The following is a 113,007-nucleotide window of genomic DNA, read 5'->3' as shown; positions in this document are numbered from 1 at the left end:
CTTTTTCATCCCTGATTTCTTCAGCTGTCGCATCTCCATTGTTAATCACGCCTTGGGCTTCTGAACTAATTCGCTCTGCTTCTGCTTTTTTCGCTCTATAATTATCTGATGTTACTTGTGTCATTCCTGGCGTTGGATCTTGTTCTGCCGTTGCTTCATCAAGTTGACGTTTTGCTTCAACTAAAGCACTATTATCTGCTTTATTTTGTAGTAATGAAATTGCATGTTGAATTTTCAATGAGACATCATTAATATTATTTGTCACATTTGCAACATCAGTATTTGTTGCTCTATCATTTGATAACACTTCATTAGCTCTTCTTCGAACTGCTTCAATTTCATCATGTAAATGCTGCATTTCATTATTATATGCACTCACACTTGATGGTGTTTTACCATTAGTGTCTCCTTGTGCGTCAAGTTTAGGTAAAGTATTTCTAATACTCGATTTATCTGCATGGGTTCTAATTGGTACATTTACAATTTCTATACTTCCATCTCTATAAGTAATACGTGTTGGTACTGCTTGCGTTGTATCACTCTGTAAATTTGTAGGTAAACTTACTCCTTCGTTTACATTAGCATGATCTTTATTATCTACACTAATTGCATTATTAAGTTCCTCATTACTAACTCTTTCCCCAGGTTCTTTGACTATCTCATGAATGATAACATCATGATGATCAGGTCCCACAACTCCAACAGTATTATGGCTAAAATTATCATCATTTCCAGCAATAGATTCTGTATTAATCAGTACATGTGGTTTTAAAGAATTAGCTTTAAATGTCACTTTACCTGTTATAGAATCAAATATCACATAATCTGGCTGATTATTCATCGACCATCGATTTTGATTATTTTTAGTTACAATTAATTCTCTAGATTGTTCTGCACTATTACCCATTTTTTCAACATAGCTAATTTTAACTTTATCTGTAGGATTTTTTGTTGTTGATGTATTAGCATTGTTTGGAATAACTTCGAACTCACCATTTTGTTTAAATGCAAATGTTGTGTTAGATGGTGTTGCTGGCTTAACTTTATAAGTTGCACTTGTAGCAGCTTCACTTGTCAATTCTCCATTACCTGTCGTTGATTCGGTGTTAATCAATGTATCATTTGGAACTGACATTTTGTCATAAATAATTTCATTACCATCTGGAGAAACTGATAAACCAGGTGTGTTTATAGAATCACTCGCTTTTGCCCATTTGCCTGTATTATTTTTGACAAATGTACCAATAACTTGATTTCCTTTTTTAACAGTAATTCTATCTGGATTTACAATTATATTTCCAGCATTAACGCCTAAGTTTTTACCTACCCCTGGTGAAATGACTACATCACCAACATCATTTTGTGTAACAGTTGCTGGATTTGGAACTGCATTTGTCACTTTAAATATTGCTGGATCAGAAGTAAAGAATACGTGGTTTTGGTTATCTAATACTTCAAATCTCGCTTCTTTTTTAAAAGCTTGATTTGGATGTGCTAAATTTGACCATTGGTCGCTATGAGAAGCTGTGGTGTTTTGAGTCCAAACAAAATGGAAACCATCTGTAGGTAAACCATTCGCATTTTCTAATGCTACATAATTATTAATATTTCCATTTCCTTCAAAACTTGTTCCTACAATCGTACTATACTCTGATTTTTTAAATTTATATTTATATTCATATACTTTTACTGGGACATTATATACGTGATTAATACCGTTATACCTTACTTCAGCAGTTAAGCTTTGAACGCCAGCAATATTATTACTTGGAGCATTATTATTTTTCCAAGTCACTGTAGCCCCATTCATATAATTATTTTCAAATGTCACATAATTTGTTGCGTCATCGCCATAAGTTAACGCGTGACCGACCACATCACGTTGTGGTGCTTTAGCAGTGGCTGGTGCATAAATGGTTACTGGAATAGAAACTGTTCTCGTTTCTCCATTACTCAATGTGACAATGGCGCGTTTAGTTGTAGTACCAATTGTGTTTTTCCATTGATTAGCATTCTGTTCCCATTCTACTCGTATGATATCTGAATTAGAGTTAATGTAAGTTCTAGGATTATTTAAATCAATGTTGTCCCCTTTAACAAATTTTAATCCGCCGTCTACCGCTTCAAGTTGTTTTGTTACAGGTGAAGATGCACTTAAATCTGATTCTATTGATTCTGAACGTGTTGAGTTCACAACAGAACCACTATTATTTTGTTCAGTAATCGTTACATGATCAACCGTGATAATTGATTTAGCTTTAATATTACCAAGTGGTAATACTCCTGGAATTGTAATAGACACTGAACCATCACGATTTCTAGTCATAGTTGTATTACTCATTTCTCTACCATCTTCAGTATATAGTTTAACCTGTGCATTATTTGGAACATTATTTACTTTAATAGATTGTCCAAATAAATCAGCTTTATATTTTGTACTTAAAGTGTCGATTGAAGGCGTAGTTGGTTTCACTTTAAACAATACATTAACTGGGTCTACTTGACCGTTAGGATATATCACGTTAATTGTTTCTGTAAAAATACCTGGACTATTTGATAAAGGTTGTCCAGAACCAGGTGCCCAATCGAAGTTCGTACCCGATGGTAAATAATTTGCAATACCTTCTACAAACGATCCTACATTAGATGACAAACCTTCATTTGAAGATAAGAAATTACCATTTATTGTTGTTTGATATACTCTTTTTGGTTTCGCTTTAACTGCTCTATAGTGTGCTTCTTTTTCAATGGGTGTTGTTTCACCATCAAATAAGATGTTTGCTCTTAAAATTTGTGGGACACCTACTGTTGTAGAGTTAATATCTGGTCCATTACCAATCCAAGTCACAGTAGCATCTGTCAAAGGTTGATCATTGTTTATAACGAAGAAGTCATTATTATTTGTTCCTTTACCACTTGGGAATGGCTGACCTTGTACTGTAAATAATTCTATTCCTCTGATATTAGGAATGACATGTTTTACTGGTACAGTAATGGATGTTCTTGAATTATCTGCATAAGTGATAGTCACTTCAACATTTGCATTATTACCTGAACGATGAACATTACTAATTTCCCTACTTCTTATTTCATTACTGCCATCTGTAACGTAATTTCTATTGGTAATTGATTTCGAAATATCTAAACTGTTAAAAATAGCTTGTCTATCTGTCTCAGATAAACTTGCATTGTTACTAATATTTGCTATACGTATTGGATGTGACTCATCAGCAGTTGTCATGACACTATATTTATCTTTTAATGGTTTGATTAATACATTAAATACAGCCGTTGTTTCGTTATCACTACCATCTGTTACTTTAACCTTTACTTGTTTAGACATTGGAGTAGATACATTAGGGGCAACACCACTTAATGTTGAATGGTTTAATACATTCATAGGTATTTGACTGTCATTAGGTACAGTAACATTTTTAATACCAAAGTTATCAGTTAATGTAAGTGTATTTCTGAAAGTTTCTCCTGAAAATACAACATGATCATTATAATCATCTAATACAATATTTGGCGTTACTTTATCAGTTGGTACAAATACGATATTAATCACATTGTCTGTTGATGACATTGATTGTCCAAGGCGTTCAATATAGCTTTTTGCACCATAAGGCGTTAAATACAATTGTTGTTTATCTATCGCACCCATAATTCCATTATCAGTACCATTTTGTTTAAGTATTTTATCTAAATGAAAACCAGCAGCACCATTCATGGCTGGAATATCACCACTGATCACTGTCGAATTGCTACTTGTATGTCTGTAGTCACTGCGTGCAACGGCAGAGTTGCTATATCCAGTATTGCTGTCAACGATGTCTAATACTTGAATAGGTTGACCATCATATGTAAATGGATGTTCTTCATCCGAATATATACTATTCCCTTTAGAATATCCTACAGGTTTAAATCCACGAGCTGAGCCTGATTCTGTTAACATTTTTTCTTGACCTTCTATATGGTTTCTTAACCCTGCATGTTTAGGCGTTGCTCTTAAAAGTGATAATACGTCATTGCCTGTTATTCTTCTTCCAGTCGTTGCATCATATCGATAAATTATTGTTTTACCATCTGGAGACCACTCAAATCCACCATCTGTGCCTCTTCCATTAAGTTTTTGACTTGTCCAAGTCACAGTATAATCATTACGTAAATTTATCCATTTTAAGAAATCCATATGATCAAATGTTGAAATGAATTGTTTTGTTAATTCACCTTTAGTAATCGTTACTCTTACACGACTTGGATGATTACTTAAAGGTTCATCGTTTTCAATTCTGATATCACTATCATTTAAATTTAATTGCGGATTAGCATCTTTAAAGGCATTTCTAACTTGTGTAATTTCATCATTACTTAAATTTTTAGTTGTTGAACGATAAACACGTTGATTTTCTGCTAATGTATTGACATCAACTACGTTAACTTTAATTGTCAAACGTTCTGAACTATGGTTGTAAGCATTTAATGCATCTACGTTATAAGTATAAATACCAGCATTTAGACGACTTATTGCTTGAGGTGATGGTATTGAACTACCATTAATAGTTGTAAACGCATTATTAGGAATATCTTGTCCATTACTTAATAAGAAATATTTTCTTAAATCAGGTCCAATTGTATACTCTTGACCTTTAGCAATTGTGATAAATGCTTCTTTTGTATTTGAACTACCTGGTTCAGTATATATTGATTTACGTTGAGGTCTATATGTAATCACTTGAGCCGGATCAATTATACGAGTCGAACCATCTTTAAAAGTCAAGACTACTCTACCATCATTATCAACCATGTACGGATTAAATGTACTTAAAAATGATGCCAAACTACTATTTTTAGCTTTAAGCGAGTTAATGATATCATTTCTTTCACTTTGCGAAATACTATTAGGATTAACCACTGTTTTCAATTCTTGCTGACTAAACAACTGAACTGGTTTATCATCAGATAACTTTCCAATATGAAGATGATATGGGCTTACATTGGTAGTATTGCCTGCTCTATCATGAGCAACGGGTTGAACAAGTATGTCACTATTCCACGTTACATCATTCGAAATTGTTCCTGTAATCACTAAAGTACCTGCGTCTCCAGAAGCATCTCTATTGAATACCGCTTGTAAACCACTATTTCCAGTGATAGATGCATCTTCCACACCTGAGCCATATGCATTATCAGAAACAGGAATTGAAATATTAACGTTATCTCCACGATAGTATTTATCTTGAAGACCTCTTACGTTGCTAAATGTTGGCGGTGTAGTATCTAATCCTACATTAATCGAATTACTAAAGTTGGATTGTACTGAATCTTCATAGTATGTAATTGCTCTAATAACCCCATTATTAGGTAAAGGATTAGTATAATCACTTTCTTCAAATGTCACCGTGCCATCTAAGTTTGCCATCTTTTCCGCGAGTACAGTATAGCCTGAAGGTGCTGTGCCAGGACCTGCACCGTCTATACCACCTGAAACTAAACGTACTTTTGCTCTCTCATCTTGTGGCACATGTGTCACTGTAATAGTTGGTTTCTTACCTCCTTTTTGTCCTAATTGCGCTGCAAGTGTTGAAATAACTGGTGGATTGGGTTTGGCAATGACTTCAAAAATTTTAGTTTCATTACCGATTCTCGCTGTCATCACATGGCGTCCTGGCGGTAATTGACCAACTAATACTTTATTTTTCTCAAGTTCTGTATTGGGTCTATCTACTGCATCTTCAATTTGTAGAGATGGTGGATATCCAGAGATTTCCCATACATTTGCAGACTCGTTACTTTTAAATTGAATTCGAATATTTTGATGATAATCCTTATTATTACCATTAGTCACTGTATTAAGCATTTGACCTTCTTGTTGTAAAAAGACAGCATGATGTGCAGCTTGTGATTCAGGTGAATTTTCTTTATTATCGGTTGCATTATCTGAATAGAATCCAATGGATTGTTCTAACTTTGGTTTGACGAATAAATTTACTTTTTTGATTGTTTCACCATTATGATATGCATCACTTACATTAAACCCAACAAAAATTTCAATTGGTCTTCCCGTTCTCGCAGCCTCTTTTAATTTTTCTTCAGAAAACATTTCATGAATTTCATAAGAGTTAAGCGGATTTACACCAAAATTACCTCTATAACGATCAGTAGGTACTCTAGGAAATAAACCCATTACATGATCACTAGGGTTACTTAGATAACTTGAAACATCTTCAGCATATTCGTGTGTAGCGAAATCGCCATCTAAGTAATGTTTTTTCATTATTCTACGCTCTGGCACATCATAAGCTGATTCAACATGGTCAATATGCAGTACGCGATCTATAACATCTACAATTTTAGTTTTACGATCATTATACTGTTCTAGCGGCTCTAAATATAATTGGTTATAGTTGTTGATTTCATTAAATTCAATCCCTCTACCACCTGCTGCATAATATAATCTATCTTGTGAGCTACCAGACGTTTTAAATTGAATGGTATAACTATCTGTTCCTCTAGCTTGAAATGCATAGATATGATCAATACCTTGATTATGATCTACTTGCCCAGTTAAATAACGATAAATATCGTCTCCAGCTACTTTAATTTTATTTGGAACACCTTCTCTTTCAAAGAATGTAAATGGTTGATTTTCATTACCACGTGCAAAATCCCCTAAATTATAAATATGATTAACTGAATCGTTATAGAACTCACTTCTATTCAAAGGATTTCCTTGTCTGAAATTATATGCACTAGAAGTAATACCACCAGCAGAATCCCACATTCTTGATAATGCTTGATCTCTACCGTCTCCAGTACCAGATGATGATGTTTCATGACCATTTACATCTGTGGTAGTAAAACGTACTGGTCCCGTTGGCGTTTGACCTTTAGGTAAACCAAACCAAAATACCATGCCATTACGTTTAATATGATACTTATTAAAATTAATCGTCCATAAATATCCATCATTTTGTCTAATTGATGAAATTTCTGCAATACCTCTAACACTAGATGGACTCATATTTCGATAATGAGAACGTGTAGCGTAATATGGTGCACTTTTATTCGTTGCATGTAAAAACGTTCCTGACCAATAACCGGAACCATCATTTTCATTTTCTACATACCATTCTTTTTTAGCATTATTATACAAATCTGAATTCTTTTTTACTTTTGAGCCAGGTTTTGGTCTAGAGTTATGAACTACTGGTGGTGTATAAGTGTTAGCAGTATTGCTAGGGGGTCTCGTCCCACCTTGTCCACGTACAGGACGTCTACTTGATCTTACGGAACGTGCTTCTCTATTTGCTCTTGTACTAATAGTTCTTACTTGTCGTTGTGGCAGTGATTCAATTAATGCATTAGCTTGCTCTAGTTCCTTATACAATTCATTAATTAATATTTGATTTGAATTATTATTTTCACTAAAGAAATGATTCACTTTATTGAACGTCGCTTTAATTTGAGCAACTTTTGTAGTGTCAGCTTGTTCTCTATCAATTTTTCGATATTCCTCGTAAGAATGGTCATACGCTACTTGAAGTTTATCACCATCAATTGTTGTTGAAGTCGAAGATACTAGGGTATCATCTGATGCTTCTCTATCTTCGTAACGAGTACGGTTGTCACGAGGACTATGTCCTTCATTCACTTCGCCTAGACTATTATCATCTAATTTATTTTTTTGAGGTTGAACTTCATTGTTTTCTTTTAAATCTGTTGTTGTGTGAGATGTATCTTTGTTTTCGTTTTGAGATGAAAATGATGTTAAATCATTTGTTAATGTATCAGTAGTCTGAACTTTATTTAAAGTTTCATTGTTTCCTTTTTGACTCTCAGATACAGGTGAAGCTTTAGGTTCTGTGTTAGATTGAACTTGCTTGTTACTTGTCTCATTTGAAGTTTGTTCTTGGTCTCTAGCTTTTGCTTGAATCACTTGTCCATCTTTTTGTAGTTGTTCACTGGCGTGTGCTTGAGGTGAACCTAAGAAAATTAATGTCGCAATAACAGTTGAAAAAGCACCGACTGTATATTTGCGGATACTAAACTTCTGTAATTTTTCTCGATAATTCACAGTGATTATTCACTCCTATTCTTGATGTTTATTCTTAGCTGTATAGGTGTAAATGATGAAACATTTTTATTTAAAAACTATATTATAACTCAATGTTTCACAATCATTTACTATATTGTACTGAACAATAGGTGTATTTGTTCATTTATATATTATCATCATTCATTTTATATGTGTATATTATTTTATGAATATTTTATTAAATAATATATTTAACTTATATACTAGATGCACTTCAAATAATTGTTTCAGAATTTATTTAGCTTATTAAAAATTAAAAATTCACTTATATTTTTTAATCTAGAAGCCATCACCTAAAGATTTTTATTTAGAATATCTACGTAAAGCGTAATCTAGACATAAAATAACAAACTTAAAAGAAATTTAATTTAATCTCATCTCTTTTCTTTAATATTTTTTAAACATTCCACCAGATTTTGGTTCGGTAGATTGAAATCCAAACTTCTTATATAATTGATCAGCTGGATAATCTGCAATCAGACTGACATATGTCCCTTTTTCTGCATGATTTTCAATAAATGACATCACTTGTTTTAAGATTTCTTTCCCAAAACCTTGTCCTTGATAATATGGATGGACAGCAATATCTATAATCTGAAATGCAGTTCCTCCATCTCCAATCACTCTACCCATCCCAATCAATGTTGATTCTTCATAAATAGTAATATTAAAGCATGCATGGGGTAATCCTTTTTTTGCTGCTGTTTCTGATTTAGGACTCATACCTGCTTTTGCTCTTAATTCACAATAATCTTTAACATTTGGTGGATGATTTGAATAATGAATCATTAAAACGTCCTCCTCTTTTAGTCTCTTTATTCTTAATTATAAAAAAAGACACAATAGGTTTGAATCTATTGTGTCTCAAATTATTATTTTAATCTCTCGGTTCTTTTAAAATGGCTTGTCTTAGTAAAAAGAAAAGTAATAATAAGCCAGCAAGCATTCCTGTATGACCGATACCTGCAAATCCAGCAAATGCTTCTGGTGAAAAACTTTTTCCAGTGACTTGGTAAGTGCCTTTTGTTAGCATCATTCCTACAGTAATAATGACACCAACATTGTATACAATGAAGAACCAATTAAATAAATAAAAACTACTTAACTTAAATACTTTTTCAAGCGGAAGTAAAAGTAAAAACATAAACATACCTAATATTAATGTATGTGTGTGAACAAGCGCTAGTTGCGTATCGCCCGTAAAATCATGTGCTTTCGTTAACTCTCTGTAGTAAAATCCACTTACAAGTCCAATAATCATATAGACTAAAAAAGCATATAATAATCTGCGCATAAAAAATCCTCCCTTACTTCAATTATTATAATCGATTATCTTCGTCTTTAAAGTGACAAAATTTTGTAATCAAATCATGTTATGAAAAATGACCTCTAGCAAGCACTAGAAGTCACTTTATTATATGTCTTATTTATTTCTTGCATGTTTAAATAATGCAACTAAAGATAAAATAATGGCAACAAGTGAAATAATCCACAATGCGATAGAACCACCTGAAGATGATTGACTTCTTTCATCTTTTTTAGCGTTGTCTTCTTTAACAGTTACAGCATTTGCATTTTTTTCCACTTCCAATGTTGGAGCAGGATGTTCACTATTCGCTTTACCCGTCCATTTTACCTTATCTTTATTATCGTATGTCTGCACAGCTTTAAATGAATATGTGCCTTCTTCTTTAGGACTTTCTACAAGAAGTGGGAATTCGATAAATTCATTAGGACCAATGCCTTTATCTTTCGCTTTCCAGGTAATTTTTGTGATATTACCTTTTTTGTCTTTATCTAAACTATATTTATACCCTTCTACGGGTTGAATATTTGACACTTGTACTTCTTTTGGAATATCTAATTCGACTTTTTCAGTATGATCTTTTTGTTCAACAGGTACTCGAACATCCACTTTTTCATAAGATCCAGGTTCAACTGCTTTTGGATTTATCGTTACATGTGCATCAGCATATTTAAATAAACCTAGTGAAAAGAAGAACACTAAACCTGAAGCTAATAATTTTTTAAACATATTTTACAATCTCCTTTTATGGAATATTAATTTGACTCATAATAACACCAACAAGTATTAAAATGATACCAATAGAAACTTCTACGATTAAAGAGACTTTATTAATTCTATAACGTTTGTTTAAGGCGCGCGTTGTTTGCATAAAGCCTAAAGCCATCATCATTAATGTTCCTACGATTTTAATTATTAATAATATTGTCCACGTTTGCATATTAGACCATATTGATAAAATTTTAGTTTCATCAATCGACATTAATATACCAGTAATAATGATAACTGCAACAGCAGCTCCATTCACTTTAAATAAGATTTCTCGCAATAAATCAACTGCATCTCGTTTTTTAGTAAATACTGAAGAAAACAAATAAATTAATGCGCCTAGCCATAAACTGATACCAGCTAAGTGTAATGTTCTAAGTATAATTGACCAAACAGGTGCACTTTGAGACCAAGCATGTCCTGACATACTTAAAGCTAAAATCATAATTATCGAAATAGCCCAATACCATGTTCGTTCCATATTTCTTAATACAAATAATCCACTTAAAATAATTAAAGCAACAGCGCTCAGTATATATGGGAATTGAATTAAGACACTTGGATTAAATGTTAAAACTGAATCCAAAATATCAGATGATAGAGTCATCAGATAAAGTACAAGTGACATAATATATGCCATCATCATGATCAATGATACAGCGACATGTCTAGGGAAAATATCAAATGTTGATAAATTATTTCTACGTGCAATACCGTTTAACCAATATAAACCAACTAAAATAATTGTTGCGCCTTCAGCGATATATCTAAACACACCAAACCAAAATGCAGGCGTTTCATATGCAACAGGAGTAGTATCTACACCATTGGCTGTTTTTTTACCAACTGAAAATTCAAATTGATCACTAATTTCATGACCATCAGCAGATACAGTATGCCATTTAATTTGTTGTGTACCTTCTTTTAATTGCTTGCCTGAGAAAGATAAAGTATCTGAATGTCCTATTGTACTCGGTTTAACATCAGCAACTTTCTTTCCTTTATCATTATATATCGTTATCCCTGAATATTCGGCATTTACTGGCTCATTAAATGTTAATTCGATTGTATCTGGTTGTTTTGATACGATACCGTTTTGTGCTGGGGTTATTTTTTCTAAAGTAGCGTGCGCAGAAGCTATTTTTGTCATACTCGGCACGAATAAAAATAGGAACATCATCAATAACGCTATAGCTACTTTAGAACTTCGCTTTAAAATGACCATTGACGTCCTCCTATAAAAAATACTCATTTAACAATAATAAAGTAATATAACTTATTTAACAATAATTATTATCATATGTCATCGTTTATATAAATTTAAAGCGGGCTAAATAAGAGATCTCCTCCCTTATAGCTCGCTTTAATATCAAATTATTTTATTCTTCTACTAACGCTTGTGTGTCCAAGGTTAACTCATTCCTTAAAACACATGCAATAAACATTGCTAATAGTGAACAAATTGTTTTAGCGATTAATAATGACCATACAGCCCCTGTTAAACCAAACAACGCATTTAATATAAATAGTATCAGAATAGTGTTTCATTTTATATGCTAACACACTAACTCAATATTAATAATTATATTCTATTTGTGCCTATCTTATTTAGTTAGATATCTAAATAATATAATACACCTTTTTTCAAATAATCAACTGCGTTTTACTCATTGCATTTTTTGAAAAATTTTTATTAAAAATAGCTGCGCCGTAATATTCATGATCATTAAGCCCTTTTTTAATATCTGATTCTTTATCTACTTTAATCCATTTAACAATATCAGAATCACTATCCATTAATTTATCTTCAATTGTTTTACCAATATTCACTTTATTACCTTGAATATCTATACCTTTGTCATTATTTACCACTGCAATCTGTATTTGTTTTGGTTTTGGATTGAATGCAGGATAAAACACTAAAGAGAATATCACTAATAATAAAATAGCTGCAATTGGTGCTAACCATAGTAATTTACTTTTAAAAAATATTCATTTTTACTTACCTCCCTATATTTATTGAACAATGTGTTGAATATTTAATACGTTGTAAATTATAATGAGGTTATCACTTCAATACAATAATCAATAATGATCATATCGTTAATTAATGAACATTATGCCTAATATTGTTAATTAATTATAAAGGATTGATGCAGAATGAAAGAAGATCGGAGAGTTCGTAAGACGAGGTCAGCAATTAAGTCTTCATTTATCGAATTATTAAATGAAAAGGAATTAGAAAAAATTACAATTCAAGATATTGCAGATCGTGCAGATATTAATAGAGGTACCTTTTATTTACATTATGAAGATAAATATTTATTATTATCAGATATGGAAGATGAATTTATTTCTCAAATGACATTCTTAAATCATCTTCATAATATTATGGGAAAAGATCCAGAAGATACTGCTAAAAATTTTATTAATATTATTTTAAAAAATATGCTTCAACATATTTCGGATAATATTACTTTTTATCAAACGATCTTACAATTAAATAGGAAGTCAAAACTTGAAGAAAAAATTTATTCCTTAATCGGGGAAAATATGCAAAAATATATTAGTACAAATCATGAGATTGAAGGTATACCAGAAAAATATTTTCATAGTTATGTTGCTGGTGCAACAATATCTACTGTTAAATTTTGGGTGAATGATCCCCACCGTCTTTCAGTTGAAGATTTAACCAATCATATTTTTAAAATTATTTATCATGGACCTTTAAGAATCATGGTTCAGCATCAATATAAAGCTTTAAATATTGACACAGCGAAATAAAGACTAAGAAAGGAACTATCGATTATGTTGACTGCATATAAACACTCAACTACTAATGAAATAGTTGAAACAAATATAAACCAATCTGCATCATGGATAAATGTTGTCGAACCTGATAGAGAAGAAATTGAGCAATTAATTGAACAGTACAATCTGCCAGAAGATTTTATTCGTGATCCTCTTGATGCAGATGAAAGTGCACGTATTGAATATGATGAAGATACTGGCTATTCTCTTATTATTGTCGACTTGCCTATTGTAAGTTCTACGAATCGTCATGTTCTCTCATTTGTTACCATTCCTCTAGGTATTGTGATTGGAAATGGTGTGATTTTTACAATTTGTGATGCTGAAAATGAATTTCTTGAAAATTATTCAAGACAAGATAACGTAAATTTAAAATTTCATAGTCGCTTTGCTTTAGATATTTTACTTACTATTTCAAATCACTATAACAGAAACTTGCGTCTTTTAAATAAATCAAGAATCCGTATTGAAAGAGATTTGAAAAATAGTATTACGAATAAACAACTTTACCGTTTAATGGAAGTAGAAAAAAGTTTGGTTTACTTTTTAGCAGCTTTAAAAGGGAATGATACGATTATTAAAAAATTATTCCGTTTACCTGCAATTAAACGTTTTGAAGAAGATGAGGATTTATTAGAAGACTTAGTCATTGAAAATAATCAAGCGATTGAAACAACTGAATTATACACAGGTATTTTAGAAAGTATCACGTCATCGTATTCTTCATTACTTTCAAATGAAATGAACAATATTATGAAGACATTAACGCTTTTTACGGTATTACTAACACTACCTACACTTGTCTTTAGTTTCTTTGGTATGAACGTTCCATTACCTATTGATGATAAGAGTTACGTTTCGTGGCTGGTTATTGTAGGAATCTCTTTGATATTAGTCACTATTGTAAGTATTTTCTTATGGCGTAAGCAAAAACTTTAATAAAAAAGTAACCCTTGCAATGTATCGCAAGGGTTACTTTTTTATTCTGCTGCAGCTTTGTAAGCTTTTCTTCGTGATAAAACTAAAGTGACAATCACTGCAATTATAAACGCAATAAACATACCTATGAAATAATGAAGCCAACCAGCATGAGCTGGGTTAATTGAAATAAATCCAGGTAATCCTGCAGTACCTAAAGCAATGGCTTTAACTTTGAAAAACGAAATGTAGGCTGAGCCTATAGCTGAACCTGTTATTGCACCAATAAATGGATATCTTAATTTTAAGTTAACTCCAAATAAAGCGGGTTCAGTAATACCTAAAAGAGCTGAGATACCAGCTGCTGAAGCCACACCTTTAAGTTTCTTATTATTTTTAATAATTAAGAAAGCAGCAAGCGCTGCCCCACCTTGTGCTACATTTGACATTGTAGCGATTGGGAAAATAAATGATCCACCTGTTTTTGCTTGATCTGCAATTAAAGTTGTTTCTACTGCAATAAAACTATGGTGCATACCAGTAATCACAATTGGAGCATAAAATAATCCAAAGATAAATCCACCAATTGCACCTCCAAATTCATATAACCATGTTAAACCATCTGATAACCAATAACCAAGCTGTCTAGTGATAGGTCCTACAAATAAGAAAGTTAAGAATGCTGTACTCAATATTGCAAGTAAAGGCGTTAATAAATTATCCAATACAGTAGGAATGATTTTACGTAATCCTTTTTCAATAGTTGCTAAGATATAGGCTGCCACAAGCATAGGTAACACTTGTCCTTGATATCCAACTTGATTAATATGTAATCCAAATAAATCCCAATGTGGAATAGCCTTACCCGCTTCAACTGCTTTAGGAAAATCATATGCACTCATTAATGAAGGATGTACTAAAATCATTCCTAACGCTGCACCTAAAAATGGATTGCCGCCGAATCGTTTCGATGCACTAAAGCCAATTAAAATAGGTAATAGTGTAAACGGTGCATTAGCAAAAACATTAATCATATCTGCTAATCCAGCGAATTGACTATGAACATCTATAAATGATTTATGATGATAGAATAAATCTGGCGCTGTAAGTAGATTATTAATACCCATTAATAATCCACCGGCAACGATGGCTGGTATAATTGGTACGAATATATCTGACAACATCTTAACAAAACGTTGTAAAGGATTCATATGCTTCGACGATTTGTCTTTTACATCAGCAGTTGTTGATGGCTCTTTTCCTGTTATTTTTTCTAACTCTGCAAATACTTTATTGACTGTTCCTGAGCCGATAATAATTTGATATTGTCCTCCTGTAGAAAAGGTTCCTTTAACTACATCCATTTCAGATAACTTTTTTTCATCTATAATACTTTCATCTTTTAATACAAGTCTTAATCTTGTGGCACAATGGGCCATAGCATCTAAGTTATCTTCTCCGCCTATCGCTTCTAATATATCTTCAGCCGATTTCTTATAGCTCATTCTACTAACCTCCTATATATGAAACTCATTTTAATATTCATTATATAATTGTAATCGGTTCCAAAAAACAAAGCAATATCTTATAAATATTTTATATAATTAATTTTAATTTATATTTTAATTTAATGAAAAGGTGAAAGTAAAATAAAATTCAATGTCTCACTTCTACAATTTAACCTCACTTTGTGTTGGATATTAGTTTCTTTATGAACATCTTTGTACTAGAGCGCCTCTACTAGAGTTTAAAACTTGATCTACTGTATTTTCAATTTAATTACTACTTGCTAATACATCAAAAAACCTGGGACAACGCATGTTGTCCCAGGTTTTTTTAATACTAATTCTGACATTCTTAACTTTGAATATGTTTCGTGATGTTTAATTAAGTAAAAGTATATTTAGATGTTATGATGTAAAATTGTTACACATTAAATAGAAATTTTTGGGGAGTTATAATGATTCTAAATATAATAGTTAGCTACTGTTAATACCTTTTATATTTGCATGCATCTTTTATTCTAAGTTGCTTACTCTACGGAGTGATGTCATTTTCTCTATTTAAAATACCGTAATCGTTCGTTTCATTAAACTATTGTATATCGGTTGCTAATGCTCTAAGATGTTGTGTCTTGATATACATTTAAATAGTGATTTTAAATATATGGGGCTCATATCAAATATATAAGTAAATTCATTCTTGATGCTATATATTCAAATGATGTTGTATCGTGATGTATGTACAGAATTAGTCATTTTTAATTTCAAGTGAATCATTGTTTAATAGCTTATATCTCTTCACTCAAAATCTATATTTATTATGCATTTAAATTCGTTTCATTGACCTACTAAAAATTTTCAATAGTCTCATGCGACATTCTAAAAAAAATAATAATATTGTGCATCTATAAAATTGTTAACGTTTTCACTTAAAAATAAACGAAATTTTTTTATTTTTAACTATTAATATCTCTTTTATTTTCATATATAATAACTCTTATTATTCAAACAGACCTAAATCCCCGCTTACAAATACTATACTAGATGAGGAGACTTATTTATGAGCAGTACTCTTTTTTTACATGAAAATATTACTTCTATGCCTAGGAGAAACATCAACCATGTGCTTATATTATTTTCTTTAACTAATGAATTAGAAATGACAATCAATGGAAAGTATCACCCATTATCAAATCATATTGCAATCATTAATCAAGGTGATTTATATCAAATTAATAAAGGAAGAAATCTGATTGAGCTCAAAATACCAATGGCTTACTTTTATCTTGAAGACTCTGCTTTTTTTAATTGCCACTTTGATGCACATCTCTTACAATCAAGTCATTTTATCAAATCAATCATTTTAAATAATATAGAACATATGTACAACACATCTCATCATGATGACAAAGTTATTCCAAAGATCATACAAACTTTTTATAAAGAAGCAGTTATTAGACATCCTCATATATATATTCCAAAGATTCCTGTTGAACAGCACATCTTAATTAATATACTTATATTCATTCATGATCACATCACTTCCAATATTTCTCTACAAGATATTGCAGCACATGTACTTATTTCTGAGTCATATTGTTCAAATTTATTTGTACGTATATTGAATATTAATTTTAAAGATTATTATACAAGTTTGAAAATTAATCATGCTATTAGATTACTCATTTGTACAAATGACTCTATTACAAGTATTTCTGAACAATCCGGTTTTAGTAGTCATACCAATTTTACTAATCAATTTAAAAATTATCTTAATTTAAGTCCAAAACAATTTCGTTCTCAACTGAATCATTCTGATCCTATATCTGCGATACGACTGAAGAGTGACATTGAACCTAAGCATTTTGAATTAATCTCTCAGTTTGAAACAACTGAACAATTATCAACCGAAACAACTATCATTGATCTTGAGCAATTAGAAGCCTTTCAACATACTCAATCTTCAAAGGCATTTATTCATTTTAAAAATATTAATGAATTATTCCAGTTTGTTTTTAATGATCATTATGATATCGATTTATCTTATTTACCTAAACCAGCCATTTTGATTAATGATATGAGTGATATGAATCAACATTCAATTAACGGAAACTTACTCAATCGCTGCTTCGAAAAATTATTTGAAAAAAATATCAGTTTAGCTGTCATTATCAAAAATAAATCTGAGTTCACTACTTTTTACGATTTAATTATGACGTTTCTAGAAAATAATCAAGATTATAAATGGAATAAAAAAAGTGTACGATTTATGCTCGTATTTGATACCAAGTCAATGACTATCCAAGATATTCATCTATCATATTTAAAACTTAGAAACAAAAATCGTTCGATTAAATATGGTGTTTTAGTGGAAGGATTATTACATCAGTACGAAAAGTTACAAGAAGTCTATGATACAATGAAGCGTCTTAATTTTGATTACTATTTTGTTGACATTGAAAATATTGATACGAAAAATATATTAATTGAATACCAACGCGGATTTACTCATGCAAATACTCATTTCGAAAACTACGTTCATTTTATAAAGAATTCTAATATACCTTCGACCCAATTTGTCTATAGTAGCTTATCATTACGTTGCTTTAAGTATACAAATGACGGTAGGCATCCACTTCAACTAGCAGATTTAGTTTGTCATTTAACGGCGCTATTAAAATATGGAGGTGGTATTTGCTATCACCTTTTTGAAGATAATCCGATGTTTATTGCATTATTTAATCGACATGGGAGTTTACTTCCAATTATGCATCTTTATCAATTTATTGCAGCATTTATCGATGTGCCTATCCATATTTCAAATAATTACTTAATGAGTCAAAAAGATGGAAATTATCATTTTATCTTATTTAATAAAATTAATGATCGCTATTTGTCTGACAGTAAACAGCATTATCAAATACTAAATAAATTAAACGAAAACAGCTTAATCATCGCAAATACATTAAATAAAGAACATGGGACGATCCATCAATTAATGTCTCAAGATAATTTACCTGTATACATTGAAAAAAGTATTATTCATCAGTTAGATAGATGCAATCAACCTAAAACAGAACTATTTATACAAGAAGAAACCAATCATCCATTTAACATAACGTTGCATCATGATGAAGTGAAATATATTTATATCAAATCTGTTTAAATTTAATTTTAAAAGGATATAAATACAATAAGGAGATGATTAGTTTGGACAAACAAAAAGTGACTCAAGCGATTGAGAAAGTTTTAAATACTTCTAAAATTGGCGTATTATCAACTGCATATAATAATAAACCGAATAGCAGATATATGGTGTTCTATAACGATGGTCTTAATTTATATACAAAAACAAGCAATGAAAGTTCTAAAGTAAAAGAAATTCAAAGTAATCCAGAAGCATATATTTTACTAGGATATAATGAAACAACAAATAATAGTTTTGTTGAAATAGAAGCAAGTATTGACATTGTAGAAGATCAGAAAGTCATTGATTGGTTGTGGGAAACACAAGACAAAACATTCTTCGATTCTAAAGAGGATTCTAATTTATGTGTGTTAAAAATAAATCCAAAAACGATTACTTTAATGAATGATGATGATATTGATACACCAATCACAATTGATCTTTAATTTGATTGTTAATAAGAGTAGATAGAATGTATCATGAATTCTATCTACTTTTTTTTGCTTATTTATAATGCTTCATTTATATTAGTTGAAGTACAATTGAATTTTTGTGAAACTTTTATTGCAATTTAATTCTATTTTTTGTATAAATAAATTAATATATTTAAGGAGAGTCTTAATGAAGAACAAAAAAGGTTTAGGGTTAGGAATTTTTTTAATTGCAATTATGTTAATTGTTAGCATTATTTTAGTCATTGTAATGCTAAATGGTCAGCAAAAAGAATCCTACTATGGCTATATGAAAGATAGTCACACTATTGATAAAATGGTAAATGAACAAACTGAAAAAGTAGAGAAAAATGTTAAATTACCTTCTAACACTAATGTAAAAGTAAAAAAAGGCGATTTTGTCTTTTTAGTAAAAGAAAAAGGTTCTGATTCATTTTCTAGAGTATCAAAAGTAAATCATGATGAAGTGCCACATGGTCTCATGATGAAAATTCATGAAATGCATGATATGAAAGGCATGTAACTTTTGATATATTAGGCAGTATAAAGAGCGAGATAACATTCATTTAAAATCAGTTATCTCGCTTTTTCTTTTTGAATAAAAAAGCATCGCTTATCCAAGCGACGCTAAAAATGTCAGATTTCTTTTTTTAAATTGATTCTAGATATTTCTTACCTTTTTCTTTATCATAAACATGTTCCCATTTAGAGATAACTACTGTAGATAATGCATTACCAATAACGTTCACACATGTACGAACCATGTCTAACAAACGATCTACACCGATAATTAACGCAAGACCTTGAGCTGGTAAGCCCATTGCCCCCAATGTTGTTAATAACACTACGATAGATACTCCTGGCACACCTGCCATACCTTTAGATGCAACCATTAATGTCACCATTAAAATGATTTGTTCAGATAATGATAAGTGAATACCATACATTTGAGCAACAAATAAAGCGGCGATAGATTGATATAAGGCTGATCCGTCTAAATTAAACGAATATCCAATTGGTATAACAAAAGACGTCACTTCTTTTGGTGAACCAAATTTCTCCATTTTATTCATCATTACTGGTAACACTGCTTCAGAACTTGAAGTAGAGAATGCAAGTAATAATTCATCTTTAAGTATTTTAATGATTGAGAAAATACTAATTCCACAAATTCTTGCTACAATACCCAAAACAACAATAATGAAGAAAATCATCGCAAACACAACTACTAAAACAAGTTTAGCTAATGGAATTAAAGCTGAAGCACCGAATGTCATAACAGTTGTACAAATAAATGCAAATACACCAATTGGTGCTAATTTTAAGATTTTATTAATCATCCAAAATACGGCTTCTAATGTACCGTTTAAGAAACCTTTAACTGGTTCAGCCTTTTCTCCAATTGCAGCTAATCCCAAACCAAAGAATACTGCGAAGAAAATAATTGGCAATAACTCACCCTTAGTTAAAGCTTCAAAAATATTAGTTGGTATAATATTTACGATTGTATCAATAAAGTGGTTACCGTATGTAGATTGTTCTGCGGCAGACGCAGTTGATTGATATTTAGTAATATCGCCTTTAGGTAACTTATCAGGATCTAATCCAATTCCTGGTTTAAAAACATTACCAATAATTAAACCTAAACCGATGGCGATGGTTGTAATAATTTCGAAATAAAGAATTGATTTCCATCCATAACTTCCTATTTTCTTCGAATCCCCTAAATTCGAAATAGATAAAGCAAGTGAACAGAATACAATTGGGATGATGATCATTTTGATTAAGTTTAAGAAAACGTCACCGAAAGGTTTAATATAATTTGCAACACCTGTTTGTCCAAATAATAATAAACCAATTACTACACCTAGCACTAATGCAATTAATACTTGCATAGGTAGGCTAACTTTTCTCTTGAACAGAGTCACGTTGAAACCCCCTTCTTCTGACATCGCTTAATTATATCAAATTATTCAAAATTCGGATATAACAAATTAAAAACTATTAAATAATATACATATTTAATTTGGCAAAAATAATTAATTAAAAACAGAAAAATGAGAATATTTTTAGAATATAGATGTTGGAATTCAATCACTATCTTTAACCTTCTCAATGTAAGAGCGGTTGATAAATGAATGACATTACTCTAAAACCTTTTTTAACTAACTCGTTTACCTTTACCATTTAACAAAAATTTCATTAAAAAAAACAATATCTATTTTTCCATAGACATTGTTTTTTTGAGTAGTAATCACCATTAATATCTCTAGTTCTACATATTAATTATATATCATGGCTTATAATTTTGGTTGAAATAGTTATGTTTTGCACTTTTAATGCTTTTCTTGGTTTCCGTATCAAAGCCTTCAACTAAAATACCTTTACGTGTACCAATTGGCTGAATGATATATGTTAAATTAGGCTCGTCTTTAAACACCACTTGTTTATAATAAACGCCTCTTTTAGCGCTATATAATGTCTTTTCTGATTTAATTTTATCTTTCAAATGTTTTTGTTCTATATAATTGTCTACAAGTTGCACATTTTTATGCCCTTGATACGCTTTCGTTCCAAAGAAGAACGCAATAGCTAATACAAGAGAAATAGCTAATATAATAATAATTCTAATAATCTTTTGCTTCTTACTCATCAGAGCACTCCTTCATCATATTACTCAATAAAATAGCTTCTTTTATCATTTAAATAATTATGAATGAAATAGTAACTTTTTTAAAGTGATACATCTTTTTTGTAACAAAATATACTAATAATTTAATTTAGAATTTGAAATAAATCAACAATCTAAAATTATATGTAGATTTATTTAAATTTATTTTTAAATTTATTAAAAAACTTATATATTACTCTAACAATAGTCTTGACAATAGCTATTGTTCATACTATCTTTAAGTAAGTTGAGGGGGAAAGAATATGTATGTAAAGGACAGTTATTTAAGTAAACAATTATGTTTTTTACTTTATGTGACTTCAAAAGAGGTAATTAAAAAATATACTCACTATCTAAAAGAGTATGATTTAACATACACAAGTTTTATGGTTCTTATGGCTATTGAAAACGACGAAAAAATAAACATTAAGTCCCTTGGTCAACGTGTCTTCTTAGATTCTGGAACTTTAACGCCTCTCTTAAAAAAATTAGAGAAAAAAGGTTACGTACAACGCATGCGAGAAAAAGAAGATGAACGTAATTTACAAATTTCATTAACTCAAAATGGTAGAGACATTAAACCAGTATTAGAGCAAATTTCTAATCAAGTGTTTAATGATTTTGATATTTCTGACGATGAAGCGGATGGCCTTGCTAGTAGCTTAAGACATATTATTTCAGAGAACTTCGGCTCTAATGCTGAATAGTTAATACACATGACAAAAGCTAAGTAATTATTGTTCATTCTTTCTTTTATTTTCTAACTAATACATAATATCGACGTCTTTTGTCATGTTTCTTTATTCCACATCTTTCACTTTTTAATTCTTCAAACTTTCAAATTGCTTTTACTTTACGTGTAGTATCTCTATTTATATAATGATATTGTAAAATTTCAATATATTTTATGACATATTACTCTGAAAAGGAGATTTCATATATGAATAATAGAGAATTTTTTGATCAAGCTATTTTTAAAAATAATCCAAGAGATGTATTTCGTGATCTAGGTGAACAAGTATTTAACCAATTTTCAACTAAAAGCTTCCCAACAAATGTTTACAGTCAAAAAAATCAATATGTTCTAGAAGCCGAATTACCTGGCGTAAAGAAACAAGACATTCATCTTAAATATGAACATGCTACTTTAACGATTAAAGTCATTAAACAAGTATCTGAGCAAACAGGTAGTGTTCAATTAAGTGAACGCTCAAGCGGAGAATTGGTAAGACGCTTTGAATTCGAAGATATTAATAAAAATCAAATCAAAGCAAGTTATGAAGATGGTGTTTTAGTGGTGATTTTACCTAAGAATGTCACTGAAGAAGACGAAGGTACTACAATTACAGTAGAATAAATAAAAGAAGTTGAGATATAACTTTCAGAAAAATAGCCAGTAAATGAATGATTAGACATTCATTTACTGGCTTATTTATAATTCTTCGTATTATTGTCTTACTCTCTTAGAGGGTAGTTTCAGCTTGTGCTATTATTTCAACCTCTCATCAAAGTACGTTGTATTCATCTTTCATTTTACATTAGATTATTGAAAAAATAGGTGCTTAGCATAAGCTAATAAACAAACGTAGTGCTAGTGCACTACGTTGTATATTTATTTTGTGTATTCTTTTTTGTAAAGATGACCCATTGTAATAAAAGCAAGTATTCCAAATACAGCTAGTAAAATAAATGCTAAATGACTTGAACCTGTCAATGAAGTAACATACGTGATAACAAGTGGTGGGAAGAAACCACCTAACCCTCCCATCATAGAAACAATTCCGTTTGCAGTACCAGATTCTTTAGCAAAATAAGATGGCACAAGTTTAAAGATGAGTCCATTTCCTAATCCAGCACAAATACTAATTGTTAAACAACCTATAGTAAATAAGGCAATATGACTTGAAACACCTAAAATAACTGCACCGATAATCATCACAACAAAATCTATCATCAAGACTTTAACCGCGTTGAATTTATCTCCTAAAATCCCACCCACAGGTCTTAAGAATGTTGCTAATGCGATAAATACTCCTGATCGAATACCTGCATCTACTTTATCTATTCCGAAATTATTAACTAAATAGTTAGGTAAGAATAAACCAAATGCTACAAAAGCACCAAATGTAATAAAGTACCATAAACTCAAATAATATAGTTTGTAGTTTGAAGATAAATCTTTAACTTGAGCGCCTAAAGGTACTTTAACTTTAGGTTCTTTAGCATCTCCAAGGAAAAACATTAATATTGCAAAAATAGCGATAATAATAAGATAACTTCTTACTGTTGTTTGCCATCCTACAATACCCGCAATAGGAGGTGCTAAGAATGATGAAATTGCTGTACCAATATTTCCCATTCCATAAATACCATTTGCTAATCCTACTTTGTCTTTTGAAAAATATTTAGGAACTGAAGTGACACCTACAGAGAAGATGGCTCCTCCTACTCCTAAAAAAAAACCAGACGCCATTAACATACCAGGCGATTGGGCTTGTCCTAAGAAGAAAATAGGAAATAATAATATAATGAAACTACAAAAGAATACCCATTTAGCGCCAATAATATTTGTTAAATAACCAAATGGTACACGAAGAATCGATCCTAGGATAACTGGTATCGCTAAAATAATTGATAACTGTCCTGGATTAATTTTAATATCTTGTGAAATAAATGGCATCAATGGAGAAATAATGCTCCAAGCCATGAATCCAACTACAAGACTTAAAGTTTGTAACGTAAGTTGAAAACCACCTTTAGTTTTATTCATTTTTTCACCTTCATCAATTTTCTATTATCTCTAATTAAATCACATATCAATATAGTTAATTTGTGTGATTAATTATTGATTACATTTAAATTTTAATCACTTTGTGAAAATATGAACATAAGGAGTTTCCCTTATACTCTCTAATAATCCCCCTATATTTAAATAATGAGACAAAGAAAAACCAACACATGAATATCATGTGCTGGTGAAATATAATATGAGTGTCATTATTTAAGTCTTTCAATATATTTAAAAATCTAAAAGTTTTTTCTTAAGCGCATATTCTACAAGCTCTGGTTTAGATTTTAAATTTAATTTAGTCATAATATGCGTTTTATGTGCCTCAACTGTTTTAACGGATACAAACAATTTTTCAGCAATTTCTTTATTTCCATATCCCTTTGCAATTAATGGTAATATTTCTAATTCTCTTTTAGAAAGTATTTTGAAAGGGTCATTAGTTGCTTTTTCATCTTGATTAGAAACATTTACAAATTCATTTACTAATGATGTCGTTAGTTTCATATCAATGTACGTTTCACCTTTATACACTGTTCGTACTGCTAAAATGAGTTGTTCATCTGGTGAATTTTTTAAAATATATCCTTTAGCACCATTTCTTAAAACATGAAACAAATATTCTTCATCATCATACATTGTCAAAATTAATATTTTTGTTTCAGGAAAACTTTCAGAAATTTTGCTAGTAGCAATTAAGCCAGACTCACCAGGTGGCATACTTAAATCCATAATTAATACATCCGGCTTGTATTCCATCACTTTCTGATACGCTTCTACTCCATCAGCTGCCGTAGCTACAACTTCCATATCTTCTTGAAAGTTTAATATCATAGAAAAACCTGTTCTTACTACTGCATGATCATCTGCAATTACTATTTTCAATTATAAGTCAGTCCCTTTACGCTCTCTAGAGTGGCACTTCTAAAGTGATAATAGTTCCTTTTCCTAAATGTGTTTCTACATTTACTTTTCCGTTTACAAGCTCTGCTCTTTCATTCATACCATACAACCCTATTCCTGTACCTTGTGGTTGAGAATTCGGATCAAAACCTTGTCCATGATCAATCACTTCAGCCATTAATAAACGTCCAACCTCCTGAACAAAGACATCTACCGAACTTACGCCTGCGTATTTTAATGCATTAAATACCGCTTCCTGTACCACACGGTAAACCACCGTTTCTACTTCACTATCATATCTTTTATCTTTAATGTTAGACTGATATACAATTTGCATACCATAATTATTTTCAAATTGTTTAAAATATGATTTAAAAGCCGCTTCCAACCCTAAATCATCTAGAGATGAGGGTCTTAATTCAACTGATAGATGTCTTATATCATCAATCAATTTAGACATTAATCCCTCAATACGTTGTGATTGTTGGACAAGTTCTGAGGATTCTTTTTGATATTTCAGCAATCTGAGTTCAACATCAATATTTAGCATTTCTTGTACAACACTATCGTGTAGTTCTCTAGAAATACGTTTTCTTTCATTTTCTTGCGCGGAAATTGTTTTTCTCATCATCTGACGTTGATACATTTTTTCTTGTCTTTCAATTTGCGGCGAAATATCTTGAAGTGTAAATGCATATATCTCATTATCTTCATCAATCGCTTGATAAGAAGCTGTAAATGGTCGAACTTTATGATCTACTGTTTTCATAAACACTTGAAAATTGATATCGTTTGGTTTAGATGTGTCTAAATAACAATTTTTGCAACTTTGAAGTTCAAATTCATTTGAATACCCTTCACAACGGTCACAAATCGCATTTGTCATCGCACTATAATTATTATCTTTTGAAATAATTTCTTCAGCGGCATCATTCATTGCAATGATTTTTCCTTCTTTGTTTACAAAAACAATTTTTTCATTTGTAGTTTCATAATATTTTTTTAGTAAGTCTTCCATTTGCAGATTATACAACTCTAACACATATATCACCTAGATTTCTTCATTAAATTCCCACAAACGGCCTTTAATATTTAATTGATTAATCACTTTAGGCAATGTTTTACTACCTCTTTGTCCTAATAATAACACGCCTGCAACATGCTGTTCATGCCATAATGGTATAGCAACGAGTGCGTTTAAGTTTTCACTCATCAAAATAGGATACTTAATTTTTTCTTCTGGCGTTATTGTTTTGGAAACATTTTCTATAACCATTCGCTTTCCTGTTTTCATGACTGTTCCAGCTAAGCCTCTGCCTTTTCTCAAAACAATCAATTTATAACGATTGTTTAGATTACCTGAAACATATTGCCATTTAATAGGTCCAGAAGGTTCATGGTTTTCATATAGTGCAACACCAGCAAAATCACAGTTTTCTTTTTTTCTAAGTGTGTCAAGCTCTTGCTGAAAATGTACCGGTTCAAACAAAGGTTCCGGACTCATATATCGTACTCCTTTTATATTTAATGTGCACGAGGTGCTTTATGTTTTCTATATACAATATAACGTCTATTTGTATATGCTAAAGGAATACTCCATACATGTACAAGACGTGTAAATGGCCAACAAGCTAATATTGTAAATCCTAATAAGATATGAATTTTAAATGATAATGGAACGCCTGTCATTAGTGCTGCATTAGGTGAAAATGTAAATAAGTGTCTAAACCATATAGAAATCGTTTGACGGTAATCAAAGTCAGTTATCACTGCATTAGTAACTAGTGTTGAGAAACATCCCATAAATATAATCAATATTAATAAGAAATTTACGAAAATATCAGAAGCTGAACTTAACTTTCTCACATTACTAATAGTTAAACGTCTTGCTGTTAAAAGTAACATTCCAATTAGAGTCATTATACCAAAAATACTACCGATATAAACAGCTCCAAAGTGATATGTACTTTCGCTTATACCAAGTCCATCTATCCATTCTGCTGGAATAGCTAACCCCACCACATGGCCAAAAAATACTGGAATAATTCCTAAATGAAATAACAGGCTACCCCATTTAAGTTGTTTCTTTTCTAAAAACTCACTTGATTTTGCAGTCCATGAAAATTGATCATATTTATATCGAGCAATATGACCGACGATAAAAATTGCCACACATAAATATGGGTAAATAATCCAAAGAAATTGATTAAGCATGATGTGTCACCTCTTTTGGAATGTCTAAACAAGCTTTTAATGTTTCTCGTAATGCACGAATCACATAAGCGTAAGGATTATTCTCCTTAGCTAATTGATTTGCCATTTCATATGTACCATCTTCAATAATCATAATCACTAACTCAATATTGCCTTCTGCACGAGGATCATTATGCCAACTTGCTACGTGTAAAAACTGCAACATCAATGGTAGATAATCAGATAATTCATTATCTACCATTTTTAATCCAAACATTTCATAAAGTACTTTAAGTTTTGCGAGCATTTGACCTCTTTCTTTTTGAGTATCAAATTTATTGTAAGTCATATAAAGTGGTGATATTTTATTGAAATCAAATGTATCCGTATAAATTGCTTTAATTTCAGATAAAGTAAATTGATACATAATTTCACGATATTTCATTAAATCTGCATATCCTGGATGTGAAGGATGAATCGTTTCTTCAAATGTATTAGGATGAAAGGTTAATTTTTCTGGAAAATTAAGTTGTTGTGCAAGATATCCAAAACTTTCTTGATAGTATTTAAATTGCGTTAGATTAATCACGGAAAATACCTCCATAGAAATTCTCATTATAAATCTCTTGACCAGATTTTCCTGACGTTGAACCTACTGGAACACCGCAACCTTCACAATTGTCTCCGAAATATTCACCGCCATATCCTTGACTACCTTGAGCGTGATACGTATCTAAATAGGTTTCTTTATGTGAAGATGGTACAACAAATCGGTCTTCATATTTAGCTAAACCTAATAGACGATACATTTCTTTTGTTTGAATTTCTGATAAACCTAAACGTTCTAACCTAGAAGTATCAAATGGTTTGTTTGTGACTTGAGCACGCATATAACTTCTCATCATTGCCATTTTTTGTAACGCTTCTTTCACTGGCTCTACTTTACCTGCTGTAAATAAGTTTGCTAAATATTCAATAGGTAAACGCATCTCTTCGATGGCTGGAAAAATCATATCAGGATTTTGACCTGAATTTTTACCTTCAAAATAACTCATAATTGGACTTAAAGGCGGGCAGTACCATACCATTGGCATTGTTCTAAATTCAGGATGTAATGGAAATGCCAATTTATATTCAATCGCTAATTTATAAACAGGTGAATTTTGAGCAGCTTGAATCCATTCATAACTAATACCATCTTTTTCTGCTTGTTCAATCACTTCTTCATCAAATGGGTTTAAGAAGATATCAAGTTGTTTTTCATATAAGTCTTGTTCATTTTCAGCTGAAGCCGCTTCATGTACACGATCAGCGTCATATAATAAAACGCCTAAATATCTCATTCTTCCTGTACACGTTTCTGAACATACAGTTGGCATTCCTGCTTCAATTCTTGGGAAGCAGAATGTACATTTTTCAGCTTTATTTGTTTTCCAGTTGAAATATACTTTTTTGTAAGGACAACCTGTCATACAGTAGCGCCACCCACGACATGCATCCTGATCGACTAAAACAATACCATCTTCATCTCTTTTATACATAGCCCCTGAAGGACATGAAGCGACACAACTAGGATTTAAGCAATGCTCACATAGACGAGGTAAATACATCATAAATGTTTCATCAAATTGGAATTTGATATCTTCTTCAATTCTTTGAATATTTGGATCTTCTGGTCCTGTTACATGTCCACCAGCTAAATCATCTTCCCAGTTTGGTCCCCATTCAAGATTTAGTCTATCTCCTGAAATCAATGAATGTGCTTTTGCAACTGGTGAATGTTTACCTTCTTTAGCTGTTGTTAAATGTTCATAATTATAAGTCCATGGTTCATAATAATCTTTGATTAACGGCATATCTGGATTATAGAAGATTTTACCTAAGGCAATTTTAGACCACTTACTACCTGATTTAAGCTCAAGTTTACCTTTTTTATTTAATACCCAACCACCTTTATAGTGCTCTTGATCTTCCCAACGTTTTGGATAACCTACACCTGGTTTGGTTTCTACATTATTAAACCACATGTATTCTGCACCCGGTCTATTTGTCCAAGTATTTTTACATGTCACACTACATGTATGACACCCAATACATTTATCTAAATTCAATACCATTGCAACTTGCGCTTTAATCTTCAAGCCAATTTACCTCCTTCATTTTTCTAACTGCGACGTACACATCACGTTGGTTTCCAATTGGTCCATAGTAATTGAAGTGATAACTAATTTGTGCATATCCTCCAACTAATTGCGTAGGTTTTAGGTGAATTCTTGTAGGTGCATTATGTGATCCCCCACGAGTATCAGTAATCTCAGAACCTGGTGTTTCAATGTGCTTATCTTGAGCATGATACATAAACATTGTACCTTTAGGCATGCGGTGTGACGTTACCGCTCTTGCAGTTACAACACCATTTCTGTTATAAACTTCAAGCCAATCATTATCATTGATACCATGTTGCTCAGCATCTTCATTAGATAGCCAAACAACTGGACCTCCTCTGAATAGAGTCAACATACGTTCATTATCTTGATATGTTGAATGAATATTCCATTTTCCATGAGGTGTTAAATAACGTAGAACAAGTGCATCTTGTCCACCTTTTACCTTTTTATCTCTTGCGCCAAATACCATTGGTGGAAGTGTTGGTTTATATACTGGTAAGCTTTCACCAAATTGCTGGAATACTTCGTGATCGATATAGTAACTTTGTCTTCCAGTTAGCGTTCTAAAAGGTACGAGTCTCTCAATATTTGTTGTAAATGGAGAATAACGACGATTATTTTTATTAGAGCCTGGGAATACTGCTGTTGGGATAACTTCTCTTGGTTGAGCTGTAATATTTAAGAACGAAATTTTTTCAGATGCACGTTCTTTTGAAATATCCTTCAATTCCATTCCAGTTTGATTTTCTAAATCTTTATATGATTTTTGAGATAATTTACCATTCGTTGCCGAAGAGATATTTAAAATTGCATCAGCTACTTTACGTGCAGTATCAATGCGTGGTCTATCATTTCTAACAGAATGTTCATCGTCATCATTCCATGTACCAATCATGCTTTTTAGCTCTTCGTATTCTTCTTTAACACTAAAACTAACGCCGTGTGCCCCTACTTTACCTTTCTCAAGTAAAGGTCCTAATGTAACGTATTTATCATAAATTTTAGTATAGTCACGTTCTACAATAGAGAAGTTAGGCATAGTTTTGCCTGGAATACCTTCTACTTCACCTTTAGACCAATCTTTAATGATACCGTATTCAGAACCTAGTTCTTGTTTAGAATCATGAGCAAGTGGTGTAGTTACCACATCTTTAAATGTGCCTGGTAAATAATCTTTAGCCATTTCTGAAATTGCTTTACTCAATGTTTTGTAAATGTCCCAGTCAGAACGTGATTCCCATAATGGATCAATTGCTGGATTAAATGGATGAATAAATGGATGCATATCGGTTGAAGATAAGTCATGTTTTTCATACCAAGTTGCTGCTGGCAGCACAATGTCAGAATATAACGGCGTTGCAGTCATTCTAAAATCTAATGATACAAGTAAGTCTAATTTACCTACTGTATCTTCTCTCCATTTAATTTCCTCTGGTTTATCATCTTCATTTGGTTCAGCCATTAATCCTGAACGTGTACCAAGTAAATGTTTCATAAAGTACTCTTGACCTTTAGCTGAACTTGAAATTAAGTTAGATCTCCAAACAAATAATGTTTTAGGGTGATTTTTTCTTAAGTCTGGGTCTTCAATAGCAAATTCTGTTTCTTTATTTTTCACTGATTCAATCGCCCGTTTTAAAATAGCTTCATTTGAATCATCGCCCGCATCTCTTGCTTCTTCACCAAATAACAAACTGTTTTTATTAAATTGTGGATATGAAGGCAACCAACCTAAACGTGCTGCTGTCACATTATAATCTGCTGGATGCTGATGTTTGATGTTGTTAGCAAGTGGTGATTTCAATTTATCTACATTAGATTCTTCATATTTCCATTGATCAGTTGCAAAATAGAACCAACTTGTACCATTTTGTAAACGCGGTGAACCTTGCCAATCTTTAGCGAAAGCTACAGTATTCCATCCTTCGATTGGACGACATTTTTCTTGCCCAACATAGTGAGCCCAACCTCCACCATTAACACCTTGGCATCCACATAATAGAACTAAATTCAATACAGCACGGTAAATGGTGTCAGAATTGAACCAGTGGTTAATCCCCGCACCCATAATTATCATCGAACGTCCTTTAGTATCAATAGCATTTTGTGCAAATTCTCTTGCGACTTGTGTCACTAATTCTTGTTTAATACCTGTAACGTTTTCTTGCCATGCAGGTGTATATTTAGACTCACTATCTTCATAAGATTTAGCTTCTAACTCATGACCAAATCGTTTAATACCATATTGACTAGCCATTAAATCATATACTGTAGCAATACGTACTTCTTTACCATCTGCCAATTTAACTTTTTTAGTTGGGATAGGTCGTTCGAAAATACCATCTCCTTGACTATCAAAGTAAGGAAATTGAATGGTTTGTAACTCATAATCTTCTTCTGCAACAGATAAAGCTGGATCAATTTTACTTCCATCTTCTGTTTCGAGTTTTAAATTCCATTGTTTGCCTTCTTCCCAACGTTGACCCATTGTACCGTTTGGAACGACAAGTCGATGGCTAATCGCATCGTGAATCACTGGTTTCCACTCACCATTTTTACTTTTTATGCCTAAATCGCTTGCACGTAAAAATCGTCCTGCCTTATAACCATTCTCATCTTCATCCAACATCAATACAAATGGCATATCTGTATATTGCTTGGCATAATTAACAAACATATCACTTGGTTCATCTTCATAAAATTCTTGTAAGATGACATGTGTCATAGCTTGAGCAACTGCAGCATCTGTTCCTGGATGAGGTGCTAACCAATTATCAGCAAATTTAACATTTTCTGCATAATCTGGTGCTACAGACACCACTTTTGCACCTTTATAACGTACTTCAGTCATAAAATGGGCATCAGGCGTACGAGTAAGTGGAACGTTAGATCCCCACATAATGATGTAAGAGGCATTGTACCAATCACTTGATTCAGGTACATCAGTTTGTTCACCCCAAATTTGAGGGGATGCAGGTGGTAAATCAGCATACCAATCATAAAAACTCAACATTTCTCCGCCTAATAAATTAATAAAACGCGCACCAGATGCATAACTAATCATCGACATTGCTGGAATAGGTGTAAAACCAGCGATTCTATCCGGACCATCTTTTTTAATGGTATAAAGAATTTGTGCTGCGATAATATCTGTTACATCTTTCCAACTTGCACGTACATGTCCACCTTTACCACGTGCTTCTTTATATAATTTAGCTTTCTTTTCATCTTCAACGATAGATGCCCATGCAGCTATACGATTTCCATTATTGTCTTCAAGTGCTTCTGTCCATAGATCTAATAGTTTACCTCTAATGTAAGGATATTTCACACGAAGTGGGCTGTATTCATACCATGAAAATGACGCGCCACGTGGACATCCACGAGGTTCAAATTCAGGCATATCTGGACCGCAACTTGGATAGTCAATTTGTTGATTTTCCCACGTAATCACACCATTTTTAACGAAAACTTTCCACGAACACGATCCTGTACAGTTTACGCCATGTGTAGTTCTTACTACTTTATCGTGACTCCATCTTTCACGATACATTTTTTCCCATTCTCTACTTTTACTTTCTAAGACTGACCAATTTCCATTAAACGTTTCAGTTGGTTTGAAAAAGTTTAATCCGAATTTTCCCATTTATATAAATCCTCCTACCTGCAAAGGTCATACGTTACTTATGTTCAATGTTATTTAAAGAAATTTCATTTAAATTGTACATTTTTTCACATGGCTTTTATATTAGGGAATTACCTATTTCATATAAAAGAATCCCTAAAAAAAGTGAGATAACACACGTTTTAAATATCGTGTTATCTCACTTATGACATTCGAAGCGTAAAGAACTATACTTCAATATATTTAATATTTTGGTGCTGCGTTATAATCGATTCATATAAATACTTTTGAGAAGAATGATAGGTTTCATCATATTGAATTAAGCATTTCAAATACTGTTGAGATAAGTCTTCTGCTTTGGAAAGTGCTAATTCTTTATTCCCTTTAATAACGTACAACGTTTCATCTATTGTTTGTTTTGAGTGTATAATCTTTTCGTCATCCATATAGTTAATGATATGGCCTAATATACAAATTCCTGGATCATGTTTAATATTAAGCTTAGATAATTGATATTCAATAGTGCTTAGTTTACCAACTACTATTGTTTCGTTATAACACGTAGCATTAAAAATGATAGCAATATCATAATCTTCTTTAGTATATCTTCTAATTTGATTAATAATATAATTTAATCGTTTAATTCCCATATAAATTGCCAAAGTCCCACCATTAGCTAAATTACGTATATCCATGTCTTGATCAATATCATCTTTAAAATGACCTGTAGAAAATGTAACACTTGGTGCTACTGAACGCATCGTTAAACCTAAGTCTAATGAAGCTACCGCTGCACTCGCAGAAGTTACCCCAGGTACAATATCGTAGGCAATCTGATGTTCTTTTAAAATGTCTATTTCTTCAGTTACTCGGCCAAATACTGCTGGGTCTCCACCTTTTAAACGTACAACAACTTTATACTTTTTCGCTGTTGCTACTATTTTTAAATTAATATCTTCTTGTTGAATATGTTTAGTATAAGGTTTTTTTCCAACATCTATGATTTCAGTAGTTGGTTTTGCATATTGTAATATCAGTGGATTGACAAGACGATCATATAAAATAACATCTGCTTGACGAATTAATCGTTCTGCTTGTTTAGTTAGCAAATTAGGATTGCCAGGGCCAGCCCCAATTAAATATACTTTTCCAAATTCACTATTAGTGACTAGACACATATAAATACGTCTCCATCTTGAATTTCAACTTGATATGTTTCAACACAACCTGTATCAGGTTCTTGCACTTTACCCGTATTCAAATCAATTTTTTGATCGTGGAGTGGACAATAAATGTATTCTCCACTTACAGTACCTTCAGATAGTGGTCCCTCTTTATGTGGACACACATTATTAATAGCATGCACTTGTCCATTTTCTGTTAAAAATATACCGATTTGTTTATCTTTAACGATAACCTTTTTACCAATTAATGGTGTTAATTCATCCATAGTTGTTACTTTAACTTTTTCCATTACACTCATCCGCACACTTTCTCGACATCAAATATTTTTTGTGCTTCTTTATTTTCAACAATAGCTTCCCAAGGTTCTTCTTCAAGTGCTTGTTTTGCATCCATAATTCTATCAAAAAGTTCTTTTTGACGTTGTTCATCTAAAAGCACTTCTTTAACATGATCAAATCCTAGTCGTTTAAGCCATGGTGCTGTTCGTTCAGCATATATTCCAGTCTCTCTGTAATATTGCATAAGCGCACCACACAGTTGTACCACTTGATCTTCAGTTTCAACAGTAGTGAGTAATTGACCTACAGTGACCTCTGTGCCACCGTTACCACCAATATAAATTTGATAGCCATTTTCTACTGAAATGACACCAAAGTCTTTAACACCTGATTCTACACAGCTTCTTGGACAACCAGAGACACCCATTTTAAATTTATGAGGTGTGTCGATATATTCAAATGTTTTTTCTAATCGAATACCTAAACGTGTCGTATATTGTGTACCAAATCGACAGAATTCCTTACCAACACAACTTTTCACAGAACGCGTTTTCTTACCATATGCAGAGGCAGAACGCATACCTAAATCTTTCCAAACCTTTGGTAACTCATCTTTTTTAAGACCATATAATCCTACACGCTGAGACCCTGTTACTTTAACAAGAGGCACGTTATATTTTTTCGCTACTTCACCTAAACGAATTAATTGGTCAGCATCTGTGACACCACCACGCATTTGTGGAATCACTGAGAAAGTACCATCATTTTGAATATTTGCATGATAACGTTCGTTCGCAAATCTTGATGCTTTTTCATCTTGGTGTTCATGAGGATATACCATATTTAGATAATAGTTAATAGCTGGGCGACATTTTGGACAACCATTCTTATCTTTAAAATCAAGTACGTGACGAACTTCTTTTGACGTTTTTAAACCTTTAGCTCTAATTTGTGTAACAATTTCATCACGAGTCAAATCAGTACATGCACAAATACCTGTTGGTTTAGCAGCTACAAATTCATCACCTAATGTACATTTTAGTATTTCTCCAATTTGTCCTTTACATTTACCACAAGAATTTCCTGCTTTGGTTGTTTTTGTAACCTCATCTACAGTAGTCAACCCATTTGTTGTAATTGCATTGACAATCGTACCTTTATCTACACCATTACAACCACAAATTGTTTCATCATCAGGCATATCTGCTATTGAAGTTCCACTTTCTTCTCCGCCTTTATGTAGAAGTGACACTAGTGTATAGTCCTCTAATGATTCATGTTTTTTCATCATACTATAAAATCTTGAACCATCATCTGTATCGCCATATAAAACGGCACCTACTACTCGACCATCACTTAGATAGACTTTTTTGTAAATATTATCTACACTGTTAAAGATTTCGATGCCATGTACAGTGTCATCTTCAACGATTTGTCCTGCACTATATAAATCACAACCTGATACTTTTAAAGACGTAAATGTCGTAGAACCTTTATATCCTTCAGTCTCATTACCTGTTAAATAATCAGCAAGCACTTTACCTTGTTCATAAAGAGGTGCAACTAAACCATATACTTTACCATTGTGTTCTGCGCATTCACCCACGGCATAGATATGTTCATCAGATGTTTGCAAGTAATCATTAACGACGATACCTCGATTCACTTCTAATCCCGCTTCACGAGCTACTTCGGTAAATGGACGTATACCAACAGCCATAACGACTAAATCTGTTTCTATTACTCTACCATCAGCTAGCTTAATAGCTTCTACATCATCTGTTCCTATAATTTCTTTAGAATTTGCTTGTAGTTCAATATGCATGCCTTGACGCTCTAAATCAGCTTTTAACATATCTCCAGCTTTACGGTCTAATTGCATTTCCATCAGCCATTCTGCTAAGTGAAGAACTGTTACATCCATACCTTGATCCATTAATCCTCTTGCACATTCTAATCCAAGAAGACCTCCACCAATAACAATGGCACGTCGTTTTGTTTTAGCAATTTCAATCATACGCTCAGTATCTTCAATTGTGCGCCAACCGATGACACTTGGTAATTCTGATCCAGGTATAGGTAAAACAAATGCCTTTGAACCAGTCGCAAAGATACAGATATCATAAGCTACAGTGATACCTTTAGACGTAGTGACCGTTTTGGATTGTCTATCTACTTTTTCAACTGGATCATCTACAATTAGTTCAATATGATGTTCTTTATACCAGTCATAAGTGTTCATAATCGTTTCTTCGACTGTCATTTTCTTTTGTAAAATGTTGGATAACATGATTCGATTATAATTAGGATAAGGTTCTTTACCAATAATTGTAATGTCAAATTGAGAATCTGAACGTTCTAAAATTTCTTCAATTGTTCTTAAACCAGCCATACCATTACCAATCATTACGAGTTTTTGTTTAGCCATATCAATGCCCCTTTTATTACATTTAATTATTATTAACTTCAAATAGTTTTGAACTCACTATTCTTTACAAGGCTATTTTATACCATATTCTTTTAAATTTGTGATTATTTTCACATTTAAATGTAAAATCGGGGATTTCCCTAATAAAAAAAACCTTCCATTACATGAGTGAAGATTTAGCACTCATATAATGAAAGATGTATGTATTTACTATACTGTTAATTCTTTTAATCGTTCTCGAATAATCGATTTTAAAATAGGGTCGAAATTAATAGACGGAGTCATGTGCAATTCATTAGCAATATCCATCTCTGATATAAGACCTTTTACTTTATTAACTAAACGTCCATCATATAAAAACATTGGAACCACAATAAGATGATGATATTGTCTTGAAAGTTGATCTAAATCATTTTTAAACGTAATATCTCCATATAACGTACGGCAATATATAGGTTTGTCTTGCTTAAACTTAGTACTAAATTCTTTTAGTTCATCATGTGCTTTAGTATAAGAAAAGCTACCATGTGCAATCAATACAACTGCCACATCTGACTCTTCTTTTATATCCACATCATTAATACGTTGTTCTACTAAATCTACCATATATGGATGCGTACCAAGAGGTGCACTAATTTCATAGGTTATATTTGGATGTGCTTGTTTAATGTTTCTTAACATCTCTGGAATGTCTACAATATAATGCATAGCTGAAAATATAAGTAAAGGTACAACTTTAAATTGCGTTTCTCCTTTTTCTATTAAATTAATAATAGTATTTTCAACACTTTTTTCTTCACTTTCAATAAAAGCAAGCTCATAAGCGTAAGTTTCATCTTGTAATAAACTATCTATAAATTCACCGAGTGCTTTATTTTGATCTCCTTTTCTCATGCCATGAGCTACTAGAATATTCGCAACCAAATGGTTTCCCCCTTATTATTTTAATGTTGATTAAAATAATAAGATTTTCTGAATATTAAGTCAATATGTTGGGGATTAAAAGAGCGGAAATGTCTCTCGATATTTCCGCTCTTTGATCGTCTTACTATGCTTTTATACTGTCTCTTTTTCCGTTTAAATAGGCATAAACAAGTCCTACAAAAATACCTCCACCAATATAGTTACCTACAAAAGCAAATACGATATTTTTTAGCACATCTATCCATGATAATGCATCACTATTATAAAAAATCATTCCTGCATATAATCCAGCATTAAATACAACGTGTTCATATCCCATAAATACAAATACTATAACACCAACAGCAATGAAAAATGCGCGAGCTAAACCTGCTTTAAAAAGCATTGAAACATAAATACCAATATTAATAAAGAAGTTACAGAATATCCCTTTGATAAGAATATTTAACCAAGTTGATTCTACCGTTTTTAAATGTACTGTTTTACTTAGACTTGCAACCATTTCAGGTGTCATCACATGTGTACCCTTCATTAATAAGAATAAAATAAACCCACCTATAATATTTCCAATAAAACAAAATAAGAATATGTATAACATTTTTTTAACTGTAATAACTTTGTAGTACCATCCGATAGTTAAATACATAAAATTACTAGTCAGTAATTCTGAATTAGTTAGAACAATGAGAACTAAAGCTAAACTAAATGAAATCGCTCCTAATAAATTAACAAGGCCATCATTTGTTCCTGCAAACTGTGTTTTGATTGCTAACATAAATACTGTAACAATAGCTAGTAAAAATCCTGACATCATTGACTTTAGTAAATATCGTCCAGGTGTCTGAGTTGCCATAACTTCTTTCATTTGTACCTGTCCTACAGCCGCTTTAATAATATCTTTTGTAGCATATGTATCTTTAATCATTGTATGGTTGCTTGTCATATTCCCTCTCCTTAATTCATTTATAATTTTATATTATATATAGTGAAATGCATTTTGAATAGAGGAGATTAAAAAAGAGCAAAATACGGAGATTTTTTCCATATCTTGCTCTTGTCATGATATTAATGTGCTTTTTTTAATTTTGAAAAATAACGTAATCCTGAAGCAAAAATACCATAGCCTAATGCCGTTCTTAAAATATACTTTATGACGCCATTATTTAGACATTTTGAATTAATTAATAATGTTGGAATTAAAGTACTGATTGAAAATAAGCCCAGCACTTTTAAATATCTTTCTTTCATACTATATCATCCTCTTTTCAACATTATTATAACTTAAAAGTTCAATTTAAATTTGACATTCTCATGACGATTTATTCATTAAGTAAGACTTCTAGTTGATCTAATGTTGAATTCATACCTGCTTCTATCCCCATATCTACCGCTTGTTGAGCTGCTTCTTTAGTTGGAAACACTGACGTAGACGTAATAGTAGTCATTTGTTTATTATCTGAATTAAAATTGATTGAAATATGCATACCAGGTAAACGCGTATCTTTTTCTCCCTCAGGTGTAGCAAAGTAATCAAAGTATTCAAGATACTTCGGACGATCCACTTTTCGATATTCAGTTAATGTATAGCTTGTCTGTTCTGAGGTTTCTATAGCAAAGAAGGATTCCCCGCCTTCTTCAGTATTAAAACGATATACTTTTGTCTTAGCGCCTTGAGGATGAAACCATCGCTCAAATAACGATGGATTTGTATAGGCATCAAATACATCATTGATAGGAGCTTTAAATGTTCTTTTAAAAATAATTTTATTTTCTTTTACTTCAATTGACATCGTTATCTCTCCTGATTTTTAAAATGATAATTCCTATAGTTTAGCAACTATTATATTTTAAGACAATAAAAAAACAGGCAAAGTTAGAACCTTGCCTGTTTTTTAACTTTATTATTCTTCAATAGGAAATTCTAAATCGAATTCCACATTTAATATTTTACCTAATAAAAAACCGCCAGTTTCTAATGGTTGGTTAAATGTAACACCATATTTTTCACGATCAAGTTCACCAGTAATAACTAAACCTGCTGTATTCTTATTATTAAGTGGGTTTAAGCTAATACCTTTATAATCTAAATCAAATGTTTCTTTTTGTGTTTGATCTTTAATTGTTACATTACCAGTAACTGAATGATCATCAACACTAATAATTTCAAATTTAATTTCAGGATATTGTTCAACGTTTAAGAAATCTTCACTTTTAAGATGATTATCACGATCTTCTACTTTAGTATCAATAGAATTAGCTTGAACAGTAAAAGTTCCTTTTAAAGAACTTAAATCATGAAAGTCACCTGTAATATCTGCATCAAAATCGTTAAAACGTCCTTTTACATTACTAATTACAAGGTGTTGTATTGAGAAATTCACACCTGAATGAACTGGATCTAAATTAAAGTTAGCCATTTATTTTCCCTCCAATAGTGAAATGATAAAATAATATTATTCAATTTATTTATCTTTTACTTTGATATAATTATTATACTTAGTATATTAAATAAATCTAACAAAAATTACAAACTAAGCGACTTAATTAAAATATATTAATTGTGCTGATTTTGTTTCTTTTATTTGTATTCCCTTTTTTTATAAAAATAATGATTTTGAATGTAAAATTTTTAAATATGTCTTAAACGATATAAAAACATAATTAAAAGACCTAATTTAATATTTAAACAACATTAAGTTAGATCTTTTGTATTATGCTATAAATATTTTTTCCATTCTTTGATTTTATAAGGATCTTTTACTTTTTTACCATTGATAAAAACTGTTGGAACGGATTGAATATGATTTTCTTTTGTTAACTTTTTCTGTTTTTCTGCTTCCTTCCAAGCATCGCTGTTTTTAGTTTTATACTCTTTTTTAATGCGATCTTTTTGTTTTTGAGAAATATCTAATTGATCAATTTCTTTGTCAAGTAATGTTTCAGTAATCCAATGTTTTTTTTCATCTTGTTGATGAGCATATATATTTTTTTGGAATGTAAGATATTCTTTGGGTGCAATAGCTTGAATAGCATTCCCTGCTCTAGAGCCCATTAATGAATCTTTTCCAAGAAAACTTGCATTAATAAATTGATATTCCACTTTATTTGTATCAATATAATCTTTTTTTATGATAGGCATGACGTTATCTTCAATTTTTTTGCAATAAGGACATTTATAGTCTCCATATTCTACAATTAAAATTTTCCCATTTCTCGTATGAGCTGGGGTTGTTTCTTTTTTCTTTTGAGAGCAAGCGACAACGATAATGATTAAACATATGATCGCAGCTCCAATAAAAATCAATTTTTTCATATATACTCCTTAAGATTGTTTCAGTTAATTAAGATTTTCTTCCTTATAATCCGAATCATGTGTACTAATATATTGTTTCGTATCAAAGTGCTCTAAGTAGGTTGCCTTCTTATCTTTAAATTGATATGTATAATAATGCATTTCATCGTTATTGTTTAACGGTCTATATGCTAATACAACATACTTACCTTTTTCATACACATATATATTAGCGTCTTTTTTATCAAAGTGTTTTACTACATCGCCTTGTTCATTCTTAGCAAGTCGTTCTTGTTTTTTATCTTGTAGTTTTACAGCTTTATCTATTTTATTAGCATATTCATCATTACCGCAACCCGCTAGCAATATGACACATACAGTTAATGATACAATCAATCTTTTCAAATATGTTCACTCCTACTTTTTCTAATCTAACCTAATATAACTCTTACTATTATACTATGCATATACTGATTATCATACAGTGGTTTTGCAATATAAACTAGACTATTAAAAAATATTATATTTTAAATTTTATAGTTATATATTTTAAAAAATAATTATTATCTAATACTAAAGCATGAGCAAATTAATTTACTAAATGTGTGTAATAATAGAACTAATTTGATAAAATAGTTTAGAATTCTTAAAAACACAGAGGAGTAGATAATCATGAAATTCGTAAGTTTAACACCTGAAGAATTTGAAAAATTCACATCCGAACATTTTTCTCACTATACACAATCTCGAATACACTTTGATAATAGAAATGAGATGAAACATGATGTACATGTTGTAGGTGTTAAAGATGATAGTGGAGATGTCATTGCAGCAACATTAATGACTGAAGCACGCGCATTAAAATTTTATAAATATTTTTACACACATCGTGGTCCAGTAATGGATTATAGCAATATCAAACTGGTTCACTTCTTTTTCAAATCACTAACAGAATATTTAAAAAAACAAAATTGTCTCTTTGTTTTAGTAGATCCATATATTTTAGAAAACCTACGTAATGCAGATGGAGAAATTTTAAAAAGCTACGATAATCGTGCAGTGATTAAAACACTTGAAGACTTAGGATATAAACATCAAGGTTGGTCTGTAGGTTATAGTACAATGAGTCAAATTCGTTGGTTGTCTGTACTTGATCTTAAAGATAAAACTGAAGACCAATTATTAAAAGAAATGGACTATCAAACACGTCGTAATATTAAAAAGACGTATGAAATGGGCGTAAAAGTTAAAACATTACCTATGGAAGACACACATACTTTCTTCGAACTGTTCCAAATGGCTGAAGAAAAACATGGCTTTAAATTTAGAGATGAGCCTTATTTCTATGAAATGCAAAAAACATATAAAGATCATGCCATGCTAAAATTAGCTTATATCGATTTAAAAGATTATTTGTCTACTCTACAACATAAACATGAGGATTTAACAAAACAACTTACTGAAATTGAAGAAGCTTTAAAAGAAAGCCCTAACTCTAAAAAGAACAAAAATAAACGCAATCAACTTCAACAACAATTTGATAGCAATGAACGTAAAATAAACCAAACAAAAGATAAAATTGCAGCAGAAGGTGAAGTATTAAATCTAGCAGCTGCATTATATATCTACAATGAACATGAAGTATATTATTTATCTAGTGGTTCTAACCCAAAATATAATGAATATATGGGGGCCTATCGTTTACAGTGGGAAATGATTAAATTTGCTAAAGAGCATAACATTGACCGTTACAACTTCTATGGTATTACTGGAGACTTTAGTGAAAATGCTGAAGATTATGGTGTCCAACAGTTCAAAAAAGGCTTTAATGCTGGTGTTTATGAATATATTGGTGACTTCATTAAACCAATTAAACCTGTTCTTTATCATACTCAACAATGGATCAAAAACAGAAGATAATCATTGCATTATAAGTATACTTTAAGGTAGGCATATAACTATGAAATACAGTATGTTTTCTATAGGAGATACATTCATTAGTAAACATTACAAAATAACTGAGAAAGAAATATTAGAGTTTGCTCATCAATTTGACCCTCAATATATGCATCTAGATAAGAAAAAAGCAGGTCAAGGAATGTATAAAGGGATTATAGCATCAGGTATGCATACCCTTTCTCTTTCCTTTAAACTTTGGATTGAAGAAAACAAATATGAAGAAGACATTATAGCAGGGACTCATTTAAATAATGTAACCTTTATTAAACCTGTCTATCCAAATGACAACTTATATGTAAAAGTTAAAGTTTTAGATAAAAAATTGAAAAAACAATTTGGTAGTTTAACCGTTGAAATTATGACATTTAATCAATATGAGAATAAAGTACTTCAATTTGAGCTTACTGTTTTACTATCAGTTTAAAATATAAATATTTCTAAAATCTATTTATCTGAAGAAAGAAAGCATTATTCAATAAAAAGAATCGTCGTTCAAGATGAAATATCTCAAACGACGATTCTTTTTTAATTTTCATTAATCACATTTAAAAAACGTCTTAATTCATCAGTTTTAGGGTGATCAAATAATTCTTTAGGAGAACCTTCTTCACCAATTTCACCGTCATGAATAAATACAACTTTATTAGATACTTCTTTTGCAAAACGCATTGCATGAGTAACTATCACCATCGTCATGCCTTCATTTGCTAATTCTTTAATAACTTTCAACACATCATTTACAAGTTCAGGGTCAAGTGCAGATGTAGGTTCATCAAATAACATCACTTTAGGATTCATCGCTAAAGCTCTCGCAATCGCCACACGTTGTTGTTGACCACCAGAGAGTGCATGAGGGCGCTGATCTTTAACATGTGTCAAACCTACTTTTTCAAGTAAGTCTAATGCTCTATTTTCAGCCTCTGATTTACTCATTTTCTTTACAGTTACTAAACCTTCCATCACATTTTCTAAAGCCGTTTTATGTGGAAAAAGATTATAACTTTGGAATACCATCCCTGATTGTTTACGTACTTCAATTTGAGATTTCTTATCTTTAGCAGTATACGTTTTATCATTCACAGTAACGTTGCCTTCAGTCGGAATCTCTAACGCATTAATCATACGCAATAATGTAGTCTTACCCGAACCGGAACGACCAATTAATGTGACAACTTCACCTTTTTTTACATTCAAATCAATACCTTTAATCACTTCTTTATCATTAAAAGATTTATGAATATTGGATAACTCAATCATGCCTTATACCCTCTTTCAATATATGATTCATAGAAGCCTTGGATGACTGAAATAATAAAACAAACAATCCAATACATCACGGCTACGAGAATATAAATTGTAAAGTACTCGTATGTTGTAGAAGCAACTTCTTGCGCTTTACGGAACATTTCAGCTACTAAGATAAATCCTAGTAATGATGTGTCTTTAATTAATCCTAAGAATGTGTTACCTAAAGCTGGGACTGAGACACGAATCGCTTGAGGTAAAATAATACGTTGAATCGTTTGACGATAATTCATTCCAATAGAGTATGCCGCTTCTGTCTGGCCTTTTGGAATAGAAATAATACCACCACGGATAATTTCAGATGCATATGCACCTACATTTAAAGACAATCCAATAATCGCTGAAACAACAGAAGACAATGTCCATTGTTCGTCCGCATTTCCAGTAATTAGACGTCCAAGTTCTGGAATACCATAAAAGATAATAAAGAGTTGTACAATCATTGGTGTGCCACGAATAATAGATACATATACACGTGCAATTCCTCTTAATACTTTACTAGATGAAATACGCATTAACGCCGTAAACAAAGCGATAATCAAACCTAAAATAAATGTCACAATTGTAATTGGAATAGAGTATTTTACTAAACCTTCCAACATGGGTCCAAATGCTTGAGTTGCTGCATCTAATGCGTGTTGTTGTTGACTATTTAGGCTCAGAAACATTTTCACCGAACCATTTTTTACCAATTTTTGCTAGTTCACCATTCTCTTTAAGTTTTTTCAGACCATCATTGAAATCAGAAACAACTTTATCATCGACACTTTTAGAGAATGCAAATGCTGATTTATTTTGTTCTGCATCACCTTTGATTGCTTTAATTTTAGCATTAGGTTTTTGTTTTTTATAATCTAAATAAGATAAGCTATCATTAAAAGTACCATCCACACGTTTAGATAATAATAAATCGATAGACTGGTTGAAACCATCTACTTTAGTGATGTTAGCACCTTTATCTTTAGCAAGTTTTCCGTAGTTAGAAGTAAATGTTTGCGCTAATTTTTTACCTTTCACATCATCAAATGATTTAATATTCTTCTCATCATCACGAACAACTAAGACACCACTTGAATAAGTGTAAGGGTTAGAGAATTTATATTTTTCTTTTCTTTCTTTATTGATACCCACTTGGTTTGCAATGACATCAAAACGTTTTGCATCTAAACCAGCAAACATTGAATCCCAAGATGTTTCATTAAATTTAAGTTTATATCCTTCTTCTTTCGCAACAGCTTTAATTACATCAATATCATAACCAGTTAACTGATCTTTTTTGTTGTGGAAAGTAAAAGGTGCATAAGTCCCTTCAGTTCCTACACGTAATGTTTTTTTATCACTATTACTGCTACTTGATTTTGAATCACTATTTTTGTCAGATGAACCACTATTACCACATGCGGCTAATACAAAAATAAGTGTCAAAGCTACAAATAAAAGTCTTTTCATTAATAACTCCTCCATATTCCTATTAAATTAGTCAGAATAAATTAATTCTAATCTCATCACTATGAATAGTCAATAACTATTTAAACTATTAAATAAAATAGAATGCTTAGATATGAGGTTAATGACTTTCTTCATTTAAATCCTTTTGTCGTTTAAGTAAAAAAGTTAATAATAAACTAACGACTGTGATAATGACTGCAAATAAAAAGCCAGAATGATAACCATGTATCATTGCGTCTGTTTGAATGTGTTTCATCATCTCTGTTTTAGCCATTCCTTGATAATCACTAAATGTCGGTTTAAAATGCTGACTTGCTACACTTAAAATTGTTACTAAACCAGCTGTACCAATAGAACCCGCTACTTGTTGAATTGTATTTGTCATTGAAGATCCATGGGCATTTAATTCTGGAGTGAGTTGGTTCATTGTATGCGTCATTACAGGCATTAACCCTAAAGCAATACCAATCATACGAATCGCATAAATAGTTGCTAAAACAATTGTTGACGTATGCTCATCCATGACTACAAAGTAGGACGTCGTAATTGTTACAATAAGCATACCTATCATTGAAAGTACTCGTGCGCCAAACGTTTCGTATAAACGCCCAGATATGATTGACATGATTGCCATTACAATTGCTCCGGGTAACAATATCAAACCAGAATCAACAGGCGTACGTTGCAACACATTTTGTACAAACATAGGTAATACCGTTTCAGATCCAATCATCGAAATCATCGTTACAGCCATAATAGCAATACCTACTGTGAATTGACTATTTTTAAATACTTTAAAACTTAATAGAGGGGTTTCAAGTCGTTCTTGTCTCCAAATAAATAAAACTACAAAAATAATGCCTAAAATAATAGTGCTCAGAACGACTGGGTCATTCCAACCTTTCTGAGAAATAGAACTTACCCCGTATAACATACCACCAAATCCGATAATAGATAAAATAATGGAGAGCATATCAATGGGTGCTTTTACTTTTACTCCAACGTTTTTAATAAAAATTAAAGCAAGTATGAAGGTCACTGCTGAAATTGGAGCTACAACATAAAACAATGCTCTCCAATTAATGTATTCAACCAAATATCCAGATAATGTAGGTCCAATCGCTGGTGCTAAACCAATCACTAATCCAAACATCCCCATATATTTTCCACGTTCGTGCGGTTCAAATATATCTAATATAGTCGTCATCATTAGTGGCATCATAATACCAGAACCTAATGCTTGGATAATTCTTGCAATTAATAAAGTAATGAAATTAGGGCTAAATCCTCCTAGTAAAGTGCCTAGAAAGAATATAATAATTCCAGTTAAGAAGACCTGTCTTGTTGTATAACGTTGAATAATAAATGCAGATAATGGAATAACTACTCCATTTGTTAGTAAGAAGGCTGTTGTGAGCCATTGTACTTGAGAATATTCAATATGAAAATCTTTCATTATTCTCGGTAATGCTGTGGTCAACAAGGTTTCATTTAATAAACCAAAAAAACCACCTAATAGCATAGTGAAAATCATAATTAACTTTTTACTATGCGACATGGTATCATCTCCTTATTTTTATTTTTAAATCGTAATAATTACTATTTACATAAGCCATCTTTTCCTTTATTCTTTATAAAAAGGAGGAATATTTATGAAACCAGATTTACAAACTGCACGTCGCAACTTAAAAAGTTCTAATATTAAAACACGTAAACGTGCATTAAAGATGATTAAGCAATATCGACGTTAGTTAAAACCGTTTAACTATTTTTATAAGCAATCTTACTCCACTACATTAATAAAAGACTAAAGCACTTCTTTAATGCTTTAGCCTTTTATTCTATCTACTATATTACAATAAATAAAAATTCTTGCTCACACTTTTATAAATAATAATGATTAGTTACTTTTAAATCGTCATCTAATTCATAAATTAACGGTGCACCTGTTTTAATTTCATAGCCTATAATGTCTTCATCTGATACGTCTTCTAAATATTTAATTAATGCTCGAATAGAGTTACCATGTGCTGCTACAAGTACAGTATCCCCATCTAATAAATGTTGTGAAATATGATCAGTCCAAATTGGAATTACACGCTCTAATGTTGTTTTTAAACTTTCAGAGTAAGGCATCATACGATGATCTAAATGACGATAGCGACGATCATTTAAATAAGATTGACGTTGTTCTTCAGTTTGTGCTGGCGGTAATACATCATAAGAACGTCTCCATTGATGAACTTGTTCTTCACCAAATTCCTTACGGGCATCATCTTTATTTAATCCTTGTAATTTTCCATAGTGTCGTTCGTTCAGACGCCAACTTTTATGAACAGGAATCCATTCTTGATCAGATTCAGCTAATAAATATTGAGTTGTTTCTAATGCTCTTGTTAATAAAGAAGTATAGGCAACATCAATTTCAATTTTGTTTTCTTTTAATTTTTTACCTGAAGTGATGGCTTCATTTCTCCCTTGTTCTGACAGTTGAACATCTTCCCAACCGGTAAATAAATTTTTCGCATTCCATTCACTTTGTCCATGTCGACATAAAATTAATTTTGGCATAATATAACACTCCTTAGATTAATAGAAAGTTAATGAGTATGATGATTGAATTATAAATACTTTCCTCATTATTTAATTTAATATCTATTTATCTTTACAACATTATTATAGAACGATTTCAATTTTTTTCATAATAGGACTACTTATCATTTAATTCGGAATATATGATAAACGTTGAGATATTTGTTACGTCGTGTTCATATTTGATAATTATTCTTGATATGACAGTAACCTATGTCATTAAATGAACTGTTATAGTGAACATACCGTAGTCAACATCTAGATTTATTGGGATGCAATGTTTTAATTCGAACATTAATATCCAAATCACAAAGGAGTTTTTTATTATGAAAAAATCAATCTTTGCATTAATGACAATGCTCTCATTAGGTGCCGCTGGAGTAGAAAGTGGCCAGGCACACGCAGAAGAGGTATCAACCTCCCCTTCTCAACAACATCAATACCAATATCATCAAAGTCATACATCTAATTTAAATACATCAAGTTCAAACACGACAACTTTTAGTACAAGTAGCACACAATCAGTATATCAACGTTTCTTAGCTGCTGGAGGCACAGAAGAAATGTGGGAGAAAATTGTACTTCCCGAATCTGGCGGTAACCCTAATGCATCAAATGGTCAATACCATGGATTAGGCCAAACTAACCAATCATGGGGGTATGGATCAGTGGAAACCCAAACGAAAGGCATGATTCAATATGCAAAAGAACGTTATGGATCAATTGGAGCAGCGATACGTTTTAGAGAATCAAATGGTTGGTGGTAAATTGAATAAAAAAAGAGCAGGAGTATACTCCCGCTCTTTTTTATTTTTCATTTAATGTATTTGGTTCTGGATGAACATATACAGACGATATACCATTATTTTCTAAATGTGTTTCTACTCTATCGCAAATATCATGCGCTTCTTGTAATGATAAACTTGCATCAACTACAATCGTTACATCTAAAAAAATGCTACTGCCGTGATAACGTCCTTTTACATTCTTTACTTCTCTTACATCTGTAACTTCTTGAACAAGATTTCGATATTCTTCTAAATCTTGTTCTTTAAATCCATCACTCAATGTAAAAATTGAATCTTTAAATATTCCAAACCCAGTATAAATAATTAAACACCCTAATACAGTGGCAAGTATTACATCAATGATAGGTAGACCAAATTGTGTAAATAATAATCCAATAGCAGTACCAATACTGACTAAACCGTCAGATAAATTATCTTTTGAAGCCGAGTCTAATGAGCTACTTTTAGTTTGTTTTGCAAGCCTATGATTAATAGCATAAACACCAATCATAATGACACCACTCATCATACTAATAATAATCGTAATAAAATTTGGAATATGTTGTTCATTTGTCAACATTCGAGGTGCATTTTCAATCACTACTTGTATACCTACAAACATAATAATAAATGATACGAGAAGCGTTGAAATATTTTCAGATTTCAAATGACCATAAGGGTGATTTTTATCAGCTGGCTTAATTGAAATCTTTAATCCCACAATAACAGCGATAGAGACAACAATATCAGTCATGTTGTTCAATGCATCTGCTCTTACAGCTGCTGAATCGTACACATACCCAGTAATATATTTTGCAACAGATAAAACGATATAAACAACTAAACTTAAATAAGCGCCTCTTTGCGCCAATTTAAGATTTTCGCTTTGGGTCATATCTAGTTAACCACCTTAAACACTTAGTATTAATAGTATGTACTATCGAAATTTGAATTACAATATTTTTTTATTTCTATTATTTTTATAAAAATAAACTAATTAATTTTTTAGTCAAGCCTAATTTACTATTTATAAAAAAAGAGCTAGAAATACATATTTCTAGCTCTTTCTTAAATTTTAGTCTTTTAAAATCCATTTAGATAATATAAAAGTAATTGGAATTGTAACGATAAGTCCTACAAAGGGTGCAATTTCAGAAGGGAAATGAAACCATCTTACAAATATATATAAAAACAAAGATTGCATTCCCATATTTACTACTTGTGTTAATGGAAAACTTAAAAATTTCTTAAGGGTTGGTTTAACTCTATAAACGAAATAACAATTTAAATAATAAGAAATAATAAAACTTACTATAAATCCAATAATATGACTCACCATATAGTGAACGTGTAATAATTTTAATAAAATGAGATACACTAAATAATAATCAAGTGTATTAATCCCACCCACGATGACGAATTTGATTATTTCATAGTGCGTTTGTTTTAACTTCATAGTTAATCTCCTCTGTCTTCTATTACATTAATATCAAACGGCAGTATTTTAAGTTGTTTATTATTTGAAATTTGATAGTACTCTTTGAAATTTTCCTTTGCGGTTTCTTCAGTTGGAGTCATTTCATAGAAATATGTCTCAAATGGCAAATGTTTTACAATAATTTCATTTCTATGTTGTTGAATTTGAGTTTGAATATTATTTAATCTAGCTTCATATTTAAAATGCACAATCGTAAAAATAGCAATAAATACGAATAATAAACATCCTACACAAATTTTTAAAATATTATCATAGCTTTGTTTTAAAGTATGTAATTCAGTAACTAAAGTAATCAATATCACACACCACATTATATAGACGATAAAGAACTGTTGAGACGTTACCTCTGAAATGAAAAAGATAGGTATCGCACTTAAAATAATGGAAATAAAAGCAGCGATTAAAATGATACGATAGTAGCTATCTGTAACTATAATAAAACTAGCCATACTTATACTGACGAAAAAGCTAAAGCATAGTAAGAAATTAATTAGACCATAACTTGTAATCAACGTTGTTTGATTAAAATTAAAGGGTTCAAAAATAAATATCTTGTATATAGGCAATGCAAGTATGCCAATCATTAATAGAATTTGTCTAATTTTAGAAAACGTTTGAAAGCGAGTATTTTTTATAAGTAACCCAATTATAACAATCGCAATCATAGACACTATGACAATATGATTAAAAAACATATAATGTGGAAGGTCATTTAATATTGTAACTCTTAATTTATGAACATAACCTAAGCCATCAATGTGTGCTCTCATTGCTTGAATGTCACTCAGATAATTAATGTACGTCTGGTTAATCAACATTATTAATGTACCACATAATGATAATAGAAACCCTATTAATAGATTAAAATTAATTTTACGTTTTAACATAAAATAAGCCATTAATGTCGTGAATAAAGCTAAATTAACAAAAAAAGTTAATGATTCAGCAAATAATTGCCCACTGAAACAACTTATCCAAAACAAAATGATATTGTACATTTTTAGTTCATCTTTTGTAAATAAAATTTTACTTATAAAACAAAAATGATAGAGAACACATATCATTCCAAAAGCATAACTAAAAAAATAACCAAAGCTTCCATAACTCTCTGAAAAAACTGAATTAGGTATAATAAGTAATAAAATAGTTGCAAGCATGAGATGACGAATTGAAAATGTTTGGCGTATCAATTTGAGTATTAATAAAATAATACTTACTGATATTATTGAATACATAATCATACGTAATATTACCGAACGTACTGCTACAAGCTCAATTAAATTACTAATATAACGTCCATTCAAATTATCAAAATGTTGGTAAAAGGCACTTATGCCTTGAGGACTTCCAAAAAACCAATCGATTCCATGTAAAGGAATGATTAAACCTAAGTAACCGTAAAATAATAATAACCCTATGACCCAGATGTAAAATTCGTGTTGTTTAAAGTTAGACATTTACACTACTCCTCCACTACAATAATGTTAAATTATAGTGTTTAATCGATTCTATTTAATTAAATACCATTATATACTTTTTTTATATTTTAAACATTAAATCATTTTAATTTAGATTTTTATTTATAATTTTAATCGGAAGTGATCTCGTTGAACATAAAAAAAATTGTTATTGCGCCAGATTCATTTAAAGAGAGTATGACTGCTAAACAAGCTGGATTAGCTATAGAACGGGGTTTTAAAAATATATTCGGTGATTCGCTTAAAACAGAGGTTATCCCTATGGCAGATGGTGGCGAAGGTACAACCGAGGCTTTAATAGAAGCATTAGATGCGTCAATTCATAGCATTAAAGTACATGATCCACTATTTAGAGAAGTGACTGCATCTTATGCTCGTTCTAGAGATAATCGTGTAGCTATTATTGAAATGGCAGCAGCTTCAGGATTAGATTTAATTCGTACAGATGAACGTAATCCTTTAATTACTACAACATTTGGTGTTGGCGAATTAATTAAAGACGCTCTAAACCATCATGTGACTAAAATTATATTAGGCATAGGAGGAAGTGCAACAAATGATGGTGGTAGTGGTATGCTGACCGCTCTTGGCGTAAAGTTTCTAAACTCTGATAATGAAGAAATTGAACTTGGTGGTGGTGCTCTTGCTCATTTGACCCATATAGATGCGTCAAATTTAGATTATAGATTAAACGACGTTACCTTTGAAGTGGCATGTGATGTTACAAATCCTTTATTAGGCCCTAATGGTGCCACATATATTTATGGACCACAAAAAGGAGCAACTGAAAAGATGATACCAAAGTTGGATTCCGCACTCGCAAATTATCATGATATGATAGAGAAAGCATATCATATCAGTGTTAAAGATATACCCGGTGCTGGAGCTGCCGGTGGATTAGGCGCCGGTATTCTCACTTTCTTCAATGCGTCATTATCTAATGGCATCGATATTGTCTTAAAAGAAACGCAGTTTCTTGAAAGAATTAAAGATGCCGATTTAGTTATTACAGGAGAAGGAAAAATAGATGTACAAACAATTTATGGTAAAACACCTATTGGAGTGGCAAAAGCATCCAAACAATTCGACTTACCTGTGATTGCGATATGCGGTAGTTTAGGAAAAAATTATCAAGCCGTATATCAACATGGAATTGATACTGTGTTTAGCATTATAGAAACGCCATCAGAACTCCCCTATTTATTAGAAAATGGAGAACGATTCTTAACACAAACTGCTGAAAATATTGCTCGATTAATTAAGTTAAATGATTAAAAAGAGGTGAAATCTATGAAACGTACTGAAAAATACAAAGATTCATATCAATACGATGATCAATATCAACAACGTAATCAAAAAAGTCGCGAGTATCAACAACGTCAACAGAGACGTCAAAGTGAAGAAAATTACAGAAGAAATGAACCTCGTCAAGAGTATCATCATCAAAATCAGGGCGATTATGATGAAAATGCTAACCGTTACTATAACGATCGTGACTTTAGACGTGAACAATTACTAGAAGAAGAGAATGAAAAAAATAAAAAATCAAAACGTTGGTTAATCGCTATTATTGCAATTCTTCTTTTAATTATTGGCATTTTTGCGACTAAATCTTATATTGATCATAAAAAGGAATCGGACAATAAACAACATACGTATAATGCAACAAATGATGTATCTAAAAATTATCAACAAGAAGTTCAAAATCAAAGCGATAATATCAAGAAACAAGTTGAAGATGCAAAAAATGATATTAAAGATAAAATAGACACTGAATCACGTCTTAGACAAATACAATCTCAAATTGATAAATTAAAAAATAATGAGATTACTAAAGAAGACTCTAAATTAACTCAATTTTATCAAGACCAAGTTAATAAGTTAAAAGAAGCAAATAATGCACAACAAAACAACGCAAATGAAAACAAAGTGAATGCGCTATTAGATGATGTCAATAATAAAGTAGATGATATCAAGAAAAAACTAAACAGTATTCTTGGTAATAATAATTAATATTCTTATGTATTGTGACAAATTTCAGCTCAGCTCTAAAAAGATTGATTAAATCAATCTTTTTAGAGCTTTTTATATTTGAAATTACATATTTTCTCAAAAACCTATATAATGTACATTGCAAATCTTTTCAAGGAGTACAATTATGCATAACTCAACACATACTAAATTGCCGATGCTATTACTCATTGTTCTAGGAACAATGACAGCATTTGGTCCAATGATTATAGATATGTATTTACCCGCTTTACCAGCAGTTCAGCAACAATTTAATACATCAACGTCAAGCATACAACTTACCCTATCCTTTGCAATGATTGGCCTAGCACTTGGACAGTTTATATTCGGACCTTTATCAGATGTATTCGGTCGAAAAAAAATTGCACTAATAATTCTTAGTGTATTCGTTTTAGCTTCATGTGGTGCGATATTTATTACAACATTTCCACTATTTTTATTGATACGTTTGGTACAAGGATTAACTGCCGGAGGTATTATTGTTATCGCTAAAGCTTTCGCAGGAGATTATTACCAAGGAAATACTCTAGCTAAATTTCTTGCTTCTCTTATGGTTGTAAATGGTATAGTAACTATTTTAATGCCATTACTTGGAGGTTTATCGCTTTCTCTTGGCTCATGGAGAATTATCTTTGTTATTTTAACAGCTATTAGCATAATCATGTTATGTGGCGTTACTTTCAATATGCCGACCACACATCATTCTGAGCATGTTACTGCCAATTTCAAACATATATTTTCTGACTTTGGACGTTTGCTTAAACGACCAAGATTTATTATTCCAATGTTTTTACAAGGATTAACTTATGTTATGTTATTTAGTTTTTCATCTGCTTCTCCGTTTATCACTCAGAAAATATACCATATGACGCCTCAACAATTTAGCGTAATGATTGCAATCAATGGCATTGGTTTAATTGTTGTGAGTCAAATCGTTGCTTTGCTTGTTGAACGTATACATCGTTTTAAAATCTTAATTTATTTGACTTTCATTCAACTTATTGGTGTACTTCTCGTTGTATTTACTTTGATATTACAAGGTCCATTGTGGCTCTTATTAGTCGCTTTCTTTTTAAATGTTTGTCCTGTCACTTCAATCGGCCCCTTAGGATTTTCAATGGCTATGGAAGAACGTACTGGTGGAAGTGGAAATGCTTCTAGTTTACTAGGTTTATTCCAATTTATCCTTGGTGGTCTAGTGTCTCCTTTAGTTGGTCTTAAAGGACAGTATAATGTAATGCCTTATCTCACAGTAATTGTTATCACAGCAATTCTCATAGTTTTACTTCAATTTTTATATTTTAAAAAATATCAACGTATCTAATATATTCTTATATTAATAAACGTAATCTAGCATCCATTTTTAATATAATCATCGACTGCCAATATGTTAAGACAATTGTTGATATGCTCCCTTCAAAGTAGATATTAAAACTTTGAAGGGCGTTTTTTATGTCTAGTAAATATAAAATGAAAGCCAATATATTACGATACGTTTTCCAAGAATATGAAAAAGGGATTTCTTTTCAATATATAATCGAATTATTACAGTTAGATATTAATACGCTTTGACCACAAACTAAAAATGAATATATACTTAAAACGATATCCATATTTTAGTAATAATGTTTCTTAGTAAATAATATTCAAATAAAGAATTCAAATGATTATACGCTACTCTAATCAAGGTATATAATAAATTTACTTTAAAACAATGTTTTATTGTCATAAAGGAGAACGTTAATGAATAAAAAATTATTATCTGTTACGCCTAAAAGTCAACTTTTTCCAATCCCTATGATTATGGGTTGTGAAGGCGTTTCTGCAGCTATGTTATTACAATATAATCATCATAATATTAAAGCTACTGATATTATGAAACATTGGCCCACTCATCCAAATAATCCCTATAAAGGCTATGTTGGTCATCATTTACTTGTTAAGTTTGGTCATCACCAAACGATTTTCCCTTCTGCTTATGTTCCATATTTACAAACTTTTGATTCACGTATCGTAGATGGCACTGGTACGAATTTAGAGGAACTAGAAACTGTGATTGATCAAGGACAACCGGTTCTTATGTATCATACAAGTTTAGGTCAAAAACCTTCACGTAAAACGTTTAAATTTGATAACCATACGCGTCAGCTTGTGTCTAACATTCACGTTACATTACTTATTGGATATGACGACACACATTACTATTATATTGATCCTTTATGGAGTCACTTTTTAAGAAAAGTAATTGTGCCTGCATTAGTACCTAATCGCTTCCAGATTATAAAAATTAAAAAAGAATTCATGGAGCGTAGCTTTAACGCCCCTGGTAAAAAATGTATCTATGTAAAACCATAAATTAAAAGAGCAAGAAGCGACTTCCTTCTAAACGTCGTTTCTTGCTCTTTTTTTATTCTATTACAAAGTCCATTAATGCATGATTCATTTCTGAATATATATCTGCTGTTCGCCATTCTCTTTTATAACCTAAACAAGGACATAAAAAGGTTATATTATTTTCAACTAAAGATTTACGAAAATGAACATGTCCCATAATACTGTATTTAATCGGAAACTGCTGATATAATTGATCGAAATCTGATGTACCTATAAATGCATTGAAAAAATCAAAAATACGATGAGGGGTAGGTACTACAAATTTAGAATGTGTTACAATATGTGTCATTAAAATAATTTGTTTATCTTGAAGTTGCTCCAATGCTTGTTTAACATGCTTAGCCGCCTTTTTGGATAAAATCGTATCATCTTCATCCCAATCGATTTTCACTTTATCTTGCCAAGTGGCCCCATAATATTTCCCTTTTTTTAATCGAGTTTCTTCAAACTTTTTATCAGCGTAACTGTAATCATACCAAGCAGTATGGCCTACAATAGCCCAATTATCATTAATTACATATGGATGATCCAACAAACACTCTGGCTTTGTTCTATAAAAATCATAAATATCTTGAGATGTCGTTTCATCCTCTACTTTCCAATAATCATGATTTCCTGGAACAAATAGTACGGGAATATGTAAAGCAGTTTTTAAATCTTTAATAAATTGATAGCTATCTCTAAAATAGTTCGAAATATCTCCTGCAATTAATAGTAAGTCAACCTCTCTATGTTGTACTACTTTAATCAATGTTTCTAGATATACATTTGATTTTAATTTAGGATGTCTATCTATATGTAGATCAGAAATCGCTCCGATTCTCATTCCTCTACTCCTCTAATACATTTTTAAATTTTATCTATTATGCCATAGATTATTATAAATATAAATTATTCTGTTTTTCATAGTTGTATACACATATTTGTTTTTTTGAAAATTAAGAGTATAATAAAATTAACTTTTAACAAAGTTACATATTTAACAAAATTTAAAAAAGGTAAACTTTTAAAAATCTGAATATTCTAATTAATTACAAATTGATCTTTACTCTTTTCTACTTTGTTAAAAAAGTTTTCAAAATTCGAAGAAAGCGCTTACTCGATTATCATATTGCTTTCTTAGGGGGAAGTCTATGGCAAGACAGTTAGAAAGAGAATTAAGTAATAGACACATTCAATTAATTGCAATTGGTGGCGCTATTGGCACAGGATTATTTTTAGGTTCTGGACAAACGATTTCGTTAACAGGACCATCACTACTCATCACCTATCTAATTATTGGTATCGTGTTATTTGCTTTTATGAGAGCACTTGGAGAATTGTTACTTAGTAATACACGTTTCAATTCATTTGTAGACATTGCCAACGAATATTTAGGGCCGTTCGGTGGTTTTGTCATTGGTTGGACATATTGGTTATCTTGGATTGTTTCAAGTATGTCTGATTTAACAGCAATGGGACAATATTTTAGTTTTTGGTTTCCAAACGTTCCTCACTGGCTAACTGTATTATTTATCGTACTCTTACTTATTTCATTCAATATGCTTGGTGCAAAATTATTTGGAGAGTTAGAATTTTGGTTCTCTATTATAAAAATTATTACTATTATTGCTATGATTATCGTTGGCTTAGTTATGATTTTCTTTTCATTTAAAACATCGTATGGTCATGCGTCTTTTAGTAATCTTGTAAATCATGGCGGTATTTTTCCAAATGGACCAGCTGGATTTTTAATGTCATTCCAAATTGCTGTCTACTCATTTATTGGTATTGAACTAATAGGTGTTACAGCCGGAGAAACTAAAGATCCTCGCACAGTTATTCCAAAAGCAATTAATAATGTACCTGTTAGAATTTTATTATTCTATGTGGGAGGCTTACTTGTGATCATGTCAGTGATTCCTTGGAATAAGATCAACCCTGATGCAAGTCCATTTGTGATGTTATTTAGTATGATTGGCTTACCTTTTGCAGCAGGACTTGTTAACTTTGTCGTATTAACAGCAGCCGCTTCTGCAACGAATAGTGGTATTTATTCTAATAGTCGTATTTTATTTGGTTTATCTAAACAAGGATTAGGACCTAAAATGTTAAGTAAGACAAATCATCATAGTGTGCCTTACTTATCAATGCTGGTATCTTCTGGAACATTACTTTTAGCTGCATTATTAAACTTTATCTTCCCAGATGCAATTCAATTATTTATTTATGTCACTACACTCTCAACTGTATTATTTATAGTCGTTTGGGCAATGATCATTATTTCTTACATTATATATGTACGGAAAAATCCTGAAGAACATAAACATAATAAATTTAAACTTCTAGGCGGTAAAGCAATGGCTTATGTTATTCTTGCATTTTTCTTATTTGTATTTGTATTATTATTCTTTAGTGCTGATACGAGAGTAGCCATATGTATTTCACCAGTTTGGTTTATATTCTTATTCTTGTTCTATAAAAAGTATAAAAAAAATGCTGAATATTTAGCTGAAAAAACACGTCAGCAACCTCGAGAATCAATCAATCATTAGATATTTTATTTAAGCGGAACTGAATTCAGTTCCGCTTTTCTATGTCTTAATAATGAAATATACTAAAATATCTCATTATCTTTTTAATCATGATAAAATATTAATTATTTAAAAAAAGGAGTCACAATACATATGGAATTGTTAGAAGCTTTTTTATTATTTATACTTGCTGTTATCATTAGTTCTATTATTTATCATCGCTTCCCCAACATTCCAACAGCTTTCATTCAAATTGCCTTAGGTGTCGCTTTATTCATCTTACCCATTCCACTACATTTTAAATTTGAACCAGAAGTCTTTATGATGGCTGTCATTGCCCCACTCTTATTTGTGGAAGGGACACATGTTTCTCGAGAAAAACTTCTAGAATATCGAAAACCTGTCGTTCTTATGGCCATGGGATTAGTATTTACAACTGTGATTGGAGTCGGCTTTTTCATCCATTGGATTTGGCCTAATTTACCGATGCCAGCTGCTTTTGCTATTGCAGCTATTTTATGTCCGACAGATGCAGTTGCTGTATCAGCCATTACTAAAGGTAAAGTATTACCCAAAGGGTCTATGGCAATTTTAGAAGGAGAGTCTCTATTAAATGATGCTGCAGGTATTATTTCTTTTAAAATTGCAGTCACTGCTCTGGTGACAGGTAGTTTTTCAGCTATAAATGCAATTGGTCAGTTTCTACTCTCAACATTTCTTGGTATTTTAGTAGGCGCAATAATTGGCGCTTTAGTCGTCAGTTTACGTGTTTACCTCACTTCTAATAAAGGTTTAAAAGATAGTAATACATTGACTTTCATCCAATTACTTACTCCTTTTGTCATTTATTTTATTGCTGAAGAAGTTCATGCTTCTGGGATTATTGCAGTTGTGGTAGCTGGGTTGATTCATGGTTTAGAACGAGATCGTCTCATTCGCGCCCAAACTGAATTACAAATGAACTACAATCAAATTTGGAATACATTAAGTTATGCATTAAATGGCTTTGTCTTCGTCGTTTTAGGATATATTGTGCCAGAAGTTATTTTAGAAATTGTACGAAATGAACCACAAAATTTAGTTTTTCTAATTGTGGTAGCATTCCTTATAGCATTTGCCATCTATATCTTTAGATTTATTTGGGTCTATGTTTTGTTCAAAGATTTTTACTATCCGAAAAATGTTGAAGCATATCTCGATGACGAAGAAGAAACACAACCACCAAAACGGAGTCGTTATGCATTTATTATGACTTTGTGTGGCATTCATGGAACGATTTCATTGTCAATGGCATTAACATTACCATTCATTATTAACGGCAATCAGAACTTTGATCATAGAAACGATTTACTATTTATTGCTTCAATGATGGTACTCATAAGTTTAATTTTTGCACAAATGATTCTTCCGTTCATTACGCCATCCAAACAACAATCACACTTCAAAGGTATGAGTTATCAATCCGCTAAAATTTTCATGATTCAACATGTTATTCACACATTAAAAGAAAAAGCAGCTACGCACAAAGATATCGATTATCGACCTATTCTGAATCAATATTTTAATGAATTATCATTTTTAATCGACATGGAAAGCGATGATAAAAATACGAAAGAATTACATCGATTAAGAGACATTGCAGAAGAAGTTGAAACTGAGACGCTTCAACAGTTAATTAAACAGGAGCGTATTACTAAAAAAGATTTAAGTGATTATCGCAAAGTAATGGAATTTACACAATCATTTAGAGAAATGTCTTTTATTGAGAAATTAAATCGTTTTAGTAAGTTAATCATACTTAGATTTAAAGCGCGAAAAGATTCACATCATAGTGTGAATCAATCCTCATTTGAACAACAGCGCTATACTGACAGAAAAGAATTAAGAAATAACTTTAAAAAAGTACAACACATTATACGTATTGTTAACCGTCAGGTGACTTTGAGACTTCAAGAAGAACAAAATAGCACAAATGTCCTCGAAGTCAGTTTAATTATCAACCAATATTACGCACTATCACGTACGTTAAGACAACATCATAATCGAAAACATCAACGTGAAGAAAATAAATTTATGCATGAATTAAACACTCAACAACAATATGATGCTAAATTAGATGCATTGTATACTCAGCGTCAAATTTTAGACGAATTGATTTCTAAAAATAAAGTTACCAATGAAATTGCCACGCAATTACGTGAAAATATTAACTATAATGAAATTGTACTTGCCAATGAATTAAATCATTAATATATAGAAAGAACTCAAGAGACCTGTATCTCTCGAGTTCTTTTTATTTTCTTCTACTTTTGTAATTTATAAGGAACCGTCGCTAAAATAACATTTTTTTGATAGAATAAATGCATTTTTAATCGCAAACTCGTTTGATTGTGTAAAAAGTTATGCCATGGTTTTTTAGGAATAAATTCAGTGACAACCACTGTGATGACATAGTTTTGAGCATTCGCTTTTTTATTAATTTTATCGATAAATCGAGAAATCGGACGAATGACACTGCGATATTCTGAGTGTAACGTCACTAGTCTAATATCTGGATATTGTTTGTTCCATTTTTCAATAAATAAATTATCAGTTTGGTCTCCGAAAGATACATGTACAGCAATCACATCATCTGCAATCATATGTGCATAATAAATAGATTTATTTAATGCTGTAGTGATCGTATTAACGGGTACAATCGCTAGATTTTTATCAACTACTGGCATATCTTGAACAATTTTAGTTGTGCTAAGTTGCTCAGCAATATCCTTGTAGTGTCTATTAATACGCGTAAATATATATACAACAATCGGTAAAAAGATTAAGATTGGCCATACTTGGCTAAATTTCGTAATTAAGAAAATCATAAATACGATAAAAGTAATAGTCCCCCCTATAGCATTTGCAATAAGTTTAGTAGACCATCCTTTTTCACGACCACGAACCCATTTTAAAACCATTCCATATTGAGCTAGTGTAAATGGAATAAACACACCTACTGCATATAAAGGAATAAGATTTTCAGTTTTACCATGGAAAAAGATAATAAGCAACATTGCACAAATGCCTAATGTAATAATTGAATTTGAATAACCTAAACGGTCTCCTCTTACGTTAAACATACGGGGCATATATTTATCTTTTGACATACTTGCAGCTAACATTGGAAAAGCTGTGAATCCAGTATTAGCAGCAAGGACAAGAATCATAACAGTCGTTACTTGTACAAAATAATATCCTACATTATGCCCTAAAATATTCATTGCAAGTTGAGATAATACAGTTGTTTCAGTCTGTGGCATAATACCATACCAATATGCTAATCCCACAATACCTACAAGTAAGAAAGCTAATATCATTCCCATAGTAATTAACGTTTTAACTGCATTTTTAGAACCAGGATCTTTAAAGTTTGTTACTGCATTCGAAATGGCTTCTACACCTGTTAGAGATGATGCACCTGAAGAAAATGCTTTAAGTAATAAAAATAATGTGACACCTGGCACTGCGGTTCCTACTGTCGCATGCATATGAGGTTCAGTTTGTCCTGTTGCCACTTTCCATGTTCCAATAACAATCATGACTATTAATCCAAGTATAAATAAATAAACTGGATAAGAGAGCACAGTTGCTGACTCTGTTAAACCACGTAAATTCATTATTAGAATAAATAGTACTAATAAACATGCAATGAATACTTTATGGTGATATAATCCTGGAAACGCTGCGACAAAAGCATCCGCACCTGATGAAATACTTACTGCGACGGTTAAAATATAGTCTACTAATAAAGAGCCACCTGCAAGCAATCCCCATTTTTCTCCTAAATTTGTTTTAGAAACCATATACGCTCCTCCGCCTTTAGGATAAGCATATATAATTTGACGATATGATAGAATCAATGCTGCAAGTAGCACTAAAACAGCGGCCGCAATGGGCAATGTATACCAAGATGCAATAGCTCCAACCACAGATAAAGTAATTAAAATCTGTTCTGGACCATATGCTACTGAAGATAATGCGTCAGAAGATAAAATTGCTAAAGCCTTAAAGTTACTTATTTTTTCATTTTTTAAGTCTCTATTTTTTTTGGGCTTACCAATAATAAGTCTTTTAAATTGAGTGAACATAATCCATCCTTACCTCTTTTTATATTCATTTTTAATGGATAAAATATACTCCCATTTAGTGAAAAAGTATACATTTCCACGGAAATAATATAGTATAAATTACATTTTAAGTAACTTTTTACAATTATATTTTTGAAATATTTTCTTTTTACCAGTTTTAAAGAGGTATCAACAGTATTTAATATTTGTATAGAGCTGTTTAAGTTTAAACTTGCTATACTATTTTTAGAGGTTTAATTTTAAGAAGTATTAAGTAAGGAAGTAAGGGAAAATGAGAAAAAAATTGATCATGATTGGGATGATTTTATTAGTAGGAATCATTATTCTTTCCATAGCTATTAAATTAAAATCTAGTTATTTAATGTTTAGTCCATCGTCACAAAGTGATATCGATAACATGATTGTTAATAAAATGAAAGACGATCATATTCCAGGAATGTCCGTTCTTATTGTAAAAAATAATAAGACGATTCTTAATAAAGGCTATGGTTTTTCAAATATTAAAAAGAAATCCAAAGTCACACCAAATACGCGTTTTGAAATTGCTTCAAATACCAAAGCATTTACTGGTTATGCAATGATGCAACTTGTTGAGGCACATAAAATCAATCTCAATGATAAAGTCAGTCAGTATATTCCAGGTTTCTATATGAAATATAATCATAAAAAAGTAGATATCACAGTAGATCAATTGATTGCTCAAACAAGTGGTATTTCAGGAGACATCACAAATGATGACAACATCACAAAAGACACAAACAGTCTAGAAGGCCTTGTTCATAGTATCAAAGGACGGAACTTAGATGCTAAACCAGGCAAGCAATTTGAGTATTCCAACATGAATTATGATATTTTAGGTTTGATTGTTCAAAAGGCTTCTCATCAATCATATGCGAATTATTTAAGCACACATCTTTTCACTCCATTACATATGACGCAATCAACAGTAAAAGAAAGTAATATGAAAAAGAACAATGACGCTCAAGGGTATGTAATAAAAAAAGGAAAAGCTTATGCTGATAGTCCTGAATTTAATTTAGGAGATAATCCAGCTGCTTATATGATGACTAACACGAAAGATTTAGCCTCTTGGTTGAAGTTTCAACTTAATCCGCCAAAAAAAGTAGCATCATTAGTTCAACTAACGCATCAGCCTAAAGTTAAAGCAATAGATAATTCTCAAGACGTTCACTATGCAGCAGGTTGGTTTATTGATGATAATCATTCAGAAACAATTGTATATCATCCTGGTACACTTGAAAACTATTCTTCATATATTATTTTAAATCCCAAAAAAGACTATGGCATTGTAGTTCTTGCTAATAGCTATTCAAAAAATGTAGCCGAACTTGCACAGCATCTCAATACACAAATGAGTAATGGTCAACATATTAAAACGTTACAATATCTTATTAATCAGTGGAATATCGTATTTATCATCATCACTATTATTTTACTGATAGCTGTAGCAAGTGTTTTTCTAATAATCTATCGCTTAATTTTTAAATTTAAGTCTATTTATTTTAAAACGATGTCTGGTGGATTACTCATCAAAATAAGTATGATAATGTTAACTTTCATACTTATTTTAGCGATACTTCACTTACTTCCAATACTCTTATTATCAAATTCTGATTGGCGTTTTATGATGTCATGGTTACCATTACAAGCGAAAATAACATTATTTAGCTTCGTCTTATTACTGACAAGTCTATGGAGTTATTTTATCCTTAAAATCACAACGCTATCCAAACGACCAATATAGTCTATTAAAACATGTATGTCTTCTTTTCTTCATTATTATGTTAAGCTTATATCACTAAGACTAAGATTATTAAAGACCAGTGTATAGGAGTTTAAATATGAAAAAGAAATGGTTCTTATTACCGATGTCCTTAATAATGCTTGCAGGTTGTGACTATTCTCATAAAGAAGCACAACACGGCCTGTTTTATACTGTATTTGTAAAACCGATGGATGATTTACTCCATGTCTTAGGACATGCATTCAACGAAAACTATGGTTTAGCTATTATCGTCATTGTATTTATATTGCGTTTAATACTGATGCCACTCATGTGTATTCAAGTAAAAAATATTCATGTTATTCGTGGCAAAACAGATGTCGTAAAACCAGAAATTAATAAAATCCAAGAAAAAATTAAAGAAGCTCAATCGCCTGAAGAACGACGTGCAGCAAATAAATTATTAATGAAAAAATATAATGAGTATGGAATCAATCCTTTTAAAAATTTAATTGGCACATTTCCAATTTTAATTCAAATTCCAATTCTTCTCGGATTATATACGTCAATTAAATATCCAACAAGTGGTGGTATTACTCAGCATCCTCATTTTTTATGGTTTAATTTAATGCATACTGATATCATCATGACCATCATTGCAGCTGTGATGTATTTTATACAACCTCTTGTCAACTCAATCCATTATCCTAAAAATGAACGTCGATCTTATTATGTCATGATGGTCTTATCTCCTTTATTTATTACTTATGCATCATTACATTCAGCATCAGCGTTAAGTTTATATTGGGCTATAAGTGCAACGTTTTTAATTATTCAAATGCATTTTGCTCATAGTCATTATGCGAAAGTCGGTAAAATTGAGGGAGAAAAATTAAGACAACGCATAGAAATAAAGCGTCAAACTACTTCAGAAACATCCTCAGACACTTCTAACCATTGATAAGATTAATTATATAAAAAGGAAGAGCGAGACTCTCACGCTCTTCCTTTTTTATTTATCGATGACTATTTCGTATTAAATCAATCGTATTCATCCAAACAATATGACCTAATAATTCTGAAATGCGTTCTTCTTTAGGTAAATCTTTAACTTGTGGTGTTAGATTTAATTTAGGTAGTATATATTCATGAAAAGCAATATGAATCAAAATACCGAAGAATGTGCCTCTTAATGTCGTCACTTTTGGACACTTTTCAGCAAGTAATCCATATACGATAGCATTTGCAATTGAAAAGCCATAATGAATGCCCATGACAGTTATAGGTATATCGTTCTCGTTATAACGGTACGTAGCATGTTTAACATTGTCAGGTAAATTCAATTTATGCAGTAATGTCATTGGTGGTGGTTCTTCTTCACGTTGTGGTGTTCTAGGAGGGATGAGTGCTTCCCATCCCATTTTAACTGCACCGCTTAATAATCCGCCAATAACGCCCGTCATGATAACTCTTTTCGTTGATTGTTTCATTAATTTCACAACTCCTTATCTCACTATATATTATATTTACCCTTAATGATTACAAATTAAAAAGTGAGTTAATCACTTTTAACTCACTTTTGCACTCTATTTACTTAGCTTGACGTTGCTCTTCTTTGGCATGTACCATGTTCGCTACAAATTGATTAATTGGCGCATCGATATGATGTTCTGAACCTAAGCGAGCCACTGCTCCGTTAATGTAATCAATTTCAGTACGTCGATTATTATTAATCAAATCTTGATACATTGATGGGAAATGTGGACCTACTTTATCATTTAAATCGATAAGATAGTGATAGACTTCATCTGCATTTAAATGTACATCATCAACAGTAGCAACTTCTACTATCTCTTTAGTAATGTCATATACAAGTTTTCTTGCGTATTCACTTTCATTTAATGTTGATAAACGACATTCTAAAATGGTACATAGCGCATTTGCTGTACCATTTACACAAATCTTCTTCCAAATAGATTGTTGCAAGTCTTCACTTTTATGTGGATTAAGTTTTGCTTGTTCTAATAGATTATATATCACTTCAACATTATTCTGTCCCTCTGGCACAAGAGAACCTATCTCTACTGGACCACTACCCATTAAATGAGTATGTCCAGGTGATTCTAATCCGGCCGTCCATGTAGTTACACCACGAACAATACGTGATTTATCTACATAATTTACAATACGGTCTTCATGTTTTAAACCATTCATTGTACACACCATAATTGTTGTATCATGAATATGTGGCTGGATATGTGTTAACATGCTCTCAAGTTGCATAGCTTTTGTAAATAAAAATACAATATCAAATTGAAGATCACTTGGTATTTCTGTATCTTGATACATAGGAATGTTTAAATGATAGTCTTCTCCATTTATATCAATATGTAAACCTTCATGTTTTACAGCTGTTGCTTGTGGCTCCCAACCATCAATGAGTGTAACATCATTACCTTGGCGATATAACATTGCACCGAAACCACTTCCCAACGCTCCTGAACCAGCAATTGCTATTTTCATAACATTCGACTCCTTCTTTTAATATTATTTTTAAAATACTACTTTAATAAAGTATCGTCAATAATATAAACAGAATATTCTAAATAATTTGATAAAATTAGAACTATTTTTATTTTTCAATAATTGATGTAGAAGTCATTATCACTCTGTATAAGGACTCATTATTATGTTTACATTTATTCTTTTATCAATAAAAAAATCTGAGGCACTCTAGCGCACCTCAGATTTAAATGGTATGAATATCCAGTTTTAATTAAGCACGTTTAGTTTTACTTGGAATTAAGAAGAAAATGACAAAGAAAGCAGTTAAAACGATGATGGCATTAAAGAGTACGCCCGCCAAACCTCCAAGTTCTAAATTCATTTTCGCTGCACAAACACCATAAATCGTACTTGATAAAGCTACACCAAATGCATTTCCTAATGATGAAGCCATTTTATACAATCCAGAGGCAACCCCCACTTTATCATCTGGCGCTTGATCAACTGCTGTATCTGTAGATGGTGTTGCATACATACCGAGCCCAATACCAAATAATAGATAACCAATAATACTTGAAATAATATAAAACAAATTAGGTAAGAAGGTTAGTGATAAAAGTAGTAACCCTAAAAATGTAAATCCACTACCTATGAGCAATGGCTTTTTAGCACCTAATTTTTGTAATAGTTTTTCACCTACACGAATCATTACAAGAACTGCTACTAAATAAGTGATAGAGATTAATCCTGCTTGTAATGAAGTGAAACCTAAATGACTTTGGTAGTATGTATTTACTACGATGAGCGTACCACCTGCTACTCCATTTAACATGAAGTTTGAAAGTGTAGCACCACTATATCCTTTATTCTTAAATAAACTAAAATCAACAAGTGGGTTCTCAGTTTTAAATTCACGAAGGACAAAGAATATACCAGCAATTAAAAATATTCCAAATAATGATAGAATGACAGGTGATAATAATCCACGATCAGATGCTTGTGTTACCATCACATTGACACTTAATAATGTAATAACTAATAAAATCAAACCTATAACATCAAATTTTGAACCGCTATTGTCTGTATCAGTATCTGGTTCATTTTTTGTTTCTGGCGTGTGTTTAATTAAGAAAAATGAAAGTATCGACAAAGCAATAGAAATAATAAAAATCCATTGCCATCCTATTGTTGAAGCGATAAATCCACCGAACAATGAACATATTCCACTTCCGCCCCATGAACCAATAGACCAAAAACTTAATGCACGTTGTCTTTCTTTTCCTATGTAATATTCATTAATTATCGCAAGAGTTGATGGCATAATGAATGCACCTGATAAACCTTGCAAAGCACGTCCAATCAGTAATAACCATGGAACTGGTGTAATAATCAATAATAATGAACCAATGATATTTAAGCCTAGTCCCAAATAAGTCATTTTGACGCGACCAAATTTATCAGCAACATCTCCAGCACCTACAATAAACAAACCAGAAAATAAGGCAGATAAGCTCACTGCAATATTAATGGTACCCAAATCGGTATTAAATGATGATTGTAGTGTGGGCACAATATTAAGTAACGATTGCGCAAACAACCAAAATGTTAATACACTAATAATAATTCCAACGAGTAACCGATTATCTCCCTTAAATTCTTTTGAAGACTCCATTATAAAAAAATTCCTCCTACTTTGCCCAAAAACTATATAATTTTAAACTACATTAAAATTTTATCATAGCTTACTATAATGGGATATAAAAATCTTTTTTTCTTTTTAAATATTATTTTCCAAAATAAATTATCATTTATTATAAATTAAGTGCTAAGTATTTATAAGTAAACATTTTAAACTATCAACTTTAAATTTTCCATACTATAATAAAAAGTGTAGTAAAACTTTTAAATTTTATTAATATACTTAATAGGTGCAAATATGTTTAATTTATTTATTTTATTACTTGAACGTGTGGGCTTAATTATTATTATTGCTTACATTTTAATGAATATTAGTCACTTCAAGACGATTATGAGTGCACGTGAAAAATTACGTGCTCAAATAGAACTCACCATCTTATTTTCATTATTCGCAATTATTTCTAACTTTACTGGAATTGAAATTGAACATGGCAAAATTATTTCCAGTAATATTTACTATCATCTAAATAACGAAACGTCACTTGCGAATACACGGGTGTTAACGATTGGAATGTCTGGTTTAATCGGTGGTCCTTTTGTGGCGATTATCGTTGGTATTATTTCGGGCTTATCACGAATCATCATTGGTGGAGCAAATGCTTATACTTACCTATTTTCATCAGTCATCATTGCATTAATTTCTGGATTTTATGGATATCGCACCATGAGACATAATCGTTATCCAACTGTTTTAATAGGTGCAATGATTGGATTAATAAACGAAAGTATTCAGATGGCTTGTATTTTAATTTTTGCTGATGATGTTTCTAATGCTTGGTCATTGGTAAAATTTATTGCTTTACCGATGATATTAATTAATAGTATTGGTACTGCGTTATTTTTATCTATTATTCTATCTACTTTAAAACAAGAAGAACAAACACGTGCAATTCAAACTCATGACGTCCTTGAATTAGCAAATAAAACACTACCTTATTTTCGTTCAGGATTAAATGAAAAATCAGCTCGTCCTGTAGCTGAAATTATACTGAGACTAATGAAAGTATCTGCTGTGGCAATTACCAATAAAACCGATATTTTAACACACGTAGGTGCGGGTAGCGATCATCATGTCGCTAAAAAAGAAATCATTACTAATTTATCTAAAGAAGTCATACGCACAGGTCAATTAAAAGAAGCCAATTCAAAAGAGGACATTGGATGTAATAATCCGAATTGTCCGCTTCGAGAAGCTATCGTTGTACCCTTAATGACGCATGGAAATGTCGCAGGTACCTTAAAATTTTATTTTACAGACTATAGTCATATTACAACATCAACTAAACAACTTGCTCGAGGTTTAGCAGATATTTTTTCAAGCCAATTAGAACTGGGACTTGCCGAAACGCAAAGTAAATTATTACGGGATGCTGAAATTAAGTCTCTACAAGCTCAAGTTAATCCACACTTTTTCTTTAATGCGATTAATACCATTTCAGCACTTGTACGTATTGACAGTGAAAAAGCACGCAAGTTACTTTTACAATTGAGTCAATTTTTCAGATCAAACTTACAAGGTGCGCGTAATAGTACGATTACTTTAGAAAAAGAATTACAACAAGTCAAAGCATATTTATCATTAGAACAAGCACGTTTTCCAGATCGATTTACAATTAAATATCATATTGATGATGCCTATAAACAAGTGTTAATTCCACCATTTATCATTCAAATTTTGGTGGAAAATGCAATTAAACACGCATTCAAACATCGACGAAAAGATAACATTGTTTGTGTAGACGTTCAATACAAAAAAGCCTCATTAAAAATATCAGTTAGTGATAATGGACATGGTATAGCGCCTGAAAAATTACCCTCACTTGGACAAATCAGTGTGGCTTCAGAAACTGGAACTGGCAGTGCATTAGAAAACTTAAATCGCCGTCTCACTGGTTTATATGGTTCTAATGCAAAGTTACACTTTGATACATCTAATCATGGAACAACAGTATCCTGTATGATTCCATACCATTTAATAAAGGAGGAACGTTAAATGAGGACACTTATTGTTGACGATGAGCCATTAGCACGTAATGAATTACATTACTTATTAAATGAAATATCTAGTTTCGAAATAATCGATGAAGCTGAAAATATTGAAGAAACTCTAGAAAAACTACTCTGTCATACCTATGATTTAGTGTTTTTAGATATTAATTTAATGGATGAAAATGGGATTGATTTAGCTCATAAAATTCGAAAAATGAAACACCCCCCTTATATCATTTTTGCTACGGCACATGATACGTTTGCAGTAAAGGCATTTGAATTAGATGCAGTTGATTATATATTAAAACCTTTTGAATTAGAACGGATTGAACAAGCAGTTCAAAAAGTAAAACGATTATTAAACGCTAAACAACAGGTTCAAACATTGTCTGACCCTATTCACTCTCCACAATCACAAACGAGTACTTCTTCTTATAATAATAATCAAAGTGTACTTCCTATCGAAGTGGATGAACGTATTTATGTCATTAATTTAGACGATATTGTTGCGATTTCTGTGAACAACGGAATTTCGACTATTACGACTTTAAAAAAAACATATGAAACGACAGAACCACTCAATTATTATGAGAAGAAATTACCTAAGCAATTGTTTATAAAAATTCATAGAGCTACAATTATTAATAAGCAGTATATCGAAAGTGTCGAACACTGGTTTAATTATACGTATCAAGTGACAATGACAACGAATGTTAAATTTCAAGTTAGTCGTTCATTTATGAAATCATTCAAACAAGAAATTGGTCTTGTTTAATATCTATTCTAAGTTAGCTTTTAACCTAACGCTTCATATGATCAAGTGTTAGATTAAAAGCTTTTTTAATGACCTCATAGCTTATTTGTTGTTCTATAAACACTTTCTGATTTTCAACTGGGAAATACTGCAACTCACCTATTAATTTTCGTAACTCACTTCTAAATTCAACTCAAGAAAGCGTTTTCATTTTATACTACCATCAAGAGAAAAGAAAAAGAGGGAGAGTATCAATATGGCGAAAAACAATTCAACTACCGCTAATACTCAGAGAGATAAGAAAGCAGGTAAAACTTACAATTTCTTTATCCAAGTATTAACTATTGTTGCTGTATTATTTGTTTCAAAAATTATTGAATCATTTATTCCGTTTCCAATGCCTGCATCGGTAATCGGACTCGTATTATTATTTATTTTATTAAGTGCAGGAGTCGTAAAATTACGTCAAGTAGAGGGTGTGGGGACCGCTCTAACAAATAATATCGGCTTCTTATTCGTACCAGCCGGTGTATCAGTTATTAATTCGTTACCACTTTTAAGTCAACATCCAATTTTAATTATTCTATTAATTATTATTTCAACATTATTATTATTAGTCAGTGTGGGCTATGTATCACAATTATTTGTAACAAAAACATTATTCCCTACTGAAGAACAAAATGAAAAAACACGACTTAAGGAGGAAAACTAATGGCTGATCACTTAGGTATTACAACACCTTATTTTGGTATTTTAGTCTCATTAATTCCATATATTATTGCACAATATTTCTATAAAAAAACAAATGGCTTTTTCCTACTGGCACCTTTATTTGTAGCGATGGTGGCAGGAATTGTCTTTTTAAAAGTAACAGGTATTAGTTATGATAACTATAAAATTGGTGGAGATATTATCAACTTCTTCTTAGAAGCTGCAACAATTAGTTTCGCGATTCCACTTTATAAAAAACGTCAAGTACTTAGAAAGTATTGGTTACAAATTTTTGGTGGTATTGCTGTGGGTACACTAGTAGCTTTAATCTTAATCTATTTAGTTGCAACATTATTCCACTTAGGTGATCAAATTAGTGCGTCTATGTTACCTCAAGCTGCAACAACTGCGATTGCCTTACCAGTATCTGACGGTATCGGTGGTGTAAAAGAATTAACATCATTAGCAGTTATCCTTAACGCTGTCGTTATTTCAGCATTAGGTGGAAAAATTGTAAAAATGTTTAAAATTTCAAATCCAATTGCACGTGGTTTAGCTCTTGGTACAAGTGGACACACACTTGGTGTTGCCGCTGCTAAAGAACTAGGAGAAACAGAAGAATCAATGGGAAGTATTGCAGTAGTAATTGTAGGTGTGATTATTGTTGTAATCGTACCACCACTTGCTTCACTATTATTCTAATAAAAAAAGCGTTGCTGACGAACTAAGTAACAACTTAGTCATCGTCTAAGCAACGCTTTTAATTTATCTTAAACTTTGTACTTGTTTACTAGAACGATGTGTGGGATCTAATTTTTTCTCTAATAAACGTAGACCAATATCAATTAAAATCGCAATTAATGCAATTGGAATCGCACCTGCAAGAATAAAGACTGTACCATCAGTAGAATTCGTTCCACGAATAATAATGTCTCCTAGCGTCGGTGCACCAATAAATGAACCAATAGCAACAATTCCTATTGCTACAACAAGTGCAATACGAATACCACCGATGATTACAGATAGCGATAGTGGAAGCTCAATCATACGCATAACTTGGTTATTAGTCATTCCCATACCTTTACCTGCGTCTTTAATATTGTAGTCAACTTCTGTAATACCTGTGTAGGTGTTTTTTATGATCGGTAGCAAGGCATATAAAAATACTGCAAATACAACTGTTGATGGACCGAGTCCTAACGCCAACATAAGTATGGCAAGCATTGCAATAGCTGGCACAGTTTGAATAATATTAGCAATAGTAATCACTGGCCATGCTATTTTTGAATAACGCGCAATTAAAATACCAATTGGAATGCCAATAATACAGGCAAACAATACTCCATATATAGACATTAATAAATGTTTAAAAAAGAGTTCCATCAGATAGCCAAAATTCAAAGTGTAATATTCATAAAGCGAACTTAACACATTCCCTTTCACTGTTATTGACCACCTTTCTTATCTTCAAAATAGTTATGTTTTTTAACAAATTCTTCTGCAATGACGGCTGGTTCTTTTCCCTTTCCATCTGCTTCATAATTCAGTTTTTGCATTTCTTTTGTACTTACTGTATCTTCTAATTTTGTCAATGCTTTATCAATTTCAGGATGCTCTTTAATTAATTCTTCTGTAACTAATGGACTGCCATCATATGGAGGGAAAAAGCTACGGTCATCTTTTAAAATTTTCAAATTATATGCCGCAATACGGCCGTCTGTGGAGTAACCAACAGCAACATCTAATTTTTTGTTTTTAAGTGCATCATACACTAAACCAATTTGCATTGGACGTGCACTTTTGAACTTAAAACCATAGTCTTTTTGGAAAGCTGGATATCCATCTCCAGCACGGTTCATCCATTGCGTATCCATACCTAAACTTAATTCATCTTTATATTTTTTTAAATCTGATACTTTTTCTAAATGATATTTATCAGCAACTTCTTGTGTGACCATAAATGCATATGTGTTTTCAAATCCAAAAGAATTATAATATTTTTGGTCATATTTCTCTTTAAATAATCGCTGCGACTCATCCATTGCTTTTTTAGTATCCTTTGTGGGTGGTGCATCGAGTACACTAGTCAATTCTGTACCTGTGTAACGAACTGCTGACATATTAGCATCTCCACGCATAAGTGCATTATGTTGAATAATACTTGAACCTAAATTGCCAATAATTGAAGGCTTAACTTCTCCATTTGTATAATGCTCAATCATTAATTTTTCAACATTTGCCATAATCTTGGTTTCACTAGTTTCAGTTGATGTGATTTTCACACTGTCTTTCGAATTACTGTCACCTAAACCGGGTAACCCGCATCCAGATAATACTACGAGAGACAATGCAAGAACGATAAATATATATTTAATATTTTTCATAGCTGTTCATTCCTCCCTTTTAAACTATCTAGATACTTTAAGTCCTTTAGGCACAGCCCATTTTTCAACTAAAGATAATAAGAAATCAATAAGTAGTGCTAGACACGTTACTAAAATAGCGGCACTAATGATCATTGGCGGTTCATATAAGTTTAATCCATTAAATACTAAATCACCTAAACCACCTGCACCAATGTAACTCGCAAGTGTAGCCCAACTAATGACATACACACTTGATAAACGTATACCACTAATAATTAATGGCAAGGCAAGGGGTAATTCCACATCTTTCATTAATTGAAGTTTTGTCATCCCCATACTTGTTCCAGCTTCAATAATGTTTTTATCAATATTTTGAACGCCTAATACTGTATTATTTAAGATAGGTAATAATACATAGATAAATAAAGCTACAATTGCTGGTGTCTTGCCTACACCAAAAATTGGAATCATAAGCGCTAAAATGGCAAGTGTTGGTACCGTTTGAAGTACACCTGCAATAGTCAATACAACATTCGCCGTACGTTTTGTTTTTGATAATAAAATACCAAGTGGTACAGCTACGACAATAGCAATAAGTAACGAAATAATAGAAATATAGAAATGTTCTATCGTTTTCGATACGAGTTCTTCTCCGTATTGTGCAAAAAAGTCTCTCATTAACGATCCACTCCCGTATCATCCGTATGATGGGTATGTTCTCTATCTGTTCCGTTCATAATATCTTCATGATAACGTTGTGTACCTTGCGATGTTAAACGTTGTTGCGTTTCATTTTGACGTTCATTCTCTCGCTCAACTTCATTTGAATAGGTTTTAGAAGAGTGACTCGTTTCATTCTCTTCACCCCAAATGGAGTCATACACAATATCTACTAAGTTTGCTCGTGTAATCAGTCCAATTAATGTATGATGATCATCTACTACAGGCACATTACGTACATTACGCTTTAAAATAGTTCGTACTGAATCTTGTAGTTTTGAATCGATATGTACTTTATAAACATCACGCTGCATCGTATCAATTAATTCTTTACCTTGACGTAATCCTTGATTTATATCTTCAATATCTAAAAAACCTAAAAGACGATGTTTATTATTCACTACAAAAATAGTGTCTATACGATGGTTTCTCATAATATTGACTGCATCATTAAGAGAATCGTCAGCTTGAATCGTAATGGGTTTGATCATTGCATCTTCAACCGTTCTCATGTTTGGTCGATCTTGAATCAGTCTATTTTGTCCAATAAATTCTCTAACAAAATCATTTGCTGGATATCTTAAAACATTGTCCGGTGTATCATATTGAACGATCTGGCCTTTCGACATAATACAAATTTTGTCTGCTAGCTTAATCGCTTCATCCATATCATGAGTTACAAAAATAAACGTTTTTCCTAACTTTTTTTGTAAATCTTTAACTAAATCTTGTAACGTATCTCTAGTTATAGGATCTAATGCACCGAACGGTTCGTCCATCAAAATAATGTCTTGTTCTGCTGCAAGCGCTCTAACTACACCAATACGTTGTTGTTGTCCACCCGACAGTTCAGACGGATAACGATCTAAATAATCCTCAGGTAAATCGACTAATTTAATCAACTCTTTTGCTTTAGCATCTTTCTTTTCTTTAGACCATTTTAAAAGTTTTGGAACGAGCACAATATTTTCTCTGATAGTCATATGTGGCATTAATCCAATTTGTTGAATCACGTATCCAATACTACGACGTAATTCTACTGGATTCATGCTACGTACATCTTTACCATTCATTTCAATTGAACCCTCTGTAGGTTCAATCATGCGATTAATCATTCTTAATGCTGTTGTTTTACCACTACCACTTGTTCCAATAAATGCAACAAATTCTCCAGCTTCAATATTTAAAGAAATATTATCGACTGCTTTCTTATTTCCAGAATAAATTTTAGTAAGGTTCTTTATACTAAGCGTCATAGGATGTCCCCTTCTATCGTATTAATGATGGAAAATTTTAAATACAAAAAAGCCAAAGTATTCTATTTTTGATTGTCTCAATCAAGAACCATATGGCCATTGCGTAATAAAGTTTTAAAAAATTGAATTTTAATAGAAATCGTTAAAATTCCACCACCTATACTTATATACCCTTTATAATTTTTTGAAACATTATTTATACGTAATAATTAATTTTTTTACCTAATTATTTTTTTAAGTTTTTAATTTTAATATTCCTTATATACAACTATTCATTGTAGACAGTACATTCTAACCTTTTTATATTGCCTACAATTAAAATTCGCAAAATTGTCAAATTATTCTAAAGTGTGTAACAATTCGTTTATATATATTTGAATTTCTGAGTTACTCGTATTAATCTATAATTGTAAAGTGTTTTTATTATGAAAGGGATGTTATATATCATGAAAGCAGCAGTATGGTATGGTCAAAAAGATGTTCGCGTTGAAGATCGTGAACCAAAAGAATTAAAAGATAACGAGGTAAAAGTTAAAGTATCTTGGGCTGGTATTTGTGGTACTGACTTACACGAATATTTAGAAGGTCCAGTATTTATTTCAACTGACAAACCTGATCCATTCTTAGGTCAAAAAGCACCTGTAACTTTAGGACATGAATTCTCAGGTATCGTTGAAGAAGTGGGGAAAGACGTTACAAAATATAAAAAAGGCGACCGTGTCGTTGTAAACCCAACTGTTTCTGCACGTGAAAAAGAAGAAAATTTAGATTTATATGATGGGTATACATTCATCGGATTGGGTTCAGATGGTGGTTTCGCTGAATTTACTAATGCACCTGAAGACAATGTGTATCACTTACCTGAAAATGTGTCTGCTCAAGAAGGTGCATTAGTTGAACCAACAGCAGTAGCAGTGCAAGCTGTTAAAGAAGGTAACTTATTATTTGGTGATACAGTGGCTATCTTTGGTGCAGGTCCAATTGGTTTATTAACAGTCGTTGCAGCTAAAGCAGCTGGTGCTAGTAAAATCTTTGTATTTGATTTATCAGAAGAACGTTTAGCTAAAGCTAAAGAGGTGGGCGCAACTCACGTTGTAAACTCTGGTCATACTGATCCACTAGAATTCGTAAACGAACACACTGAAAACGGTGTAGATGTAACATTTGAAGTAGCTGGTGTTGGCGTAACATTAGCACAATCAGTAAAAGTAACACGCCCAAGAGGTAGTGTTGTCATTGTTTCAATCTTTGCACACGAAGTTAACTTTGATCCAATGTTATTGACAAACTCTGGTGTTAAATTAACGTCTACTATTGCTTATACACCAACAACATTCCAACAAACAATTGATTTAATCGCAAATGGTAGCTTAGATGTTAAGAGCGTTGTAACAGATAAAATTGAATTAGCTGACATCGTTGAATCAGGATTCAATCAATTAGTTAATGATAAATCACAAGCTAAAATCCTAGTTAAATTAAATGGTGACCAAAAATATTAATTAAATGTTTTAACCCTGTAAAGAAGTTTTCTTTACAGGGTTTTTTGTATTATTTCAAATCATACGATTCTATGCCTATCATCTCTATTTTTATTTATCATTTATTCTCTTTCTACATCGGTTTCACTACATACTTTTTCATAACATTATCACCATTATATTATAGAAAAAATTTAATAAACTCCTTTTAATAATATTTTGAAATCTATTAAATATTTAGTTTGACTAATTAAATGATAAGCGTATAATTATATCGTGTTTTTTTTTATAAAAAATAAAATAAATTAAAAGGAGTATTTATGGGAAAGAATAAAAGCGATAATAAAATTAGCCTAACGCAGCTTGTGTTACTCGGTTTAGGTTCGTTAATTGGTTCTGGTTGGCTCTTTGGAGCATGGGAAGCATCTTCAGTAGCTGGACCAGCAGCCATTATCTCATGGGTCATAGGCTTCATAGTTATTGGAACGATTTCTTATAACTATATTGAAATAGGAACAATGTTTCCACAATCCGGTGGAATGAGTAACTATGCTCAATATACACATGGGTCATTACTTGGCTTCATTGCTGCATGGGCAAATTGGGTGTCACTCGTAACGATTATTCCAATTGAAGCAGTATCTGCAGTCCAATATATAAGCTCTTGGCCTTGGGACTGGGCTAAGCCAACTCAGGCATTGATGCATAATGGTTCTGTAAGTACAATTGGTTTATTTGTTGTTTACATTATCATCATTGTCTTTTCATTATTAAATTATTGGTCTGTAAAATTATTAACATCATTTACAAGTTTAATTTCTGTATTTAAATTAGGTGTACCACTCCTAACAATTATTATGTTAACGCTCTCAGGGTTTGATGCAGGAAACTATGGTCATTCCTTGAATACATTTATGCCATATGGTAGTGCACCTATCTTTGCAGCAACAACAACATCAGGTATTATCTTCTCATTTAATGCATTCCAAACGATCATTAATATGGGCTCAGAAATTAAAAATCCTGAGAAAAACATTGCACGTGGTATCGGCATTTCACTAACATTAAGTGCAATTTTATATATTATCTTACAAAGTACATTTATCACTTCAATGCCACAATCAATGATTCATTCACATGGTTGGCACGGTATTAACTTTAATTCACCATTTGCAGACATGGCAATTTTATTAAGTATTAATTGGTTAGCCATTTTACTTTATATTGAAGCCGTAGTATCTCCATTTGGTACTGGTGTATCATTTGTAGCCATTACTGGTCGCGTATTAAGCGCTATGGAAAAAAATGGTCATATTCCTAAATTCTTAGGAAAAATTAATTCAAAATATAATATTCCACGTGTTGCGATTGCATTTAATGCTGTCATGAGTATTATCATGGTAACGTTATTCCGCGATTGGGGGGTACTTGCAGCTGTTATTTCAACTGCAACATTAGTAGCCTATCTTACAGGTCCTACTACCGTTATTGCGTTACGTAAAATGGGACCTAAATTGCATCGTCCCTTCCGTGGTAAATTATTAAAAATCATGGCACCTTTATCATTCGTATTAGCATCACTGGCCATTTATTGGGCAATGTGGCCTACTACAGCAGAAGTTATTTTAATTATTATTTTAGGTTTACCAATTTACTTCTTCTATGAATATAAAATGAATTGGAAAAATACTAAAAAGCAAATTGGCGGTAGCTTATGGATTATTGTCTATCTTATTTTATTAGCTGCTATGTCATTTATAGGTAGTAAAGAATTTAAAGGTATGAACTGGATTCACTACCCATATGACTTTATTGCTATTATTGTGTTGTCCCTCATTTTTTATAAAATTGGTTCTTCAAGTCACTTCAATAGTATTTACTTCAAACGTGCTAAGAAAATCAATAAAAAAATGAAAGATGGCTCACCAGAAGAAGCTGAAGCAGCTGCTAAAGGTAACGAATAATCATTCAAACGTCTGAAACAAGTTAGAGAATAGTCTCATCTTGCTTCAGACGTTTTTTTTTAATGTTATATTAGATATAAGATAAGTATGGAGATGATACTGTTGACTTTAATTAAAACACATGGCGGAGATATTAAAGGCTATACTAAAGGGAAAATTAATTACTTTCTCGGGATTCCTTATGCTGATAAACCTATCAATGAACATCGATTTAAACACTCGAAATGCTTAAAAACTTGGGAAAAGACCATTGAAGCAACATCATTTAAATCTATACCACCACAACCACATAACAAACTCGAAACCTTCTTCTCATCACATGCTCAATTATTTAATCAAAGTGAAGACTGTTTATATTTAAATATTTGGTGTCAAAATAATCAATATAAAAATAAGCCTGTCATTATCTATTTTTATGGTGGTGGCTTTGTGAACGGACATGGTTCTCAGGAACTTTATACACCTGAACATATTGTTGCACAACATGATGTCATTGTCATTACGTTTAATTATCGTTTAGGTGCTTTAGGGTTTTTAGACTGGTCTTACTTCAATAGCGATTATAATAAAAACAATGGTTTGTCTGATCAAATTAATGCACTCAAATGGGTACATACGTTTATTAACTATTTCGGTGGAGATTCAAACAATATAACATTAATGGGACAGTCTGCTGGCAGTATGAGTATTATGGCATTAATGCAACGACCAGAATTAGATAAATACTATCATCAAGTGATGTTATTAAGTGGAACGCTACGTCTTGATTCTCATTTATTAGGACAAAAGAAAGCAGCCCATTTTGCCTATCTGAAAGATGCTTATTTTCCTAAAAAAAGAATGACTCACTTAACAACTTTAGATATATTATCATTAATGGCTTATGATGAAGCATCACGCGGAAAATCAAAAGGTCTTGAATTGATTTATGCACCTATTCAAGAGTCAAACATGTCTCGTCCTCTTTCTCAATTTACTAAACCGGTTGTTATAGGTACTACGAAAGAAGAAGGCAATATCTATATTCGTAATGAATCTAGAAAACTATCATCTGAGCGCTTTGTGGAAGTCATGAAATTAAATGATATACACCTTCACATTTCCCAAGCTCAAACTGGTAAAGACCAAGCCCGTATGGTGACAACTCATTATTTCGAAACACCTGCAATTTCATTTTTAAATCAACTTGACAACAATCCCCATTGTTGGAAATTACGTTTTGATTGGTGCCTTTCTAATGCATCACCGTTTCAATCTGCTTATCATATTTTAGATTTAGTGTTTTGGTTTGGAAAATTAGAGATTTTAAAAGCGCATGGTGTGAACTCATTAGAACATGAACGTCATCTCAGTAAACACATGATAGATGATTTAATCTATTTTGCGACATACCACACTATGCCGTGGCCATCTTATTCTCCTCAAACACCTTATTGTTATATATATAAATAAAAAGAAGCGGAACAATGAATTCAAAATGAATTCTGTTCCACTTCCTCCTTAATTTCTCATATAAGACATATTTTTTAAACTTAAGACAATAATAAGACCCATAGCTCCAACCATCGCGCTCACAATCGTGACTGCTTGAACAGAGATATTTGAAACAACGAGTCCTCCAATAATGCCTCCAAATCCTATTCCCGCATTCAGACTCGACATATTCCAACTCATCACTTGACTCGTATCACCTTCAACATGTTCAATCATACCACTTTGAATTGCTGGATTGGTACTCCACTGTACAATATTCCATATAAACAATCCAATTAATAATAGGGTAACAGTATGCAAAATAAGATTCATTATCAACATCATAACTATAAAAATAGAAAAGGCAATGATTAGCCAACGTTTACTGCTAAGTTTATCTGCTAATATGCCACCTAACGACGTACCAATCACCCCTGCAATCCCATTCACTAATAACGCCAATGATACAAATCCCATTTGATGACCATTATTCAAAATAAGAGGATTAATATATACAAATGTCACAGAATTTGCTACTAAAATTAAAAAAGTAATCGTTAAATATTTGACTACCTCCGCTGGTCTTAAAATTTTAGATGTATTTAGCTGTTTATTTGAAGTTGAACCCCATTGACGTTGAACTTGATTTAATTCTGATGTTGATGGTAAATACACCATCATCAGTACACCGGCTATCACACTCACAATAATAATAAATAAGAACGTAAATCTCCAACCTATTGCATCCCCAATCATCGTACCGATTGGGACGCCAAATACGTTAGCCCCACTAAATCCAGTATAAACGACACCAATCATTTTCCCTCTATTTTTAGGTATCGTTAACATCGCTGTTAAAGCTAAGACTTTAACAATAATGAGTGACGCTGCTGCTGAAGATAAGATACGTCCAATCACTAAAATAGTAAAGTTAGGCGCCATCGCAATCATGGCATTTCCGATAATAAATGCAACGAGTGTCCATAATAAGACCGGTCGTACTGCAAAGCGATTCGTAAGCTTAACAAGTATGGGTCCACAAATAGCGAAGGTTAATGCATATAAAGTCACAAGCTGACCAATAATCGCTTCAGAGACACCGAGATCTCCACTCATTAAATTCATAATTCCTGCAACCATCATCTCAACCATACCGACGATAAACACACTAATAATGAAGGTTGCCACTCGCATGACAGACATGCATAGAACTCCTTTCTTTCTATATTTTGGTATAAAAAAACAGTTACGCAATGGTAACCTTTATCATTCGTAACTGTTTCATTATATAATAATTTCTTAAACTTTTGTGCGAAAAAATGTGTCATTGAGATTTAGTTATTGTCTTTTATATTCGTTGTACGTGCTACGAGTTGATGACGTGCATTAAAGAATTGACCATAACTTAAATACGTTGCAATCAATGCAGACATAATCGTTGCAGTAGTATGAATAAATACAACAAGTAATTGGAATTTGATGGCTTGTAATGGTGCCATACCTCCAATAATTAATCCTGTCATCATACCCGGAATAGACACTAACCCATATGTTTTTACAGAATCGATTGTTGGAACAATCGCCAAACGAATACTTTCACGAATCGCCCCTTTAGATGCAAGCTTTGGCGTTGCTGCTAATGTTAACTTAGATTCAATATCATCTACATCTCGAACGAACGCCCGATCTAAATTTTGATATGCCAAATTAATGGCAATTAAACCATTATTTGCAAGCATACCACCGATAGGAATGACATCATTTGCTTTAAAATCGATGGCACCAGCAAGCACTGTACATGCTAATGGAATTGCTGTTGATATAAATATAGAAACAAAAGAAATCCAAAACACATGATGCATAACAGGCGATGCACGATGAATTGTATTCCAAGAAGCGTTAATAATAATGACTAATACTGCAATCAATAATATCCATACTTGATCAATTTTAAAAATATATTCTAATATCAATCCTAAAATTAATAATTGAACCACCGCTCTAATCGAAGCGACGACTAAATCTTTGATAATATGTAAGCCTTCTTTATATGAAATAATAATAGGAATTAATAATAATAATGCTGTTAAACAAAGCGCTGTATTACTCATTATGACTTAACACCTCCTCATTTGTAATCTGACCATCTTTAATAGTAATTCTTCTTTGGAAGTTTCTCATACTTTGATCATTACTATGCGTAATCCATAATATAGCGACGCCTTCATCTGCTAATTTAAAGATAATATCTTCAATTTTTTCTTTATTTTGCGTATCAAGTGCACTCGTTGATTCATCTAGAAGTAATATTTCTGGTTGATACATTAACTGGCGTGCAATAGCAATACGTTGACGTTCTCCCCCAGACATATGTTCTACTTTTGAATCTAGACTATAGTTTGACAAGCCGACTTTATTAAGTAAATCATTCGCTTTATCTTCATCAAATTGATCATGATGCGTTAATGCTGGGAAAGCCATATTATCTTCTACTGTCGTTCCAAATAATTCACTTTGTTGCATCATGTAACTAATTTTAGAACGTAATTCTTCAGGACTGTACTCATCATATGGTTTTCCTTTAAATAATAATTCTCCTTCAGTCGGACTAATTAAATTGTTGAGTTGCTTTAAGAATGTACTTTTTCCGCTTCCAGAAGGACCAACCACTGCAACGGTTTCACCTTGATCTAATTTAAAATTAATATTATTGAGTATCGTTCGTTGATCGGCTTTGTAGGTCAGATGTTTTACTTCTAATAACACAAGCACTTCCTCCTTATCTTTACTCTTTAATGGGATGACATATTCTTTTTTATCATAACAAAAAAAGAGGCAAAGTAATGAAATTCAATGTTACTATTTTTTGAATTTCAATGACTCTACCTCTTACCCTTAACCCCAAATGATACTCATCATAATCGCTATAAAAGAAACAAAGTTATTTATCATATGAAGGGTAATTGTCATCGCTAAATTTCGACCACTTAAGTGATATGCCACAACAAATCCTGTAGCCATAATTATATAAGGACCAACTTCAAATGGTGATGATGCACTTGTCATATGTAATCCTGCAAATCCGAGTACTGACACGACATACATCACACCATACGTTAATTTTTTACCTAACTCATGAATTAACAAATGTCTGAATAATAATTCTTCTACAACAGGTGTAATAATCACAATATCTAAAAATAAAACAGGCCAAAGCCAATTGATTTCAAACATTTTAATAATCATTTTGTTATTTTCTGTATCATCAAACTGATATTGTTTCGGTAAAAATTCTACTAAATAACCATATACACCTTGTAATACATAAAGGGCCACCATCACAATAATAATGAGTGGAATATGTTTTTTTAAAGCTTTAAAACGTGAGATGGCAATAGGAATAATGGTTTTGCGATGCATTAAATAAAAGACTAATAATACAAGACATTGACCAATTAACGTAAAGACTTGCGCGTATCCTAAATAATATTTTGTAAATTTACTTTCCGATATATGACCACCTGTGATGCCTGAAATCATTGCCATCACAATAAATGTAAGAATCAATGGAAAAACAATATTCATGACTAAGTATGTAGGTATGAGCCAAAAATCACGTTTAACAATACGTTTTGAATCAAATTCATTTCTTATCGGTCGCTGTTCTGAGGTTTGGTAATATGTATCATTATGTTCCGAAGTCATATAACTCTCCTATTCTTTCTATTTAAACAAGCTTATCAATCATTGTAATAATAAATATGATGAATTGTACAGTACTATGATAAAGATAGGAGGCTACTAAATTTTTCCCACTTTTCATATATACCATCACTGCACCTATTGAAATAATCATGTAAGGGATGGCTTCCAATATTGAAATTAAATCATATACTTGAACAATAGTTTCTATTAACACACTAACAATCATCATTACTAAAAGATTAAATTTTTTACCTAATTCATGAATCAACAGATGACGAAATAGTAACTCATCAATTAAGGGGCGTAATAATACTACTGAAATAAAAGTGAATATCAGCGCACTTGGATGAATAAACAATCCTTCTAAACGACGTTGTGCTTGTGTGTCTACATAGCCAAAAGGATGCGGTAATATGTGTGCCAATGCATTAAAACCATAATATAACATCACACTAACCATTACGATGATGATCATAAATTTCAAATACTGATGAATCGCAATACGATATTGTCGTCGTACAACATTCGCAATATAAAACTTATGTAATGTGAAAAATAATCCTAACACAATAAATTGAGCAATCACAAAACTTAAACTTAGCATCACATTATATAAATAAGATGGCGGTGGTTGTTGGGTAACCATAGCCGTTACACCTAATACGCCAAAAACAATAATAATAGGCGTTAAAATTTGGAAAAAGATAAATAAAGGAATGAGTAGAAAATCCTTTTTTATTATTTTAGGACTACTCCATCGATTTTTTGATACCACTTGTGTAATCACATCTTTTTCTTTTTTCATATATCACCTCAACTATCTACGCATATAGTACTTTATCATTTAAACACATTATTGTCATAAGGGATTCTAACTTTTCCCTTATTTGATATTTAAAGATAAATATTAAATCTATTTATTTTTATTTGTAAATAAAATTTTTTGATGTAAGATTTACAGTATAAAGGGAATTGAGGGGGGATGGGCATGACAACATTACTTACTGTCATGCAATTTATAGTTAATATTCTTATTATGATGGTGTTACTTTCTATATTAATGGTTGGATTATTTCTTTTATTCAAAGATAAAAGACAAGAACAACATAGTGTGTTACGTAACTTTCCTGTATTAGGCAGAGTACGTTACTTTTCAGAGAAAATAGGACCAGAATTACGTCAATATTTATTTGCAAATGATACCGAAGGAAAACCATTTTCAAGAAATCAATATACTGATATCGTTTTAGCAAGTAAATATCATTCAAGAATGACTAGTTTTGGTACAGAAAAAATCTATGAAGAAGGCTTTTATATTCGAAACGCTATGTTTCCATTACAAAAATCAGAACTTCAAATTGATAACCATTCAATGATTTCAACATTTATTTATTCAATCGATAATGAACGATTGTTTAAGCGTGAAGAGCATCGTGAGAACAAACACATCGATCCTTATTATTTATCAGATGATCATGCAGTTATTATAGGCGAAGAATTAGCACATCCCTTTAAAATTAAACGTTTAGTAGGCCAATCTGGTATGAGTTATGGCTCATTAGGTGGTCGCGCGATCACTGCATTATCTCAAGGACTTGCACGTGCTGGCACATGGATGAATACAGGGGAAGGTGGATTATCTGAATATCATCTTAAAGGTGGCTGCGATATTATCTATCAAATTGGACCAGGTTTATTCGGCGTGAGAGATAAAGACGGTGGTTTTAGTGAAGAAGCTTTCTTAAATGTGGCAAACTATAAAGAAGTTAAAGCATTTGAAATTAAGCTTGCACAAGGTGCTAAGACACGTGGTGGTCATATGGAGGGCAATAAAGTTACAGAAGAAATTGCTAAAATTCGTCATATTGAACCCTATCAGACCGTCAACTCGCCTAACCGTTTCGATTTCATTAATAATCCGAAAGAATTATTAGAATTTGTAGCTAAGTTGCAAAAGCTCGGTCAGAAACCTGTAGGCTTTAAAATTGTTGTAAGCAGAGTTGATGAAGTTGAAGCCCTTGTTCAAGAAATGATTAACCTAGCTATTTATCCAAACTTTATTACTGTTGATGGTGGTGAAGGTGGAACTGGCGCAACATTCCAAGAATTACAAGATGGTGTTGGTCTCCCACTTTTTACTGCCCTTCCAATCGTTACTGGTGTTTTAGAACGTTATGATGCACGCAAATATATGAAGATATTCGCATCTGGAAAACTTATTACACCTGATAAAGTAGCCATTGCACTTGGACTTGGTGCTGATTTATGTAATATTGCAAGAGGTATGATGATTAGCATTGGTTGCATTATGAGTCAACAATGTCATTTAAATACTTGCCCAGTTGGCGTCGCAACAACTGATCCTAAAAAAGAAAAAGCTTTAATTGTTGAAGAAAAGCAATATCGTGTCACAAACTATGTGACGAGTTTACATGAAGGATTATTTAATGTTGCGGCTGCAGTAGGTGTTAAAAGCCCAAACGAAATTACAGAAGATCATATTGTGATTAAAAGAAAAAATGGACATATTGAAGATATTGCAAGTTATAAATTAAAACTTATTCAATAGTCAACAAAAAAGTGAGACAATCCATCTAAGCCAATGGTTGTCTCACTTTTATATTATTCTTCATTCATATTGCTTTTTTTCTGGAATCCAATTTTTTTAAGTTCTTTGACCGTACCATCCATTGTTACTTTTTTATAGTTTTTAGAATAATGTGCTAATGCAAAGTAACGACTAACGTCTTTTAAATTTGCTTTGTTATAATCAATATCTATATTTTCAACTATTTTTTGATGCTTACTACTTAGCGTATATGTTACACCCTTTTTTCCTTTTAATGAACGATAATCTTTAAAAGATGTTTTACCTTCTTGTTTAGACATTCCGAGATCCTCATATTTTAACGTACTGACAGTTGATTGTTTAATCACTTTATTATTTTTATAAGTTAATGTTGTAAGAACATGCTTACCATTAATATCACCTTCGTATGTTTTTGAACGTGATTGATTACAAGCTCCTAATATACTCACACTTAACACTAACAACCCAAATAATGTTAAGACTTTTTTCATCATACTCATCTACTTCCCCATATTTAATTTTACACAAATTATATCACTTACTAACTATGAATAGGATACATTTAATTTACATAGATATGATAAACTATTTTTCATAAAATTCATTTTATCCATGCTACAATATACTTAACGACGTTTTTAGGAGGACTCATTGTATGAAAGAATCTATCGAATTACTAAAAACATTAACAGATGTTAATGGTATCGCTGGTTATGAATACCACGTTAAAGAAAAAATGCGAGACTATTTAACACCGATTAGTGATGAGATTATCGAAGATGGTTTGGGTGGTATCTTTGGTAAAAAGGAAAGTAAAACGGGATCTAAATCATTAATGTTAGCTGGTCATTTAGATGAAATTGGATTCATCGTCACTAAAATTGACAATAACGGGTTTATTAAATTCCAACCTATTGGCGGTTGGTGGAGTCAAGTGATGTTATCTCAAAAAGTAACCATCACGACTGACGATGGTAAAGAGATACGAGGTATCATTGGTTCTAAACCTCCACATGTACTCGAACCAGATGCACGCAAAAAGTCTATCGATATTAAAGACATGTTTATTGATATTGGTGTTAGAAGTAAAGCAGATGCTGAACAATACGGTATTGAAATTGGAAATATGATTACACCTTATAGTGAGTTTGAACAACTTGCAAATGGTAAATATTTAACTGCCAAAGCATTTGATAATCGATACGGTTGTGCACTGGCTATTGACGTACTTAACAATCTTAAAGATGAATCGATTGGTATTAATTTATATGCAGGTGGTACTGTACAAGAAGAAGTTGGTTTACGTGGCGCTAAAGTCGCAGCAAATAAAATCAACCCCGATTTAGCTATCGCAGTCGACGTTGCGGTCGCATACGATACACCTGGAATGGCACAATATGGTAGTGATACAGCCATTGGTGACGGTCCAGTCATTATTTTAATGGATGCTTCAAATGTGGCACATCAAGGCTTACGTCAACATATTAAAGAAGTGGCAAAAAAACATTATATTACTGTTCAATGGGATACAACACCACGCGGTGGTACAGATGCTGGTAGTATCCATGTTGCTAACGATGGTATTCCAACAATTGCCATCGGTGTAGCATTACGCTATATGCACTCAAATGTATCTGTTCTCCATACAGATGATTATGAAAATTCAGTACGACTAATCACTGAAATTGTACGTTCTTTAAATGACCAAACGTACAATCAAATCAAATGGTAATTTGAATATTGAAATATTACATCTACTTATGTTAATATCACATTAACGAGTATTAACGTCATAACGATACGAACCCCTAGTCTATTGCCCTAGACTAGGGGTTCTTTGTGTATTGGATTATCTGCCGTCTTTTTTATTCTTATATTGTTCAAACCAATAATCAAACAATATATTGAGCCACCTATTTAATATAGGTGCGATAACGAGTACAAATATTAACGTCATAACTTCACCCCCTTTAAACGTACGACCGTCTAAAGGAAAGACGACATCAACATTATAACATTTTTATAAAATATGGTAATTTATCTAAATACATAAAAAACAAGAGACAGCTTCACATTGAAGCCATCTCTCACACTTAAACGCTAATATATCCATTATGATTTATTCTACAGAATGTTTCCATTTATCTTCACTTAACATTTCACCAGGCCAAGTGTATGCCATCACACCACCATCAATACGAATCGTTTCACCTGTAATAAATGAACTATCATCTGATGCTAGGAAAGCAACCAATTTACCTACTTCTTCAGGTTGTCCTAAACGACCAAGTGGAGTGACCCATTTCTGATTATCGCGGAATGTTTTACCCGCTTCATCTTCAGATGTACCAGCTAAATGATCTACAAGCGGTGTTTCAATGGTACCTGGTGCAATCGCGTTCGCACGAATATTTTCACGTCCATATTCAATCGCAATCGATTTAGTGAAATTAATGACGCCACCTTTAGCGGCATTATAACCAGAACGATACAAGTCTGCTGCTTGTCCTGAGAATGAAGCTGTATTAATGATTGAACCACCATTATCCAACATTAATGGTAATAAGAATTTCGTTACTAAGAACGTCCCTCTCATATCAACAGACATAATTTTATCAAATACTTCAACTGGATATTCATGAATACGTCCTGCCCCATTATCTACACCTGCATTGTTGAAGATAATGTCAATGTGACCATAGTCTTGTTTAACTTTCTCAGCAAAATCTTTCACTTGTTGATCTTGAGAGATATCAACTTTATAAGCTGTCGCTTTACCGCCTTCTTGATTAATATCATCTACAGTTTTTTCTAATTCATCTGAAATATCAAGTGCTAAGACATGTGCCCCTTCTTTAGCTAACACTTTTGCTGATGCTTGTCCAATACCTGTACTTGCACCTGTGATGACTGCAATTTTATCTTCTAAACGTTTCATCTTGTCACACTCCTAGTGAACTTGTTTTCTAATACAACCTTATTCTTCCACTAAACAGTTTAGATTAAACGTTATACTAAAAATGAAATCGTTTTACAATTGAATTCTTTTTTATATTCAAAGAAATGCAAATAGGATTCGTATCTTTTTCTATTTATAAAATTCATGTAAAATAAAACTATAATAGGAAGTATTGAAAGACTTAGGAGGCCATGATGGAAGAACGTATAGGATTAATAGATATTGGCTCAAATACGATTAGATTAGTTATCTTTAGATTTAGCAAAGATGCAGGATTAAATGAATTGCTCAACATTAAAACGCCTGCTCGCTTGAGTCAATACTTGACAAAAGAAAATAAAATGAGCCAAGAAGGCATTAACGTACTCATTGAAGCATTACGCAGTTTTAAATCTGTATCTGAAAAATTTAAAGTAAAAGCATTACATCCTATCGCAACAGCAGCGATTCGTCAATCTGAGAATAAGGATGACATTGTTAAAAGAGTGAAAGATGAACTTGATATTGAAATCTCAATTATTCCTGAAAAAGAAGAAGCATATTATGGTTACTATGCTATTACTCATACCACTGAAATTGAAAATGGCGTATCTGTAGACATCGGTGGCGGTTCAACGGAAGTTACTTTATTTAAGGATAAAGAACTATTTGAATCACATAGTTTTCCTTTCGGTGTAGTCACGTTAAAACATAAATTCTTTGATGGCAAAGACCACAATGATAAAGGTGCGATCAAAGATATGGAGAAATTTTTATCTCAACAATTTAGTACATTGGATTGGCTTAAAGATCAAGAAGTTGCCTTAGTCGGCGTTGGTGGTTCTGCACGTAATGTAGCACGTATTCATCAATCTGAACACACTTACCCTATAAGTGGCGTACACAATTATACAATGTCAGATAAAGATATTGATGAAGTGTACAACATGATACGTAAAAGTTCACGTGATGAATTAAATAACCTAGATGGATTAAGTCGCGATCGTGCAGATATTATTCTTCCTGCAGTATCAGTATTTAAGACACTTTATAAAAAAATAGATGCGAAGCAATTCACATTTTCAAGAAATGGCTTACGTGAAGGCTATATTATTAAACAAATTCGCTCACGCTATCCAGATGTATTTGACAAACATAATGTGCGTAAAGAAGCGATTTATTTCTTAGCACATGACTATCATATCGAAGAACATAGCTCACAAGGTCGTTTTAAATTAGCACAATCTTTATTAAAACAATTAATGAATTTAGGTGATTTAAAGATTAATGACACAGAGCAACGTCTATTTGAAGAAGCAACCTATATTTATTATTTAGGTAGATTTATTGATTCAGATTCAAGTTCTCCACATACGTATTATATTATCGCGAATTCAATGATTAATGGGTATACACATAAAGATCGCGTTAAACTCGCCCTTTTAGCAAGTTTTAAAAATAAATCTTTACTTAAGTTCTATTGTAAAGAAACGGATTGGTTTAGTAATAAGGAAATTGAAACCATTCAAGCATTAGGTGGCATTATTAAATTTGTGAATGCTTTAAATATTTCACAAACTAGCTTTGTTCAAGACGTGAGTTTAAAAGAAACGAAAAAAGGCAATGACGATTATGAACTGACCGTACATTATACTGAAGGCGAACCGATTGCTGAGAAATATCAAGCATTAAGACAGAAAAAGCATATTGAAAAGATTCTTAAAGGATCAGTATCCATTGTCTTTACAAAATCTTAAAATTTGTATGCTATATTATAGGTAGATAGTTCTGTCATAGACTATATAGTTTTACAAATAGAAAGATTGATAATCGAAGAAATGACGAGGTGTATTTTGAATATGCAAACTCAATTGGGAGACTATGATATTAGCTTGCCGAAATACTATAATAATCGCGAACTCAGTTGGTTAGATTTCAACTATCGTGTATTACAAGAAGCTTATGATAACAACAATCCACTATTAGAAAAATTAAATTTCGTATCTATCTTTAGTTCGAACTTAGATGAATTCTTTATGGTGCGTGTGGCTGGTTTAAAAGACCAAGTAAAAATGGGATTCGATAAACCTGAAAATAAAACACAAATGACACCACAAGAACAAGTAGATGCTATTCAAGAAAAAGCTAAAAAATATGTCAATATGCAATATGAACGCTATAACGAACTTATCGAAGAATTACGCAATTATGATATTGTTATGTGTAAACCAGAAAACTTATCTGACTCTATTTTAAGTAAGTTAGAAAGGGATTTTAAACTCACGATTTTACCAACGTTAACACCACTTGGTATAGATGCATACCACCCTTTCCCAAAACTAAATAATAAAAGTCTAAATATCTTCGTAGATATCGATACAGATGATGCCATTAACTCAGCTATTGTTCAAATTCCATCTCTTATCCCTAGATTCTTAACTTATAATGAAGGCTCAAAACAATATGTAGTCATGGTAGAAGATGTCATTACACACTTCATCAATCACTTATTTACAGGCTATGAAGTATTAAATACCTTTACATTTAGAATTACTAGAAATGCTGATTTAACGATTCATGAAGATGGCGCTGAAGACTTACTTATCGAAATCGAACGTTTCTTAAAAGAACGTAAAAGTGGTTCTGCTGTACGTTTAGAAGTCGACAATCGTACAGCCTCTATCGAAGATTTAGGATGGTTAACAGACACTTTAGAAGTGGATGAACAAGACGTTTACTTACTTAATGGACCTTTAGATTTAACATTTATCTTTGGCTTAGTTGATCATCTATCCCATAAATTAAAATACTTAACATATGATAAATATACACCACAAATTCCACGTTCATTAGGTAACAATAATGTGTATGATCTTGCATTAAAACGTGATGTCTTTTTCCATCACCCATACGAATCATTTGAGCCTATTGTAGACTTTATTCGTGAAGCAGCTGAAGATCCTAACACGATTGCGATTAAACAAACGCTTTATCGTGTAAGTAAAGATTCACCCATTATTAAAAGCTTAAAAGAAGCGGCTGAAAATGGTAAACAAGTGACTGTCCTTGTAGAATTAAAAGCGCGTTTCGACGAAGAAAATAACGTTCATTGGGCACGTATGTTAGAAGATGCAGGTTGTCATGTTATTTATGGTATGACTCATTTAAAAACGCATAGTAAAATTGCTCTAGTCGTTAAACGCATCGGTGGCAAATTAACTTCATTCGTACACTTAGGTACAGGTAACTATAACGATAAAACTGCAAAACTATACACAGATATGGGTGTGATTACGACAGATACATTAATTGCTGAAGATGCCATTAATTTCTTTAACTATTTAAGTGGTTACTCAGTTAAACCTGAATATAATAAATTAATTGTCGCACCATTTGATATTCGTGACGTCTTTATTGATCGTATTGATAAAGAAATTGCAAGTCATCGTCAACATGGTAACGGTAAAATTATGATGAAAATGAATTCCTTAACTGATAAGGCCATCATTGAAAAATTATTTGAAGCATCTCAAGCGGGTGTTACCATTCAACTTATTATTCGTGGTATCTGTTGCCTAAAACCAGGCATTCCAGGTGTCAGCGAAAATATTGAAGTTGTAAGTATTGTAGGTCGTCTATTAGAACACTCTCGTATTTATTACTTCTACAATAATGGTGACGAACGTATTTATTTATCATCTGCAGACGTCATGACACGTAACATGATTAAACGTGTTGAAATCTTATTCCCTGTAGAAGATAAAGAAATCGGTAAACGTCTTGTAGACTTTATGAATTTACAATTATCTGATAATCAAAAAGGACGTTATCAAGATCAGTATGGTGAGTATCATTACGTTCAAAATGATTTATCTCCATTAAATTCACAAGCTTACTTGATGAAAGAAGCAGTTAAGTATGGTAAAAAGCTAAAAAAGGAGGCAACCCAGCCTTCAGGAATGCCCGTCGTTTCTAAAAGAAGAGCTAGCTGGGTCAATCGTCTTCGAAACACATTAAAAAAATAATGTGACTATAAAATAGCCAAGTCGTGTCATTCATCAGCACGACTTGGCTTTTTAATTTATTTCTCAGGATGGTCATACCAGTGTTTTAAGAATGTATATAACACATCACTATAAGTTTGAAGTTCTTGTGCTTCTATCTTTTCATCTACACTATGAGCTTCTTCTAAACTACCTGGACCATATAAAATTGTTGGAATATCAAAATGAGCAGTCCAACCTCCATCTGTCACTGTGGTACTCATACCATGTTTCATTTCACTGTGATGAACGTGATAATGTGCATCTTGTAATTGTTTAAAGCCTGGATGTTCTAATGGAATCGTAAAACTTGGGAAAATTTCTCCTTTATCTTCTATCATTGATTCACCGCCCCATTCGAACTGTAACGGGTTCTCTCTCAACCAAATGTCTGCATCTGCAACACGATTTAAATACGCTTCTATCTCTTTTGTAACGTCTTCATAACTTTCATTCGGTAAATAATGAACCGTAATCCATAAACGACATTCATCAGCAATAAAAGCAGGATGGCGTCCCCCTTCAATCACTGCTGGATTAATCGTATTCGCACCTGGTGGCATACCAGGACTATGTTTCATCACTGCCCAGTGTTGTTCGAGTTCATTCAGTGCTTGAATGATTTTGGTCATTTTTTCAATTGCACTCGCACCAAATAAACCTCCACCTGCATGAATCGTTTGACTACGTGCGCCATCATGAATGGTATTCTTACTTTTAACCGTAATCCATCCTGTAATGACCCCACCTTGTCCAAGTGCCATATTTTCACTTGTATCTAATACTAATGCCAAATCTGCTTGAGGACCGATTTCACATGCGCGTTTCGTCCCCGCTTCACCCACTTCTTCTCCTACTACAGATTGCACGACAATATCTCCTTTAGGTCGTCGTCCTTCTTGATGTAACTTTTCAAGCACATAAAACAGCGAGGCCATACCGCCTTTCATATCACTCACACCACGACCATATAGCCATCCCTCTTTTTCAGTCAGTTGAAACGGTGGATATTGCCAATTAGAATCATCGTCCACATTCGCCACATCTACATGACCATTGAGAATTAATTTAGGTGCATCCTCATCTTCCCCTTTTAATGTTGCGACGATAACACTATCATTTTCATATAAATGTTCACGTTGAATATCAAAATTTAGTGTTTTTAATAAATGTTCAATGTCATCTTGTAAAGGATCCGTATTACGTCCAGGAGGACTCTCCGTATTATATTTAACTAATACATCTAACAATTCAAATAAACGTTGTTCCATCACTTTATCACTCTTTTAAGTTATATGATCTTTCAATATAAGTGTAACATTTCAACACTAATATTGAAGGGTAAAAAGGAGCGTTTCCTACCATAGGCAAGAAACGCTCTTATTCTCATTAGATTTAAACTGGACGAACGACGACTTCATTAACGTTTACATGTGCAGGTTGCGTCACTGCATAGATTACCGCATCAGCTATATTCTCAGGATCTAATTTCTTTCTATCACCAAAGTCATATCCTTCTGTCATAGGTGTATCTACCATTCCTGGTAAAATACTGGTTGATTTAATACCCGTTCGCGCAAGCTCTTTTTCTAAAGCTTCTACAATACGTAATACAGCAGATTTCGTTGCACTGTATAATGCACTCGTCTTATTAACTTCAAAGCCTGAAATAGATGCCATATTGACAATATGACCACTAGATTGTTCTTCAAAATGAGGAAGTACGGCATTCAGACCATATAACAATCCTTTAATATTCGTATCAACCATTTTATCCCAATCGTCTACTTTGTAATCTGTAATTTTAGAAGATAAGTTAATGCCTGCACAATTGACAAAGATATCAACTTTTCCAAATTTAGCAATCGCATTTTCTACAAGAGCATCAACGTCATCACGATACATCACATTGGTTGACGTAATAAGGTAGTCTCCTTCATTCAAATGTTCTGCAACACGTTGTAACTTCTCATCACTACGACCAGCTAGCACAACTTTAGCACCTTCTTCAGCAAGTCGTTTGGCTGTTGCTTCACCAATGCCACTACTCGCACCTGTAATCATCGCAACTGTATCTGTTAATTTAGCCATATTCATCATCCTTTATTGTTATTTATTCATTCCATTTCCATAATTCTTTATACATAAACGTCTGTATCAATTTAAAGTCTTAAATATAGATTGTAATTTAAAATTAAACGTAATAAAGTGAAGATATATATTATTTTAAATAAAGGGGAATAGAAGATGTCTGTGATTGCGAAAGATTTTAGTCCATTAGTTCAAGCATTACGTCAAAAAGTAGGTCGCACAAGTTTTTCATTTCGTTTCGAAGATTTATTTACTAAAGAAGAGTGGTTAAACATGAGTGTCAAAGAACGAACACGCCAAGAAAGAGAATTCATTGCACGAATAGATCACATTCCAAATATTCGAATGCCTTTTGCTAGTGAAGATGGCTATAAGTTCAAATTGTATAATCAAGAGTACCAATATAATGAAGTGAAAAAGAACTTTAAATCTTTATAATAAAAATACCCGCATCAAGGGAAGTGAGATGCGGGTTTTAACACATTATCTAAAAATGATTGGGGGTATATTTAGGATATGCCCTCGACTGCTCACCAACGAGGGCATGATAAGATACGTTCTTGAATGGTATAGGAGGTCATTCAATTTTGTATTTTAATTTGTAACTAGTGTTTTACGTTCGAGACCATAGAAATATAAACGTTCTGCGTCTAAATAAGACATTGAATCAATTGTCATATATCCATCTTTTATATCACTAATTAATCCTTGGTTTACGCCTGTTTTTAAATAAATATCGTAGCTGCCTTCTTCAGAAAAAATAACGCCTTCTATTACTTTTCTCAATTAGTATCACTCCAATTACTTATTCCTTACAATTCTTATCATACACGCTTTTTTTTATTTTAAAAGGGGTATGTGATAGTTTTCACAAATAGTTCAATAATTTGAAAATTTGTTTGTTCATTCTTTCACATGTAAGTTGAATTTAAATGCTAAGTATGTTAAGAGATTAAAAAATTATTCATTAAGCTTCCTAATTAAAAAACACCTAAATACTTAAATAATCACATTATTTTATATTCTAATTACATATACATTGTTATAATATATATTGTATAAAATATTTATGGAGGTAATTAAATGGGTATAATTAATTCAAGTTTTTACAATATTTCTACTTTTCTTTCACAGCACAAATACTTTATTCCAGAATATCAAAGAGGCTATTCATGGGAAGAAGAGCAATTAACAGATTTTTGGCAAGATTTACTTCAATTAATTAAAGATAATGATTTAGCAAATCATTTTTTAGGTCAAGTTGTCGTTCATTATGACAGAGATCAAAAAAATGGTTTATTATAGATGGTCAGCAAAGAACAAGCACATCTGTAATTTTCTTAGATGTGTTACGCTCCATATTATTTGAAATTTCTGATGATTATAATATTGAAGAAGCTAATGATGATGCTAGCGATATTACTACTTCACTAATAGGAAGATTTACTGAAAAAAACAAGCTCAAAAATTAGTACTAGGTGACGTTGATAGAAAAATATTTGAAAATATTATCTAGAAAAAGTCTCATAAAAACATTGAAGAAATAAATGAAAAAAATTTAAAACCTTCCGAATTATTAATTTTAAAAGCAAGAAAGTATTTCACGCAACAAATTTCTAATTATATAAATTCCTCAAAGTCTCCTGAAGAAAAATACGAATTATTAAATGAATTATATGAAACTTTTACAAAATCTTTTCAAGTTATGTACATAGAAACTGATGAAATCAATGAAGCTTTTATTATTTTTGAAACATTAAATGCTAGAGGAAAAGAGTTGGAAACTTCTGATTTACTAAAAAATCATATTTTTAGACATTCAAATCATAAACTAAATCTTGTGAAAAAAGACTGGGATCGTACTATTGAAAACTTGAATAACGTTGATCCGACAAAATTTATAAGACATTATTGGAATTCTAAATATGAATTCACAAGAGAAAAAGATCTTTATAAGAAAATAAAAAGACATGTTGATACTCCTAAAAAGGTAGAAAATTTAACCAATGATTTATTAAGTTTATCAGAATTATATACATCATTAAACTCACCAGACGATAATACTTATTATCAAAATTCAGAATTAAATGAAAGAATTAATGAGATAAACAATCTCGGTGCTAGTTCATTTTTCCCAATAATTCTAGCCTTAGAGTCAGAACACTATAGCGAAGATGATATAAATAAAGTGTTAAGTAAAATAGAGAGCTTAATAGTTAGAAATTTTATAGTTTCAGGAAAGGTTGCTAATAAATATGAGATTGAGTTTTCCAAGATAGCCTTTGATATTTCACAACAGCAATACCACAGTTGTAAAGATATACTAACTGATTTAAACAAAAATATAATTAATGATGAAGAATTCGTAAATAATTTTAAAACATTTACTACTAAAAAAACAAAAGTTATAAGATACTTATTAAGAAAAATCAATAATTATTCAAATAAAGAAACACTTATAAGGAATGAAAACAATAATATTCACATTGAGCATATTATGCCAAAAAAAATTGATAAATGGGATGTACCTGAAGATATACATGATGAATATTTATGGCGACTAGGAAATTTAACATTACTTGGTCAAGAATATAATAAGAAAGCTACTAACAGTACTTTTGATAAAAAGTGTATTATTTATCAAAATAGTAATATTCCTATGACTAAAGATCTAGTCAATTATAAAACTTGGACTGAGAAAGATATTTCGGATAGACAAGAGAAATTTTCTAACTTAGCCTTAAAAATATGGAATAAAATATTGTAATTGAAAAGTAAAATAAAAGGCTAGACATAATTCCTAGCAAAATAGCCAGTAAATGAGTTTATTATCAATTCATTTACTGGCTTCTTTATTTACAATACTACGTATTGTTGGCTCGCTTTCTTAGGGGACAGCTTCAGCCTGTAGTCTTCAGCTTGTCCTGTTCCCTCAACAGTCTCGCCAAAATACTTTGCATTTATATGTAATTTTACATTGAAATACTTAAAAAATAAGGCACTTTCGTATAATTTAATACATATCATTAAACTAAATTAACGAGGTACCTTATGTATAAAGATATAATATGACTCAACTTACTCTACCAATGGAAACTTCAGTTCTTATCCCCACAAATGATATTTCACGACATGTAAATGACAATGATATTGTAGAAACCATTCCTAAGATTGAATTCGATGAATTCAGACATCATCGTGGTGCAACATCATAACATCCAAAAATGATGTTAAAAGTCATTCTATATGCCTACACACTTAAATTAATTTACTAAATATCTATAAATATCATCTCTAATTGGAGTTTTCATTACAAAATTCATGGTCACAATCTTATCTTCCGTGACATTAGTTGTCTCATTTGCGCTACCTTTCACATACTCAGCTTCTCCTAAATAATAATGCTGCGAGCCTTCAGAGTCATTTTTCTTAACAAAAATATATATTGTCTTTCCGTCCTCTTTATGATTAATAATTTGCTTTATTTCTTTATTCTTTAATGATACATTTTTTCTTGAAACCCAAGCAAACTCTTCTTGATTTAAGAAATGATCTTCATATTTTATACTATCATCTATATCTTCTGACTTATGATAAGTAATAAATAATGGTATGTGTTCATCCAAAATTCTATAGCCATATATATTATTTGCCATATTTTTCTCATGATTTCTCCAATTTACTAATTTAAGAAAATCTAAGCGTGTATATTGATTATATAAGATTAAATCATTTCCAGAATCTTGAATTTTTTTATTATAATATTTTGCTATGGCTAGAATATCCAAAACAAATGCTTGATAATCTTCATCTTTAAGATACTTAGAAAAAGTTTTACTTAGTCTTTTTGTCTTAATATCTATAATTGGACTACCATATCTTTCATTTTCATTTTTTCCAAAATAGTTTAAAGATAGAATATTTAAAGAAGTTTCCAAGTCATCTTTAGGTATTGATGCATAATTATTTTCACTTATTATACTTTCTAAAATTTTATAATCAGCTTGTTTTAATCCGGGTAGTAACTCTTTTGATAAAAAAGTTAGATTTTTAACAGCATCTTTATTAAAATCTTTTTCAATATAATTATATTTTTTCAGAAATAAATAATAATTGTTAAACTTAGAGATAATCACTTTGGGATCAATAGAATTTTGAGTAATGAAATCCATAAGCATAGGTGTTCTACCTATTCTTTCTTTTACACTTTCAAATGCTTCTTTTATTATTTTAGTACTATTTAAATTAGCATGATCAATTGATTTAAAAATTTTCTTTTTAGCTATTTCCTCAAAGTTAATAGTTGACACACCACTTAATTTATTAGGTTCAGTCAGAAATTTTCGATAGTCGTCTTTGTTATGAGATTGATTATCTGATAAAGCAATAGGAATTAAATAATTATTTTCATAATTTCCAATAAAGTCGATAATCGTTACAAACTCTTTTTCTGAACTTTTTCTTAAGCCCCTTCCAAGTTGTTGAGTAAATATAATGCTAGATTGAGTACTTCTTAGCATTACTATTTGATTAACTTCTGGAATGTCTATTCCTTCATTAAATAAATTAACAGTGACAATATAATTGATTTTTCCATTAACCAATTCATTTATTACTTTTGTTCTCTTATTCTGAGTATCTGGGCCTATTAAAGCTTTACTCGGAATATTATTAAGCGATAATTTTTCAGCTATTTCAGTCGCTTCTTCTTTTCGACTTACAAAAATAAGTCCTTTTAACTGACTACCTGAGTATCCATAATAATTTGTTTTTTCAATAATATGTTTTATTCTTTCCTCTGAAGTTAAATCTTTTAATTCAGTATAATCATCACTTGTTACACCATTATGAATGTAATCAGTTACTCCAAAATAATGAAAAGGACATAAAATATCGCTCTCTAAAGCTTTAGGTAGCCTAATTTCATAAGCAATGTTATTATCAAATAACTCAAAAATATTTCCTTCATCGGTTCTTTCAGGTGTAGCAGTCATTCCAAGCATAAAATTAGGTTGGAAATAATTCATTATAATCTGATAGGTCGATGCATCTGTTCTATGAGCTTCATCAAAAACAATATAATCAAATTCTTTTTTATCAAAAACTTCATAATTATTATTGTTAGACAATGTTTGAATTGTTGCAAAAAGATATTTTGCTTCGATATCTTTATGTTTACCAGTATAAAAGCCAAAATCCGTTTCTTGATTAAAAGGAAGAACTTTTTTAAATTCTTTCATTGCCTTTTTCAAAATACCTTCATTATGAACAATAAATAAAAATTTTTGAGGATTATAGTTTCTAACATCTAAGGCACATAAAATCGTTTTACCTGTTCCAGTTGCAGAAATTACTAATCCTTTATTCTCTCCAGAATTTCTAAGATTTTTTAAAGACATTAATGCTTCTTCTTGCATAATGTTAGGTTGGATTTCATTAGATTTTTTAAATCGGTTAACCAAATGATTTTGTTCTCTATTTATTTTTAAAAAATCTTTATATAATTTAGACTCAAATATTTCTTCGTAATCATTAATCCATTGAGAATTTAGACTTATACTATTTTCCCAAAGCACTTCAAATTGATTTTTTAAATTATAAATTAACTCTCCGTTTTTATGAGTAGATAATAAAATATTATGTTCATAATTTATTTTCATAGCAGTCGATGTTAAATTGGAACTTCCTATAATCATTGAAGAATAATCTTTATGATCAAATATGTATCCTTTAGCGTGAAAGCCTTCTACATCAGTTAATCGAACTTCTATATTTTCTAGTTTTAATAATTCTCTATACATTTTGGGTGTATTAAAACCTAAATAATTAGAAGTGATTAACTTACCTTTAATCCCTTTATGATTTAAATCATTGAATATAGTTTTTAAACTTGCTAAACCACTTTCTGTTATAAATGCTACAGATATAAAAAAAGAACAACATTTTTCTAATTCATTAATAATAGAAGTAAGCACGTTTTGATTATTATTGTTTACAAGTAACTTAGGAGTTAAATTACTTTCATTTGTCAGATTTTTATCAATAAATCCTTTTTTTAAGGATTGTTTTAGATTTAATATTAGTTTGTCTTCCATTAATTTTTACCTTTAACAATTATTTCTACAGTTGGAATATCAGCAGGCGCCCAATCCAATTCAGTAAGTTCATCGGGTTCTAACCATTTTATTTCTTTATGTTCTGTTAAAGTTGGCATTTCATTATTTAATGTACATTTATAAGTTGTAAGGTTAACGATCCCAAAATCGTATTCATATTCAGCTGCTATTATTTTACTTTCTACAGTTAAATCGCATTTCATTTCTTCATTTATTTCTCTAATTAAAGCTTCTTCTTCTGTTTCTCCCTTTTCTATTTTTCCACCTGGAAATTCCCATTTTAGAGGTAAACTCATATTTTCATTACGTTGTGCACATAGGATTTTATTTTCCGAATAAATAACTGCACCAACAACGTTAATATTTTTTTTCATAAATAACACCTCTGTTTTAGTTTATTTATTATAATTTTATCAAACTTCGCTTTTTCATCAATAACATACTAGGATTGAATTTCTTTAAAAATAAAACATCACTTATCCAAGAAAATTTTAATTCTCCCGAAAAGTGATATTATTAGTCAAAATATTGCTATTGCAATATCTATGATATTCAAATTTTATATTATATAATAAAAATGTCTTAGGAGAAGTCCTAAGACGCTGAGGAAAAGATTCTCAGAAAAAATTTCTGAGATGTTGAGGATTTATGGTTAGAGAAGTGTTTGTCGACAATTTATCTCTTCTCTAATCCAGGGCACGCCTTAGCGGAAAATAGGGTGTGTCCTGTTTTTAGGTTTAGTTTTGATGAGATTGAAGTGTCTAAGAAGATTGAAGAATCACCACTTGTTCTTCAATGTCTTAGGCACTTTAATTATTATAATCCTAAATGTTTAATAAATGTGACGAGTTCATCTTTCATTCTAGGATCTTTTAACGCATATTCTATTGTCGTTTTAACGAATCCTAATTTTTCTCCAACATCATAACGATTACCATCAAAGTCATATGCATACACTGGAACATCACTATTCATACGTTCAATCGCGTCGGTTAATTGAATCTCATTACCGGCGCCTTCTTTTTGTGTTTTTAAATAATCGAAAATTTCTGGCGTTAAAATGTAACGTCCCATAATCGCTAAATTAGAAGGTGCTGTACCTTGTTCAGGCTTTTCAACAAATTGTTTCACCTCATAGCGACGACCTTGTTTCTCTAATGGATCAATAATGCCATAACGGTGAGTCACATGTTCAGGCACTTCTTGCACCCCAATAACAGAATGTCCTGTTTCTTCATATACATTCATTAATTGTTTAATCGCTGGCTCTTCAGATTCCACGATATCATCACCTAATAATACTGCAAACGGTTCGTTACCAATGAATTGACGTGCAGTATAAATGGCATGTCCTAATCCTTTTTGTTCTTTCTGGCGTACATAGAAGATATTCGCTAAATCTGTAGAATAATGTACTTTTTCTAATAAGTCTGTTTTACCTTTTTCTTCAAGGACCATTTCTAATTCTTTTTGATTATCGAAATGATCTTCAATCGCACGTTTATGTTTACCCGTCACAATAATAATATCTTCAATGCCCGCACGTGCCGCTTCTTCAACAATATATTGAATCGTTGGCTTATCTAAAATAGGAAGCATTTCCTTAGGCATGGCTTTTGTCGCTGGTAAAAAACGTGTCCCTAAACCAGCCGCAGGTATGATGGCTTTCTTTATCTGTTTCAAACTCGAATATCTCCTTTGCGCATTCTGTCTTTTATATTATAAGTAAGTTTATCATTCTTTTATTGTCATTCATAGCGATTGACTGTATTCTTCCATGCTATAAAAAAATAAGAAGTAAGATTGAAATTCATTGATTTCTCTCTCACTTCTTTTATAAGTTATACAAACAAACTAATGAATAAGATGAAGATGATGCCCGATACTGAAATGATGGTTTCAAGTAATGACCAAGTTAAGAAGGTTTCTTTAACGGTCAATCCGAAATATTCTTTAAACATCCAGAACCCAGCATCGTTAACGTGTGATAAGATCACGCTCCCTGCACCAATGGCAAGTACGACAAGTGCCACATTTACATCTGAATGTTGTAATAATGGTAAGACGATACCTGTTGTTGAAATCGCTGCGACTGTTGCTGAGCCTAGTGCAATACGTAATACTGCAGCGACAATCCATGCTAGTAAGATAGGTGACAGGGTTGAACCTTCGAATAACTTAGCAATTGTATCCCCTACACCGCCATCAATGAGGACTTGTTTAAATGTACCGCCACCACCAATAATTAAAATCATCATACCGATTGGGTAAATAGCATTCGTTACAGATTTCATAATGTCATCCATTTTTCTTCCTCTATGTAAGCCCATTGAAAAAATAGCAAAGATGACTGAAATTAACATCGCTGTACCTGCTGTACCGATAAAGTAAATAATTTGTTCAAACAGATTTTTAGCATTTTCATGTCCAGTCACTAATTGAACAACCGTTGATAATAACATTAAAATAACAGGTAATACAGCAGTGAGTATACTTAAACCAAAACTTGGCATTTCAGATGCTTTAAATTCTTTTTGTGAACCAAGTGCTGAAATATCCCCTTCACGTGTATAAGCAGATGGGATAAGTTTTTGTGCAACTATATTAAAAATCGGACCTGCAATGAGCGTCACTGGAATAGCAATAATAATCCCATATAGTAACACATGTCCAATATTCGCTTTTAATTCTTTTGCTATGACCACAGGACCAGGATGTGGTGGTAAGAAACCATGTGTCACAGATAATGCTGTTACCATAGGTAATCCTAATTTCAGTGGTGACACTTTCGCACGTTTAGCAATGGTAAAAACAAGTGGAATGAGTAATACGAGTCCTACTTCAAAGAATAATGCAATACCAACGATGAAAGCTGCAATCAGCATCGCCCATTGAACGTGTTTTTGTCCAAATGTATCAATCAGTGTATCCGCAATACGGTTGGCGCCTCCACCATCTGCAAGTAATTTGCCAAGTATTGCTCCTAATCCAAAGATGAGTGCAATATGACCTAGAGTGCCGCCCATACCTGCCTCTATCGTTTCCATTACTTTATTTAAAGGCATACCTAATAAGATAGCCGTGACAATCGATGTAATAATTAATGAAATAAATGTATTTAGTTTTAAGAAAATAATCAGTGTCAGTAGTAATACGATTCCAATAACAACACTTGCTAGTGTCCATATTGTTCCCATTTGTCTTCTCCCCTTTGATGTATAATTGATTTAAATATGTGGATTAATTAATATGTTTACGTTGAAAATCTGCAATTTCTTCATAGCGATCTTCAAGTGTACGGCTTAAGCTTATGAATATCGTTACAAGTTGTTGATATATATTTACTGTATCTTGGTTAGGTTGATGTGCATGAGTCGTACCAACCATATTTTCGATCATCGAATAATCTTCAATGTCTCCCAATGCTTTTAAACCAAGGACACACGCACCTAGACAAGAGCTTTCATAACTTTCTGGTACGATGACATCAGTATCAAAAATATCTGCCATCATTTGACGCCATACTTCACTTTTCGCAAAGCCACCTGTTGCTTTAATCGTATTAGGTGTTTCATTCATTACTTCAACAAGTGCTAAATAGACGGTATAAAGGTTGTACAACACCCCTTCAAGTGCAGCGCGTATCATGTGCTCTTTTTGATGTGACAATGTTAAGCCAAAGAATGAACCCCGTGCATTCGCATTCCATAAGGGTGCACGCTCTCCCGCAAGATACGGATGGAAAATTAAGCCATCTGCCCCTGGCTTAACACGACTCGCTATTTTAGTAAGTACATCGTAAGGATCCACTCCCAGGCGTTTTGCTGTTTCAACTTCACTGGCGAGTAATTCATCTCGTAACCATCGAAGAATGACACCCCCATTGTTGACCGGTCCACCAATCACATAATGCTCTTCATCTAAGACATAACAGAAAATGCGGCCTTTATAATCTGTACGAGGTTTATCAATGACTGTACGAATCGCACCTGATGTCCCAATTGTGACTGCAACTTCACCTTTTTTATAACTATTAACGCCTAAATTTGATAACACCCCATCACTTGCACCAACCACAACCGGTGTATTTTCATCGATACCCATCAATGTGGCATAACGTTTTTTCATCCCTTTTAAAATGTGTGTCGTCGGTACAAGTTGAGGCAATTGAGAGGCTGAAATACCGAGTAATTCAAGTGCTTCTTGATCCCAGTCTAACTGTTGTAAGTTAAACAAGCCTGTCGCTGAAGCCATAGAGTGATCCATCACGTATGCTTCATAAAGTTGATAGAAAATATACGTTTTAATATCCGCAAACATTGCAGTATTTTGATAAATATCTGGTTGCTCATGTTTCATCCAAAAGATTTTAGAGAGTGGTGACATAGGATGAATGGGTGTACCTGTGCGTTTATAAATGTCATGTCCCCCATATTGTTCATTTATCAAGTCAGCATATTGATTCGCACGGTTATCCGCCCAAATTATACTTTCAGTTAAGCGCTCGTGTTGACTATCTAGTGCAATTAAGCTATGCATTTGCGCACTAAAAGAAATGAGTTTAATATCTTCTTTGCGCACCCCAGATTCGCGAACCACATGTTTGACTGTCATTAATACGGCATCGAATAATTCGTCAGGATTTTCTTCTGAAACATCAACGTTTGGTGTATGTAAAGGATAGCCAATATGATGTTTTGTAATAAATTGACCATGTTCATCATAAAGTACTGACTTCGTACTTGTTGTTCCAATATCTACTCCAATCATGTATTTCATATGTATTCCTTCTTCCTTCTATTTATTGTAACCAAAAGCTTTCAATATCTTTACCTACATCATCAAAGTTTAAATGAAACGCTTCTCTTAACGTATCAGTATCATAACGTTCTACCGCTTCTATAAATACCGAATGATTACGGTGTATTCTGTCAAAATCTTCTTTATTTGTTCTCATTCGCTCTCTCATTGAACATAATACAAGTACTTCTACAATGGGTTTCAAATGGTTCCAAAATGTTTGAAGATAATGATGTCGAGAGGCGTGAATCAATGCTTCATGCAATTGAAGATCGTGTTGCGTAAATGATTCAGCATCTTCAAATTGAATAGCGACTTTCATCATTTCTAAATGTTTTTTCATTTCTTTAATCACTTTTTTTCTATCAATATGCTTTAATTTTGAAAATGCAAAGGATTCAAGCATTAATCGTAAATCATATAATTCTTTCTTTTCTTGTTCACCAAATTCAAGAACCCTTGCACCCATGCGCTCGAGGTGAATGAGTTGATTCGTTTGCAGTAATTTAAATGCATCTCTAACCGGAGAGCGACTGACATCGAATTGTTTAGCCACTTGATTTTCAGTTAGTAAAGTATCGGGTTCAAGTGTACTATTAACAATCTGAAACCTAAGTTCCGCAGCGATACTTTCCCCTGTAGTCATTCTGTTTTTCCATTGTTTCGGATAATGTTGTTCCATCTTTTCACCTCAATACGTTAACTTGTATACAAGTATAGTAATACACTCACTCTATTTTTGCAAGCGCTTACTTTTTGTAATTTAAAACACCTAGCTCATGATAAGCCAGGTGTTTATTACGATTCGTTTTGATATACTTCGATACAATAATGTGTTTGATGGCAGTTGGGACATGTTAATTGTCTTGTTTTAGGTGTATGTTTCGCTTTCACGAAGGCACCTAATGTAGGTTTAAATGTATGCTGGCAATTCGGACATAGATATAACACTTTTTTTAAATATATTGCTGTCAGCGCAATGGCATATGTGATTAAGATGGGAAATATAACGATCAACGGCTTAGTTGAACGTCCTAATAGACTTAATAGTAAACCACTATAGTGTATGATCCCTAAGATTCCAGCACTTATCCAAATCTTTTTTCTAAAGTATGTTATTTTATATTCTTGTTTCATAGCGTCATCTATGTCAGTAAGATGGTTAATAGACGCACTTGATTGCTCAGAAATGTATGTGTCGACTTTTTCAATTTGATTTAATGTATGACTGTACACCTCTACTTTTGAGTGTAATGCATCTTTTCTCAATGAAAGTAGTGTCTTAAGTGTGTTCATATTTGTATCTTCATCAAGTAATGTCTTTATTTCATCTAACGTACATCCTAATTGTTTTAATACTAAAATCAGTTCAAGCTGCTTTACATGTTCGTCAGTATAATATCTGCGATTAGAGTCAGTTTGTCGATGAGCTATAAGTAATCCTCTTCGATCGTAATATTGTAGTGTTCGAATCGTGACTTTACTCTGTTTTGCCAATTCTCCAATCGTATAGTGTGACATATCATTCACCTCCTACTGTTAACATAGCTAATGACGCTACGTCATAAGCAAGTATGATTTTAACATTTGCTTATGCAGTCTGCCGGTCGTCTTATTCTTCTTGAATCCACTGTTTAATGTGGTCAATAATACCTATGGTTCCATTAGGCAAATTATCCAAGACAGCAGGAAAGTCGATATGTCCGATACCAGAATATATAACTTCATTTACTTCACCGCCATATTTTTTATACATTTTCATTGTTTCTTGTGAATCAGTGTAAGGAATGATTTCGTCATCTTCTCCTGAAATAAATAAAAGTTTAGGAAATTGCTCTATTTCCTCTATATCTGGAAGGTAATCTGCGTTTGTAGAATAAATGATATCTGTAATAATCGTTTTAATGGGTGCAATATATGAAAATAAGTTACGAATACTATTATTTTTGTTATGAAAAGATTTTTTCAAAATATACTGCGGTAAATTTTTAAAGGCAATCATCTCATCTTTAAAATGATCTCTTTTACTATTTGAAGTAAATAAGCGTGACAACATACTTTGATTTGGTGTAATACGTGCAGCGCTATTTAAATAAACCAGATGTGAAATAGGTAACGTATTAAATTTTAATAAACGTGTGCCTATCATTCCTCCCATAGAATAACCTATGATCACTAAGTTTTTAATACCGTATGTTTCGATAACTTGTGAAAGTACATCATTGATACGCTCAGAATAATCATCTAATGTATGTTGTTCTCTTACAATGTTAGAGCTTCTGCCTCTACTTGGACAGTTAACAAAAATAAGGTTGTTCTCTCTAAAATAAGGCTCAAACAACAACATAATGCGATATGTCATCATTGCTCCATGTATAAATACGATGGTTTTATCTGCATCCATATTTCCGGCAAATGCGACTTCAATGTGTTCACCCTTAAATTGTTTTAGTTCATATCGTTGTGACTTAAAATTCTGTTTAATCATTTTAAAACTCCAAAAAATATATATTACTATTAATTTATTTTATCATAAAAATATATCATTTTATTTTATATAAAAAAGCGAAACAATAGCTATACATTTCTATCGTTTCGCTATATGATTAAATTATTTATCTTTATCTTGAATCTCTGAGTGAATGGTTTGCATTTTTGCTTCGACATCTGAGATTTCTACTGCACATTCTTTAAGTTTGTCTTTATAGTCCTCTGTATTGGTATTATTTTTATAACGAATTTTATGCTCTAAACTTGCCCACATATCCATACCAATAGTTCGAATTTGAATTTCTACTGGTGTAACCTCTACTCTATCAGCTAGAAAGACTGGAATCGACACGACTATATGAAGACTGCGATAACCATTTTCTTTTGGGTGTTGTATATAATCTTTACGCTTAAGTAATTTAACGTCCTCTTGTTTTAATAATAATTTCTCAATCACATAAATATCTTCAAGATAATTACAGACCACACGAATACCAGCGATATCTAAAATATTGGTTTTCGCTGTTTCCGCATCTATAGTTAAACCTTTACGTTGCAATTTTTTAACTAAACTCGTCATTTCTTTGACGCGACGTTCCATATGATGAATTGGATTATGTTTGTAAATATGATTAAAATTGTCATCTAAAATATCTAACTTCGTACTAATCTCTTTTAATGCAGAAGAATATAAATGATCGAGCTCTACGAAACCCACTAGCTTATCGAAGGCTTCATCTCCATTCTTAAACTTATCAATATTTTCTTTGAATTCACTGCGTAGCTCTTCAATGTACAATGATGGTTTTCTCTCTACGTACATATTTGTTGCCTCCTTTAATCATCACTGTATATTATATCTAACTCTTAAGTGAACTAAAAATGATAACCTAGACTTGACGCTACTCATTTAGTCTGAGTCATTTAGTCATAAAAAAAGCCGAATAGCAAGTTTCATTGCTACTCGGACTCTATTACATTATTCATCTTTTTGATGTTCAATCACTTGTGTACCACGATTATCAGCAATTTCTTTGGCACGTTGTTTTGCTTCTTTTTTAGTACTAAACGTATCAGACGCTTGTTTTGCATCTTCTGTTTTAACTTTCCATTCATGATCCTCATAATATACATGAACATCTTCATCATTCAGTTCAGGTCGTGCTGATGGATCTTTTTGATGTTGAGTAATATGTTTATGTTTTAATTCTTCTAATTCTTCTTTACTGGCATCTTTGTACCATTCTTCTGCTTGTTTTGTTGCAATAGGAATAGCGTCTCCCTCTTTGTAGCCATCTTTTAACATCGCATTTGCAATATCAATGGCTTTTTTACGCTCTAATTCATCTAAATGTTTCCAAGTTTGTGGATAATCATTCATTGTCCAAGGCATGATGTCACGCTCCTCTATAGTGTTTAGTAAGCTTTACCACCATACGCTATAATGAAACGTCATACATTGATATTAAGCGTCCACCGTTTTCTGATGATTTGTATGATCAACGTCTTTACGTGTTGCTACACAATTATCTTGTAACTTCATTAAGGCAGATTTTAAATAATTATACTGTGGTAAATCCGTCAATTCTTTTTCATTAAGACTACCGCGTAATTCAAAATGTTTTGCTACATTTTCAAATGTGACAAGATATTCTCCCATTTGTTTTTCTGAAATGCGTTGACGTTGTTTGTCTTGCATTGCACGCATTAACATAAAGCTAATTTCTTCTAAGGCAAAAATACTTGGATAATAATAACGAATGGCCTCTTTACTTGAGAATAATTCACCATTGGCTGAATTGTACACTTGTGTCATATTATTCATTTTTACAGATAATGATAAACTTTCTGTTCTATCACGTGCTGTATCTTGGTATTTATTTTCTGAAAATAAATATTGGAAAATAACCGCTTCTTTACGTACCACTTCTGCAATCAC

At 31.8% G+C, this 113,007-nt stretch carries 98 protein-coding genes and 2 pseudogenes (1 of these 100 only partly in view); 34 read left to right on the top strand and 66 right to left on the bottom strand.

The genetic code is table 11. The features are described 5' to 3' along the window. The 7 genes and pseudogenes from ebh to HMPREF2881_RS03950 form a co-directional block, all read right to left on the bottom strand. On the bottom strand, nucleotides 1–8,077 hold an 8,077-nt coding region (gene ebh / locus HMPREF2881_RS03975; protein WP_070653660.1), incomplete at its 3' end, for a hyperosmolarity resistance protein Ebh. A 408-nt stretch (nucleotides 8,078–8,485) separates the two neighbouring features. Further along, on the bottom strand, nucleotides 8,486–8,887 hold the full coding sequence (locus HMPREF2881_RS03970) for a GNAT family N-acetyltransferase (protein ID WP_002448456.1): 402 nt from the start codon (nucleotides 8,885–8,887) through the stop codon (nucleotides 8,486–8,488). Nucleotides 8,888–8,975: 88 nt separating this feature from the next. Then, the gene (locus HMPREF2881_RS03965) at nucleotides 8,976–9,392 is read right to left on the bottom strand and encodes a DUF2871 domain-containing protein (RefSeq protein ID WP_002454922.1); all 417 of its coding nucleotides are present in this window, start codon (nucleotides 9,390–9,392) and stop codon (nucleotides 8,976–8,978) included. A 129-nt stretch (nucleotides 9,393–9,521) separates the two neighbouring features. Continuing rightward, nucleotides 9,522–10,133, bottom strand: coding sequence for a YcnI family protein (locus tag HMPREF2881_RS03960; RefSeq protein WP_002488717.1), 612 nt, complete (start codon nucleotides 10,131–10,133; stop codon nucleotides 9,522–9,524). 16 nt (nucleotides 10,134–10,149) lie between these two features. Continuing rightward, on the bottom strand, nucleotides 10,150–11,397 hold the full coding sequence (locus tag HMPREF2881_RS03955; protein ID WP_002488811.1) for a copper resistance CopC/CopD family protein: 1,248 nt from the start codon (nucleotides 11,395–11,397) through the stop codon (nucleotides 10,150–10,152). Between the two features lie 154 nt (nucleotides 11,398–11,551). Beyond that, nucleotides 11,552–11,710, bottom strand: a pseudogene (locus HMPREF2881_RS12020) (MATE family efflux transporter); the annotation flags it as partial. Between the two features lie 109 nt (nucleotides 11,711–11,819). Beyond that, nucleotides 11,820–12,164 (bottom strand): annotated as a pseudogene (locus tag HMPREF2881_RS03950) (YhgE/Pip domain-containing protein); the annotation flags it as partial. A gap of 168 nt (nucleotides 12,165–12,332) precedes the next feature. On the opposite strand from HMPREF2881_RS03950, the gene HMPREF2881_RS03945 reads away from it, so the two are divergent. After that, nucleotides 12,333–12,956 (top strand): TetR/AcrR family transcriptional regulator, encoded by a 624-nt coding sequence (locus tag HMPREF2881_RS03945; protein WP_002488716.1) that lies wholly within the window; start codon nucleotides 12,333–12,335, stop codon nucleotides 12,954–12,956. A gap of 24 nt (nucleotides 12,957–12,980) precedes the next feature. Further along, nucleotides 12,981–13,922 carry a magnesium transporter CorA family protein gene (locus HMPREF2881_RS03940; RefSeq protein WP_002454917.1) on the top strand — a complete coding sequence of 314 codons (942 nt, stop codon included), beginning with the start codon at nucleotides 12,981–12,983 and terminating at the stop codon, nucleotides 13,920–13,922. 41 nt (nucleotides 13,923–13,963) lie between these two features. Here HMPREF2881_RS03940 and HMPREF2881_RS03935 read toward each other — a convergent pair whose 3' ends face one another. Further along, on the bottom strand, nucleotides 13,964–15,406 hold the full coding sequence (locus HMPREF2881_RS03935) for a sucrose-specific PTS transporter subunit IIBC (RefSeq protein WP_002488727.1): 1,443 nt from the start codon (nucleotides 15,404–15,406) through the stop codon (nucleotides 13,964–13,966). A 1,057-nt stretch (nucleotides 15,407–16,463) separates the two neighbouring features. Between HMPREF2881_RS03935 and rsp the strand changes: the two genes are divergently transcribed. The 3 genes from rsp to HMPREF2881_RS03920 all read left to right on the top strand — a co-directional run bounded on the left by rsp (nucleotide 16,464) and on the right by HMPREF2881_RS03920 (nucleotide 19,565). Then, the gene (rsp, locus tag HMPREF2881_RS03930; RefSeq protein WP_070653659.1) at nucleotides 16,464–18,569 is read left to right on the top strand and encodes an AraC family transcriptional regulator Rsp; all 2,106 of its coding nucleotides are present in this window, start codon (nucleotides 16,464–16,466) and stop codon (nucleotides 18,567–18,569) included. Between the two features lie 44 nt (nucleotides 18,570–18,613). Further along, a complete protein-coding gene (locus tag HMPREF2881_RS03925) occupies nucleotides 18,614–19,036 on the top strand; it encodes a pyridoxamine 5'-phosphate oxidase family protein (protein WP_002488735.1) in 423 nt (140 codons plus the stop codon). Nucleotides 19,037–19,211: 175 nt separating this feature from the next. Then, nucleotides 19,212–19,565 carry a DUF4889 domain-containing protein gene (locus tag HMPREF2881_RS03920; protein ID WP_002488761.1) on the top strand — a complete coding sequence of 118 codons (354 nt, stop codon included), beginning with the start codon at nucleotides 19,212–19,214 and terminating at the stop codon, nucleotides 19,563–19,565. 127 nt (nucleotides 19,566–19,692) lie between these two features. Here the strand turns inward: HMPREF2881_RS03920 and HMPREF2881_RS03915 are convergent, their stop codons facing one another. After that, nucleotides 19,693–20,970: a cation:dicarboxylate symporter family transporter gene (locus tag HMPREF2881_RS03915; protein WP_037556151.1), complete on the bottom strand. Its 1,278-nt coding sequence runs from the start codon at nucleotides 20,968–20,970 to the stop codon at nucleotides 19,693–19,695. Between the two features lie 365 nt (nucleotides 20,971–21,335). Beyond that, nucleotides 21,336–21,695, bottom strand: coding sequence for a DUF3139 domain-containing protein (locus HMPREF2881_RS03910; RefSeq protein ID WP_002448406.1), 360 nt, complete (start codon nucleotides 21,693–21,695; stop codon nucleotides 21,336–21,338). A 281-nt stretch (nucleotides 21,696–21,976) separates the two neighbouring features. Here HMPREF2881_RS03910 and HMPREF2881_RS03905 point away from each other — a divergent pair, with 281 nt between their 5' ends. Beyond that, nucleotides 21,977–22,420 (top strand): MarR family winged helix-turn-helix transcriptional regulator, encoded by a 444-nt coding sequence (locus tag HMPREF2881_RS03905; protein WP_002448339.1) that lies wholly within the window; start codon nucleotides 21,977–21,979, stop codon nucleotides 22,418–22,420. Nucleotides 22,421–22,653: 233 nt separating this feature from the next. Further along, the gene (locus HMPREF2881_RS03900; protein WP_002488807.1) at nucleotides 22,654–23,070 is read left to right on the top strand and encodes an Hsp20 family protein; all 417 of its coding nucleotides are present in this window, start codon (nucleotides 22,654–22,656) and stop codon (nucleotides 23,068–23,070) included. Nucleotides 23,071–23,325: 255 nt separating this feature from the next. On the opposite strand, the gene HMPREF2881_RS03895 is transcribed toward HMPREF2881_RS03900, so the two are convergent. The 18 genes from HMPREF2881_RS03895 to HMPREF2881_RS03810 form a co-directional block, all read right to left on the bottom strand. Then, a complete protein-coding gene (locus tag HMPREF2881_RS03895) occupies nucleotides 23,326–24,483 on the bottom strand; it encodes a nitrate/nitrite transporter (protein WP_002488766.1) in 1,158 nt (385 codons plus the stop codon). A 249-nt stretch (nucleotides 24,484–24,732) separates the two neighbouring features. Next, a complete protein-coding gene (nreC, locus tag HMPREF2881_RS03890; RefSeq protein WP_002448626.1) occupies nucleotides 24,733–25,386 on the bottom strand; it encodes a nitrate respiration regulation response regulator NreC in 654 nt (217 codons plus the stop codon). Between the two features lie 25 nt (nucleotides 25,387–25,411). Beyond that, nucleotides 25,412–26,422 carry a nitrate respiration regulation sensor histidine kinase NreB gene (nreB, locus tag HMPREF2881_RS03885; protein WP_265583192.1) on the bottom strand — a complete coding sequence of 337 codons (1,011 nt, stop codon included), beginning with the start codon at nucleotides 26,420–26,422 and terminating at the stop codon, nucleotides 25,412–25,414. 33 nt (nucleotides 26,423–26,455) lie between these two features. After that, on the bottom strand, nucleotides 26,456–26,908 hold the full coding sequence (gene nreA, locus HMPREF2881_RS03880) for a nitrate respiration regulation accessory nitrate sensor NreA (protein WP_002488792.1): 453 nt from the start codon (nucleotides 26,906–26,908) through the stop codon (nucleotides 26,456–26,458). A 20-nt stretch (nucleotides 26,909–26,928) separates the two neighbouring features. Further along, entirely contained in the window at nucleotides 26,929–27,618 is a 690-nt protein-coding gene (narI, locus tag HMPREF2881_RS03875; RefSeq protein ID WP_002448574.1) for a respiratory nitrate reductase subunit gamma, read from the bottom strand. After that, nucleotides 27,611–28,186 carry a nitrate reductase molybdenum cofactor assembly chaperone gene (gene narJ / locus HMPREF2881_RS03870; RefSeq protein ID WP_002488750.1) on the bottom strand — a complete coding sequence of 192 codons (576 nt, stop codon included), beginning with the start codon at nucleotides 28,184–28,186 and terminating at the stop codon, nucleotides 27,611–27,613. The genes narI and narJ overlap by 8 nt, the downstream gene beginning before the upstream one ends. Further along, complete coding sequence (narH, locus tag HMPREF2881_RS03865) at nucleotides 28,179–29,738, bottom strand: nitrate reductase subunit beta (RefSeq protein WP_002488804.1); 1,560 nt, start codon at nucleotides 29,736–29,738, stop codon at nucleotides 28,179–28,181. Before narH ends, narJ begins: the two co-directional genes overlap by 8 nt. After that, nucleotides 29,728–33,411 carry a nitrate reductase subunit alpha gene (locus HMPREF2881_RS03860; protein WP_070653658.1) on the bottom strand — a complete coding sequence of 1,228 codons (3,684 nt, stop codon included), beginning with the start codon at nucleotides 33,409–33,411 and terminating at the stop codon, nucleotides 29,728–29,730. The genes narH and HMPREF2881_RS03860 overlap by 11 nt, the downstream gene beginning before the upstream one ends. Nucleotides 33,412–33,617: 206 nt before the next feature. Continuing rightward, nucleotides 33,618–34,568, bottom strand: coding sequence for a uroporphyrinogen-III C-methyltransferase (gene cobA, locus HMPREF2881_RS03855; protein ID WP_002488723.1), 951 nt, complete (start codon nucleotides 34,566–34,568; stop codon nucleotides 33,618–33,620). Next, complete coding sequence (gene nirD, locus HMPREF2881_RS03850; RefSeq protein ID WP_037556154.1) at nucleotides 34,559–34,873, bottom strand: nitrite reductase small subunit NirD; 315 nt, start codon at nucleotides 34,871–34,873, stop codon at nucleotides 34,559–34,561. Before nirD ends, cobA begins: the two co-directional genes overlap by 10 nt. Further along, the gene (gene nirB / locus HMPREF2881_RS03845) at nucleotides 34,870–37,281 is read right to left on the bottom strand and encodes a nitrite reductase large subunit NirB (protein WP_070653657.1); all 2,412 of its coding nucleotides are present in this window, start codon (nucleotides 37,279–37,281) and stop codon (nucleotides 34,870–34,872) included. Before nirB ends, nirD begins: the two co-directional genes overlap by 4 nt. Before the next feature lie 210 nt (nucleotides 37,282–37,491). After that, complete coding sequence (locus HMPREF2881_RS03840) at nucleotides 37,492–38,205, bottom strand: sirohydrochlorin chelatase (protein WP_002488785.1); 714 nt, start codon at nucleotides 38,203–38,205, stop codon at nucleotides 37,492–37,494. A 124-nt stretch (nucleotides 38,206–38,329) separates the two neighbouring features. Further along, a complete protein-coding gene (locus HMPREF2881_RS03835) occupies nucleotides 38,330–39,148 on the bottom strand; it encodes a formate/nitrite transporter family protein (protein WP_002488726.1) in 819 nt (272 codons plus the stop codon). 122 nt (nucleotides 39,149–39,270) lie between these two features. Continuing rightward, nucleotides 39,271–39,453, bottom strand: a complete 183-nt coding sequence (locus tag HMPREF2881_RS03830) for a hypothetical protein (RefSeq protein WP_002448340.1) — start codon at nucleotides 39,451–39,453, stop codon at nucleotides 39,271–39,273. Nucleotides 39,454–39,524: 71 nt separating this feature from the next. Next, nucleotides 39,525–39,995 (bottom strand): SRPBCC family protein, encoded by a 471-nt coding sequence (locus tag HMPREF2881_RS03825; RefSeq protein WP_002488756.1) that lies wholly within the window; start codon nucleotides 39,993–39,995, stop codon nucleotides 39,525–39,527. Nucleotides 39,996–40,106: 111 nt separating this feature from the next. After that, nucleotides 40,107–40,622: a YceI family protein gene (locus tag HMPREF2881_RS03820; RefSeq protein ID WP_002448482.1), complete on the bottom strand. Its 516-nt coding sequence runs from the start codon at nucleotides 40,620–40,622 to the stop codon at nucleotides 40,107–40,109. Nucleotides 40,623–40,921: 299 nt separating this feature from the next. Next, complete coding sequence (locus HMPREF2881_RS03815) at nucleotides 40,922–41,518, bottom strand: thioredoxin domain-containing protein (RefSeq protein ID WP_002448447.1); 597 nt, start codon at nucleotides 41,516–41,518, stop codon at nucleotides 40,922–40,924. A gap of 24 nt (nucleotides 41,519–41,542) precedes the next feature. After that, entirely contained in the window at nucleotides 41,543–41,902 is a 360-nt protein-coding gene (locus HMPREF2881_RS03810) for a DUF4467 domain-containing protein (protein ID WP_002488778.1), read from the bottom strand. Between the two features lie 267 nt (nucleotides 41,903–42,169). Between HMPREF2881_RS03810 and HMPREF2881_RS03805 the strand changes: the two genes are divergently transcribed. Both HMPREF2881_RS03805 and HMPREF2881_RS03800 read left to right on the top strand, forming a co-directional pair. Then, nucleotides 42,170–43,417: an aminoacyltransferase gene (locus HMPREF2881_RS03805; RefSeq protein WP_002454905.1), complete on the top strand. Its 1,248-nt coding sequence runs from the start codon at nucleotides 42,170–42,172 to the stop codon at nucleotides 43,415–43,417. Between the two features lie 40 nt (nucleotides 43,418–43,457). Next, on the top strand, nucleotides 43,458–43,880 hold the full coding sequence (locus HMPREF2881_RS03800) for a MaoC/PaaZ C-terminal domain-containing protein (RefSeq protein ID WP_002448363.1): 423 nt from the start codon (nucleotides 43,458–43,460) through the stop codon (nucleotides 43,878–43,880). 101 nt (nucleotides 43,881–43,981) lie between these two features. Here the strand turns inward: HMPREF2881_RS03800 and HMPREF2881_RS03795 are convergent, their stop codons facing one another. From HMPREF2881_RS03795 to HMPREF2881_RS03780, 4 genes are all read right to left on the bottom strand, one after another. Next, nucleotides 43,982–44,713 carry an amino acid ABC transporter ATP-binding protein gene (locus tag HMPREF2881_RS03795; protein ID WP_002488805.1) on the bottom strand — a complete coding sequence of 244 codons (732 nt, stop codon included), beginning with the start codon at nucleotides 44,711–44,713 and terminating at the stop codon, nucleotides 43,982–43,984. Beyond that, nucleotides 44,710–45,429 (bottom strand): amino acid ABC transporter permease, encoded by a 720-nt coding sequence (locus HMPREF2881_RS03790; RefSeq protein WP_002488746.1) that lies wholly within the window; start codon nucleotides 45,427–45,429, stop codon nucleotides 44,710–44,712. The genes HMPREF2881_RS03795 and HMPREF2881_RS03790 overlap by 4 nt, the downstream gene beginning before the upstream one ends. Further along, on the bottom strand, nucleotides 45,410–46,210 hold the full coding sequence (locus HMPREF2881_RS03785) for a transporter substrate-binding domain-containing protein (protein ID WP_002488763.1): 801 nt from the start codon (nucleotides 46,208–46,210) through the stop codon (nucleotides 45,410–45,412). The genes HMPREF2881_RS03790 and HMPREF2881_RS03785 overlap by 20 nt, the downstream gene beginning before the upstream one ends. Before the next feature lie 118 nt (nucleotides 46,211–46,328). Next, a complete protein-coding gene (locus HMPREF2881_RS03780) occupies nucleotides 46,329–47,768 on the bottom strand; it encodes an MDR family MFS transporter (RefSeq protein ID WP_002488715.1) in 1,440 nt (479 codons plus the stop codon). A 94-nt stretch (nucleotides 47,769–47,862) separates the two neighbouring features. On the opposite strand from HMPREF2881_RS03780, the gene HMPREF2881_RS11635 reads away from it, so the two are divergent. Beyond that, nucleotides 47,863–47,961: a putative metal homeostasis protein gene (locus HMPREF2881_RS11635; RefSeq protein WP_100066500.1), complete on the top strand. Its 99-nt coding sequence runs from the start codon at nucleotides 47,863–47,865 to the stop codon at nucleotides 47,959–47,961. Nucleotides 47,962–48,094: 133 nt separating this feature from the next. Here HMPREF2881_RS11635 and HMPREF2881_RS03775 read toward each other — a convergent pair whose 3' ends face one another. Next, complete coding sequence (locus HMPREF2881_RS03775) at nucleotides 48,095–48,781, bottom strand: 2,3-diphosphoglycerate-dependent phosphoglycerate mutase (protein ID WP_002448565.1); 687 nt, start codon at nucleotides 48,779–48,781, stop codon at nucleotides 48,095–48,097. A gap of 347 nt (nucleotides 48,782–49,128) precedes the next feature. Here HMPREF2881_RS03775 and HMPREF2881_RS03770 point away from each other — a divergent pair, with 347 nt between their 5' ends. Further along, entirely contained in the window at nucleotides 49,129–49,569 is a 441-nt protein-coding gene (locus tag HMPREF2881_RS03770) for an aggregation-promoting factor C-terminal-like domain-containing protein (RefSeq protein ID WP_002488789.1), read from the top strand. Between the two features lie 40 nt (nucleotides 49,570–49,609). Here the strand turns inward: HMPREF2881_RS03770 and HMPREF2881_RS03765 are convergent, their stop codons facing one another. The 3 genes from HMPREF2881_RS03765 to HMPREF2881_RS03755 form a co-directional block, all read right to left on the bottom strand. Continuing rightward, nucleotides 49,610–50,485: a cation diffusion facilitator family transporter gene (locus HMPREF2881_RS03765; RefSeq protein WP_002488753.1), complete on the bottom strand. Its 876-nt coding sequence runs from the start codon at nucleotides 50,483–50,485 to the stop codon at nucleotides 49,610–49,612. A 180-nt stretch (nucleotides 50,486–50,665) separates the two neighbouring features. After that, nucleotides 50,666–51,046 carry a GtrA family protein gene (locus HMPREF2881_RS03760; protein WP_002448341.1) on the bottom strand — a complete coding sequence of 127 codons (381 nt, stop codon included), beginning with the start codon at nucleotides 51,044–51,046 and terminating at the stop codon, nucleotides 50,666–50,668. Between the two features lie 2 nt (nucleotides 51,047–51,048). Next, on the bottom strand, nucleotides 51,049–52,545 hold the full coding sequence (locus HMPREF2881_RS03755) for a hypothetical protein (protein ID WP_002448402.1): 1,497 nt from the start codon (nucleotides 52,543–52,545) through the stop codon (nucleotides 51,049–51,051). Between the two features lie 150 nt (nucleotides 52,546–52,695). Between HMPREF2881_RS03755 and HMPREF2881_RS03750 the strand changes: the two genes are divergently transcribed. From HMPREF2881_RS03750 to HMPREF2881_RS03735, 4 genes are all read left to right on the top strand, one after another. Further along, entirely contained in the window at nucleotides 52,696–53,841 is a 1,146-nt protein-coding gene (locus HMPREF2881_RS03750; RefSeq protein WP_002488768.1) for a glycerate kinase, read from the top strand. Nucleotides 53,842–53,856: 15 nt separating this feature from the next. After that, the gene (locus HMPREF2881_RS03745) at nucleotides 53,857–54,579 is read left to right on the top strand and encodes a hypothetical protein (RefSeq protein ID WP_002488783.1); all 723 of its coding nucleotides are present in this window, start codon (nucleotides 53,857–53,859) and stop codon (nucleotides 54,577–54,579) included. A gap of 145 nt (nucleotides 54,580–54,724) precedes the next feature. After that, the gene (locus tag HMPREF2881_RS03740; protein WP_002488760.1) at nucleotides 54,725–55,921 is read left to right on the top strand and encodes a putative multidrug effflux MFS transporter TcaB; all 1,197 of its coding nucleotides are present in this window, start codon (nucleotides 54,725–54,727) and stop codon (nucleotides 55,919–55,921) included. Nucleotides 55,922–56,340: 419 nt separating this feature from the next. Continuing rightward, the gene (locus HMPREF2881_RS03735; protein ID WP_002448367.1) at nucleotides 56,341–56,952 is read left to right on the top strand and encodes a C39 family peptidase; all 612 of its coding nucleotides are present in this window, start codon (nucleotides 56,341–56,343) and stop codon (nucleotides 56,950–56,952) included. A gap of 52 nt (nucleotides 56,953–57,004) precedes the next feature. Here the strand turns inward: HMPREF2881_RS03735 and HMPREF2881_RS03730 are convergent, their stop codons facing one another. Continuing rightward, nucleotides 57,005–57,817 carry a metallophosphoesterase gene (locus tag HMPREF2881_RS03730; protein WP_002448624.1) on the bottom strand — a complete coding sequence of 271 codons (813 nt, stop codon included), beginning with the start codon at nucleotides 57,815–57,817 and terminating at the stop codon, nucleotides 57,005–57,007. Between the two features lie 307 nt (nucleotides 57,818–58,124). On the opposite strand from HMPREF2881_RS03730, the gene HMPREF2881_RS03725 reads away from it, so the two are divergent. Together HMPREF2881_RS03725 and HMPREF2881_RS03720 are read left to right on the top strand one after the other, a co-directional pair. Next, nucleotides 58,125–59,525, top strand: a complete 1,401-nt coding sequence (locus tag HMPREF2881_RS03725; protein WP_002488816.1) for an amino acid permease — start codon at nucleotides 58,125–58,127, stop codon at nucleotides 59,523–59,525. 132 nt (nucleotides 59,526–59,657) lie between these two features. Continuing rightward, nucleotides 59,658–61,754 carry a cation:proton antiporter gene (locus tag HMPREF2881_RS03720; RefSeq protein ID WP_002488797.1) on the top strand — a complete coding sequence of 699 codons (2,097 nt, stop codon included), beginning with the start codon at nucleotides 59,658–59,660 and terminating at the stop codon, nucleotides 61,752–61,754. Between the two features lie 53 nt (nucleotides 61,755–61,807). Here the strand turns inward: HMPREF2881_RS03720 and HMPREF2881_RS03715 are convergent, their stop codons facing one another. Beyond that, entirely contained in the window at nucleotides 61,808–63,634 is a 1,827-nt protein-coding gene (locus HMPREF2881_RS03715; RefSeq protein ID WP_002488790.1) for an APC family permease, read from the bottom strand. Between the two features lie 271 nt (nucleotides 63,635–63,905). On the opposite strand from HMPREF2881_RS03715, the gene HMPREF2881_RS03710 reads away from it, so the two are divergent. Both HMPREF2881_RS03710 and yidC read left to right on the top strand, forming a co-directional pair. Then, nucleotides 63,906–65,399, top strand: a complete 1,494-nt coding sequence (locus HMPREF2881_RS03710; protein ID WP_002488722.1) for a serine hydrolase FLP — start codon at nucleotides 63,906–63,908, stop codon at nucleotides 65,397–65,399. Between the two features lie 97 nt (nucleotides 65,400–65,496). After that, nucleotides 65,497–66,339, top strand: coding sequence for a membrane protein insertase YidC (gene yidC / locus HMPREF2881_RS03705; protein ID WP_002448436.1), 843 nt, complete (start codon nucleotides 65,497–65,499; stop codon nucleotides 66,337–66,339). 55 nt (nucleotides 66,340–66,394) lie between these two features. Here yidC and HMPREF2881_RS03700 read toward each other — a convergent pair whose 3' ends face one another. The 3 genes from HMPREF2881_RS03700 to HMPREF2881_RS03690 form a co-directional block, all read right to left on the bottom strand. Beyond that, a complete protein-coding gene (locus HMPREF2881_RS03700) occupies nucleotides 66,395–66,868 on the bottom strand; it encodes a DUF1440 domain-containing protein (protein WP_002454890.1) in 474 nt (157 codons plus the stop codon). Between the two features lie 100 nt (nucleotides 66,869–66,968). Next, the gene (locus HMPREF2881_RS03695; protein WP_002448495.1) at nucleotides 66,969–67,901 is read right to left on the bottom strand and encodes a 2-dehydropantoate 2-reductase; all 933 of its coding nucleotides are present in this window, start codon (nucleotides 67,899–67,901) and stop codon (nucleotides 66,969–66,971) included. Between the two features lie 253 nt (nucleotides 67,902–68,154). Then, nucleotides 68,155–69,555, bottom strand: a complete 1,401-nt coding sequence (locus HMPREF2881_RS03690) for an MFS transporter (protein ID WP_002488740.1) — start codon at nucleotides 69,553–69,555, stop codon at nucleotides 68,155–68,157. Between the two features lie 264 nt (nucleotides 69,556–69,819). Between HMPREF2881_RS03690 and HMPREF2881_RS03685 the strand changes: the two genes are divergently transcribed. The 4 genes from HMPREF2881_RS03685 (at nucleotide 69,820) to lrgB (ending at nucleotide 73,737) form a co-directional block, all read left to right on the top strand. After that, nucleotides 69,820–71,574 (top strand): sensor histidine kinase, encoded by a 1,755-nt coding sequence (locus HMPREF2881_RS03685; protein ID WP_002488772.1) that lies wholly within the window; start codon nucleotides 69,820–69,822, stop codon nucleotides 71,572–71,574. Further along, on the top strand, nucleotides 71,575–72,345 hold the full coding sequence (locus HMPREF2881_RS03680; RefSeq protein ID WP_002448373.1) for a response regulator transcription factor LytR: 771 nt from the start codon (nucleotides 71,575–71,577) through the stop codon (nucleotides 72,343–72,345). Nucleotides 72,346–72,580: 235 nt separating this feature from the next. Then, on the top strand, nucleotides 72,581–73,036 hold the full coding sequence (gene lrgA, locus HMPREF2881_RS03675) for an antiholin-like murein hydrolase modulator LrgA (RefSeq protein WP_002488774.1): 456 nt from the start codon (nucleotides 72,581–72,583) through the stop codon (nucleotides 73,034–73,036). Continuing rightward, entirely contained in the window at nucleotides 73,036–73,737 is a 702-nt protein-coding gene (gene lrgB, locus HMPREF2881_RS03670) for an antiholin-like protein LrgB (RefSeq protein ID WP_002448343.1), read from the top strand. Before lrgA ends, lrgB begins: the two co-directional genes overlap by 1 nt. A gap of 63 nt (nucleotides 73,738–73,800) precedes the next feature. Here lrgB and HMPREF2881_RS03665 read toward each other — a convergent pair whose 3' ends face one another. The 4 genes from HMPREF2881_RS03665 to HMPREF2881_RS03650 are packed head-to-tail and all read right to left on the bottom strand — an operon-like array spanning nucleotide 73,801 to nucleotide 77,377. Further along, nucleotides 73,801–74,478, bottom strand: coding sequence for an ABC transporter permease (locus HMPREF2881_RS03665; RefSeq protein ID WP_002448417.1), 678 nt, complete (start codon nucleotides 74,476–74,478; stop codon nucleotides 73,801–73,803). A 2-nt stretch (nucleotides 74,479–74,480) separates the two neighbouring features. After that, nucleotides 74,481–75,419 (bottom strand): osmoprotectant ABC transporter substrate-binding protein, encoded by a 939-nt coding sequence (locus tag HMPREF2881_RS03660; protein WP_002488810.1) that lies wholly within the window; start codon nucleotides 75,417–75,419, stop codon nucleotides 74,481–74,483. Between the two features lie 24 nt (nucleotides 75,420–75,443). Beyond that, a complete protein-coding gene (locus HMPREF2881_RS03655) occupies nucleotides 75,444–76,079 on the bottom strand; it encodes an ABC transporter permease (RefSeq protein ID WP_002448427.1) in 636 nt (211 codons plus the stop codon). After that, nucleotides 76,079–77,377, bottom strand: a complete 1,299-nt coding sequence (locus tag HMPREF2881_RS03650; protein WP_002448357.1) for a betaine/proline/choline family ABC transporter ATP-binding protein — start codon at nucleotides 77,375–77,377, stop codon at nucleotides 76,079–76,081. Before HMPREF2881_RS03650 ends, HMPREF2881_RS03655 begins: the two co-directional genes overlap by 1 nt. A 446-nt stretch (nucleotides 77,378–77,823) precedes the next feature. Between HMPREF2881_RS03650 and HMPREF2881_RS03645 the strand changes: the two genes are divergently transcribed. The 3 genes from HMPREF2881_RS03645 to HMPREF2881_RS03635 all read left to right on the top strand — a co-directional run bounded on the left by HMPREF2881_RS03645 (nucleotide 77,824) and on the right by HMPREF2881_RS03635 (nucleotide 82,274). Further along, complete coding sequence (locus tag HMPREF2881_RS03645; RefSeq protein WP_002448606.1) at nucleotides 77,824–78,879, top strand: 2,3-butanediol dehydrogenase; 1,056 nt, start codon at nucleotides 77,824–77,826, stop codon at nucleotides 78,877–78,879. Between the two features lie 299 nt (nucleotides 78,880–79,178). Further along, a complete protein-coding gene (locus HMPREF2881_RS03640) occupies nucleotides 79,179–80,822 on the top strand; it encodes an APC family permease (protein ID WP_002448541.1) in 1,644 nt (547 codons plus the stop codon). A 102-nt stretch (nucleotides 80,823–80,924) separates the two neighbouring features. Further along, nucleotides 80,925–82,274, top strand: coding sequence for a carboxylesterase family protein (locus HMPREF2881_RS03635; protein ID WP_002454883.1), 1,350 nt, complete (start codon nucleotides 80,925–80,927; stop codon nucleotides 82,272–82,274). A gap of 48 nt (nucleotides 82,275–82,322) precedes the next feature. On the opposite strand, the gene HMPREF2881_RS03630 is transcribed toward HMPREF2881_RS03635, so the two are convergent. The 5 genes from HMPREF2881_RS03630 to lnsB form a co-directional block, all read right to left on the bottom strand. After that, nucleotides 82,323–83,498, bottom strand: coding sequence for an MFS transporter (locus HMPREF2881_RS03630; protein WP_070653656.1), 1,176 nt, complete (start codon nucleotides 83,496–83,498; stop codon nucleotides 82,323–82,325). A gap of 131 nt (nucleotides 83,499–83,629) precedes the next feature. Further along, nucleotides 83,630–84,406, bottom strand: a complete 777-nt coding sequence (gene fetB, locus HMPREF2881_RS03625; protein WP_002488808.1) for an ABC transporter permease — start codon at nucleotides 84,404–84,406, stop codon at nucleotides 83,630–83,632. Next, nucleotides 84,399–85,061: an ABC transporter ATP-binding protein gene (locus HMPREF2881_RS03620; protein WP_002448620.1), complete on the bottom strand. Its 663-nt coding sequence runs from the start codon at nucleotides 85,059–85,061 to the stop codon at nucleotides 84,399–84,401. The genes fetB and HMPREF2881_RS03620 overlap by 8 nt, the downstream gene beginning before the upstream one ends. A 129-nt stretch (nucleotides 85,062–85,190) precedes the next feature. Then, nucleotides 85,191–86,000: a CPBP family intramembrane glutamic endopeptidase gene (locus HMPREF2881_RS03615; RefSeq protein WP_002488724.1), complete on the bottom strand. Its 810-nt coding sequence runs from the start codon at nucleotides 85,998–86,000 to the stop codon at nucleotides 85,191–85,193. Between the two features lie 22 nt (nucleotides 86,001–86,022). Further along, nucleotides 86,023–86,805, bottom strand: a complete 783-nt coding sequence (gene lnsB, locus HMPREF2881_RS03610) for a CPBP family lipoprotein N-acylation protein LnsB (protein WP_002488738.1) — start codon at nucleotides 86,803–86,805, stop codon at nucleotides 86,023–86,025. Between the two features lie 183 nt (nucleotides 86,806–86,988). Here lnsB and HMPREF2881_RS03605 point away from each other — a divergent pair, with 183 nt between their 5' ends. Further along, entirely contained in the window at nucleotides 86,989–88,569 is a 1,581-nt protein-coding gene (locus tag HMPREF2881_RS03605) for an FMN-binding glutamate synthase family protein (RefSeq protein WP_002488773.1), read from the top strand. A 53-nt stretch (nucleotides 88,570–88,622) separates the two neighbouring features. On the opposite strand, the gene HMPREF2881_RS03600 is transcribed toward HMPREF2881_RS03605, so the two are convergent. Then, nucleotides 88,623–89,084 (bottom strand): DUF1307 domain-containing protein, encoded by a 462-nt coding sequence (locus tag HMPREF2881_RS03600; RefSeq protein ID WP_083310072.1) that lies wholly within the window; start codon nucleotides 89,082–89,084, stop codon nucleotides 88,623–88,625. Between the two features lie 161 nt (nucleotides 89,085–89,245). On the opposite strand from HMPREF2881_RS03600, the gene HMPREF2881_RS03595 reads away from it, so the two are divergent. Then, nucleotides 89,246–90,322, top strand: coding sequence for a M42 family metallopeptidase (locus HMPREF2881_RS03595; protein WP_002488779.1), 1,077 nt, complete (start codon nucleotides 89,246–89,248; stop codon nucleotides 90,320–90,322). Between the two features lie 387 nt (nucleotides 90,323–90,709). Here HMPREF2881_RS03595 and HMPREF2881_RS03590 read toward each other — a convergent pair whose 3' ends face one another. Next, nucleotides 90,710–91,528, bottom strand: a complete 819-nt coding sequence (locus HMPREF2881_RS03590; protein WP_002448573.1) for an SDR family oxidoreductase — start codon at nucleotides 91,526–91,528, stop codon at nucleotides 90,710–90,712. Nucleotides 91,529–91,743: 215 nt separating this feature from the next. Between HMPREF2881_RS03590 and ppx the strand changes: the two genes are divergently transcribed. Continuing rightward, nucleotides 91,744–93,285, top strand: a complete 1,542-nt coding sequence (gene ppx / locus HMPREF2881_RS03585; protein WP_002488764.1) for an exopolyphosphatase — start codon at nucleotides 91,744–91,746, stop codon at nucleotides 93,283–93,285. Between the two features lie 102 nt (nucleotides 93,286–93,387). Beyond that, nucleotides 93,388–95,553 (top strand): RNA degradosome polyphosphate kinase, encoded by a 2,166-nt coding sequence (locus HMPREF2881_RS03580; RefSeq protein ID WP_002488821.1) that lies wholly within the window; start codon nucleotides 93,388–93,390, stop codon nucleotides 95,551–95,553. A 56-nt stretch (nucleotides 95,554–95,609) separates the two neighbouring features. On the opposite strand, the gene HMPREF2881_RS03575 is transcribed toward HMPREF2881_RS03580, so the two are convergent. Together HMPREF2881_RS03575 and HMPREF2881_RS03570 are read right to left on the bottom strand one after the other, a co-directional pair. Next, on the bottom strand, nucleotides 95,610–96,842 hold the full coding sequence (locus HMPREF2881_RS03575; protein WP_002488751.1) for an acetylornithine deacetylase: 1,233 nt from the start codon (nucleotides 96,840–96,842) through the stop codon (nucleotides 95,610–95,612). 124 nt (nucleotides 96,843–96,966) lie between these two features. Next, a complete protein-coding gene (locus HMPREF2881_RS03570; protein WP_002488755.1) occupies nucleotides 96,967–97,662 on the bottom strand; it encodes an SDR family oxidoreductase in 696 nt (231 codons plus the stop codon). Nucleotides 97,663–97,818: 156 nt separating this feature from the next. On the opposite strand from HMPREF2881_RS03570, the gene HMPREF2881_RS03565 reads away from it, so the two are divergent. Next, nucleotides 97,819–98,100 carry a DUF1413 domain-containing protein gene (locus HMPREF2881_RS03565; RefSeq protein WP_002488818.1) on the top strand — a complete coding sequence of 94 codons (282 nt, stop codon included), beginning with the start codon at nucleotides 97,819–97,821 and terminating at the stop codon, nucleotides 98,098–98,100. Nucleotides 98,101–98,256: 156 nt separating this feature from the next. Here HMPREF2881_RS03565 and HMPREF2881_RS03560 read toward each other — a convergent pair whose 3' ends face one another. After that, a complete protein-coding gene (locus tag HMPREF2881_RS03560) occupies nucleotides 98,257–98,448 on the bottom strand; it encodes a hypothetical protein (RefSeq protein ID WP_002448449.1) in 192 nt (63 codons plus the stop codon). A gap of 297 nt (nucleotides 98,449–98,745) precedes the next feature. Here HMPREF2881_RS03560 and HMPREF2881_RS11455 point away from each other — a divergent pair, with 297 nt between their 5' ends. The 3 genes from HMPREF2881_RS11455 (at nucleotide 98,746) to HMPREF2881_RS11785 (ending at nucleotide 100,877) form a co-directional block, all read left to right on the top strand. Beyond that, nucleotides 98,746–98,967, top strand: a complete 222-nt coding sequence (locus HMPREF2881_RS11455) for a GmrSD restriction endonuclease domain-containing protein (protein ID WP_002488745.1) — start codon at nucleotides 98,746–98,748, stop codon at nucleotides 98,965–98,967. Between the two features lie 229 nt (nucleotides 98,968–99,196). Continuing rightward, nucleotides 99,197–100,429: a DUF262 domain-containing protein gene (locus HMPREF2881_RS11450; protein ID WP_227969146.1), complete on the top strand. Its 1,233-nt coding sequence runs from the start codon at nucleotides 99,197–99,199 to the stop codon at nucleotides 100,427–100,429. A gap of 301 nt (nucleotides 100,430–100,730) precedes the next feature. Then, a complete protein-coding gene (locus HMPREF2881_RS11785) occupies nucleotides 100,731–100,877 on the top strand; it encodes a hypothetical protein (protein WP_002488806.1) in 147 nt (48 codons plus the stop codon). Nucleotides 100,878–100,925: 48 nt separating this feature from the next. On the opposite strand, the gene HMPREF2881_RS03550 is transcribed toward HMPREF2881_RS11785, so the two are convergent. The 11 genes from HMPREF2881_RS03550 to HMPREF2881_RS03500 form a co-directional block, all read right to left on the bottom strand. Continuing rightward, nucleotides 100,926–103,757 carry a DEAD/DEAH box helicase gene (locus tag HMPREF2881_RS03550; protein WP_070653655.1) on the bottom strand — a complete coding sequence of 944 codons (2,832 nt, stop codon included), beginning with the start codon at nucleotides 103,755–103,757 and terminating at the stop codon, nucleotides 100,926–100,928. After that, nucleotides 103,757–104,152: a (deoxy)nucleoside triphosphate pyrophosphohydrolase gene (locus tag HMPREF2881_RS03545; protein ID WP_002488794.1), complete on the bottom strand. Its 396-nt coding sequence runs from the start codon at nucleotides 104,150–104,152 to the stop codon at nucleotides 103,757–103,759. Before HMPREF2881_RS03545 ends, HMPREF2881_RS03550 begins: the two co-directional genes overlap by 1 nt. Nucleotides 104,153–104,594: 442 nt before the next feature. Further along, nucleotides 104,595–105,461, bottom strand: coding sequence for a UTP--glucose-1-phosphate uridylyltransferase GalU (gene galU, locus HMPREF2881_RS03540; RefSeq protein WP_002448353.1), 867 nt, complete (start codon nucleotides 105,459–105,461; stop codon nucleotides 104,595–104,597). A gap of 158 nt (nucleotides 105,462–105,619) precedes the next feature. Then, the gene (locus HMPREF2881_RS03535) at nucleotides 105,620–106,975 is read right to left on the bottom strand and encodes a gluconate:H+ symporter (RefSeq protein ID WP_002488781.1); all 1,356 of its coding nucleotides are present in this window, start codon (nucleotides 106,973–106,975) and stop codon (nucleotides 105,620–105,622) included. Nucleotides 106,976–107,018: 43 nt separating this feature from the next. Beyond that, the gene (gene gntK, locus HMPREF2881_RS03530) at nucleotides 107,019–108,557 is read right to left on the bottom strand and encodes a gluconokinase (RefSeq protein ID WP_002488737.1); all 1,539 of its coding nucleotides are present in this window, start codon (nucleotides 108,555–108,557) and stop codon (nucleotides 107,019–107,021) included. Nucleotides 108,558–108,579: 22 nt separating this feature from the next. Next, entirely contained in the window at nucleotides 108,580–109,260 is a 681-nt protein-coding gene (locus HMPREF2881_RS03525; protein WP_002488719.1) for a GntR family transcriptional regulator, read from the bottom strand. Between the two features lie 116 nt (nucleotides 109,261–109,376). Then, nucleotides 109,377–110,099 (bottom strand): MerR family transcriptional regulator, encoded by a 723-nt coding sequence (locus HMPREF2881_RS03520; protein ID WP_002488749.1) that lies wholly within the window; start codon nucleotides 110,097–110,099, stop codon nucleotides 109,377–109,379. Between the two features lie 91 nt (nucleotides 110,100–110,190). Next, on the bottom strand, nucleotides 110,191–111,066 hold the full coding sequence (locus HMPREF2881_RS03515; RefSeq protein WP_002448335.1) for an alpha/beta fold hydrolase: 876 nt from the start codon (nucleotides 111,064–111,066) through the stop codon (nucleotides 110,191–110,193). A 123-nt stretch (nucleotides 111,067–111,189) separates the two neighbouring features. Continuing rightward, nucleotides 111,190–111,891, bottom strand: coding sequence for a GTP pyrophosphokinase (locus HMPREF2881_RS03510; RefSeq protein ID WP_002454864.1), 702 nt, complete (start codon nucleotides 111,889–111,891; stop codon nucleotides 111,190–111,192). 156 nt (nucleotides 111,892–112,047) lie between these two features. Next, on the bottom strand, nucleotides 112,048–112,461 hold the full coding sequence (locus HMPREF2881_RS03505) for a DUF2188 domain-containing protein (RefSeq protein ID WP_002448481.1): 414 nt from the start codon (nucleotides 112,459–112,461) through the stop codon (nucleotides 112,048–112,050). A 72-nt stretch (nucleotides 112,462–112,533) separates the two neighbouring features. Further along, nucleotides 112,534–113,007, bottom strand: the 3' portion of a protein-coding gene (locus HMPREF2881_RS03500; protein ID WP_176744865.1) for an FUSC family protein. The gene runs 1,464 nt beyond the window's last position; 474 of the gene's 1,938 nt are visible here — the last part of the coding sequence; its start codon lies beyond the right edge, outside the window — the gene reads right to left on this strand; the stop codon is at nucleotides 112,534–112,536.

This window comes from Staphylococcus sp. HMSC057A08 (assembly GCF_001812925.1).
Lineage (GTDB): Bacteria > Bacillota > Bacilli > Staphylococcales > Staphylococcaceae > Staphylococcus > Staphylococcus hominis.
The sequence above is the reverse complement of the archived record's forward strand: the minus strand, read 5'-3'. Positions and strand labels throughout refer to the sequence as shown.

Coding starts and splice junctions, on each gene's coding strand:
- HMPREF2881_RS03970 (WP_002448456.1), bottom strand. CDS start 8,887: ATGATTCATTATTCAAATCATCCACCAAATGTTAAAGATTATTGTGAA.
- HMPREF2881_RS03965 (WP_002454922.1), bottom strand. CDS start 9,392: ATGCGCAGATTATTATATGCTTTTTTAGTCTATATGATTATTGGACTT.
- HMPREF2881_RS03960 (WP_002488717.1), bottom strand. CDS start 10,133: ATGTTTAAAAAATTATTAGCTTCAGGTTTAGTGTTCTTCTTTTCACTA.
- HMPREF2881_RS03955 (WP_002488811.1), bottom strand. CDS start 11,397: ATGGTCATTTTAAAGCGAAGTTCTAAAGTAGCTATAGCGTTATTGATG.
- HMPREF2881_RS03945 (WP_002488716.1), top strand. CDS start 12,333: ATGAAAGAAGATCGGAGAGTTCGTAAGACGAGGTCAGCAATTAAGTCT.
- HMPREF2881_RS03940 (WP_002454917.1), top strand. CDS start 12,981: ATGTTGACTGCATATAAACACTCAACTACTAATGAAATAGTTGAAACA.
- HMPREF2881_RS03935 (WP_002488727.1), bottom strand. CDS start 15,406: ATGAGCTATAAGAAATCGGCTGAAGATATATTAGAAGCGATAGGCGGA.
- rsp (WP_070653659.1), top strand. CDS start 16,464: ATGAGCAGTACTCTTTTTTTACATGAAAATATTACTTCTATGCCTAGG.
- HMPREF2881_RS03920 (WP_002488761.1), top strand. CDS start 19,212: ATGAAGAACAAAAAAGGTTTAGGGTTAGGAATTTTTTTAATTGCAATT.
- HMPREF2881_RS03910 (WP_002448406.1), bottom strand. CDS start 21,695: ATGAGTAAGAAGCAAAAGATTATTAGAATTATTATTATATTAGCTATT.
- HMPREF2881_RS03905 (WP_002448339.1), top strand. CDS start 21,977: ATGTATGTAAAGGACAGTTATTTAAGTAAACAATTATGTTTTTTACTT.
- HMPREF2881_RS03900 (WP_002488807.1), top strand. CDS start 22,654: ATGAATAATAGAGAATTTTTTGATCAAGCTATTTTTAAAAATAATCCA.
- HMPREF2881_RS03895 (WP_002488766.1), bottom strand. CDS start 24,483: ATGAATAAAACTAAAGGTGGTTTTCAACTTACGTTACAAACTTTAAGT.
- nreB (WP_265583192.1), bottom strand. CDS start 26,422: ATGGAAGACTTACTAAAAAAATATTATGAAACTACAAATGAAAAAATT.
- nreA (WP_002488792.1), bottom strand. CDS start 26,908: ATGAGTCCGGAACCTTTGTTTGAACCGGTACATTTTCAGCAAGAGCTT.
- narI (WP_002448574.1), bottom strand. CDS start 27,618: ATGCTTAATCAATTTCTTTGGATTATTTACCCATATTTATGTGTGGCA.
- HMPREF2881_RS03860 (WP_070653658.1), bottom strand. CDS start 33,411: ATGGGAAAATTCGGATTAAACTTTTTCAAACCAACTGAAACGTTTAAT.
- cobA (WP_002488723.1), bottom strand. CDS start 34,568: ATGTGTCTAGTCACTAATAGTGAATTTGGAAAAGTATATTTAATTGGG.
- nirD (WP_037556154.1), bottom strand. CDS start 34,873: ATGAGTGTAATGGAAAAAGTTAAAGTAACAACTATGGATGAATTAACA.
- nirB (WP_070653657.1), bottom strand. CDS start 37,281: ATGGCTAAACAAAAACTCGTAATGATTGGTAATGGTATGGCTGGTTTA.
- HMPREF2881_RS03835 (WP_002488726.1), bottom strand. CDS start 39,148: ATGACAAGCAACCATACAATGATTAAAGATACATATGCTACAAAAGAT.
- HMPREF2881_RS03830 (WP_002448340.1), bottom strand. CDS start 39,453: ATGAAAGAAAGATATTTAAAAGTGCTGGGCTTATTTTCAATCAGTACT.
- HMPREF2881_RS03825 (WP_002488756.1), bottom strand. CDS start 39,995: ATGTCAATTGAAGTAAAAGAAAATAAAATTATTTTTAAAAGAACATTT.
- HMPREF2881_RS03820 (WP_002448482.1), bottom strand. CDS start 40,622: ATGGCTAACTTTAATTTAGATCCAGTTCATTCAGGTGTGAATTTCTCA.
- HMPREF2881_RS03815 (WP_002448447.1), bottom strand. CDS start 41,518: ATGAAAAAATTGATTTTTATTGGAGCTGCGATCATATGTTTAATCATT.
- HMPREF2881_RS03805 (WP_002454905.1), top strand. CDS start 42,170: ATGAAATTCGTAAGTTTAACACCTGAAGAATTTGAAAAATTCACATCC.
- HMPREF2881_RS03800 (WP_002448363.1), top strand. CDS start 43,458: ATGAAATACAGTATGTTTTCTATAGGAGATACATTCATTAGTAAACAT.
- HMPREF2881_RS03795 (WP_002488805.1), bottom strand. CDS start 44,713: ATGATTGAGTTATCCAATATTCATAAATCTTTTAATGATAAAGAAGTG.
- HMPREF2881_RS03790 (WP_002488746.1), bottom strand. CDS start 45,429: ATGTTTCTGAGCCTAAATAGTCAACAACAACACGCATTAGATGCAGCA.
- HMPREF2881_RS03785 (WP_002488763.1), bottom strand. CDS start 46,210: ATGAAAAGACTTTTATTTGTAGCTTTGACACTTATTTTTGTATTAGCC.
- HMPREF2881_RS03780 (WP_002488715.1), bottom strand. CDS start 47,768: ATGTCGCATAGTAAAAAGTTAATTATGATTTTCACTATGCTATTAGGT.
- HMPREF2881_RS11635 (WP_100066500.1), top strand. CDS start 47,863: ATGAAACCAGATTTACAAACTGCACGTCGCAACTTAAAAAGTTCTAAT.
- HMPREF2881_RS03775 (WP_002448565.1), bottom strand. CDS start 48,781: ATGCCAAAATTAATTTTATGTCGACATGGACAAAGTGAATGGAATGCG.
- HMPREF2881_RS03770 (WP_002488789.1), top strand. CDS start 49,129: ATGAAAAAATCAATCTTTGCATTAATGACAATGCTCTCATTAGGTGCC.
- HMPREF2881_RS03765 (WP_002488753.1), bottom strand. CDS start 50,485: ATGACCCAAAGCGAAAATCTTAAATTGGCGCAAAGAGGCGCTTATTTA.
- HMPREF2881_RS03760 (WP_002448341.1), bottom strand. CDS start 51,046: ATGAAGTTAAAACAAACGCACTATGAAATAATCAAATTCGTCATCGTG.
- HMPREF2881_RS03755 (WP_002448402.1), bottom strand. CDS start 52,545: ATGTCTAACTTTAAACAACACGAATTTTACATCTGGGTCATAGGGTTA.
- HMPREF2881_RS03745 (WP_002488783.1), top strand. CDS start 53,857: ATGAAACGTACTGAAAAATACAAAGATTCATATCAATACGATGATCAA.
- HMPREF2881_RS03740 (WP_002488760.1), top strand. CDS start 54,725: ATGCATAACTCAACACATACTAAATTGCCGATGCTATTACTCATTGTT.
- HMPREF2881_RS03735 (WP_002448367.1), top strand. CDS start 56,341: ATGAATAAAAAATTATTATCTGTTACGCCTAAAAGTCAACTTTTTCCA.
- HMPREF2881_RS03730 (WP_002448624.1), bottom strand. CDS start 57,817: ATGAGAATCGGAGCGATTTCTGATCTACATATAGATAGACATCCTAAA.
- HMPREF2881_RS03725 (WP_002488816.1), top strand. CDS start 58,125: ATGGCAAGACAGTTAGAAAGAGAATTAAGTAATAGACACATTCAATTA.
- HMPREF2881_RS03720 (WP_002488797.1), top strand. CDS start 59,658: ATGGAATTGTTAGAAGCTTTTTTATTATTTATACTTGCTGTTATCATT.
- HMPREF2881_RS03715 (WP_002488790.1), bottom strand. CDS start 63,634: ATGTTCACTCAATTTAAAAGACTTATTATTGGTAAGCCCAAAAAAAAT.
- HMPREF2881_RS03710 (WP_002488722.1), top strand. CDS start 63,906: ATGAGAAAAAAATTGATCATGATTGGGATGATTTTATTAGTAGGAATC.
- yidC (WP_002448436.1), top strand. CDS start 65,497: ATGAAAAAGAAATGGTTCTTATTACCGATGTCCTTAATAATGCTTGCA.
- HMPREF2881_RS03700 (WP_002454890.1), bottom strand. CDS start 66,868: ATGAAACAATCAACGAAAAGAGTTATCATGACGGGCGTTATTGGCGGA.
- HMPREF2881_RS03695 (WP_002448495.1), bottom strand. CDS start 67,901: ATGAAAATAGCAATTGCTGGTTCAGGAGCGTTGGGAAGTGGTTTCGGT.
- HMPREF2881_RS03690 (WP_002488740.1), bottom strand. CDS start 69,555: ATGGAGTCTTCAAAAGAATTTAAGGGAGATAATCGGTTACTCGTTGGA.
- HMPREF2881_RS03685 (WP_002488772.1), top strand. CDS start 69,820: ATGTTTAATTTATTTATTTTATTACTTGAACGTGTGGGCTTAATTATT.
- HMPREF2881_RS03680 (WP_002448373.1), top strand. CDS start 71,575: ATGAGGACACTTATTGTTGACGATGAGCCATTAGCACGTAATGAATTA.
- lrgA (WP_002488774.1), top strand. CDS start 72,581: ATGGCGAAAAACAATTCAACTACCGCTAATACTCAGAGAGATAAGAAA.
- lrgB (WP_002448343.1), top strand. CDS start 73,036: ATGGCTGATCACTTAGGTATTACAACACCTTATTTTGGTATTTTAGTC.
- HMPREF2881_RS03660 (WP_002488810.1), bottom strand. CDS start 75,419: ATGAAAAATATTAAATATATATTTATCGTTCTTGCATTGTCTCTCGTA.
- HMPREF2881_RS03655 (WP_002448427.1), bottom strand. CDS start 76,079: ATGAGAGACTTTTTTGCACAATACGGAGAAGAACTCGTATCGAAAACG.
- HMPREF2881_RS03650 (WP_002448357.1), bottom strand. CDS start 77,377: ATGACGCTTAGTATAAAGAACCTTACTAAAATTTATTCTGGAAATAAG.
- HMPREF2881_RS03645 (WP_002448606.1), top strand. CDS start 77,824: ATGAAAGCAGCAGTATGGTATGGTCAAAAAGATGTTCGCGTTGAAGAT.
- HMPREF2881_RS03640 (WP_002448541.1), top strand. CDS start 79,179: ATGGGAAAGAATAAAAGCGATAATAAAATTAGCCTAACGCAGCTTGTG.
- HMPREF2881_RS03630 (WP_070653656.1), bottom strand. CDS start 83,498: ATGTCTGTCATGCGAGTGGCAACCTTCATTATTAGTGTGTTTATCGTC.
- fetB (WP_002488808.1), bottom strand. CDS start 84,406: ATGAGTAATACAGCGCTTTGTTTAACAGCATTATTATTATTAATTCCT.
- HMPREF2881_RS03615 (WP_002488724.1), bottom strand. CDS start 86,000: ATGACTTCGGAACATAATGATACATATTACCAAACCTCAGAACAGCGA.
- lnsB (WP_002488738.1), bottom strand. CDS start 86,805: ATGAAAAAAGAAAAAGATGTGATTACACAAGTGGTATCAAAAAATCGA.
- HMPREF2881_RS03605 (WP_002488773.1), top strand. CDS start 86,989: ATGACAACATTACTTACTGTCATGCAATTTATAGTTAATATTCTTATT.
- HMPREF2881_RS03600 (WP_083310072.1), bottom strand. CDS start 89,084: ATGATGAAAAAAGTCTTAACATTATTTGGGTTGTTAGTGTTAAGTGTG.
- HMPREF2881_RS03595 (WP_002488779.1), top strand. CDS start 89,246: ATGAAAGAATCTATCGAATTACTAAAAACATTAACAGATGTTAATGGT.
- HMPREF2881_RS03590 (WP_002448573.1), bottom strand. CDS start 91,528: ATGAAACGTTTAGAAGATAAAATTGCAGTCATCACAGGTGCAAGTACA.
- ppx (WP_002488764.1), top strand. CDS start 91,744: ATGGAAGAACGTATAGGATTAATAGATATTGGCTCAAATACGATTAGA.
- HMPREF2881_RS03580 (WP_002488821.1), top strand. CDS start 93,388: ATGCAAACTCAATTGGGAGACTATGATATTAGCTTGCCGAAATACTAT.
- HMPREF2881_RS03575 (WP_002488751.1), bottom strand. CDS start 96,842: ATGGAACAACGTTTATTTGAATTGTTAGATGTATTAGTTAAATATAAT.
- HMPREF2881_RS03570 (WP_002488755.1), bottom strand. CDS start 97,662: ATGGCTAAATTAACAGATACAGTTGCGATGATTACAGGTGCGAGTAGT.
- HMPREF2881_RS03565 (WP_002488818.1), top strand. CDS start 97,819: ATGTCTGTGATTGCGAAAGATTTTAGTCCATTAGTTCAAGCATTACGT.
- HMPREF2881_RS11455 (WP_002488745.1), top strand. CDS start 98,746: ATGGGTATAATTAATTCAAGTTTTTACAATATTTCTACTTTTCTTTCA.
- HMPREF2881_RS11785 (WP_002488806.1), top strand. CDS start 100,731: ATGACTCAACTTACTCTACCAATGGAAACTTCAGTTCTTATCCCCACA.
- HMPREF2881_RS03550 (WP_070653655.1), bottom strand. CDS start 103,757: ATGGAAGACAAACTAATATTAAATCTAAAACAATCCTTAAAAAAAGGA.
- HMPREF2881_RS03545 (WP_002488794.1), bottom strand. CDS start 104,152: ATGAAAAAAAATATTAACGTTGTTGGTGCAGTTATTTATTCGGAAAAT.
- HMPREF2881_RS03535 (WP_002488781.1), bottom strand. CDS start 106,975: ATGGGAACAATATGGACACTAGCAAGTGTTGTTATTGGAATCGTATTA.
- gntK (WP_002488737.1), bottom strand. CDS start 108,557: ATGAAATACATGATTGGAGTAGATATTGGAACAACAAGTACGAAGTCA.
- HMPREF2881_RS03525 (WP_002488719.1), bottom strand. CDS start 109,260: ATGGAACAACATTATCCGAAACAATGGAAAAACAGAATGACTACAGGG.
- HMPREF2881_RS03520 (WP_002488749.1), bottom strand. CDS start 110,099: ATGTCACACTATACGATTGGAGAATTGGCAAAACAGAGTAAAGTCACG.
- HMPREF2881_RS03515 (WP_002448335.1), bottom strand. CDS start 111,066: ATGATTAAACAGAATTTTAAGTCACAACGATATGAACTAAAACAATTT.
- HMPREF2881_RS03510 (WP_002454864.1), bottom strand. CDS start 111,891: ATGTACGTAGAGAGAAAACCATCATTGTACATTGAAGAGCTACGCAGT.
- HMPREF2881_RS03505 (WP_002448481.1), bottom strand. CDS start 112,461: ATGCCTTGGACAATGAATGATTATCCACAAACTTGGAAACATTTAGAT.